The sequence below is a fragment of the Aeromonas sp. S11(2024) genome (assembly GCF_041402345.1).
GTDB classification, from domain to species: domain Bacteria; phylum Pseudomonadota; class Gammaproteobacteria; order Enterobacterales; family Aeromonadaceae; genus Aeromonas; species Aeromonas veronii.
The window spans coordinates 229,749-320,458 of sequence record NZ_JBGLRC010000002.1 but is presented as its reverse complement, the minus strand read 5'-3'; the positions used below and the strand labels follow the sequence as shown (position 1 = coordinate 320,458).

Annotated in this window: 78 protein-coding genes and 2 rRNA genes (1 of these 80 only partly in view); 42 read left to right on the top strand and 38 right to left on the bottom strand. The window is 60.0% G+C overall.

Annotated features, from left to right (window positions below):
• The 9 genes from ACB040_RS03270 to ACB040_RS03230 all read left to right on the top strand — a co-directional run.
• A 23S ribosomal RNA gene (locus ACB040_RS03270) occupies positions 1-176 on the top strand; the annotation flags it as partial.
• Positions 177-285: 109 nt separating this feature from the next.
• Positions 286-400: ribosomal RNA gene (gene rrf / locus ACB040_RS03265) — 5S ribosomal RNA — on the top strand.
• Positions 401-583: 183 nt separating this feature from the next.
• Positions 584-1,090 carry an NUDIX domain-containing protein gene (locus ACB040_RS03260; RefSeq protein WP_338772433.1) on the top strand — a complete coding sequence of 169 codons (507 nt, stop codon included), beginning with the start codon at positions 584-586 and terminating at the stop codon, positions 1,088-1,090.
• Positions 1,091-1,222: 132 nt separating this feature from the next.
• The gene (locus tag ACB040_RS03255; protein WP_338772431.1) at positions 1,223-3,385 is read left to right on the top strand and encodes an AsmA family protein; all 2,163 of its coding nucleotides are present in this window, start codon (positions 1,223-1,225) and stop codon (positions 3,383-3,385) included.
• A gap of 145 nt (positions 3,386-3,530) precedes the next feature.
• Entirely contained in the window at positions 3,531-4,913 is a 1,383-nt protein-coding gene (locus ACB040_RS03250; RefSeq protein WP_371153206.1) for a DUF3404 domain-containing protein, read from the top strand.
• Entirely contained in the window at positions 4,910-5,557 is a 648-nt protein-coding gene (locus tag ACB040_RS03245) for a response regulator transcription factor (protein ID WP_216961044.1), read from the top strand. The genes ACB040_RS03250 and ACB040_RS03245 overlap by 4 nt, the downstream gene beginning before the upstream one ends.
• 65 nt (positions 5,558-5,622) lie before the next feature.
• Positions 5,623-6,387, top strand: a complete 765-nt coding sequence (locus ACB040_RS03240) for a DUF2861 family protein (RefSeq protein ID WP_371153204.1) — start codon at positions 5,623-5,625, stop codon at positions 6,385-6,387.
• A 237-nt stretch (positions 6,388-6,624) separates the two neighbouring features.
• On the top strand, positions 6,625-8,823 hold the full coding sequence (locus ACB040_RS03235; RefSeq protein WP_371153202.1) for a glycoside hydrolase: 2,199 nt from the start codon (positions 6,625-6,627) through the stop codon (positions 8,821-8,823).
• Between the two features lie 95 nt (positions 8,824-8,918).
• Entirely contained in the window at positions 8,919-9,449 is a 531-nt protein-coding gene (locus ACB040_RS03230) for a GNAT family N-acetyltransferase (protein ID WP_371153200.1), read from the top strand.
• Between the two features lie 88 nt (positions 9,450-9,537).
• Here the strand turns inward: ACB040_RS03230 and glnE are convergent, their stop codons facing one another.
• The 4 genes from glnE to ettA form a co-directional block, all read right to left on the bottom strand.
• Positions 9,538-12,411: a bifunctional [glutamate--ammonia ligase]-adenylyl-L-tyrosine phosphorylase/[glutamate--ammonia-ligase] adenylyltransferase gene (gene glnE, locus ACB040_RS03225; RefSeq protein WP_371153198.1), complete on the bottom strand. Its 2,874-nt coding sequence runs from the start codon at positions 12,409-12,411 to the stop codon at positions 9,538-9,540.
• A gap of 187 nt (positions 12,412-12,598) precedes the next feature.
• Positions 12,599-13,942: an NCS2 family permease gene (locus ACB040_RS03220; protein WP_005343409.1), complete on the bottom strand. Its 1,344-nt coding sequence runs from the start codon at positions 13,940-13,942 to the stop codon at positions 12,599-12,601.
• A 264-nt stretch (positions 13,943-14,206) separates the two neighbouring features.
• Complete coding sequence (locus tag ACB040_RS03215) at positions 14,207-14,536, bottom strand: hypothetical protein (RefSeq protein ID WP_005343410.1); 330 nt, start codon at positions 14,534-14,536, stop codon at positions 14,207-14,209.
• Between the two features lie 93 nt (positions 14,537-14,629).
• Entirely contained in the window at positions 14,630-16,297 is a 1,668-nt protein-coding gene (ettA, locus tag ACB040_RS03210; protein WP_005338959.1) for an energy-dependent translational throttle protein EttA, read from the bottom strand.
• 242 nt (positions 16,298-16,539) lie between these two features.
• Between ettA and ACB040_RS03205 the strand changes: the two genes are divergently transcribed.
• Entirely contained in the window at positions 16,540-17,115 is a 576-nt protein-coding gene (locus ACB040_RS03205) for a Crp/Fnr family transcriptional regulator (RefSeq protein WP_204482605.1), read from the top strand.
• 57 nt (positions 17,116-17,172) lie between these two features.
• On the top strand, positions 17,173-17,736 hold the full coding sequence (locus ACB040_RS03200) for a YgjV family protein (protein ID WP_338772415.1): 564 nt from the start codon (positions 17,173-17,175) through the stop codon (positions 17,734-17,736).
• An 8-nt stretch (positions 17,737-17,744) separates the two neighbouring features.
• On the opposite strand, the gene ACB040_RS03195 is transcribed toward ACB040_RS03200, so the two are convergent.
• From ACB040_RS03195 to ACB040_RS03175, 5 genes are all read right to left on the bottom strand, one after another.
• Positions 17,745-18,602, bottom strand: a complete 858-nt coding sequence (locus ACB040_RS03195; protein WP_338772414.1) for a lytic transglycosylase domain-containing protein — start codon at positions 18,600-18,602, stop codon at positions 17,745-17,747.
• Positions 18,603-18,757: 155 nt separating this feature from the next.
• Entirely contained in the window at positions 18,758-18,946 is a 189-nt protein-coding gene (locus ACB040_RS03190) for a hypothetical protein (RefSeq protein WP_043822919.1), read from the bottom strand.
• Between the two features lie 203 nt (positions 18,947-19,149).
• Positions 19,150-19,755, bottom strand: a complete 606-nt coding sequence (locus ACB040_RS03185; RefSeq protein ID WP_338772412.1) for a DUF2076 domain-containing protein — start codon at positions 19,753-19,755, stop codon at positions 19,150-19,152.
• Between the two features lie 110 nt (positions 19,756-19,865).
• On the bottom strand, positions 19,866-20,879 hold the full coding sequence (locus tag ACB040_RS03180) for an NAD-dependent epimerase (protein ID WP_338772410.1): 1,014 nt from the start codon (positions 20,877-20,879) through the stop codon (positions 19,866-19,868).
• A complete protein-coding gene (locus ACB040_RS03175) occupies positions 20,876-22,255 on the bottom strand; it encodes a UDP-glucose/GDP-mannose dehydrogenase family protein (protein ID WP_371153193.1) in 1,380 nt (459 codons plus the stop codon). The genes ACB040_RS03180 and ACB040_RS03175 overlap by 4 nt, the downstream gene beginning before the upstream one ends.
• Positions 22,256-22,498: 243 nt before the next feature.
• Here ACB040_RS03175 and ACB040_RS03170 point away from each other — a divergent pair, with 243 nt between their 5' ends.
• Complete coding sequence (locus tag ACB040_RS03170) at positions 22,499-23,110, top strand: YitT family protein (RefSeq protein WP_005349421.1); 612 nt, start codon at positions 22,499-22,501, stop codon at positions 23,108-23,110.
• A 101-nt stretch (positions 23,111-23,211) separates the two neighbouring features.
• Here the strand turns inward: ACB040_RS03170 and ACB040_RS03165 are convergent, their stop codons facing one another.
• The 5 genes from ACB040_RS03165 to ACB040_RS03145 all read right to left on the bottom strand — a co-directional run bounded on the left by ACB040_RS03165 (position 23,212) and on the right by ACB040_RS03145 (position 29,487).
• Positions 23,212-24,258 (bottom strand): ABC transporter ATP-binding protein, encoded by a 1,047-nt coding sequence (locus tag ACB040_RS03165; protein ID WP_371153191.1) that lies wholly within the window; start codon positions 24,256-24,258, stop codon positions 23,212-23,214.
• Complete coding sequence (locus ACB040_RS03160; RefSeq protein WP_371153189.1) at positions 24,255-25,313, bottom strand: ABC transporter ATP-binding protein; 1,059 nt, start codon at positions 25,311-25,313, stop codon at positions 24,255-24,257. Before ACB040_RS03160 ends, ACB040_RS03165 begins: the two co-directional genes overlap by 4 nt.
• A 31-nt stretch (positions 25,314-25,344) precedes the next feature.
• Complete coding sequence (locus tag ACB040_RS03155; RefSeq protein ID WP_338772403.1) at positions 25,345-27,162, bottom strand: extracellular solute-binding protein; 1,818 nt, start codon at positions 27,160-27,162, stop codon at positions 25,345-25,347.
• Between the two features lie 149 nt (positions 27,163-27,311).
• Complete coding sequence (locus tag ACB040_RS03150) at positions 27,312-28,355, bottom strand: ABC transporter permease (protein ID WP_013724081.1); 1,044 nt, start codon at positions 28,353-28,355, stop codon at positions 27,312-27,314.
• A 106-nt stretch (positions 28,356-28,461) separates the two neighbouring features.
• Positions 28,462-29,487, bottom strand: a complete 1,026-nt coding sequence (locus ACB040_RS03145; protein ID WP_031227629.1) for an ABC transporter permease subunit — start codon at positions 29,485-29,487, stop codon at positions 28,462-28,464.
• 739 nt (positions 29,488-30,226) lie between these two features.
• On the opposite strand from ACB040_RS03145, the gene ACB040_RS03140 reads away from it, so the two are divergent.
• From ACB040_RS03140 to ACB040_RS03105, 8 genes are all read left to right on the top strand, one after another.
• On the top strand, positions 30,227-32,857 hold the full coding sequence (locus ACB040_RS03140; protein ID WP_338772398.1) for a TonB-dependent receptor: 2,631 nt from the start codon (positions 30,227-30,229) through the stop codon (positions 32,855-32,857).
• Positions 32,858-32,965: 108 nt separating this feature from the next.
• Entirely contained in the window at positions 32,966-33,730 is a 765-nt protein-coding gene (locus tag ACB040_RS03135) for a DUF3450 domain-containing protein (protein ID WP_005338938.1), read from the top strand.
• Positions 33,727-35,100, top strand: coding sequence for a MotA/TolQ/ExbB proton channel family protein (locus ACB040_RS03130; RefSeq protein ID WP_005338937.1), 1,374 nt, complete (start codon positions 33,727-33,729; stop codon positions 35,098-35,100). Before ACB040_RS03135 ends, ACB040_RS03130 begins: the two co-directional genes overlap by 4 nt.
• Positions 35,101-35,110: 10 nt before the next feature.
• Positions 35,111-35,638, top strand: a complete 528-nt coding sequence (locus tag ACB040_RS03125; protein WP_005338936.1) for a MotA/TolQ/ExbB proton channel family protein — start codon at positions 35,111-35,113, stop codon at positions 35,636-35,638.
• 67 nt (positions 35,639-35,705) lie between these two features.
• Positions 35,706-36,113: a biopolymer transporter ExbD gene (locus ACB040_RS03120; protein WP_005338933.1), complete on the top strand. Its 408-nt coding sequence runs from the start codon at positions 35,706-35,708 to the stop codon at positions 36,111-36,113.
• A 16-nt stretch (positions 36,114-36,129) separates the two neighbouring features.
• Positions 36,130-36,765, top strand: a complete 636-nt coding sequence (locus ACB040_RS03115; RefSeq protein ID WP_139732867.1) for an energy transducer TonB — start codon at positions 36,130-36,132, stop codon at positions 36,763-36,765.
• A gap of 11 nt (positions 36,766-36,776) precedes the next feature.
• Positions 36,777-38,018, top strand: coding sequence for a lipopolysaccharide assembly protein LapB (locus ACB040_RS03110; RefSeq protein WP_021230403.1), 1,242 nt, complete (start codon positions 36,777-36,779; stop codon positions 38,016-38,018).
• A 511-nt stretch (positions 38,019-38,529) separates the two neighbouring features.
• Entirely contained in the window at positions 38,530-39,450 is a 921-nt protein-coding gene (locus tag ACB040_RS03105) for a L,D-transpeptidase family protein (RefSeq protein WP_005338927.1), read from the top strand.
• A gap of 91 nt (positions 39,451-39,541) precedes the next feature.
• Here the strand turns inward: ACB040_RS03105 and sppA are convergent, their stop codons facing one another.
• Positions 39,542-41,386 carry a signal peptide peptidase SppA gene (gene sppA, locus ACB040_RS03100; RefSeq protein ID WP_338772395.1) on the bottom strand — a complete coding sequence of 615 codons (1,845 nt, stop codon included), beginning with the start codon at positions 41,384-41,386 and terminating at the stop codon, positions 39,542-39,544.
• Positions 41,387-41,594: 208 nt separating this feature from the next.
• Between sppA and ACB040_RS03095 the strand changes: the two genes are divergently transcribed.
• Together ACB040_RS03095 and ACB040_RS03090 are read left to right on the top strand one after the other, a co-directional pair.
• Positions 41,595-43,622, top strand: coding sequence for an NADPH-dependent 2,4-dienoyl-CoA reductase (locus ACB040_RS03095; protein ID WP_338772394.1), 2,028 nt, complete (start codon positions 41,595-41,597; stop codon positions 43,620-43,622).
• 114 nt (positions 43,623-43,736) lie between these two features.
• Positions 43,737-44,285: an NAD(P)H nitroreductase gene (locus ACB040_RS03090; protein WP_245132855.1), complete on the top strand. Its 549-nt coding sequence runs from the start codon at positions 43,737-43,739 to the stop codon at positions 44,283-44,285.
• 381 nt (positions 44,286-44,666) lie between these two features.
• Here the strand turns inward: ACB040_RS03090 and ACB040_RS03085 are convergent, their stop codons facing one another.
• The 3 genes from ACB040_RS03085 to ACB040_RS03075 all read right to left on the bottom strand — a co-directional run bounded on the left by ACB040_RS03085 (position 44,667) and on the right by ACB040_RS03075 (position 47,817).
• Positions 44,667-45,221: a sugar O-acetyltransferase gene (locus ACB040_RS03085; RefSeq protein ID WP_338772392.1), complete on the bottom strand. Its 555-nt coding sequence runs from the start codon at positions 45,219-45,221 to the stop codon at positions 44,667-44,669.
• A 163-nt stretch (positions 45,222-45,384) separates the two neighbouring features.
• Positions 45,385-46,263, bottom strand: coding sequence for a 50S ribosomal protein L11 methyltransferase (prmA, locus tag ACB040_RS03080; protein ID WP_005338919.1), 879 nt, complete (start codon positions 46,261-46,263; stop codon positions 45,385-45,387).
• Positions 46,264-46,800: 537 nt separating this feature from the next.
• Positions 46,801-47,817 carry a zinc-binding alcohol dehydrogenase family protein gene (locus tag ACB040_RS03075; RefSeq protein ID WP_338772391.1) on the bottom strand — a complete coding sequence of 339 codons (1,017 nt, stop codon included), beginning with the start codon at positions 47,815-47,817 and terminating at the stop codon, positions 46,801-46,803.
• A 100-nt stretch (positions 47,818-47,917) separates the two neighbouring features.
• On the opposite strand from ACB040_RS03075, the gene ACB040_RS03070 reads away from it, so the two are divergent.
• On the top strand, positions 47,918-48,790 hold the full coding sequence (locus ACB040_RS03070) for a LysR family transcriptional regulator (RefSeq protein ID WP_005338917.1): 873 nt from the start codon (positions 47,918-47,920) through the stop codon (positions 48,788-48,790).
• 1 nt (position 48,791) lies between these two features.
• Here the strand turns inward: ACB040_RS03070 and ACB040_RS03065 are convergent, their stop codons facing one another.
• The 7 genes from ACB040_RS03065 to acs all read right to left on the bottom strand — a co-directional run bounded on the left by ACB040_RS03065 (position 48,792) and on the right by acs (position 56,682).
• Positions 48,792-50,219, bottom strand: a complete 1,428-nt coding sequence (locus ACB040_RS03065; RefSeq protein ID WP_042080616.1) for a PTS transporter subunit EIIC — start codon at positions 50,217-50,219, stop codon at positions 48,792-48,794.
• Positions 50,220-50,308: 89 nt separating this feature from the next.
• Positions 50,309-51,766, bottom strand: coding sequence for a sodium/pantothenate symporter (gene panF / locus ACB040_RS03060; RefSeq protein WP_371153180.1), 1,458 nt, complete (start codon positions 51,764-51,766; stop codon positions 50,309-50,311).
• Positions 51,756-52,019, bottom strand: coding sequence for a YhdT family protein (locus ACB040_RS03055; RefSeq protein ID WP_005349483.1), 264 nt, complete (start codon positions 52,017-52,019; stop codon positions 51,756-51,758). Before ACB040_RS03055 ends, panF begins: the two co-directional genes overlap by 11 nt.
• Positions 52,020-52,146: 127 nt before the next feature.
• Complete coding sequence (gene accC, locus ACB040_RS03050) at positions 52,147-53,487, bottom strand: acetyl-CoA carboxylase biotin carboxylase subunit (RefSeq protein WP_005338910.1); 1,341 nt, start codon at positions 53,485-53,487, stop codon at positions 52,147-52,149.
• A 15-nt stretch (positions 53,488-53,502) separates the two neighbouring features.
• A complete protein-coding gene (accB, locus tag ACB040_RS03045) occupies positions 53,503-53,961 on the bottom strand; it encodes an acetyl-CoA carboxylase biotin carboxyl carrier protein (protein WP_005338908.1) in 459 nt (152 codons plus the stop codon).
• A gap of 36 nt (positions 53,962-53,997) precedes the next feature.
• Positions 53,998-54,447, bottom strand: a complete 450-nt coding sequence (aroQ, locus tag ACB040_RS03040; RefSeq protein ID WP_005338907.1) for a type II 3-dehydroquinate dehydratase — start codon at positions 54,445-54,447, stop codon at positions 53,998-54,000.
• A gap of 288 nt (positions 54,448-54,735) precedes the next feature.
• Positions 54,736-56,682 (bottom strand): acetate--CoA ligase, encoded by a 1,947-nt coding sequence (gene acs, locus ACB040_RS03035; protein WP_139443127.1) that lies wholly within the window; start codon positions 56,680-56,682, stop codon positions 54,736-54,738.
• Between the two features lie 167 nt (positions 56,683-56,849).
• On the opposite strand from acs, the gene ACB040_RS03030 reads away from it, so the two are divergent.
• Positions 56,850-57,131 (top strand): hypothetical protein, encoded by a 282-nt coding sequence (locus ACB040_RS03030; protein WP_244775189.1) that lies wholly within the window; start codon positions 56,850-56,852, stop codon positions 57,129-57,131.
• A 60-nt stretch (positions 57,132-57,191) separates the two neighbouring features.
• Here the strand turns inward: ACB040_RS03030 and ACB040_RS03025 are convergent, their stop codons facing one another.
• The 5 genes from ACB040_RS03025 to torC all read right to left on the bottom strand — a co-directional run bounded on the left by ACB040_RS03025 (position 57,192) and on the right by torC (position 64,615).
• Positions 57,192-59,633 (bottom strand): EAL domain-containing protein, encoded by a 2,442-nt coding sequence (locus ACB040_RS03025; RefSeq protein WP_075115406.1) that lies wholly within the window; start codon positions 59,631-59,633, stop codon positions 57,192-57,194.
• A gap of 151 nt (positions 59,634-59,784) precedes the next feature.
• Positions 59,785-60,153 (bottom strand): hypothetical protein, encoded by a 369-nt coding sequence (locus tag ACB040_RS03020; protein ID WP_005358420.1) that lies wholly within the window; start codon positions 60,151-60,153, stop codon positions 59,785-59,787.
• Positions 60,154-60,160: 7 nt separating this feature from the next.
• Entirely contained in the window at positions 60,161-60,829 is a 669-nt protein-coding gene (gene torD / locus ACB040_RS03015) for a molecular chaperone TorD (protein WP_371153175.1), read from the bottom strand.
• A gap of 99 nt (positions 60,830-60,928) precedes the next feature.
• A complete protein-coding gene (gene torA, locus ACB040_RS03010) occupies positions 60,929-63,421 on the bottom strand; it encodes a trimethylamine-N-oxide reductase TorA (protein ID WP_371153173.1) in 2,493 nt (830 codons plus the stop codon).
• A gap of 27 nt (positions 63,422-63,448) precedes the next feature.
• The gene (gene torC, locus ACB040_RS03005; protein ID WP_371153171.1) at positions 63,449-64,615 is read right to left on the bottom strand and encodes a pentaheme c-type cytochrome TorC; all 1,167 of its coding nucleotides are present in this window, start codon (positions 64,613-64,615) and stop codon (positions 63,449-63,451) included.
• Positions 64,616-64,760: 145 nt separating this feature from the next.
• On the opposite strand from torC, the gene torR reads away from it, so the two are divergent.
• Positions 64,761-65,474: a two-component system response regulator TorR gene (gene torR, locus ACB040_RS03000; protein WP_167572487.1), complete on the top strand. Its 714-nt coding sequence runs from the start codon at positions 64,761-64,763 to the stop codon at positions 65,472-65,474.
• Between the two features lie 36 nt (positions 65,475-65,510).
• Here the strand turns inward: torR and ACB040_RS02995 are convergent, their stop codons facing one another.
• Positions 65,511-65,915, bottom strand: coding sequence for a GFA family protein (locus ACB040_RS02995; protein ID WP_005338893.1), 405 nt, complete (start codon positions 65,913-65,915; stop codon positions 65,511-65,513).
• A 37-nt stretch (positions 65,916-65,952) separates the two neighbouring features.
• Positions 65,953-66,999 carry a TMAO reductase system periplasmic protein TorT gene (torT, locus tag ACB040_RS02990; RefSeq protein WP_371153168.1) on the bottom strand — a complete coding sequence of 349 codons (1,047 nt, stop codon included), beginning with the start codon at positions 66,997-66,999 and terminating at the stop codon, positions 65,953-65,955.
• A gap of 70 nt (positions 67,000-67,069) precedes the next feature.
• Here torT and torS point away from each other — a divergent pair, with 70 nt between their 5' ends.
• Positions 67,070-69,895, top strand: coding sequence for a TMAO reductase system sensor histidine kinase/response regulator TorS (torS, locus tag ACB040_RS02985; protein ID WP_371153166.1), 2,826 nt, complete (start codon positions 67,070-67,072; stop codon positions 69,893-69,895).
• Positions 69,896-69,946: 51 nt separating this feature from the next.
• Here torS and ACB040_RS02980 read toward each other — a convergent pair whose 3' ends face one another.
• Positions 69,947-70,231 (bottom strand): hypothetical protein, encoded by a 285-nt coding sequence (locus ACB040_RS02980; protein WP_064337204.1) that lies wholly within the window; start codon positions 70,229-70,231, stop codon positions 69,947-69,949.
• 324 nt (positions 70,232-70,555) lie between these two features.
• Here ACB040_RS02980 and glyA point away from each other — a divergent pair, with 324 nt between their 5' ends.
• The 13 genes from glyA to ACB040_RS02915 all read left to right on the top strand — a co-directional run bounded on the left by glyA (position 70,556) and on the right by ACB040_RS02915 (position 84,226).
• Positions 70,556-71,809 (top strand): serine hydroxymethyltransferase, encoded by a 1,254-nt coding sequence (gene glyA / locus ACB040_RS02975; protein WP_005338884.1) that lies wholly within the window; start codon positions 70,556-70,558, stop codon positions 71,807-71,809.
• Positions 71,810-71,959: 150 nt separating this feature from the next.
• The gene (gene nrdR, locus ACB040_RS02970) at positions 71,960-72,409 is read left to right on the top strand and encodes a transcriptional regulator NrdR (RefSeq protein ID WP_005338880.1); all 450 of its coding nucleotides are present in this window, start codon (positions 71,960-71,962) and stop codon (positions 72,407-72,409) included.
• A 199-nt stretch (positions 72,410-72,608) separates the two neighbouring features.
• Positions 72,609-73,718, top strand: a complete 1,110-nt coding sequence (gene ribD / locus ACB040_RS02965) for a bifunctional diaminohydroxyphosphoribosylaminopyrimidine deaminase/5-amino-6-(5-phosphoribosylamino)uracil reductase RibD (protein WP_371153163.1) — start codon at positions 72,609-72,611, stop codon at positions 73,716-73,718.
• Between the two features lie 55 nt (positions 73,719-73,773).
• On the top strand, positions 73,774-74,427 hold the full coding sequence (locus ACB040_RS02960; protein ID WP_005349507.1) for a riboflavin synthase: 654 nt from the start codon (positions 73,774-73,776) through the stop codon (positions 74,425-74,427).
• A gap of 149 nt (positions 74,428-74,576) precedes the next feature.
• On the top strand, positions 74,577-75,686 hold the full coding sequence (gene ribBA, locus ACB040_RS02955) for a bifunctional 3,4-dihydroxy-2-butanone-4-phosphate synthase/GTP cyclohydrolase II (protein WP_371153160.1): 1,110 nt from the start codon (positions 74,577-74,579) through the stop codon (positions 75,684-75,686).
• A gap of 276 nt (positions 75,687-75,962) precedes the next feature.
• A complete protein-coding gene (gene ribE / locus ACB040_RS02950; RefSeq protein WP_005338866.1) occupies positions 75,963-76,433 on the top strand; it encodes a 6,7-dimethyl-8-ribityllumazine synthase in 471 nt (156 codons plus the stop codon).
• Between the two features lie 14 nt (positions 76,434-76,447).
• A complete protein-coding gene (nusB, locus tag ACB040_RS02945) occupies positions 76,448-76,861 on the top strand; it encodes a transcription antitermination factor NusB (protein WP_005343514.1) in 414 nt (137 codons plus the stop codon).
• 57 nt (positions 76,862-76,918) lie between these two features.
• Positions 76,919-77,878, top strand: coding sequence for a thiamine-phosphate kinase (thiL, locus tag ACB040_RS02940; protein ID WP_338772365.1), 960 nt, complete (start codon positions 76,919-76,921; stop codon positions 77,876-77,878).
• Positions 77,875-78,369 carry a phosphatidylglycerophosphatase A gene (locus tag ACB040_RS02935; RefSeq protein ID WP_139472029.1) on the top strand — a complete coding sequence of 165 codons (495 nt, stop codon included), beginning with the start codon at positions 77,875-77,877 and terminating at the stop codon, positions 78,367-78,369. The genes thiL and ACB040_RS02935 overlap by 4 nt, the downstream gene beginning before the upstream one ends.
• A 487-nt stretch (positions 78,370-78,856) precedes the next feature.
• Entirely contained in the window at positions 78,857-80,581 is a 1,725-nt protein-coding gene (locus ACB040_RS02930) for an ABC transporter ATP-binding protein (RefSeq protein WP_167572480.1), read from the top strand.
• A 70-nt stretch (positions 80,582-80,651) separates the two neighbouring features.
• A complete protein-coding gene (locus ACB040_RS02925) occupies positions 80,652-82,208 on the top strand; it encodes an ABC transporter substrate-binding protein (RefSeq protein ID WP_021230378.1) in 1,557 nt (518 codons plus the stop codon).
• 99 nt (positions 82,209-82,307) lie between these two features.
• Positions 82,308-83,282, top strand: coding sequence for an ABC transporter permease (locus tag ACB040_RS02920; protein ID WP_005349514.1), 975 nt, complete (start codon positions 82,308-82,310; stop codon positions 83,280-83,282).
• Between the two features lie 2 nt (positions 83,283-83,284).
• Positions 83,285-84,226: an ABC transporter permease gene (locus ACB040_RS02915; RefSeq protein ID WP_040068611.1), complete on the top strand. Its 942-nt coding sequence runs from the start codon at positions 83,285-83,287 to the stop codon at positions 84,224-84,226.
• 73 nt (positions 84,227-84,299) lie between these two features.
• Here ACB040_RS02915 and dxs read toward each other — a convergent pair whose 3' ends face one another.
• Genes dxs through xseB form a run of 3 tightly spaced genes read right to left on the bottom strand, consistent with a single transcriptional unit; the run spans position 84,300 to position 87,332 of the window.
• Complete coding sequence (gene dxs / locus ACB040_RS02910; RefSeq protein WP_371153155.1) at positions 84,300-86,168, bottom strand: 1-deoxy-D-xylulose-5-phosphate synthase; 1,869 nt, start codon at positions 86,166-86,168, stop codon at positions 84,300-84,302.
• A 21-nt stretch (positions 86,169-86,189) separates the two neighbouring features.
• Positions 86,190-87,080 carry a (2E,6E)-farnesyl diphosphate synthase gene (gene ispA, locus ACB040_RS02905; RefSeq protein WP_005349523.1) on the bottom strand — a complete coding sequence of 297 codons (891 nt, stop codon included), beginning with the start codon at positions 87,078-87,080 and terminating at the stop codon, positions 86,190-86,192.
• Positions 87,081-87,332 carry an exodeoxyribonuclease VII small subunit gene (xseB, locus tag ACB040_RS02900; RefSeq protein ID WP_005338838.1) on the bottom strand — a complete coding sequence of 84 codons (252 nt, stop codon included), beginning with the start codon at positions 87,330-87,332 and terminating at the stop codon, positions 87,081-87,083.
• A gap of 211 nt (positions 87,333-87,543) precedes the next feature.
• Here xseB and pomA point away from each other — a divergent pair, with 211 nt between their 5' ends.
• The 3 genes from pomA (at position 87,544) to greA (ending at position 89,837) form a co-directional block, all read left to right on the top strand.
• The gene (pomA, locus tag ACB040_RS02895; RefSeq protein ID WP_005349525.1) at positions 87,544-88,302 is read left to right on the top strand and encodes a flagellar motor protein PomA; all 759 of its coding nucleotides are present in this window, start codon (positions 87,544-87,546) and stop codon (positions 88,300-88,302) included.
• A gap of 8 nt (positions 88,303-88,310) precedes the next feature.
• A complete protein-coding gene (locus ACB040_RS02890) occupies positions 88,311-89,204 on the top strand; it encodes a flagellar motor protein MotB (RefSeq protein ID WP_150390340.1) in 894 nt (297 codons plus the stop codon).
• Positions 89,205-89,360: 156 nt separating this feature from the next.
• Positions 89,361-89,837 (top strand): transcription elongation factor GreA, encoded by a 477-nt coding sequence (greA, locus tag ACB040_RS02885; RefSeq protein WP_005338833.1) that lies wholly within the window; start codon positions 89,361-89,363, stop codon positions 89,835-89,837.
• A gap of 76 nt (positions 89,838-89,913) precedes the next feature.
• Here the strand turns inward: greA and ACB040_RS02880 are convergent, their stop codons facing one another.
• Complete coding sequence (locus tag ACB040_RS02880; protein WP_371153151.1) at positions 89,914-90,495, bottom strand: PilZ domain-containing protein; 582 nt, start codon at positions 90,493-90,495, stop codon at positions 89,914-89,916.
• A gap of 103 nt (positions 90,496-90,598) precedes the next feature.
• Positions 90,599-90,710: the end of a ribosome assembly RNA-binding protein YhbY gene (gene yhbY, locus ACB040_RS02875; RefSeq protein ID WP_005338829.1), read on the bottom strand. Its footprint extends 185 nt past the window's final position; 112 of the gene's 297 nt are visible here — the last part of the coding sequence; its start codon lies beyond the right edge, outside the window — the gene reads right to left on this strand; its stop codon occupies positions 90,599-90,601.

The window sequence follows — 90,710 nt, the reverse complement described above, 5'->3', positions numbered from 1 at the left end:
TCGGAATCGATAACCGCTGAAAGCATCTAAGCGGGAAGCGAGCCCTGAGATGAGTCATCCCTGACCCCTTGAGGGTCCTAAAGGGCCGTTGGAGACCACAACGTTGATAGGTGGGGTGTGTAAGCGCGGTGACGTGTTGAGCTAACCCATACTAATTACCCGTGAGGCTTAACCATACAACACCCAAGAAGTGTTCTAAGGCTTGTAGCAAATACCAAGCGAACTACTAATTCAGTGATAATGACCTAGTCGTTATTTACGTCAGCTTTCTAGATTAAGAATTTGCCTGGCGGCCATAGCGCCGTGGAACCACCTGATCCCATGCCGAACTCAGAAGTGAAACGCGGTAGCGCCGATGGTAGTGTGGCATTCGCCATGCGAGAGTAGGACACTGCCAGGCACCCAATACAAGAAACCCCGCTCATCGAGCGGGGTTTTTTATTGCCTGAAAATCAGCAAATCGCCTGATAATGGCTCCGTTTTATTCCTCTCCCTTTGAATTCCTCGTCTTCCCCGTCGGTTTAACTCATAAAAAATGGCCTTGGCAGAGTAAAATGGTGCTTTATCTGGTCGGAGATAGCCCATGTTTTGTCCAAAATGCGGTGCTCAAACCTTGCAGAGCATCAGCCCCAAAGAGTTTCGTTGTGGCTGCGGTTTTCATTTTTTCCAGAATGTGGCGACTGCGGTAATGGTGGCGCTTTGCTGGCAGGATGAGGTGCTGGTTGCGGTGAGCGCGGGCAATCCGGGCAAGGGGTTGCTGGATCTGCCGGGAGGATTTGTCGATCCCGGCGAGTCGCTGGAGGCGGCGCTGGTGCGCGAGTTGCAGGAGGAGCTGGGGCTCGATGTTAGCGCCCAACCTTTTAGCTATCTCGGTTCATTCCCCAATATCTATCCCTACGATGGCATCACCTATCACACCTGTGACACCTTTTTCGCCATCAGGCTGAGTGAAAAACCTGTCATCCAGCCGGCTGACGATGTGGCCGCCTGTCAGTGGCTGAAGATCAGCGATATCCCCTTGCCCCGCTTTGCTTTCGAATCGACGCGCACAGCTATGGCGCGGTTGCAGCAATCCCCTTTGCAGGCCTGATCCCTGCTGATGACGATGGGGATTGGCAGCGACCATCCCTGTCTCATCCTTGTCCGCTTTTGTCCCGCAGGCGCCATTCGTCAGACGGTGAGTGGTATAGTCAGCAGTGGATCCGGACTCAAGGAGCATATCGTGAAGAAGATAGTTCTCATCTTGCTCGGCATCGCTGTGGCGGTCTTGCTGGCCATAGTGACGCTGATAAGCCTTATCGACCCCAATCAATTCAAGCCCCAACTGGCTGAACAGGTGCGCAAGAGCACAGGCCGGGAACTGGTGATGGCGGGAGAGATTGACTGGCGTTTCTGGCCGAGTCTCGGCCTCTCGCTGGAGAAGGTTGCTCTGCGCAATCCGGCTGGCTTTGCCGAGCCGGATCTGATTCGTTTCGAACAGGGTGAGGCCTCGGTGGCCCTGTTGCCGCTGCTCTCCCATCGTCTGGAGATTGGCAAGGTGACCCTGAGTGGCGCCCATCTCTTTATCCAGACCAAGGCGGATGGCAGCTCCAATCTGAGCGGACTGATCAAAGATGCCACTGCTGATGCAAGCGCACCGGTCGTCCCCGCAACCCCTGCGCCAACCGCTGATAGCAAGCCCTGGCAGATCAGCTTGCAGGGTGTCGCGCTCTCCCAGGCCAGTGCGCTGGTACAGGATGATCGCAGCGGCACCTCGCTGCGACTGGATCGCCTCGATCTCGATATGGGGCAGCTGGCCACCGATCAGTGGGTACCCGTGACGCTGGCCGCCAAGGGGAGTGCCGACAAGCTCGCTTTCGACGTTAAAGGGCAGACCCAGATCAAGCTGACGCAGGAGGTGATGGCCAGTGAACTGAAAGATTTGAGCCTCAGTGGCAGCCTGAGTGACCCGTCCCTGCGACTCGACAGTTTCTCCATCAAGGGAGACCGACTGGCTCTGGGTGAGTGGAGCAATCTCGCGTTGGCGCTGAAAGGTACCAAGGTAGAGGGGCAGCAAGCTTCACTGGCTGGTTCGCTGGAAGGAACGCTCAAGGGACGGCTCGATAAAGAGATGAAGCTTGCCGAACTCTCCGATATGGTGCTGACCGCAGCGCTGGAAGGTGATGCGCTGCCACGCCCGCAGATGAAGCTGAAACTGGCCGGGTTTGCCCGTGCCGAGCTCGACAAGCAGTTGATTACCCTGAGCAAGCTGGTGATGAGTGCCGATGAGGCGCTGTTGAGTGGTGATGGAACCGTGCAGCTTGGCGCAGTTCCCTCCATCAGCTTCGATCTCAAGGGGGAGAAGCTGGATCTCGATAAATGGCTCGCCAAATCGGCACCGACCACACCAGCGCAGGCGAAAGAGGACAAACCGGCGGCCAGCGCCCCCAACGCCGCTGCAAGTGGCAATAAAGCGGTAACCGGCAAGAGCGAAGCCCTCTCCGCGGTCGAACCGGATCTGGGCGCGCTCCAGGGGGTGGATCTGGATGGTCGGCTGCAACTCGGCAGCTTGCGTCTGAAAGGGCTGGATCTCGGTGCTGTCGATCTGCAGGTGGTTTTGGCCAAGGGACTGCTGACGCTCAAACAGTTCAGCGCGACCGTGGCGGGCGGTCAGGTAAGCGCGAAAGGGGTTCTCGACGCACGCCAGCAACCCGCCACCTACAAGGTGCACAAGCAGGTGGCCGGAGTGAACATTCGTCCCTTGCTGCAGACTCTGGCCCAGAGCGATCTGCTGGAGGGTAAAGGCGATCTCGATGTGCAGGTGCAGGGGCGTGGTCTCTCCGCGCTGGCGCTGCGCAACGGGATGCAGGGCAAGGTGACCTTGAAGCTGAGTGACGGTGCCCTGCACGGCATCAACCTGCCGGAGATGATCCGCGAGGCGCGGGCCACCCTCACCGGCAAGGGGGCCGAGCAGGTGAAGGAGGCGCGCAAGACCGACTTCAGCGCCCTGACCGCCAGCTTCCAGATTGCCGATGGCATCGCCCGCAGCAACGACATCCAGCTCTTTGCGCCGGCCTTGCGGGTCAAGGGCGAGGGGCAGACGGCGCTGGTGCCGGAGAGCCTCGACTTCCTGTTCCTCACCTCCATTGTCGAGAGCAGCAAGGGGCAGGGGGGCAAGGATGTGGATGAGCTCAAAGAGATCACCATTCCGGTGCGGATCGGCGGTCACTGGCAGGCACCCAGCTATCAGCTCGATGTGAAGGCGCTGCTCAGCAACAACAAATTGCTGGAGGATAAGGCGCGCAAGGAGGCCGAACGCGGCCTCAAGAAGCTGCTGGGGGACAAGGCCGACAATGAAGCCGTCAAAGGGGTGGCTGACCAGCTGCTCAAAGGACTGTTCAAATAGGTGACGGTTCATATGGGCTGGCGGGAGCCGCTCCAATGCCGTTAGCGGTTGACCGGATGTCAGCGCCATTGAAAAATGGCGCTGACATTTTTTATGGCGCAGTGATCTGCTGCGTCTTCATCCGGAGTCATCTCGAGTTGAACCCATGCGCCTGATCCTGCTGCTCTGCTCCCTGATCTGCTACGGCATGGCGTATCCCGTGCTGGCCGGGCCGCTGGCGGATCGTCTGGCGGGCGAGCTGGCCAGGCAGGTTCCCGAACATACGCTGCCCCTTGACGAGGTACAGCGGCTCGACCGTCGCCTGATTGCTCCCGACTCCCTCTATCCCGCCTGGCAGCGCTATCCGCTGCGCCAGCTGCAGGCCATCTATCGCTACCAGCAGGAGTGCGGAACAGAGAATGACTTGCCCGCCGAGTGGCTGCCGCTGCTGAGGGCGCTTTGTGGCCAAGGTGCTAAGCCCTCGACCAGCTGGTTTGCCGCTCACCCAATCTATCCGCTGGGCGGCTCCAGCGTGGCTCGCTGGCTGGCAGGTCATCCGGCGGCCGGGCTCGACGTTCTGCTCCATGTGCGGGAGCGGCGCGACCGGTTGGGGCAGCTCGGCGAGCTCGATGATGACAACCTCGACGCCCTGCTGCGGGGCGAGCGCTGGCTGCTGCAATCGGGTCAGATCTGGCTGCTTGCCGATGGGCAGTGGCGCCGTTATGGTGCCGGGCAGTGGCAGCCGCAGGCCGATCGGCTTGGCGTGACGCTGGATAGCCGTACCGCTGGTACTTGTGAAGAGCGAGTCGGAGCGATCTGTTTCAATACTCGCCCCACGCTTGACTGGCAGTGGCTGGCGCTGGCCAGTACGTTTGGCTTTATCCTGTTGCTGGGGTGGGCCAGCTGGCAGCGCTGGCGCCTGCTGCGGGAGCGGCGCATCGCGTTGCAGATGCTGACCCACGAGCTGCGCACTCCCATCATGGCGCTCTCCGGCATCAGCGAGGAGCTGCGCCACGATTTCGACCGGCTGCCCCCTTCCGCCCAGCAGAGCGTGGGGCAACTGCTGGGCAGTGTCGCCCGCCTGCATCAGCTGGCGCAGGCCAGTCGCCACTATCTGGCGGCTGAGACTCTGGAAGATGAGCGGGTGGCGGTCAGTCTCACCGAGTGGCTCACCCTGGCTTGCGAGCGGCATGACGCCACCTTCTGCCTTGAGCGAGAGATGACTCTGGCGCTCCCCTTCTACTGGCTCGATCTCGCCCTCGACAACCTGCTGCGCAACGCCAGCCAGCATGGCCGTGCACCGGTTCGGATCTGTGCCAGCTGGCAGGCGAGGCGTTTGATCCTCGCGGTCAGCGATGGCGGCGAGCTGCCAAATTACCGGCTCGCTACCCTGCTGCGCCGCGGTGCCCGTGCCGATGGTCTGGGGCTGGGGCTTGCCATCGTACGCCATCTGCTGCGCCGTCTTGGCGGGTGCCTCGCCCTATCCGGCCCGCCCACCACCTTCACCCTGACGCTGCCCTGCCAACTCTGGAGCGACCCCGAATCATGAAGACCATCCTGCTTGTCGAAGACGAGGCATTGCTGGCGGAGAACCTGCAACGCTATCTGACCCGCGAGGGGTATCGCTGCCTCTGGTGCGACACCCTGGCTGCGGCGGAGCAGCAGTGGCTGGCGGCGGATCTGGTGTTGCTCGATCGCACCATGCCGGAGGGGGACGCTCTCGACTGGCTGCCCCAATGGCTGGCGCGCAAGGCGCTGCCGGTGATCGTGCTCACCGCAAGGGTGGAGGTGAGCGATCGTGTGGCCGGGCTCGACGCGGGGGCGCGCGACTACCTGACCAAACCCTTCTCCCACGACGAGCTGCTGGCACGGATCCGGGCCCAGCTGCGTCAGTTGGGGGATGGCACTCAGGCGGTGGGCGGCTTGCAGCTTCATCCCGCCCGGATGCAGGCGAGCTGGCAGGATGCGGAGGTGAGCTTTACCCCCACCGAGTTTGCCCTGCTCACCCTGCTGGTACGGATGGCGGGGCGGGTGCTGAGCCGGGAGGAGATCCTCAACCGGGTGTGGGGCTATCAGGCGTTTCCCTCCACCCGCACCGTCGATACCCATATTCTGCAGCTGCGCCAGAAGTTGCCCGGACTGGCCATCGAGACGGTGCGCGGCATCGGCTACCGGCTGGAGGTGGCACAGTGAAGCACACAAGGCTGGCTGGGCTGCTGTTGGTTCTAAGCGTTGGCTTGCTGAACGCAAGCTGCGTGATGGCAACCGATCGCCTCCTGGAAACCGAGCGCGCCGACCCGCTGCAACCGGCTACCTTGGCGCTGTTGCAGGGAGATAACCGGCACGCCTGGCAATCTTTGCAGCAGGCTTGGCCAGCCCTCAACAGCGATGCCGAGCGCCGTAGCTGGCAGGGGATGCTGGCCGCGCTGAGTGCCCAGCACTGCGGCAAGGATTTCCCACTGACCTTGCCTGATGGGGTGAGCGAGCTGCGCCTTGAGCTGATCCAGCGCGATGCGCCGCTGCTGCGGGACTATCGGGTGCAGCTGACCGGGGAGGGGTCCATCACCGCCGCTGAACTTATCGATCCCGCTGGCCATGACCGGCTGGCTGGCGCCCAGTGGGAGGCGGAAGAGAATAAAGGGGTCAGGGTCGTGGGGGCCGATCTACCGACGCCTTTACCAGCCGGACTCTATCAGCTGCGGCTGACGGTGGCGGGCAAAGCGTGGCAGGTGGTGCTGCCGCTGCCTGCGGTGCAGGATCTGGACTGGCTCTCCCGCTCGCCGCTGGCGGTGGCCACTCCCCCCGCCAACCCTGCTTCTTGTACGCCGCTCTGGCTTGAGCAGACTGTGCTGGCTCGCCCGCAATACTCACTGCTGTGGTGGAACCGCCTGCCTCTCGATGGCAAGGTAGGTTGGCCTGCAGCCACGCCCGACAGCTGGCGCACCCTTTCGCTGGTGCAGACCAGCCAGCGTGGCCAGCTGGTGTTGCAGCTGAGCCACAGTCAGGCGGGGCCGGTGGAGTGATGCCGGGTGATTGAGTCGCTGCTTCTGGCAAAGATTGTTTCGCAGGTGCAATGACTGTTACTTTTTTCTGATGTTATTTGCAACAATTGGCCAGTGGATGGTGGTGGCTATCAAACAGGAAATGGCAGAGCAGCCTCTCCGTTTTGGCTCTGGGCTTAATCCTGACATTGCCCTGACAATCTGAGCCTGCCGATCTGCTGCAATGGCGGCTCCCGTTTGTATCAGGAATCACCGACCATGACCTCTTTCCCCGTGCTAACGAGCCGGTTCCGCCTGCTGCTGTTGATGCCGCTGTTCTCCCTGCCTGCCGAGGCGCTGACTCTGGCCAACGATCAGTGGCGCATCGAGCTGGATCCCGCCACCCTGGCGGCCGAGGCTGTGCTGCCATCAGGCCAGCATCTTGTCATCTCTGCCCCCGGCCCGCGTCAGCCGGTCACCGCCTTGCAGCAGGAGGGGGAACGTGCCAGCTGGCTGACCCGTGCCGATGGCGAGGTGCGTGCCTCTGCCCGTCTCGAGAGCAACCGTCTGATCCTCACCCTGAACCGTGCAAGTGCTGGCGAGCTGGTGTGGCCGCGAGTGCCGGCAGGGGCGCAGGCGCTGATGCTGCCGATCCACGAGGGTTTTCGCATCCCGGTTGATCATCCCGAGTGGCGCAAGGCGCTGGCGCAGGAGTATCAGGGGATCAATACCACCGAAAATCTCACCCTGCCGCTGGTCGGGCTGGATCACGGGGATCAGCAGCTGGCGATCCTCTTTGCCAACCCCTTCAACAACCGGCTCACTTTTACGCCCGGGAAAGATGGCATTGCCCTGACGGCGACCCATAGCGTCAATCGCCTCAATCTGACCGACCCCTATGAGGTGGCGGTCTCGCTGCAACCGGGCAACGACTGGCTGGCGGCGGGCAAGGCTTATCGCAGCTGGCTGCAGGAGCGGGGCGAGCTGGTCTCGCTCGAGAGCAAGCTGGCGGCAGTACCGGATGGCAAGCGGCTGATCGGTGCCTCTCACCTCTATCTCTGGGGCGAGCGACTGCTGGTGCCACAGGATGTGAAGAGTTGGCCCGTGCTGCGCCGCCTGATCCCCGCCGACTGGCTCAAGGGGGAGAGCAAAACGGCGCTGCAAGCGCCCGATCTTGAGCGCAACCGCTATCTGCAAAATCTGGTATTGGCCGGAGTTGAGCAGGCGCTCGTGCTGCGCCATCCGGGTCAGCAACCGGCCGATTTCGCTGCCCGGCGTGAGCTGGCGGCCACGCAACTGGGGGCTGCGCTCAACGAGCCGCAGAGTTGGGGTGATGGCAGCTCGGCCAAGATGATCGCCGCTCTCAAGCAGGCTGGACTACCCAGACTCTGGCTGGGGCTGCCCCAGTGGACCGCCGGTTTTGCTGCGCCAGAGGGGATTGAATTTGCCAAACAGGCGGGCTATCTCATCGCCCCTTACGACTCTTACGATACCGCGCTGCCGGAGGGGAATCGCCAGCAGAGCTGGCTCACCGCCCAGATGGGGCAGGATATTTACCTGCGCTGCGGCATCATGCAGGAGAACGGCCGGCGCAAGAGCGGCTTTCAAAAGAGCGGCGTTTACACCAATCAGGCCTGCGTGCGCCCGGTGATGGAGCAGCGAGTGCCCAAATTGCAGCAGGCGAGCCACTACAACAGCTGGTTCCTCGATGTGGCGGCGACCGGTATGGTGTTTGATGACTTTGACCCGGCCAAGCCGACCAGTCAGGCGCAGGATGCGCAAAACCGGATGGCTGGGATGGCGTGGATTGCCAGGAGTCAGGGGGTGCTGGTGGGCTCCGAGGAGGGCGGCGCGGTTGCCAACCGCACCGCGGCCTTTGCCCACGGCCCCCAGACCAGCGGTTTTGGCTGGCAGGATCCCGATATGCGCCGCAACAAGCGCTCTCCCTACTATCTGGGAGCCTGGTATCCCGACTATCAGCCCGCGTTCTTCTTTCGCCAGAGCCATCTAAAACCTGAGTATCAGGGGCTCTACTTCGATCCGGCGCTGCGGTTGCCGCTGTTCCAGAGCGTCTTTCACGACAGCATAGTGACCACCCACCACTGGACGATGGACAGCCTCAAATTCAGGGAGAGCCGTCAGGTGACCGAACTGTTGCAGCAGCTCTACAACGTGCCGCCGCTGCTCAACCTCAGTCTGGATAGTGCCAGCGTGCGCATTCCCTATCTCAAGGGGCTCGATACCTTCTTCCGCCCGCTGCATGAGCGGCTCTACAACCAGCCACTCACCGGTTTTCGCTGGCTCGACAAACGAGGAGTGGTGCAGCAGAGCGAGTTTGCCGATGGCACTCGACTGATAGCCAACTTCGGCCCGGCCACCGAGCTGGCAGGGATAAAACTGGCCGCTCAAAGCGTGCTGGCGCTGCTGCCCGATGGCAGCCAGCAGCAGTTTGTTTCGCAACCGGATGGCGCCCGCTAATCGGGTGTTCTGGCTTTTATTTCATCAGAGGATGCTGTGGCAGAACTTTTCATGTATAGATGAACGTTCTGCAAAATAGATGAGAGGTAGTTCTGATGATTGAGAGTGAAGTGATTAGAGAGGTAAACCATCCGGCGTGGCCGCTGGTCTGGCAGATCTATGGCGAGAGTTTTCCCCGCTACGAGCAGCGCCAGTCACAGCATCAGCCACAGAAGATGCAGGATCCTCGCTATCACTGCCAAATCTTTTATCAGGACGGCCTGCTGCTCGGTTTTATCTTCTGGTGGGCGTGCGACGAGCAGATCTATATCGAACATCTGGCCATTAATCCGGCGCTGCGCGGCCGCAACTACGGCAGCCGCCTGCTGGCCGAATTTTGCGAGCGGGCAGGCAAAACCGTCATTCTCGAGATCGATCCGCCAGAGGATGAGATTGCCATTCGCCGTCTGCGCTTCTATCAGGGGCTGGGCTTTTGTCTCAACGACTATGCCCATCTCCACCCGCCCTATCATCCTGACTATCAAGGTCATGCCCTGCGGGTGTTGAGCTATCCGGGGCTTCTTGAGAAAGAGGCCTATCAGCGTTTCAACAGCATGCTGGTGGAGACGGTGATGGATCACGGCTGAGCAGCCGCAGGAATGCTGTTTTACCGATAAGAGAAGGGCCCGCCTGAAGCAATTCAGGCGGGCCCTTTTTCATTGCCGCTGGCGGTAATTACTCCCCCAGCAGGGTTCGCCAGACGGCGAGTACATGGCTGCGTTCACTCTGCAGCTGATCGTCGCTCACCTTGCGGGAGATCTCCGAGAGGTTGAGGCGATGGCCGAGGTTGCGGATCTCCAGATAGGCCTGCTTCAGCCCCTCCGCCTGCTCCAGGGTCAGCACCCCCGCCATGACGCACTCGTCGAAGATGCGTACGTTATCAGACCAGCGGGTGAGGGCATCGGGTTCGCCGCAGGCGTGGGCCAGCACCAGATACTGGGCGATAAACTCGATATCCACCATGCCGCCGGGGGACTGCTTGAGGTCGAACTCGCCAGCACCCGCTTTCAGCAGATGATCCCGCATCTTGTGGCGCATCTCGCGCACCTCGCGGGCCAGGGTCGGCAGCTCCCGCTCCTTGGCCAGCACATCGCGGCGGATACGGGCAAACTCGGCAACGATGGCATCATCGCCATAGATGGGGCGAGCCCGCACCAGCGCCTGATGCTCCCAGGTCCAAGCCTCGTTTTGCTGATACTGCTCGTAGGCCGAAAGCGACGAGACCAGCAGGCCGGAGTCGCCGGAGGGGCGCAGCCGCATATCGATCTCGTAGAGAATGCCGGAGGGGGTGCGGGTGCTGAACAGGTGCAGGATCCGCTGGGCCAGGCGCAGGTAGAACTGGCGGCTGTCGATGGGCTTGCGGCCATCTGTGTAGCTGTTGGGGTCGCCGCCGTGCAGGAATACCAGATCGAGATCCGAGCCGTAACCCAGCTCGATACCGCCCAGCTTGCCGTAGGCCACCACCGCAAAACCGCGCTGGCCGCTGGTTGCCACCTCGGGCGGCACCCCGTAGCGCTCGCTCATCTGGGCCCAGGCCTGATTGACCACCTCTTCGGTGATCGCCTCCGCCAGCCAGGTGAGGTGGTCGCTCACCTTCATCAGCGGCAGGGCGCCGGCGATGTCGGCCGCCACGATGCGCAGCAACTGCACCTGCTTGAACTGGCGCAGCGCCTCCATCTGCTGCTCCACATCTTCCTCGGGGATGCGCAGCAGGAACTGGCGCAGCTGGGGCTTGTACTGGTCGAGCGGGGTGGGGTGGTAGAGGTGCTGGGGATCGAGCAGTTCGTCCAGCAGGATGGGGTAGCGGGCTAGTTGCTCGCTCACCAGATGGCTGGCGTCGCACAGCCGCACCAGCTGGCGCAGGGCGCCCGGGTTCTCCGCCAGCAGTTGCAAATAGGCGCTGCGGGTGAAGATGCGGGTCAGCAGCTCACAGACCCGTTCGAACAGGCGGGCGGGTTGCTCGCTGGCGACCACCAGCCGCAGCAGCTCCGGCATCAGCCAGTCCAGCGCGATGCGCCCCTGCGGCCCTACCTGACGGCGCTTGTACTCCTCCTTGAAGCGCAGCAGCGCGGCACAGAGCGGGGCGGGCTCGGCCACCCCCTGCGCAGTCAGCAATTTTTCCAGCTCGGCGGCGTCGAGCTCGGTGCGCCAGAGATCGAGCCAGAGCTGCTCCAGATGGGCGGGGGCCTCCTTCTCTTCCCCCACCACGGCGGCGAACTCCTGATGGACGGCGGCCATCTCCTCATCCAGATAAGCCATAAAGGTGCCCCAGTCGGCAAAGCCGAGGGCGGCGATCAGCCGCTGGCGATCCCGCTCCTCGGTGGGCAGGGTCTGGGTCTGTTGATCGCCGATCTCCTGCAGAATGTTTTCGACCCGGCGCAGGAAGCGATAGGCCGTCAGCAAGCGGTCGCAATGGGCGGATTCGAGGGCGCCACATTGGGCGATAGCGGCCAGCGCTTCGGGCAGGTGGCGCACCCGCAGCGCCGGTTCACGACCGCCGCGAATAAGTTGCAGCGCCTGGGCGATAAACTCCACTTCGCGAATGCCGCCTGCTCCCAGCTTGATGTTGCCCTCCAGCCCCTTGCGGCGCACCTCGGCGGCGATCATCGCCTTCATCTGGCGCAGGCCGTCGATAACGCCAAAGTCGATATAGCGGCGAAACACGAAGGGGCGCAGCATCTCGGCCAGCTCCACCGCGTGCTCGCACTGGGGCCCCAGTACCCGCGCTTTGACCATGGCGTAGCGCTCCCAGTTGCGGCCGTGGTGCTGGTAATAATCCTCCATGGCGGCGAAGGAGATGGCCAGCGGCCCCGCATCGCCAAAGGGGCGTAAGCGCATATCGACCCGGAACACCTGACCATCCTGAGTGGGCTGGTGGAGGGCATTGATGATGCGCTGGCCCAGCTTGATGAAAAATTGCTGGTTGGCGAGTTCACGCCGCCCGCCGACCGTGTAGCCGTTCTCGGGGAATGTGAAGATAAGGTCGATATCCGAGGAGAAGTTGAGCTCGCCACCTCCCAGCTTGCCCATACCGAGAATGAGCAGCGGCTGCGGGTTGCCATTGCCGTCCATCGGGGTGCCCTGCTCGCTGCACTGTTTGGCGTAGAGCCAGTCGCGAGCGGAGCAGATCAGGGCATCCGCCAGTTTGGTGAGATGGATAAAGCTCTCTTCCACTTCAGAGTGGCCCAGCAGCTCGCGCCAGGCGATCACCAGCATGCGGCTGCGGCGGAACTGGCGCAGGATACGCTTGAGCGCCTCTTCATCGCTTACCTCGGCGAGCAGGGCGGTCAGATCGCGCTGGTAGGTGGGCCAGCGTTCGGCCTGATCCAGATCCCCGGAGGCGAGCAGTTCGGTCAGCAACTCGGGCTGTTTGAAGAGGGAGTCGGCGACAAAATCGGAGAGGCCAAGCAGGGTCAGCAGGGGCTGGCGAACGGGCTCGGGCTGGTTGCCATAGTCGGGGGCCAGCTCGACCAGTCGCTGCCACTGGCACTCGGCCTGTTCTTGCAGCAGGGGGGAGAGGGCGGAGAAAGAGGGAGAGTGCTGGGCCACGGTTGCCGTCCTTGTGGTTCACGACAGCGGGTTAACGACACGAGGTTAACAACGCTGCCGGTTCAAAATGGTGGCTGCCAATCTAGCACTGTCAGGCCCCCGCGTCACAGCGCAGGGGCGAGAAGCATGATCCGGCAAATAAAAATGGGCTCCCTGTCGGGAGCCCATCGGATTGCACTAGTCATTATCAGTGACTGTCGACCCAGACGAACTTGAGGACGAACAGCAGGGCGACCACCAGTACGCAGGGGTTGATCTCACGCCAGCGACCGGTGCCCGCCTTCATCACACAGTAGGAGATAAAGCCCACGGCAATCCCTTCGGTGATGGAGAAGCTGAACGGCATCATGACGGCGGTCATAAAGGCCGGTACCGCTTCGGTCAGGTCTTCCCACTTCACCCGGGTCAGCTCGGAGCACATCAGTACGCCCACATAGATAAGCGCGCCAGCGGCGGCGTAGGCCGGCACCATGGCGGCGACCGGAGAGAAAAAGATCGCCAGCAGGAACAGCAGGCCGACCACGATGGCGGTCAGACCGGTACGGCCGCCGACGGCGACGCCGGAGCTGCTCTCGATAAAGGCGGTGACCGAGGAGGTGCCCATGAAAGCGCCGCCGACGGAGCTGACGCTATCCACCATCAGCGCCTGTTTCATGCGCGGGAAGTGCCCCTTGTCATCGGCCAGCTTGGCGCGGTTGGTGACGCCGATCAGGGTGCCGGAGGAGTCGAACAGGTTGACCAGCATAAAGGAGAAGATGATCCCGGCGAGGCTGATATCGAGCGATCCCATCAGATCCAGCTGGCCGAACACCGGCTCGATGCTGGGGGGCATGGAGACAAAGCCCTTGAAGGTGACATCGCCAAACAGCCAGCCCAGACCGGTAGTGACCACGATGGCGATCAGCACGGCGGAGTGGACGCCGCGGGCGGAGAAGATGCAGATCAGGAAGAAACCGAGCAGACCCAGCAGGCAGGGCAGGGAGGTGAGATTGCCCACGGTTACCATAGTCGCGGGGCTGGCCACCACGATCCCGGCGTTGTGCAGGCCGAGCAGGGCGATCAGCAGACCGATACCGGCGGTGATGCCGACCCGCAGGGTGAGCGGGATGTTGCCGATCAGCCAATAACGCACCCGCAGCAGGGTGAGGATCAACAGACCCATGGCGCCCCAGAAGATGGTACCCATGCCCACTTGCCAGGAGTAACCCATGCCCGCGACCACCACGAAGGCGAAGAAGGCGTTAAGGCCCATGGCGGGGGCCAGCGCGATCGGCAGGTTGGCCAACAGGCCCATCAGGATGCTGCCGATACCGGCGATGAGGCAGGTGGTGACGAACACGGCCTGGGTGTCCATGCCCGCAGCAGAGAGGATCTGCGGGTTGACGAACACGATGTAGACCATGGTCAGGAAGGTGGTGATACCGGCGATCACTTCGGTGCGGGCGGTAGTGCCATGGCCTTGCAGGGCAAACAGGCGCTCAAGCAATCCTTGCCCGGCAGCCTGATTGGCAGCTTGGTGTTGTTGATTCATGTTGGATTCCAATAGGTGACGTGAAATAAGCAGCAGGGGAACGGGCTATCCCATCCATGCGGGGTAAATTGCCCTGTTTCTGGCGGTTAAGTAACCAGACTCGTCCTGATACCGTGACAGCGCGCACATTTTTACACAGGCGGCGCCGTTTACAAACCCCGGATCTGCGAAGCAGATCAATGAATAGAGTAAAAATTCAAACGTTTGCTTTTTGAGCATTAAAAAAGGTTCTCAGCAGAGAACCTTTTATCGAAAATTGGGGGCTTACAGGGTCTTGAAGTAGCGCTCGACCAGCTGGGCCAGCACCGAGTCGAGCCGGTCTTGAACCTCACCCAGTTCACGGCCGAAGCGGCGCAGAAAGAGGCTTGCCTGCTCTTCGGTCAGCTTGCGCCCCTCGATAAAGAACTCCTGCTCCGGCAACTGCTTGTCGTAGCGGGGGATCAGCACCCAGCTCACCAGCTCGGGCTCCACGGCGGCAAAAATCTTGGCGGCAGCAGCACAGAAGGTCTCTATGTGCTCCTTGCCATCCGGCCCGAGGCAACCCGGTTCAACCCGGATCTGGATGGTGAGTTTTTTCTCTATGGGGGTCGTCATCGTGCTACATCCATGCAAAGGCATCCGTCTAGGATTGTAAGTCAAAAGGCAAGAGAAAGGGGAGCCGAAGCTCCCCTCAGCACGCAGTCAGCCTTATTTGGCGATGCGCTTATATTTAGCGCGGTGCGGCTGGATCGCCTCGGCGCCGTAGGTCTTCTTCTTCCACTCTTCGTATTCGGTAAAGTTACCTTCGAAGAACTCGATCTTGCCCTCATCCTGATAGTCAAGGATGTGAGTGGCGATACGGTCGAGGAACCAGCGGTCGTGGGAGATGACCATGGCACAACCCGGGAACTCCAGCAGGGCGTTCTCGAGGGCGCGCAGGGTTTCGATATCCAGATCGTTGGTCGGTTCATCCAGCAGCAGCACGTTGCCGCCGGTCTGCAGCAGCTTGGCCAGATGCAGACGACCGCGCTCACCACCGGAGAGCTCGCCAACCCGCTTCTGCTGATCGGAACCCTTGAAGTTGAAGCGGCCGATATAGGCGCGGCTCGGGAACTCGTAGTTGCCGATGCGCAGGATATCCTGACCGTCAGCGACCTCTTCGAAGACCGTCTTCTTGTCATCCATGCTGTCGCGGAACTGATCGACAGAGGCCAGCACCACGGTTTCACCTAGCGTGATGGCGCCGGAATCCGGCTGCTCCTGACCCGACATCATGCGGAACAGGGTCGACTTACCGGCACCGTTCGGGCCGATGATGCCGACGATGGCACCCTTCGGAATGGCAAACGACAGATCGTCGATCAGTACACGATCACCGTAGGATTTGCGCAGGTTGGCCACTTCAACCACCTTGTCGCCGAGGCGCGGTCCGGGCGGAATGAACAGCTCGTTGGTCTCGTTACGCTTCTGGTAGTCGTTGGTGTTGAGCTCTTCGAAGCGAGCCATACGGGCCTTGGACTTGGCCTGACGCCCTTTCGGGTTTTGACGAACCCACTCCAGCTCTTTCTCGATGGACTTGCGGCGAGCCGCTTCGGAACTGGCTTCCTGCGCCAGACGTGCGTCCTTCTGCTCCAGCCAGGAGGAGTAGTTGCCTTCCCACGGGATACCTTCGCCGCGGTCCAGCTCCAGGATCCAGCCCGCCACGTTGTCGAGGAAGTAACGGTCGTGGGTGATGGCCACAACAGTGCCTTCGTAGTCGTGCAGGAAGCGCTCCAGCCAGGCCACGGATTCCGCATCCAGGTGGTTGGTCGGTTCGTCCAGCAGCAGCATGTCCGGCTTTTCCAGCAGCAGACGGCAGAGCGCCACACGGCGGCGCTCACCACCGGAGAGGTGCTTGATCTTGGCATCCCAGGCCGGCAGGCGCAGGGCATCGGCCGCACGCTCCAGCTGGTTTTCCATGTTGTGACCGCCCTGGGCCTGGATGATGGCTTCCAGCTCGCCCTGTTCGCGGGCCAGCTTGTCAAAGTCGGCATCCGGGTCGGCGTAGGCCGCATAGACCTCGTCCAGACGAGCCATGGCGCGCTTCACCTCGCCAACGGCCTCTTCGACCGCTTCGCGTACGGTCTGCTCCGGCTCCAGCTTCGGCTCCTGCGGCAGGTAGCCGATCTTGATGCCGGGCTGCGGACGGGCTTCCCCTTCGATCTCGGTATCGATGCCGGCCATGATGCGCAGCAGGGTCGATTTACCAGCGCCGTTCAGACCCAGCACGCCGATCTTGGCGCCCGGGAAGAAGCTCAAGGAGATGTTCTTGAGAATATGACGCTTAGGCGGCACTACCTTGCCGACCCGGTTCATGGTGTAAATAAATTGAGCCATTGGCTAATTCTCTTCCTTTTCAGCAGGTTAATGTCTTGGCATTAACAGACTGATGTCGTGGTGGGGCCAGGTCGACACAGGTCAACCGGGTTCCAAAAAACCCGTCGATTGTAAACCAACGGACGAGGGGGGGCAAAGGTGGCACCCGGCTGTGTCTCCCCTTTGCCGGAGCGGTCACGCCTTGCTGCATCAGCCGTGCAATTTGGGCATGATGTGGGCTGCCGTTTTGTTCCGGAGCCGTCATGAACCCATCTCCTCAAGCCCCTTCACTGGCCGCCTTTCTCTGCACAATGGGATTGGACGCTGCCCTGAGCGAAGCCATCAGCCTGCGCTTGCCACGGCAGACGCTGCGCGCCGGTCAGGCACTGTTGGCGCAAGGGGCAGAGCAGGAAGCTGCCTTCTATATCGAAGCGGGCATCGCTCGCGCCTGCCACTACACCCGGGACGGACAGGAGCGCTGCAAGGAGTTCTACTTCGAAGGGGAGCTCTGCCTGCTCTATGACAGCTGGCTCACTGGGTCGCCCGCCCGCTACCAGCTGGAGGCGCTGACGGAGTTGCAGGTAGTTCGGGTGCCGCTCGCCCTGCTGGAAGAGCCCGCCTGGCAGCCAGTCTGCATGGCCCTGCTACGCCAGCAGCTCGGTTACAAGGAGCGCAAGGAGGCATTTTTGCTGCTCCACTCTCCCGAGGAGCGTTATCGGGAGCTCTGCCACACCTTCCCTCACTGGCCTGCGCGGCTCACTCAGGTGCAGCTCGCCAACTACATCGGCATCAGCCCGGTCACCCTGTCACGGATCCGCAGGCGCATTAACACGGGTTAATGCCGCTCTCCGACCATCCCCTCATGCTGCGCCATCCAAATGGCGGATGAGGTGTGGATGATGTCGCTGTTTCTGTGGTCGCAGCTGGTGGTGAGCCTGGCCTTGTTGCTCGATCTGTTGTCGTTTCAGTTGCGGGCGCGCCGCAGGATCCTGGCCTGTCTGGCCCTCTCCTGCGCCCTCAATGCCGGTCACTTTGCCCTGCTCGGGCAGTGGTCGGCCGCCAGCCTGTTGCTGCTGGCCAGCATGCGCTTTCTGGTCAGCATCTGGCTGGTTCGCCGCATCTTGATGTGGTTTTTCATGGGGTTGGCCTGTGCGGCGGCGCTGGCGACCTATCAGGGCTTGCTCTCATGGATCGGGCTGCTGGCTAGCTTGCTGCAAACCCGGGCCGCGTTTTGCCCGGATGATCGCCTTTTGCGGCGCTGGATGCTGCTCGGCACCCTCTGCTGGCTGGTTAACAATCTGCTGGTGGGCTCACCGGTCGCCGCGCTGATGGAGGGGCTGTTTCTGGTCAGCAATCTGGTGGGTTACTACCGTCACTATGGCTTCGATTATTGGGGGCGTGGTCGCCACAGTGGCCGCAGAAAGAGGCGTGTGCCGCCTTCCGATCGGGCGAGCTCCTGACCTCCCGCTCAGGGCTGCTTGTGGCCAGCGAAGTAGAGCACCCGTTTCACATACTCCTGCGTCTCGTCATAGGGTGGGATCCCGCCATAGCGCTCCACCGCTTTTTCCCCGGCATTGTAGGCCGCCGAGATCAGCACCCAGTTGCCATCGAAGCGGCGATCCAGCCATTTGAGATAACTGACGCCACCCTTGATGTTCTGGGCCGGATCGAATGGCCGGGTTACCCCGAACCGTTGCTGGGTTTCGGGGATGAGCTGCATCAGCCCTTGGGCATTCTTGGGGGAAACGGCACGGCTGTTGAGATTGGATTCGGCGATGGCAATCGCCAGTACCAGCCGGGCATCCACCTTATGGTGTTTGGCTGCGTGGCGCAGCATGGTGACCAGTTTTTGCTTGGCAGGAGGCTGGCGGGCAACCCAGGTGTCGACATTGAAGGGGGTGGAAGGGAGCCCGGCCAGATAGCCACCCTGACTGCCATGGATCCCGATGCCGCACTGATCACCCATGGGAGCATTGCCGATGCGGGCGTTGTAGTAGCGGGCAGCCTGTCGGTTACCAAGGCGCATTGCCATGGCGAGGTAGCTGTTGGCCAGCTTTGCGCTGCGTACCGAGGCGGGGCCGGTGGCGAGCAGGCGGCCGATCCGGAAATATCCTTCGGGATTGCCGGTGCTGGCGGCGACACAGTAGAGGGTGATGGCCTTTTGCAGATTGCCGTGTTGCTGGGCCACTTGACCCTGCTTGATCGCCGTCAGCGCCTTGGGGGCCTGTCTGAAATCCCTGCCCTGTGCCATCGCCCGCGGCGTACCTGCCAGTAACAACGACAAAAAAAGCAGCAAAAACAGTCCGTTTTCGCTGATGTGCCTCATGGGTTATCTCCTGTTTGAGTACAGAAGATATAGAGGAACATGGCTGCTATCGCCACGAACCCAGTGGATCCTGTTGTTATAGCCGGTTGATTTCAGAGAGCAAAACGGTATGGAACTAACGGTATCTCGACAGTTTCACACCATTTTTCATCCGGTTAAAAGTCGTGGTGATACTCCTGCTCATCCAGCACGGCGGGAGGAAGCGCGCGATAGAAGCTGCCAATTTCGCTGACAACCCAGAGCGAAAGCAGGGCCAGCAGGCTGAGCAGGGGAAGCAGAGAGTGGCTCTGGGTCAGGGCATAGGCCGCAATGGCGGCACCGGTCAAAAGCAGGGTTCGGATCATGGGTGGCTCCTTGTCGTCATGGGGGGGTTGCGTGGCCACGGACAGAGCACCTGGGGTCGGGAGTTGTTCCCGGGTGGCACGAAGCGCGCTGAGTATATCGCGTCATGCCGCTGCCGATCCGTGGTGTCATCACACTTTCCATAGTCATGGGTTTCGTATCGAGTTGAGCCCCACCAGATGCGGGGCCAGTAATGGTTTGACGGTCAGAAGAAACCGCCGTTGTTATCGTCACTGTCGGCCCAGCCGCCACTCAGGTTATCGTCGTCGAGAAAACTGCTGCCAGCATCGGGAGGTGAATCCCAGCCGTCCCAGCGTACCGGTTCCGCATCGACCGGATTGGCGATGGGCGCTGGCTCTATGATGTCGATGATCTCCTCGGGCCGATTGTTGTGAAACAGTCCGCCGATCATATCGGCCAGCATCACGCCACCGGCCACACCGGCGGCGGTTTGCAGGGCGCCGCCCAAAAAGGAGCTGGCACGGGGTGCTAGCTGGGCAGGAGCGGATGCCGGTGGCGGCGTAAAGCGCGGAGGAGGGCTGCTTTCGCTACCAAACAGGCCGGAGAGAAAACTGCCACCATTTGGGGCGCTCTGGCTGGCTTCCAGCTCCTTGACCCGCTCGTTGAGGCGAGTAAGGGCAGCCTGCTGAATTAGCAGCGCCTGGGCCATGTAGTAGGGGGCATCGGGCTGCTGGGCCAGATGCTGGCGGATCAGCTGATCCGCTTGTTGGTCTCGCTTGCTATCCCTGGCTTGCGCTTGCTTGAGGCGGTCGAACAGTCCATCGATCAGACCCTGTTCCTGTGATTGCATCTCAAATCCTCGCTATGGTGCGCAGACAGTGCGTTTAGCCATCCTAAAACCCGCGGGGCATCAGTGGTATCTGATTAACTCATCAATGACTGAGGGGCTACCCGCGCTCGTCAGCGGGCGGGCCGGTAGTAGTCGAGATACCAGCGGACAAACTCGGCAACCCCCTGCTTGAGGGGCGCAGCGGGGCGCAGGCCGGTGAGGGTGTGCAGCGGCTCGCTGTCAGCCCAGGTGACGTGCATGTCACCTGCCTGCATCGGTAGCATCCGCTTGATGGCGGGTTTGCCGATGGCCTCTTCCAGAGCCTCGATAAAATCGAGCAGCCGCACCGGCTGGCCGTTGCCAATATTGAGGATGCGGTAGGGAGCTGCGCTCTCGGCCGCGCTCTGCTCGCTGGCGTGCCAATCGGGATTGGGGCGGGGCGGCTGGTCGGCCACGGCGAGGATCCCCGCGACGATGTCGTCGATAAAGGTGAAGTCGCGGCTGAGATCGCCGTTGTTATAGACGTCGATAGGCTCTCCCGCGAGGATGGCGCGGGTGAACTTGATTATGGCCATGTCGGGCCGACCCCAGGGGCCGTAGACGGTAAAGAAGCGCAGCCCTGTGGTGGGCAGGCCATAGAGCGCCGAGTAGGCGTGGGCCATCAGCTCGCCGCTCTTCTTGGTGGCGGCGTAGAGGGAGACCGGGTGATCCACCTGCTGCGCAGTGGAGTAGGGCATCTGATCCCCCATGCCATAGACCGAGCTGGAGGAGGCGTAGATGAGGTGCTGAATCCCGTGGTGACGACACCCCTCCAGCACCGTCAGCATGCCGGTGAGATTGCTGTCGGCATAGGCGAACGGATTGTCGATGGAGTAACGCACCCCCGCCTGCGCCCCCAGATGGATCACCCGCTCGAAACGGTGGCTGGCAAACAGGGTCGCCATCGCTTCGCGATCTGCCAGATCCAGCCGCTCGAAGCGAAAATTGGGGAAACTGGCCAGTTGGGCCAGCCGCGCCTCTTTCAGACTCACCTCGTAGTAGTCGTTGAGGTTGTCGATCCCCACTACCCGATGACCAGCGGCGCACAGCTGGCTGGCCACGTGAAAGCCGATAAAGCCGGCGACGCCGGTGACCAGATAGATCATGGTTGAGTCTCCGGGTTGCAACTTGTGTTGGCAGGCTGCTTTTTGGCGGGAAGATGTGGTCGCCCGATGGCGTGATAGTCAAACCCGAGTTCGCTGAGCTGGCGCGGCTCATAGAGGTTGCGGCCATCGATGATGACAGGCTGGTTGAGCAGCGCTTTCAGCTGCTGGAAATCGGGGGCGCGAAACGCCTGCCACTCGGTACAGATCAGCAGAGCATCAGCCCCTTCCAGTGCCGCTTCCTGAGTCGGGCAGAGCAGCAGATCCGGCCGCTGGCCGTAGATCTGGCGGGCGCGCTCCATCGCCTTGGGATCAAAGGCCTGCACCCGGCCACCGGCAGCCCAGATGGCGGCCAGCAGCGGGCGGCTCGGCGCATCGCGCATGTCGTCGGTGCCGGGTTTGAACGCCAGCCCCCACAGGGCGAAGGTGCGGCCGCGCAGATCCGGCCCGAAGCAGGTCCTCAGGGTTTGCGCCATCTTCTGTTGCTGGCGCTGGTTGACCTGCTCGACCGCCGCTAAAAGCGGGGCGTCGCAGCCGACACTCGTCGCGGTATGGCGCAACGACTTGATATCTTTGGGGAAGCAGGAGCCGCCGTAGCCGCAGCCCGGGTAGATAAAGTGGTAACCGATGCGGGGATCGGACCCCATCCCCTGGCGCACCGCCTCGATATCGGCCCCCAGTTGCTCGGCGAGGGCTGCCATCTCGTTCATAAAGGAGATCTTGGTGGCCAGCATGGCGTTGGCGGCGTATTTGGTGAGCTCGGCGCTGCGCAGATCCATCACCACGATCCGGTCGTGATTGCGGTTGAAGGGGGCGTAGAGGGCACGCAACAGCTCAAGCGCCCGCTCGCTGTCACAGCCGATGATGATGCGGTCCGGCCGCATGCAGTCGTTGACCGCCGCTCCCTCCTTGAGAAACTCGGGATTGGCGGCCACCTCGCAGGCGAGGTCTAGCCCACGCTCGGCCAACTGCTGCTCAATATGTTCCCTTACTTGCTGCGCCGTGCCGACCGGCACTGTGCTCTTGGTCACCACCAGCTTGGGGCTGCTCATCAGTCGGCCTATGGTGTCGGCCACTGCCAGCACATGTTGCAGATCGGCCGAGCCATCCTCGTCAGCCGGGGTGCCCACGGCGATCAGCAGCAGGTCGGCGTGTGCCACGGCAATGGCGGGATCGACCGTGAAGCTCAGGCGGCCGCTTGCCAGATGACTCTCGACCAGCGGGGCCAGCCCCGGCTCATAGAAGGGGATCTGCCCCAGCCTGAGGGCGGCGATCCGCTCGTCATCCACATCCACGCAGCAGACCTGATGGCCCACCTCGGCCAGAACGGCGGCCTGCACCAGCCCGACATAGCCTGTGCCAAAAATGGTGACCTTCATGAAAAGTGCCTCGTGCTGTGAATGGGGGGATGATGCGCTTAAACCGCGGCATGCTGCATCTTGGTGCAGCGAGTGTCAATGCCAGATGACAGGCACCAGAATGGGGCGTTCAGCCAGACTGTTGTGATCCTTTTCACAAAAAATAGACTGGACCCCATAACGAAGCCCTGTGGACAGGGCTCGCAGCCCGCCAGCAACGGCAGGCGACAGACACTCTCTCTTTACTTCGCTTGGATACAGGTTATGGACAACACCTCGATTCGCACTGCCCATCCTATTTATGAGGATGTGCTGGCCCTGCTGACGGCGGCCGGCTTTGTTTCCCTCGGCATCTTTCTGTTTCATCAGGTTGGCCTGCTCACTGGCGGTACTGCCGGGCTGGCGCTGCTGCTGCAAAAAGTGACCGGCATCAGCTTCGGCCTGCTGTTTTTCGGCATCAACCTGCCCTTCTATGCGCTGGCGTGGCTGCGGATGGGGCCACGTTTTACCTTCAACACCTTTGTCTCGGTGGCGGCGGTCTCCTACATGACCGATCACCTCAACGGCGTGTTGCAGATCGGCAAGATAGAGCCCCTCTATGCGGCGCTGATCGGCGGTACCCTGATTGGTATGGGGCTGCTCATCATGTTCCGTCACAAGTCGAGTCTGGGGGGCTTCAACATTCTGGCGCTCTTTATTCAGGATCGCTTTGGCATCCGGGCGGGCAAGCTGCAGATGGGGCTCGATTGCGCCATTGTTGTTGCCTCGTTTTTCGTGGTGCAGCCCTGGATCCTGGCGCTCTCCATCGTGGCGGCGGTTATCTGTAATCTGGTGTTGACACTCAACCACAAGCCCGGCCGTTACCAGATTGCCTGACAAGCTGCGGCAGTGGCTCGATAAGACAAGCGTGACCCGATAGCACGAGGCGGCCTGATGGCCGCCTCGTCTGTTTCTACCCTGATGTTTGTTCGCTGCGCCTAGCTCGCCTGCTCCAGCCTGCTGTCGCCGCTCATGGCGTTGCCACTGATGGCGCTGCCGCTGATAGCGTGACCACCGACGGCGAGCGGGGTGTGACAGGCCACCTGATGATGGGACTCATCACACGCCTCAAGCCTTGGCGCCTTGCTTCTGCACAGCTCGGTCGCATGGGGGCAGCGCTGGTGGAAGTGGCAGCCGCTTGGCGGCGAGATGGGGGAGGGCACATCGCCGGTCAGCAGAATGCGCTGGCTGCGTCTGCGCGGGTCCGGTACCGGAATGGCGGAGATCAGCGCCTGGGTGTAAGGGTGGCGCGGCGTCAGATAGAGTGACTGGGCATCCGCCAGCTCGACGATGCGTCCCAGATACATCACTGCGATGCGATCCGAGATATGTTTGACCACCGACAGATCGTGGGCGATGAAGATGATGGAGAGGTTCATCTCCCGCTGCAGGCTGAGCAGCAGGTTGACAATCTGCGACTGCACCGAGACATCGAGGGCCGAGACTGCCTCGTCGCACACCAGCAGCTTGGGCTTGAGGGCGATGGCGCGGGCGATGCCGATCCGCTGGCGCTGACCGCCGGAAAACTCGTGGGGGTAGCGATCTACAGCGCTGCCCGGCAGGCCCACTTTTGCCAGCAGCTCTTGCACCCAGCCGCGCCGCTGCTCAGTGTTGCCTTTACCGTGGATGATAAAGGGCTCCTCCAGGATCTGGCCCACGGTGTGGCGGCTGTTGAGGGATTCTGCAGGGTCCTGAAACACCATCTGCATCTCCTGACGCAGGGAGCGCATCTCCTTCGGGCTGAGGGCGGTGATGTCGCGCCCCTCGAAGGTGATGGTGCCTGCGGTCGGCTCGAACAGCTTGAGCAGGCTGCGCCCGAGGGTGGACTTGCCGCAGCCCGACTCACCCACCAGCCCCAGCGTCTCCCCCTGCTTGAGATCGAAGCTGATGCCATCCACCGCATGAACCGTATATTGCTTGCGCAGGAACCCGCCTCCCAGCCGGAAGTGCTGTTTCAGATCCCTGACCGATAACAGAGTGCTCATACGGTCAACTCCTTCCAGTAGTGACAGGCGACATGGTGGCGCGGATTGAGTTGCTCCACCGCCGGAATGGCGCTGACACAGAGATCGGTCGCGTGGGGGCAGCGGTTGGAGAAGCGGCAGCCAGCGGGCATCTCGTGTAGGGCTGGCACCTGTCCCTTGATGGTCTTGAGCAGGCTCTTGGGCTCATCCTCGAGCCGCGGGATCGAGCTCATCAAGCCGTGGGTATAGGGGTGACGCGGGTGGTCAAACAGCTCGAACACATCGGCCTGCTCTACCGCCCGTCCGGCATACATCACCACCACTTCGTCGCACAGCTCAGCTACTACCCCCAGATCGTGGGTGATAAAGATGATGGCCATCCCGGTTTGGGCCTGTAGCTCTTTCATCAGTTCGAGGATCTGGGCCTGAATGGTGACATCCAGCGCAGTGGTCGGCTCGTCGCAGATAAGCAGGTCTGGCTCGCAGGAGAGCGCCATGGCGATCATCACCCGCTGGCGCATGCCGCCGGAGAGGTTGTGAGGGTAAACCGCAAAGCGCTGGGCCGGTTCCGGGATCCCCACCTTCTGCAGCATGGCAATGGCCGCGGCTCTGCGCTGGGCCTTGTCATACTCGGGGCGATGGAGGCGAAACACCTCCATCAGCTGCTCCCCCACCGTCTGCACCGGGTTGAGGGCCGTCATCGGCTCCTGAAAGATCATCGAGATGCGGTTGCCGCGCACCTTGTACATCTGATCCGGCGCAAGCGACAGCAGCTCCTCCCCCTGAAAGCGGATGGAACCGGCCACCACCCGACCGTGGGGCTTGGGCAAGAGCCCCATGATGGCGAGTGAAGTGACACTCTTGCCACAGCCAGACTCGCCGACGATCCCCAGCGTCTGACCGGGGGCCACCTTGAAGCTGACCCCGTCGAGCACCTTGATCTTGCCGTCGTCGACGGCGAACTCCACCTCGAGATCGCGTACTTCGAGGATTGGGGCCTGGTGCTGGCAGTTATCAACGGCGAACTCCCCCCCGTTATCCGGTACGTCAAGAATGGGGGCCTGAGTGTTGGGCATAACGGCTGATCCCTTCGCAATGGCCTGAATATCAATGACGTGCATAAGTCTTGTCGAGCAGGTTGATGGGCGCCAGCGCCTCCCCTGCCTCCTTGGCGTTGCGGGTCTTTTCCTTCACCTTGGGATCGAGCCAGAGCAAACCGCCGCTACTGTGAGGATAACCATCCATCGGCCAGTAGAGCAGATCCGGCGTGTTCTTGGTGGCAGGCACTTCCGGCAGCATCACATAACGCCAGCTGCTGGCCCGCACATAGTTGAGCTGCACCCCGGGCACGAAGATGGCGAGGTCATAGATGCGCTGCTGGATCTGCTGGGAGAGCTTGGCCCGTTTGGCCATGTCGAATTCGACGTTGTAGGCGTCGATCAGCGCGTCCAGCTCCTTGTCCGCTACGTTGAACAGGTTGTTGGTCTGCGGTTTGTTGGCGTTGGCGGAGTGGAAAAACTCCCAATATTGCGGATAGAGACCGCCGCCGCCCCAGCCGAGCCAGGCCGCTTCGTGTTTCTTCTCCAGCATCACCTTGAAACCGGTGGCGCCATCCACCAGGTTAAGCTCCAGATCGAGACCCGCCTTCTTGGCCTCCTCTTTCAGCACGGTCAGGCGCTTGGAGTGCTCCTGACTGGTGTAGGTGAGCGCCAGCGTCAGCCGCTCCCCCTTCTCATTTTGCAGGATGCCGTCCGGCCCCGGCTTGTTGTAGCCGCCCTTGGCAAAGTACTCCCGCGCCTTGCCAATGTCATAAGCCCGCTCTGGCAGCGTGATGTCAGTGAACTCGCCAAAGCCCGAGTCGAAGGTGGTGGCTCTGTCATAGTCGCCGCGCAGCACGGTTTCGATCATCTTGTCGATGTTGAAGGCGTGCTGGATGCCGAGGCGCACGTTTACGTCCGCCAGCTTGGGGTTGGCCACATTGAGGTGCACCCCCTGACCGCCCTGTTTGGTGTCGGTCATGGCCATCACCTTCTGCACGTAGCCTTTTTTGTACTCCGGGGTGACCGCTTTTTCATGCCACCAGTTGGGCAGGATCATCTCGAAGGTATCGATCTCTCCTTTCAGGAAGTGGCGGAAGGCGATGTTGTGGTCGCGGATCACCTGCACCTTGATGGTGTCGATGTTGAATCTGTGCTGGTTGTAGCGATCATCCTTTGCCCACCAATCCTTCTGCTTGCTGAAGGTGACCGACTTGCCCTTCTTGACGTCGCTGATCACGTAGGGACCTGTGGTGGGCACCACGGCCCAGTTGTACTGCTTCACCCAGTTGGGGGTCAGCTTGTAGTAGTGCTTGGGCTGGGGCCACAGCTCGGTGGTGTTGAGCAGGTCCATCTTGGCCTTGCGGTTGCCCGCTTTGACCATAATGGTGTGATCATCGATCTTCTCTACCGCTACCACTTCAGTGGTGTAGTAGTTGTTGAACCAAGGCCCCTTGATGTGTTTGGAGCGCATCATCTCGTAGCCGAAGGTGTAGTCATCGGCATTGACCGGCTTGCCATCCGACCATTTGGCTCGCGGATCCAGCTTGAAGTAGACGGTCTGGCTGTCTGGCGCGATGGCCCAGTGGGTCGCGAGCGAGGGGATGGGGTTGCCGGTATTGGGGTGGAAGCTGATGAGTCGCAACTGGTTATCGAGAATAAAGGAGCGGAACGAACCGTTGGAGTCAGGCCCCACGGTGCGGAACGTCAGCGGAAAGCTCTCCACAAACATATTGAGGCTGCCGCCCGGCTGCGCCTTGGGGGAGGCGAACACCGGATCCGTGTCGTTGGTCTCCCATTTGAGATCCGCGGGCAGGCTGGCCGCCCAGACCCAGGATCCGTTTACCAGCACAAAGAGAGCACCTATCCATTTGATTTTATTTTTCATGTTTGACTTCCAAGTCTGGCCCCTGCACTGGGGGTCTTGATTGATAACGGGATTATCCCTTGCTCCCGGGACCGCCGATGGCGGCGGCCCGTCCTTCAGTAATCACTGTTCGTTACCCGACGCCTGCCGATGCGCTGGCATCGGCAGGCTTATTGGTAACGGGTAAATTTGCGCGGATCGAACGCCTCGCGGATCGCCTCGCCGATAAAGGAGACCATGATCAGCACCAGACTCACCGCTGCCACCACCGAGCTGACGATCCAGATGGCATCCAGATTGTTGATGCCCTGGGAGAGCAGCTCCCCCCAGCTCGGGGTCGGCGGTGCCAGCCCGAAGCCCAGATAGTCGAGTGCCGTCAGGGTCGAGATATTGCCCACCACGGCGAACGGCGCCAGGGTGACGATCATCATCAGGGTGTTGGGCAGGATGTGGTTGAAGATGATCCGCCCGGTGGTCGCCCCTTGCGCCCGCGCTGCCATCACATAGTCCCGTGCCCGCTCCTTGTAGGTGAGGGTGCGCATATACCAGGTGATCCCCATCCAGCCGAACAGCACGTTGATGGCGACAAACAGGCCAAAGTTGGGCTTGGCCAGCGACACCAGGATCATGATGACGTAGAGAAACGGCACCTGGGACCAGATCTCGATAAAGCGTTGCAGGATGAGGTCAAAGCGGCCGCCGAGAAAGCCCATCAGACAGCCGATGGTGACTCCGATGGCGTAACTGGCCGCCAGCGCGATAAAGGCAAAGCCGATGGCGATGCGAAAGCCGTAAACCAGTCGCGCCAGCACGTCTCGGCCGCTGGTGTCGGTGCCGAGGAAGTGGCGCTCAGCCGCGCTGGGGGCGTAGGGTGGGTAGGCATCCTCCTTGAAATCCTGCTCGTAGGGGTTCCAGGGCACCGGCGGCAGCAGCACCCAGTCGCCCTGGCCCTCTGCGGCAAACTTGGCCTTGAGCTGGCGGTAGTTGGTTTCGTACTCGTAATCGAGCCCGAACTGCTGACCGGGGATCACATCGCCATAGGTGGGGAAATGCAGCTGGCCCTGATAGCTCACCATCAGTGCCCGGCTGTTGACCAGCAGCTCCGCCAGCAGGGAGAGCAGCACCAGGGTGGTGAAGATGATGAAGGAGTAGTAACCGCGCTTGATCGACTTGAAGCGCTTGAGTTTTTTCAAGGTAACCGGATTGAGCTTCATGGTCAGTCTCCAAACCGCACGCGGGGATCAACAAGGGCAACACAGATATCGGAGACGATATGGCGTGATATCAGCATCGGCATGGCAATAGAGGTCTGGTGCATGGTCAATCTCCAAACCGCACGCGGGGATCAACGAGGGCAACGCAGATATCGGAGACGATATTGCCAATCAGCATCAGCATGGAGGTGATGGCCAGAATGCCCATGACGGTGGGGTAGTCCCGCTCGACGATAGCCTCGTAACCGAGCAGGCCGATGCCGTCGATGTTGAAGATGGTCTCGATGAGGAAGGATCCGCCAAAGAAAACGGTGAGCACTGACCCCAGGTGGCTGGCGATGGGGATCAGGCTGTTGCGCATGGCGTGGTCGGTGACCGCCTTGCGAAACGGCAACCCCTTGGCCACCGCAGTACGCACATAATCGGCCGACAGGTTCTCCATCAGGCTGTTTTTCATAGTCATGGTGAGGATGGCGAAATCACCGATGGCGTAGGCGATAAGCGGCAGCAGGGCGTGGGCAAAGACAGTGCGGATCTGATCCCAGCTGCTCTCCATATATTCAAAGTCGTCCCCCGGAAAACCGCCCATCGGCAGCCACTCCAGATGGAAGGCGAAGACAGTGATGAGGAAGATCCCCACCACGTAGGCGGGCAGGGCATAGGCCATGTAGATAAGCATGGAGCTCAACGAGTCGAAGCGGCTGTTGTGCCTGAGCGCTTTCGCCACCCCCAGCGGAATGGAGACCGCATAGCTCAGCAGAAAGGTCGCCAGCCCGAAGAAGGCGGTGACCGGGAGCCGCTCCTTGATGAGATCCCACACCGGTTCGTAGTAGCGGGTCGATTCGCCCAGATCCAGCACCGCCAACTTCTGCAGCCACTCCCAGTAGGCGACCAGCATCGGCTTGTCGAGGCCATAGAAGGCCTTGAGCTCCTCGATCTGTTCATCGGAGAGGGCCTGCGCCCCCTTGCTGCCACTGGAGCGGCCAGATTCATTCTGGGAAACCTGGGCTTGCAGCAGCATGCGTTCGACCGGACCGCCCGGCACGAAACGGGTGATGGTGAAGACGAGCAGGGTGATACCGAGAAACGTCGGGATGATCAAAAGCATCCGGCGTAGGAAATACGACAGCATGGTGGAACCTCGTCCTTGTTGTTCTTTTTTGCGGCCAGTCAAATCCGGTGACGGGCCTGTCCTTCCTGGCATTACGCGCTGGATTGGTTGCCAAACAGCAGACAATCCGCTTGGCCACTGTAAAAGCTCTGCAACAAAAATCAAGTACAAGGAAATGGAAAACTGGGACAAATGACCCGCTGAGACCAAAAGCATCGAAAAATGACGTTTTTTATCTGAAAAGTGAAAATCAAAACAAAACGCTACTGCTCAACATTATTTTAAAAAATATAAACAGCTGTTTGTTTTGGTTTTGTGTGATTCTAAGTTATTGATTTGTAATGCTTTTGTTTGGGGTGTGAAATTGAAGGAAAACGATATCATCTCGACAATTTTATCTGTTATCCCCATGAGAACGGTCAGGTGCAACCCTCATGAAGTTAGTGTTTTATTCTTATTAATGCCGATAAATCAAAATAAGATATAAACGGATAGCACGTTAACTAATAAGTTCATCAAATTTTAATTCAGCGCTATTTACGCCATTTAACAATGTCTTTACATTGCGCAAGTTGTTTTTGGCAGAATTATTCACTAATTATGCCGGTCAAAATTAATACACTCCGCTTATTCTACGCCTGACCTCGCCATACCCCTGCTCCATTGACGTCGCTAGTCAAAGATTGATAAGCCTTACACATCGCTCCAAAGAGGGCGGTATCAGGAAGCAAACAATAAACAACCAGGAAGGATATAAGCGATGCTTAGGAAGAGCAGAATCTCTGCTGCGATTGCGTTCGCCTTGGCGAGCCTTGCGGCGTCCCCATCCGTATCTGCCGAAGAAGGGCAGAACGTCGAAAAACTGCAGAAAATCAAAGTCACTGGCTCCCGTATCTCCCGTGTTGATGTTGAGACTGCACAACCTGTGCAGGTGATGAGCAAAGCCGACATCGAAAGAAGTGGTTTAACTTCTGTTGGTGATATTCTGCAGCGTATTCCAGCTATTTCAGGCCAGGCCCAAAGTACATCTGTTAACAACGGTGGCAATGGTACGGTTACCGTAAATCTGCGAGGTTTGGGCACGCAAAGAACGTTGGTATTGGTGAATGGCAGACGAATGGTGTATGGCGGCTCTGGCGCGAATTCATCTGTTGACCTGAATACTATTCCTGTTGCAATCATTGAGCGTGTTGAGATCCTTAAGAATGGAGCATCTTCCATTTATGGTGCTGATGCAGTGGGCGGTGTGGTTAACATTATCACCAAGACTGGATTTGATGGGTTTGAGCTGAATGGTCAAATTGGTCAAACCAGTAAATCCGATGCAGAAGCTCACGATGTGAACATGGTTGCCGGTGGTTCAACTGATGTTTCCAACTATGTTTTCTCTGCAGGTCTCGTTGAAGAAAAAGAAGCAATGGCCGGAGCCCGTTCTTTTTCAAATGTTGATTATGAGCATGACGGCGCGGGAGGCCAGTATATTGGTGGCAGTAGCCGTGTCCCTTGGGGCTATTTCAAAACTAGTCAAGGGGTTTTGACAAAGGGGCCTGAAGGCAGTGCAACCCTTCGTCCATATGATTCTGTTGCTGACGCATATAATTATGCTCCGGCAAACTACTTAAAAACACCAAGCAAGCGCTGGTATACATCCTTTTTTGGAGATCGCTCTCTGGGGCAATTGGGTGTGCTGGGGGAAACAAGGTTTTTCTCTGAAGCTTCTTATTTAAATCGTCAATCAGATTATTTATTGGCCGCGACACCATTGGCTTCAGGTACTGATGGTTTGAATCCCATCTCGAAAGATAATGCATTTAATACAACTGGTGAGGATATATCTGACTGGCGGTATCGTACTATTGAAGCGGGTGGTCGAAATAGGATGTTTGACTCATCAACTAGCCGATTGGTATTAGGCTTTGATGGGCAACTTGAAAACTCCTGGACTTGGGATACAGCGTTTGTGTATGGCAAGACCAAAACGACTGAGTCTGAACAAAATGTGTTTATGAAGGACCGTATTAATAATGCCATTGGCGCAACATCTGCTGATGGCAAGCAGTGTCTTGACTCTGGTGGAAAAGTAATTGCTGGTTGTGTGCCTTGGAACTTGTTTGGTGGTGGCTTAAGCCAGGAAGCGCTCAAATATGCGAGTTTTACCCGTAATGACAATGGCTCAAATGAGCAGCAGTCATTGGAGTTTAACTTGTCTGGTGATTTGCTAGAGTGGCAAGCAGGCACTATCGGGTTTGCTACCGGCTATCAGGTACGCAAGGAAAGTGGCGAAACTAATCCAGATGCATTGGTATCCCTTGGTAATGCAACCGGTAATGCAGAAACAGCCACCAAGGGGAGTTATGACGTTAACTCTTTGTATGGCGAGTTGATCGTTCCATTATTGTCAGATAAGCCTTTCGTAGAGTCTTTGGAAGCGAGTGTCTCTTCACGCTATGACAATTACAGCTCATTTGGTGACAATATCGCGATGGGTTATAGCATTACCTATCGCCCCTATAGTGACCTGATGTTGCGTGGTACTTATTCGGATGTATTCAGAGCACCGACAATTTCTGATCTCTATAGCGGTAAATCACAGAGCTTTGATCCATTGACAGACCCCACCGGTCAAGATGATGATCCGCAAAAGCCAGTTTACTACGGTGGTAATAGCGAGCTAAAACCAGAGCAAGGATATAGTACCTCTTTGGGGGCGGTATATTCACCTTCGTATATAGAGAATGCATCTCTGACAGTCGATCTCTGGTCGGTTAAACTGGATGACGTTATTGATGTTGTTAATCCTCAATATATGTTGGATCAGTGTTTTTCTAGTGGCCAGTTCTGCGACAAGATAGATCGAGCGCCAGATGGAAAAATAATGGGGATTGATGCCACCTATGCAAACTTGAATTCGTTGGAAACCAATGGCATAGATTTCAATGTTAAATATGCCTACGATTTCGATTTTGCAATGCTTGCTGCTAACTGGGAGAACTCATACTTAAAGAAATATGAGGTGACTCAGCCAAATGGTGAAACACTGGATTATGCGGGCTCGTTTGTGAGCGACCAAATTGGAAATTATTCAAAGTGGCGCTCAACAATGTCATTGGATCTGTTTAATGAAAAAGTGGGAGGAAGTTGGTCTGCGCGCTATATCAAAGGTGTTACTTACACAGATAGTGATATAGACTTTAAAGTACCCAGCATGGTTTACCATGACTTGAACGCACGGTATCAAGTAACCAATGAGCTGCGTTTAACTGCAGGTATTAATAACGTGTTTGATAAAACACCGCCACTTATCTTGAATGCACTGTCAGCGAATACAGATACCGTTACTTATGATGTGCTCGGTAGAACTTATTATCTGAGAGCGAATTACAAGTTCTAATCAACCCTGTTGATATACAACCTCAGCCGGCCCGGTCGGGCCGGCTGTGCCCAACGTCCAAGGAAGTTACGGAGATAGGGTAATCCTATGAAGACAAGGACCATTACAATGAAGAAAGCGCTCCTTGGCAGCCTGGTTTCGGCTGCCTTGTTGACCAGCTTCAATCTGAGTGCCGCCACTGCCGGTCAGGCCGTGGACGCTCAAGCCGCCACCGACAACGCATCCAAAGTTTCCCAGCAGAAGATCGACAGCTATGCCGAATCTGCCGAATCTGCATTGGCCCAGTACAAGGCCGCCCTGCGTCAGGTCGACAGTCTGCGCACCTACAACGAGCAGGTGAGCAAGATGGTCGAGTCCCAGAGCGCCGAGCTGGCGTCGATGCAAAAGCAGATCGCCCAGATTGATCAGACCAGCACCGAAGTGGTGCCCCTGATGCTCAAGATGATCGACTCCCTCGAGCAGTTTGTGTCACTGGATCTGCCGTTCCAGAAGGTCGAGCGCGAGGACCGCGTGGCGGCTCTGACCGACCTGATGAACCGGGCCGATGTCACCATCTCCGAGAAGTATCGCAAGATCCTGGAGGCCTACCAGATCGAGGAGGGCTTCAGCCGCACCATCGAGGCCTACAAGGCGAGCCTGGACAAGGATGGCAGCGAGAAGACCTACGAGTTCCTGCGTGTTGGCCGCATCGCGCTGCTTTACCAGTCCCCGGATGGTCAGGAGACCGGCATGTGGAACAAGCAGACCCGTCAGTGGGAAGAGTTGCCCCAGGAGTATCGCAGTGCGGTTGAACAGGGCCTTCGCATCGCCAAGAAGCAGGCGCCTCCCGCGCTGATCAAGCTGCCGGTTCAAACTGCGGAGAAAGCATCATGAAAGGAATCAAACTTGCTATTGCCTCCCTGATTGCGGGAGCAACCCTGGTCACCCTGCCGGTGACCGCCGCCGAAAAACCGGTGGATCTCAATGCGCTGCTGAACCAGGTCAAGGCCTCCAGCCTGAGCGAATCCCAACTCAACAAGGAGCGGGAAGCCCGCTTCCTGGCTGACAAGAACGAACAGGGGGCGCTGCTGGCCAAGGCCAAGGCCGAGCTGGCTGCTGAAACCGCCAAGGGCGAGCAGCTCAAGGCGACCTTTGATGCAAATGACAAGCAGCTGACCGAGCTGACCGAAACCCTGCGCCAGCGTTCCGGCAACATGGGCGAGATGTTTGGTGTACTGCGTCAGTTCGCCGGTGAGTTCAAGGGGATCTTCAACGCCTCCGCTCGTCGGGTCGAGCATCCGGAGCAATCCGCCCTGTTGACCCGTCTGGCCGAGAGTAAAGAGCTCCCCTCCAGCGATGATCTGGAAGCGTTCTGGACCACCACCCTCAGCCGCATGGTGGACGGTGGCAAGGTGAGCCAGATCCCGGCGACCGTGGTTTACGGCGAGGGCAACCAGGCCGAGAAGACCGTCACCCAGATCGGCGAGTTCAACACTGTCTCCGAAGGCAAGTACCTCACCTTCGTGCCGGAGACCGGCAAGTTCGAGCAGCTCTCCCGTCAACCGGAGAAGAGCGTGCTGGCTCCCATCGCCGAGTTTGAACAGGGCGGTGACGGGGTCAAGCCCATCTTTATCGACCCGTCTCGCGGCGTGATCCTCTCCCTGCTGGTGCAGTCACCGACCCTCAAGGAGCGTATCGATCAGGGCGGTTCCGTGGGCTATGTGATCCTGGCATTGGGGGTCATAGGTACCCTGCTGGCCATCTTCTGCGGTATCCGCCTGTCGCTGATCGGCTCGTCCATGCGCAAGCAGCTGAAATCTGATCAGATCATCAAGGGCAACCCCATTGGTGACATGCTGGGGGCCTACCAGAACCATCGCGGTGACAACATCGAGGATCTGGAGTCCAAGCTCGACGAGATCATCCTGCGCAACGTGCCCAAGTTCGAGAAGGGCATCAGCCTCATCAAGCTGATCGCCTCCGTCGCGCCGCTGCTGGGCCTGCTCGGCACCGTAGTGGGGATGATTGCCACCTTCCAGGCTATCACCCTGTTCGGTACCGGCGATCCCAAGCTGATGGCGGGCGGTATCTCCGAGGCGCTGGTGACCACCATGCAGGGTCTGGTCGTCGCGGTGCCCATGCTGTTCCTCTACACCATTGTGCAGACCCAGAGCCGTCGTCTGATCCAGGTGCTGGAAGAGCAGAGCGCCGGTTTCGTCGCCCGTTATCAGGAACGTCTGCACGCCTCCAAAGCCGCAGCGTAAGGAGTCACTCATGTGGTTCTGGTTGATTGAAGAAGTCGAGTCGGTCCGCCGGTTTTTGGGATTGGGGGGCGATGTACTGGTCGCCCTGTTCTTCCTGACCCTGATGATGTGGGCCCTGTTGCTGGAGCGCTGGTTCTACTTCATGGCGGTCTACCCCAAGCAGGTGAAGCAGACCAAGGCCACCTGGCTGGCCCGCACCGATCATCTCTCCTGGTCTGCCAAGCAGATCCGGCGCGAGCTGGTCTCACGAGTTGCCATGGCGGTGGACAAGGGGATGCCGGTCATCAAGGTGCTGATCGCTCTCTGCCCGTTGATGGGGCTGCTCGGGACCGTGGTGGGGATGGTGCAGGTGTTTGACACCCTAGCCATCACCGGCACCGGTTCGCCGCGGGCGATGGCATCGGGGATCTCCAAGGCAACGGTACCGACCATGGCGGGCATGATCGCCGCCCTTTCCGGCCTGTTTTTTGTCAACCAGCTCGATCACAAAGCCAAACTGGCGGTGCAAAAGCTGGAAGACAACCTGAAACACGGTTGATGCAGGATGCATACCCCCGGCGAGGCATGGCCTGCCGGGGGCACAGAACAAGCAAGGAGTTTCTGCTATGAGAAAACGTTACAGCGACAGCGGTGCTGACGAGGCGGCTATCGATTTGACCCCCATGCTGGACATAGTGTTCATCATGCTGATCTTCTTCATCGTCACCACCTCCTTCGTCAAGGAGTCCGGTGTCGAGATCAACCGTCCCAGTGCCAGCACGGCCGAGACGGTGAAGAAGGGCAATATCATGGTCGCGGTGCGCGAAAACGGTCAGGTCTGGGTCGACAAGCGTGTGGTCGAAGTGGGGGCGGTGCGCGCCAACATCGAGCGGCTGCGGGCCGAAAACCCGGAGAGCGCCGTGGTGATCCAGGCCGATAACGAATCCCGTTCCGGTCTGGTGGTGCAGGTCATGGATCAGATCCGCATGGCCGGTGTCCAGAACATCTCCATCGCGGCAGACAAGAGCAGCTGATGCCGGAGAGAGACCTATGAGATACCTGATATCGTTGGCGGTCTCCTGTGTGGTGGTGTTCTTTCTGTTTCTGGGAATGAACAAGCTGATCACACCGGATCACCGGGAGTTGGTAGAGAAGGATGACGTCACCATGACCGATTTCATCCGCCTCAAGCCCCAGGAGACCCTGCAAGAGAAACAGCGGGAGCTGCCCAAACCGCCGCCGCCCAAGCGTCCGCCGCCGCCTCCCGAGATGGAAGTGGCCAGCACGGATCGGCCGAAGATGGAGAGCGCGCCGATGGACATGCCCAAGCTCGACATCCCGGTCAACATCGGTGGTGGCAACGCGCTGGGTGCCTACAGCACCGGCGGCGGTGGTGGTGGAGTCGGTGGCAATAATGGCGCCATTCCGCTGGCGACCTTCGAGCCCATGATGCCCCGCAAGGCGGCACTGGCGGGGCTGGCCTCCGGCAAGGTGCTGGTGGAGTTCACCGTCACCGAGCGCGGCACCGTCAACAACGTGCGGATCGTCAAGGAAGAGCCGCGCAGCTATGACCTCGGCAAAGAGGCGCGCAAAACCATCGCCAAGTGGACGTTCAAACCGGCCATGGTGGATGGCAAGCCGCAGGCGAGCCGGATGCAGCAAGAGATCGAGTTCGCGGTCAACTAAGGAAGGTGGCGATGAACAAGTTACACAAGATGATCCTCGCCCCGGTCGCCATGGCGGTGCTGCTCAGCACCGCCAGTTGGGCCGCCGAGCAGCCGGCCCTGTCGGATCGGGCCTATCGGGCGGTCAACAAGGCGCAGGAGCTGATCACCGAGAAGAAATACGGCGAGGCCAATGCCAAGCTGCAAGATGCGCTTTCCGGCGCGGGCGAGCGGGTCTACGACAAGGGGGTCATATTGCAGACTCTCGGTTTCGTGGCCGCCCAGCAGGAGAAATACGGTCAGGCGACCAAGTACTTTGCCGATGCCATCGCGACAGGCGGCCTGCCGCCACCGGTGGCCCAGCAGGTGCGCTACAACCTGGCCCAGCTCTATATGGCGGAGGGCAATTATCAGGGGTCGATCAAGACCATGAAGGAGTGGTTTGCCAACCAGGGCAAGGATGACAAGCCCAACTCTCATGCCTATATCACGCTGGCCAACGCACACGTGCAGCTCAAGCAGTACCGTGACGCGATCCCGGCGGTGGATCAGGCGATCAAGCTGTCGGCAGGTAAAGCGCCGGAGTCCTGGTATCTGCTGAAGATGGGGGCTCACTACGAGCTGAAACAGTACAAACCGGCGACCGAGGTGCTGACCTCTCTGGTCAACATGTTCCCGGAGAAGAAGAAGTACTGGACCCAGCTATCGGCCATGCATATGCAGGCAGGCAACGATGCCAAGGCGCTGGCGGCGCTGGAGTCGGCCTATAACCTCGGCATGTTGACCGAGGCCGCCGAGCTGCAGCGCCTCGCCAACTACCTCGCCTTCACCGGCATTCCCCATCGCGCCGCACGGGTGATGGAGAAGGGGATGAAGGATGGAGTGATTGAGCAGAGCGCCAGCAACTACAAGACCCTGGCCAACTACTGGCATCAGGCCAAGGAGCTGGATCCGGCCATCGACACCCTGGCCAAATCCTACCAGCTGGCCCCGAGCGCCGAATTGCAGCTGAAAATGGCGCGCATGATGATCCAGAGCAAACGCTATCAGGATCTGGTGGCGCTGGCCGCCAAACCGGCAGCCAATGCCAATGGTGAACAGCGGGCGGATCTCAAGTTCCTGACCGGGGTCGCCTATTTTGAGCAACAAAAGCCGAAGGAGGCCCTCAACGCTTTCACCCAGGCGGCTCAGAATGGCAACGTCAGCGGTCGGGCATCTCCGTGGATCAGCTTCCTCAAGGAGCAGAGTGGCACCGGTGAGGCAGCCGTCCAGTAATTCCAATGACAACTACCTGTAGTCCCTTTTATGGTTGCCTGGTGGCTCCATTAACCGCTCTTCGGAGCGGTTTTTTTATGGTGGCTTCCAGCACCGGCGGGTGGCTGAGGCACGGTTTTATCCCTCTTCATGCCAATACAGAGCCTCCATCGACATTGGTCTATCTCTCCCGGTGTGACAAACGTTTCAGCTAGGGCTGCAACCGTGAAGCAAGGTGGCGCTGCGCTGTGGTTGACGGGGGCTTGGGTGGCTCGCTGACTGGCGGGCAGTGCCATTCATCTTTCACTCAGCTGCGACTTGCTAGTGTGGCTTTTGCCCTGTTGATAAGTGTCACATCGAAAACGGCTACTTTTAACAAGAAAAGCAACATATGGAAGTTGAAATTTTGGCCGACTCAGGAAAGAATGCGCGCTCGGTTATTGGCGTCGTGGGGCAGGTTGACCCGCCACCGGCAGACCGAGGATGAGACGGCCCCCGGCCCATTTGGTACAGGAAACCACACAGGAATTTTATGAATCCCCTTCGCACTGCCGCTTCGGCCCTTTTATGCACTTTTGCGCTGGTCAGCCAGCAGGCTGCCGCCGTCGAGTACCGTCTGCCTGCGGCCAACAGTCGCCTGATCGGTGAAAACCAGGAATACGTGGTGCCTGCGGACAACCGTCCGCTGGAGCAGATCGCTGCTGACTTCCAGCTGGGTCTGACCAACATCATGGAAGCCAACCCGGGCGTTGATCCCTATCTGCCGAAAGCGGGTAGCACCCTGATCATCCCCCACCAGCTGATCCTGCCCAACGCGCCCCGCGAAGGGATAGTCATCAACGTTGCCGAGATGCGTCTCTACTACTACCCGAAAGGGAAGAACGTGGTGGAAGTGTTGCCCATCGGCATCGGTCAGCTGGGGGTAAACACCCCGGAGAACTGGATCACCAAGGTAGAGCGCAAGCGCGCCAACCCGACCTGGACCCCGACCGAGAACATCCGTCGTCGCTATGCCGCCCAGGGCAAGACTCTGCCGGCAGTATGGCCAGCCGGTCCGGATAACCCCATGGGTCTGCACGCCCTCTACATTGGCAACCTCTATGCCATCCACGGCACCAACGCCACCTTCGGTATCGGTCTGCGGGTGAGCAGCGGTTGCGTGCGTCTGCGCGCTGACGACATCAAGTATCTGTTCGACAACGTGCCGGTCGGCACCCGCGTCCAGTTCGTCAACCAGCCGGTCAAGACCACGGTCGAGCCGGATGGCGGTCGCTACATGGAAGTACACGAGCCCCTGTCGCGCACCGAGGAGGAGTTCAACTCCACCGCCTCCGTGCCGCTCCCGATGACACCAGCTATCACCCGCTTCATCGCTCACGCCGAGTCTGACTCCAACGTGGTCAAGCAGGTGCTGGAACAGCGTACCGGTATGCCGACTCGCCTCAATCCCTGATTGAGCAAGTTGGCGGTGCCGCGCGCACTGGCTGAATAAAGAAAACGGCGACCAGATGGTCGCCGTTTTTTATGGGGGAGTCACCGCTTGCTTACTGCACGCAGACCGGGCAGAAGGCGTAGGTGCCTTGCGGATCGTTGAAGCGGGTGAGCGGGTCGAGACTGCGGTTCACTTCCACCAATGCCTTGCCAAATCCAGCCGGCAGCCAGCTTTGCAACTGGGGGGCCAGCACTTGGGCACTGCTGTCAAACAGCTGGCGCAGGAACTTGTCCTTGGTGGACTCCTCCTGCTCGATGGGGGTCACCTGCCACTCTTTGAGGTTGGCCAGTTCGGCGGCTGCCTTGATGGCGTCATCCAGATTGCCGAACTCGTCCACCAGACCCAGGGCCTTGGCATCCTCACCAGTCCAGACCCGACCTTCGGCCGCTTTTTCGGCCTCTTCCGGGCTCAGGCCGCGGCCCTTGCTGACCAGACCGATGAAGCGCTGGTAGGTATCCTCCACGCTCAGCTGGATTGCCTGACCGACGTGATCCGGCAGGGCGCGGGTCGGGCCGATGCCGACGTAATCTGTGGTGCCAACCCCATCGGTATGCACGCCGAACTGGGCCAACGCCTTGTCGATAGTGGCGAACATGCCGAACACCCCGATGGAGCCGGTGAGGGTGGTGGGGGAGGCGAAGATCTTGTCCGCATCGGCGGAGATCCAGTAGCCACCGGAGGCGGCATAGCTGCCCATGGAGACCACTACCGGTTTGCCAGCCTGTTTCAGGGCCAGCAGCTCGGCGCGGATCTGCTCGGCGGCGAAGGCGCTGCCGCCCGGGCTGTCGACCCGCAGGACCACGGCTTTGACCTTGTCATCGCGGCGGGCATCGGCCAGCAGGTCGGAGAGGCTGTCGCCGCCGATGGTGCCGGCAGGCTGGACGCCATCCATGATGGCGCCGCTGGCGACCACCAGACCCACCTCATCCTTGCCGCTCTGGGGATATTGTTCCGGAATGGCAGCCAGATACTCTTTCAGGCCGACCCCTTTCCAGCCGTGGTCGTCCGCTTCACCCACCTCTTTAATGACCGCCTGGGTCATCTCGTCGCGGGTGGCCAGCTGATCCACCAGCCCGTTGTCGAGGGCGTAGTTGGCGGCATTGCCACCGGCTTTGCGCAGCAGCTCGAGGAAGCGATCCTTGCCCGGCGCGACCGCATCGGGTTCGATCTCCCGCTGCTCGGCGACATCGGCCACATATGATTGCCACAGCTGATCCAGCCAGCGCTGGTTCGCTTCTTTGCTCTCGGGGGACATCTCGTCGCGGGTATAGGGTTCGACGAAGGATTTGTAGGTGCCGACCTTGAACACGTGCGGGGTGATATTGAGCTTCTCCAGCGCCGATTTGAAGTAGGTCTGGTAGACCCCAAGCCCCTCGATCACCACGGCGCCGCTCTGGTTGAGCAGCACGTGATCGGCGTGGGCCGCCAGCAAGTATTGGCCCTGAGTGTAGAAGTCGGCCATGGCGATCACCGGTTTGCCGCTCTCCCGGAAGGAGTCGATGGCACTCGCCACCTCCTGCAGTTTGGTGAAGTTGGCTCCCTGCAGCCCTTGCGGCTTGATCACCAGCGCCTTGATGCGCTCGTCATCCTTGGCACTCTTGATGGCCCACAGCAGGTCGGAGAGGACGATCTCGCTCGGCTGCTCGTCGCTGCTGTCCATCTGGCGCAGCAGTTGTACGGTGGGATCTGTCTGGGAGCGTTGCTCCACCAGCACGCCGTTGAGATTGAGGGTTAGCGCCCCTTCGATGGGCGCCTTGGGGGCCTCTTTCTGGCTGACGCTGAAGACGATGACCAGCACTACGATGAGAAACAGCAGATTGACCAGCATCAGCCGGGTGAAATTGAGCAGGCGCCACAGGCTGCGGAACAACCAACCCAGACCTTTGAAAATAGACATAGTCGCGTTATCGCCCTGTTAATGGGTAGAGAAGAGCCATTATTAACCAGTTGCGGGCGAAATTGCCATTTCCGACTGGCGGATCCCGTCTATCTTCGTTCAGGGCACGGCTGTTCGCTGAAAAATTGTCCAAACATTTGTTTGAAAAAGAATTTTCGATTCTTTACTCTAGCCTAAGTTTGATAACAAAAAATTAACTGGAGGCATCGTGAGCCGCTATCCGACCCTGCTGACCCCGCTCGACCTTGGTTTTACCCAGCTGCGCAACCGCGTGTTGATGGGCTCCATGCATACCGGCCTCGAAGAGGAGAAGGGCGGTTTTGACAAGCTGGCCGCCTTTTACGCCGAGCGCGCCCGTGGTGGTGTTGGCCTTATCGTCACCGGCGGCATTGCCCCCAACCTGCGCGGTCGGCTGGTGCCTCACGGCTCTCAGCTGAGCTTTCCCTGGCAGGTGAGCAAGCACAAGAAGGTGACCAGCGCCGTGCATCAGGAGGGGGGCAAGATAGCGCTGCAGATCCTCCATGCCGGTCGTTACGCCTATCATCCCTTCAGTCTGGCGCCGAGCGCCCTCAAGGCCCCCATCTCCCCGTTCAAACCGCGCGCCATGAGCGAGCGGCAGATCCGCGGCACCATTCGCGACTTCGCGGCTACAGCAGCGTTGGCCAAGGCGGCCGGTTATGACGGCGTCGAGGTGATGGGCTCGGAAGGCTATCTCATCAACCAGTTCATCTGCGAGCGCACCAACAAACGCACCGACGGCTGGGGTGGTAGCAGCGAAAACCGGATGCGCTTCCCGGTGGAGATTGTCCGCGCCATCCGCGAGCGGGTCGGCACCGACTTCATCATTATCTTCCGCCTCTCCATGCTGGATCTGGTGGAGCAGGGCTCGACCCTGGAAGAGGTGATTGCCCTTGGCAAAGCGCTGGAAGCGGTGGGGGTGACCCTCATCAACACCGGTATCGGTTGGCACGAAGCGCGTATTCCCACCATCGCCACCAGCGTGCCACGCGGTGCCTTCAGCTGGGTGACCGCCGAGCTGAAAAAACACCTCAAGGTGCCGCTTATCACCACCAACCGGATCAACACCCCGGAGGTGGCCGAGCGGATTCTGGCGGGGGGCGAGGCGGATATGGTCTCCATGGCGCGCCCCTTCCTGGCTGATCCCGAATTTGTCATCAAGGCGGCCGAGAACCGGGCGGACGAGATCAACACCTGTATCGCCTGCAATCAAGCCTGCCTCGACCATGTGTTCAAGCAGAAGCGCGCCTCCTGTCTGGTCAATCCCCGCGCCTGTTTCGAGACCGAGCTGACCTTTGGCCGCGTGCCCCAGCCCAAAAAGCTGGCGGTGGTGGGGGCGGGCCCGGCCGGGCTGGCGTTTGCCTGTTACGCCGCCGAGCGCGGTCATCAGGTGAGCCTGTTCGATCAAGCCAGCGAAATCGGCGGCCAGTTCAACTTCGCCAAGCAGATCCCCGGCAAGGAGGAGTTTCACGAGACTCTGCGCTATTTCGCCAAACGGCTGGAGAAGTGCGGCGTCGAGCTCTATCTCGGCCAGCGCCAGAGTGCCGAGAGCCTGCTCGGCGGCGGTTTTGACGAGGTGATCCTCGCTACCGGTATTCGTCCGCGCACCCCCAATATTCCGGGCATCGAACATCCCAAGGTGATGAGTTATCTCGATGTATTGCGGGATCACAAACCGGTCGGCCAGAAGGTGGCGGTGATCGGTGCCGGCGGCATCGGCTTCGATGTAGCTGAGTATCTGGTAGAGAAGAAAGTGGAGATGGATGCCGATGGGCACCGTGATCACTGGCTCAAGGAGTGGGGCATCGACAAACAGCTTGGCGAGCGCGGTGGCCTCACGGCTCCTGAAATCGACGTCCCCGAGCGCCAGATCTGGCTGCTCCAGCGCAAGGAGAGCAAGGTGGGTGACGGACTTGGCAAGACCACCGGCTGGATCCACCGTACCGTGCTCAAGAACCGCAAGGTGCAGATGCTCTCCGGGGTGCAATATCTGGGGATCGATGACGAGGGCTTGCATATTCAGGTGGGCGAGAGCAAGCAGTGTCTGCCGGTGGATCAGGTGATAGTCTGCGCCGGGCAGGAGCCCCTTAAAGAGCTGCAGGCCGGGTTGCAGGCGGCAGGCAAGCCGGTGCATATCATCGGCGGAGCCGACGTGGCTGCCGAACTGGATGCCAAGCGTGCTATCCGGCAAGGGGCCGAGCTGGCTGCGATCATCTAGCCAGCTGTGCCATCCTGCCCTTTATAGTGCGATAAACCCCTGAGCCTCAGGGGTTTTCTTCATTCGGTGCTGTGCTAAGGTAGCGCCATCATTGCCCCAGAGAAGGAATTGCCCATGGATGCTCTCACCCTGTTGCTCAATCGCCACTCCTGTGGCCGTCTCGCCGATCCCGCCCCGAGCGGTGAGGTGCTCGACAATATCCTCAAGGCGGGCCTGCGTGCGCCGGATCATGGCACCCTGACTCCCTGGCAGTTCATTCTGTTTGAAGGGGAAGGGCGCGAGCGGCTGGGCAAGCTGCTGGCCGAGGCGGCCCGTGTTCGTGGCGAAGATGAAGAGAGCATCAAGAAGTGCAGCGAAGCGCCACTGCGGGCGCCCTTGGTCGTCGCCGTGGCAACCCGTTATCAGGATCACCCCAAGGTGCCGAAACTGGAGCAGGAGCTCTCTGCCGGTTGTGCCCTGATGGCGATGCAGATGGCAGCGCAGGCACAGGGCTTCAACGGTATCTGGCGCTCCGGCTGGTTTATCTTCGATGAGCAGATCAACAAGGGATTGGGACTGGCGGCAGAGGATCAGCTGGTGGGTTTCCTCTATCTCGGTACCCCCATGCTGGAAGCGCGTAAACTGCGCGAGCTGCCGCTTGATGAGTTTGTCCGCCGTTTCTGACTTTTCGGCCACGTTGCGGTTGAGAGAAGCAAAGCCTCGAGAAATCGGGGCTTTTCTGTTTAACCGTGAATAGTAACCAGAGAAATTGGGGAAAATAAATGGCTCAAAGAGGCTTCGCGCGCCATAGCAGGTAATTATTTAAATAGTGCGATGTACCTCGCAATCCTGTTGTATTTCACTATGTAAAACGTTTGCGCATTCGCTAATATCTCCCTGCCAGTTTAGAAGGGCACTCCTTCTAATTTTTCTGCGATGAGAGTCGCAATTCCGTAGCACCTTTTAACAGCCCAACGTCTTCGTGACATTGGGCTTTATTTTTTATGGGGTGTCGGGTCTGTTGTGAGTTGATGGCGGTATCGGCATACAACCCGGTTGGCTGCCTTATGCCCTGTTTTTGGCTGGCAGGATCCGGGCCGGGTTGCCGACTACCCGAGCACCGGCCGGTACATCTTTGGTGACTACGGCGCCCGCGCCGACGATCGCCTCCCGCCCTATGGTTACGCCGGGCAGCAAGATGGCACCGCCCCCAATCCAGACCTTGTCTTCAATGGTGACCGGCAGCGCCGTCTCTGTGCCCTGAATTCGTTCGTCGGCCTCCAGTGCATGGGCTGCGGTATAGATCTGCACGTTTGGCCCAATCATCACGTTGGCTCCGATGCGGATGGGGGCATTGTCCAGCAGGGTGGCTCCCATGTTGATGTAGCTGTTTTTGCCAAGGTAGATGTGGCGGCCATAGGTGCAGTAGAGGGGCGGGCAGATAAAGGCATTCTCTGCCAGTTCGCCAATCAGCTCCGCCAGTAGTGCCCGCTGCTCTGTCTCCTCTTCCGCCTGATTGAAACGGCGATAGCGCCGTGCTGCCTCCCGGCGCAACTGGGCCAACTCGGGTGCCATGCAGTTGTACGGTTGGCTGCTAATCATCTTCTGGTATTCGCTCATGGCAGGGCCTCAATGATGTGTAAGAACGATGTTAATCCCTCATTGGCCAGAGAAGCGTGAACCGTCCCCCAGAGTGGGAAAGGTGGAGAAACAACAAGAGCACCCGTGGGTGCTCTTGTTTGATAAAGATGCTGACTTTCCGCCTTGAGAGCGGGAGCTATGTTTAGCCGTGCTTGCGGCCGGAGAGGCGGCACCACTCCTCCTTGACTGCGGTCGGGTCCATCTCGAACCACTGGCCGTAGATGGTTTCCAGCTCCGGGGCCTGGCTCTCCAGCACGCCGGAGAGGGCCATCAGGCTGCCCGCTTTGCCGTGGCCGGCGATCAGCGGTGCCAGTTCGCGCAGCGGGCCGGCCAGAATGTTGGCGACTACCACGTCCGCTTCGACGTCTTGTGGCTGGTCGGCCGGCAGATAGAGCTCAATCTGGTCGGCGACGCCGTTGCGCGCGGCGTTGTCGCGGCTGGCCTGAATGGCCTGCGGGTCGATGTCGATGCCGATGACGCGGGCGGCACCCAGTTTCAGGGCGGCGATGCCGAGAATGCCGGAGCCGCAACCAAAGTCGACCACGGTTTTACCGGTCAGATCCAGCCCGTCCAGCCACTGCAGGCAGAGGGCGGTGGTGGGGTGGGTACCGGTACCGAAGGCCAGACCCGGATCCAGCATGACGTTGACCGCATCGGGGTTCGGCACGTCGCGCCAGCTCGGGCAGATCCAGAGGCGCTCGCCAAACTGCATGGGATGGAAGTGATCCATCCACTCGCGCACCCAATCCTTGTCCTCCAGCTGCTCGACCTTGTAGCCGACATTTTCGCCGAAGATCTGCTGGAAGAAGGCGATGGTGGGGGCCGGATCGGTTTCGGCATCGAACAGACCCATCACTTCGGTCTCGCCCCAGAGCGGGGTTTCACCGGGCATGGGTTCGTAGACGGGCACATCCTTGGCATCCATAAAGGTCACCGCCTGGGCTCCACGCCCCAGCAGCATGTTGCTCACCTTGTCTGCGGTCTTGGCAGTGGCGTTGATTCGAATTTGTATCCAGGGCATGGCGTCGACTCTTCATAAATGTGAAACCGCGAGATTCTACCATCATGGGGCAGTGCTGTCGTGGTTTGCCCATGACGTGGAGGGATTCGGGGGCTTTTGTCGGATTGGCACGGTTCCTGTATTGCTCTATGCAGGCGAAGACGACCGGTTTTCGCTGAACGCTTTGCTCAAGTTCCGTCATCTTTCACTGCCACCCTCGGGTGGCATTTTTTTATCTGCACTTGTTTGCCTGGTAAACAGTCTGCCAGATAAAAAAAGAGCAAGGTCGGCACCTTGCTCAAGGACGGGCTGACGCCGTTTTGGCGCATTCATGCTGCTGTTGGCACGCCAGATGCAAAGACTAGATTGTCCTGCATAAGGATATGTGTGTGATTGTTACCCCAATGTTCAGGTATTCAGGCCATTTCTCGCGAAATGGCCTCTTTTTTGGCTGATTGTCGGACGTTGGCCTGCCACAGGCAGTCATGAGTGCCGCTGGTTGTGCCCGTTTGGGGCATCTCCTTGGTGAACTTATCCCATCATGGTGCGTTGGAGGGCTTAGTTGGCAAAGCCGCTCATGTCGATCACCAGTTTGCCCACCATGCGTCCCGCTTCCACTTCTGCGTGGGCCTGAGCCAGCGTGACCGGGGTCAGTGAGGGGATGGTTCTGGTCAGGGTGGTCTGCAATACCCCTTCATCGACCAGTGCCGCCACCCGGCCGAGCAGGCGGTGCTGCTCGATCATGTCCGGCGTCTGGAACAGGGAGCGGGTGAACATGAACTCCTGGCTGAAGGTGACGCTCTTGCTCTTGAGCAGGGAGAGATCCCACGGCTCGCTCGATTCGGCGATGGTACAGATATGGCCAAACGGGCGGATCAGCCCTGCCATGGTGGCCCAGTGCTCGGCGGTGGCGTTGGTGCAGAAGATGGCATCGACCTGAGTGATGCCAAGGGCGGTCAGCTCCTCCTGCAACTTGTGGTGGTTCACAACCTGATGGGCGCCCATTTCGAGGCACCACTCGCGGCTCTCGGGGCGGGAGGCGGTAGCAATCACCTCCATGCCGGTGAGCTGGCGGGCCAGCTGGATGGCGATGGAGCCCACGCCACCGGCGCCGCCGATGATCAGCAGTTTGCCACGGCTTTCGCGGGTAAGAGCGAAGCGCTCGAACAGGGTTTCCCAAGCGGTGATGGCGGTGAGCGGCAGGGCGGCGGCCTCCACATCGCTCAAGGTGGTGGGGGCGATCGCGGCGATGCGCTCATCCACCAGTTGCAGGGCGCTGTTGCTGCCGGGGCGGCTGATGTCGCCGGCATACCAGACCCGGTCGCCCGCCTTGAACAGGGTGACTTCGCTGCCGATGGCGATCACTTCCCCCACCGCATCCCAGCCGAGTACCCGAGGCGAGCTTTCAATTTTGGCCTTGGGGGAGCGCACCTTGGTATCCACCGGATTGACGGAGGTGGCGGTGACCCGCACCAGCAGATCCCGCGGGCCTGGGGTGGGGTCGGACAGGTTGGCGGCGATAAAGCAGTCGGGGTGGTCGCTTGGCAGGTAGTGAGTCAGGGCAATGGCTTTCATGGTTATTCCTTTCAAATCGGTGTGTTCGGGATTGCCACTCACTCTAGTCTGGTTAATTATCAAGATTAAGATGGGTAATCGGTAAAGACTGTTTGAATATATGAACAATGTCGATCTGGAGTTGATGGGACTGTTCGCCACCGTGGTGGAGCAGGGGAGCTTTACCCGGGCTGCCGAGCTGCTCGGTATGCCCAAGTCGTCGGTGAGCCAGAAGATCTCGCGGCTTGAATCCCAACTCGGGGTGCGGCTGTTGCAGCGCACCACCCGCAGGTTGAGTCTGACGCCGCAGGGGGAGCTCTATGTGGAGCATTGTCAGGGGTTGCTGGCACTGGCCCGCAGCGCCAATCTGGCGATGGCGCGGCTGCGCTCGGCCCCGGCGGGTCGGGTGCGGATCACCGCCCCCGAGGCGACCGGTACCCTGCTGCTTGGCCGGATCCTCGCCGAGTTTCGCGCCCTCTATCCCGAGGTGGTGCTGGAGCTGACCCTGAGTGACGAACAGCTCGATCTGGTGGGGGAGGGTTACGATCTGGCGTTGCGGGCGGCGCCGCTAAAAGACTCCAGCCTCATCTGTCGGCGCATCGGTGAGGTGGCGCGCCATCTGGTGGCGGCGCCTGCCTATCTGGCGGCCCACGGCATGCCGCAACAGCTGAGCGAGCTGGGCCGCTATGCCTGTCTGGTGCACTCGGCCATGCCGGTGTGGCCATTGCAGGAGGGAGGCTGGCGGCCGCAGGGGGCCTGTGTCAGCAACAGCTTGCTGGCGCTGCGGGAGATGGCGCTCCATGACGGGGGGATTGCCCTGCTGCCCCACCATGTCTGCGAAGGGGATTTGGCGGCGGGGCGATTGCAGAAGGTGTTGCCGGATCAGCCCATTCCGGCCAACCCGTTTTACCTTATCTATCCGAGTCGGGAGCATCTGGCCCCCGCTCTGCGCACCCTGATGGATTTCGTGGCCGAGCGGTTGCCGTTTGCCTGAGTTACCAGCTGCTCTGGCTGGCCGACTCCTGATTTGGTTTGAGGCCGAGGGGGACCGACTGGCGCTCCGCCAGCATGCGGATCTGCCCTTCAATCAGGCTGGCGCTGGGGCCCAGCACCAGCACCAGCTGGTGGTCGTTGAGCTGGATCCAGGAGAGGCAGCCCAGGCCCAGCAGGCGAGATTCATCCACCAGTGAAATATCGCGCACCCGCAGGCTGAGGCGGGTGATACAGACACTCATCGCCACCAGATTGTCCATCCCGCCCAGCACCTTGAGGTACTGGATCGCCAGCATCTGCGGGTCTGAGGGGGCAACGCTGGCAAGGCGCGGATGCTCCACCGCGATGGGCTTGCTCGGCATGCTGAGGGGCGCGCGCTCCAGCAGTTGATAGAACAGCAGGGTGTAGGCAACGAAGAACAGGATACCGACCGGAATGAGCCAGAAGCTGTGCTCCCCTGCCTGATAGCTCAGCACCAGATCCAGCAGGCCGGCGGAGAAGTAGCTGCCCACCTTGATCCCCAGCCCGCTACAGACAGCGAGCGATAGCCCGGTCAGCAAGGCGTGGGCGAGAAACAGCCAGGGGGCGGTAAAGGCGAACAGAAATTCGATAGGCTCTGTGATCCCTACCAGTGCCGAGGTGAGCGCCAGGGTGAGCAGCAGCCCGCCCTGTGGCAGCCGCTGCATCCGTTGGCGGTGCAGCCAGATGGCAAAACAGGCGCCCGGCAGGCCGAACATGATGATGGGGTAGAGACCGGCCACATACCCTTCATGAAGGGGTTGGGCGGTGGCCAGCGCCTGCAGGTTGCTCTCGCCAAGGCCGATGACGCTGCCCAATACCTGATGGAGCCCAAGCGGGATCAGCAAGCGGTTGAGGGTGCCGTAGCAGAAGGCGCCAAACGGCGTGGTAAGCAGCTCGGAGGTGAGCAGGGTCAGCCCGCGCTCCAGTGGCGGCCACAGCAACGAGAGGGGGATGGCGATCAGCAGGCAGGCCAAGGCCGACACCAGCAGGCTGGGAAACTCCCCCCTGGCGATCTGCAGCCAGCGGGGCAGGGTTTGCTGGTGAACCCAGGGATAGATAATGGCGGTGGTGAGTCCCGCCAGCAGGCCGCAGATCATGTCGGCGTGCAGGTTGGGGGCCAGCGTATTGAAGGCGGTGCTGAGCAGCAGGAAGTTGACCGCACCCGCCAGCGTCTGCCCGCCCAGCTCTTGCCGACTCAGGCCAAAGGCGATCGCCACCGCATAGATAAGCGGCATCTGGCTGAAGATCGCCTGACCGGTGAGGGAGAGCACCGCCAAATCGAGCACGTCGGGTTGACCAAGCCGGTATATCAGCGCCGCCATCGGCAGGATGGAGACGGGCAGCAGCAGGGCATAACCGAGCCGCTGCAGGGCTTGAGTAACGACTTGTCGAGTGGCTTTAACGGGCATACAGCGGCTACGTTCTGTGACTTGGCGCACAGTTTAACCGGAAAACACCTATTTGGGGATAGTTTTGGAACCCCTAATTTATATTTTTATTATTTCTGCCCGAAAAGCTCGCGTACTTCCCGCGAGGGCGATGCCGTCAGCAGGCTGACCGTGATAAAGACCACCAGCGCCAGCGTGAGGCTTGGCACGATGGCGTGCAGGCCAGCCAGCTTGATCCCCCACTGACTGAGTACCCCATAGCTGACGATGCCGCTGACCATGCTGGCCAGCGCGCCCGGGCCGTTGGCCCGCGACCAGTAGAGGCCGAGCACCAGCGGCCAGAGGAACACCGCCTGCAGACCGCCAAAGGCGAGCAGGTTGAGCCAGATGATCATCTCGGGGGGCTGCAACGCCGCCAGCAGCACCAGAGTGCCGAGGATCAGGGTGCAGAGCAGGGAGAGGCGGGGGATGCGCACCTCCAGCTTCTCCTGCTTTGGACTCAGATAGTTGAGATAGAGATCCTTCACCAGAGTGGCGGAAGCCTGGATCAGCTGGGAGTCGATGGTGGACATGATGGCCGCCATCGGCGCCGCCAGAAAGACCCCAGCCAGCCAGGGGGGCAGCACTTCCATCATCAGGGAGGGCATGATCTTGTCCGGGCTGTCCATGCCCGGCAGGATGGCGCGACCCAGAGCGCCGGCCAGATGCATGCCAAACATCAGCAGGGCGCTGACCACGGTGCCGATCAGAATGCCACGATGGAGCGCCTTGCTGTCGCGATAGCCAAAACAGCGCAATGCCGAGTGGGGCAGCCCCACCACCCCGACACAGACCAGGATCCAGAAGCTCAGCATAAAGGGCTGGGTCAGCATGTCGCCGGCCCCTTGCGGGCTCACCAGCTTGGGATCGATCTCCCTGAGCTGGTGGATAAGGTTTGGCAAGCCGTCACCGGCAATCAGAATTCCTGCCAGCAGGGCGCCGGTGCCGATCAGCATGATGATCCCCTGCAGGGCATCGGTCATCACCACGGCGCGGAAGCCGCCGATGATGGTGTAGAGCAGTACGCAGCTGGCAAACAGCATCAAGCCCTGCTGGTAGGAGAGGCCGGTGGCGGTCTCGAGCAGGCGGGCGCCGCCGATAAACTGCACCACCATGGTCGCGATAAAGGCGAGGATGATAGTAACGGAGCCAAGGATCACCACCGCCTTGCTCTGGTAGCGGGCCCACAGCATGTCGTTGATGGTCACCGCATTGACCCGGCGGGCGATGATGGCGAACTTCTTGCCAAGCACCCCCAGGGTCAGCCAGACGGTGGGCAGCTGGATCATCGCCAGCAACACCCAGCCCAGACCGATCTTGTAGGCCGCGCCCGGTCCGCCGATAAAGGAGGAGGCCGAGGTGTAGGTGGCCACTAGCGTCATCGCCAGCACCAGCCCGCCCATGCTGCGGTTGCCGATGAAGTACTCCTGCACGAAGTTGCCTTCTGTGCAATGGCGGCTGGCCCAGAAACCCACCCCCAGCACCAGTACCAGATAGATGACGAGCGGCAGCATCAACTCAAGATTCATGGGATGACTCCTTGCCGGAAGGGGAGTGGGTATCGAGGGGGATCTCCACAAACAGCCGGTTCACCATCAGGGCGCAGAGCAGAATGAACAGCAGCGGCATCACCATGCAACTGAGCAGGAACCACAGCGGCAGCCCCCACAACTCCAGCTGGAGCGGGATAAAATAGGCGGTGCCATACCAGGCAAAGAAGTAGAACAGGGTCAGCAGCAGGCAGAAAGCTGCTTCCCGGCGGGCGAGAGCAAAACGGTTCACCTTGGCCTCCGACAAATTTGAGGGGCGCAAGGATAACAAAAAAGGGCCATGTCGCCATGGCCCTTTTTCAGCAGAGGCTCCTTGCGGAGCAGACTTCCACCGGAAGTCCGGTCTCTATAAGCGATCCTTACAGACCCAACTTCTTGTGCAGATAGTGGATATTGGTGCCACCGTGCTGGAAGTTTTCGTCTTTCATGATCTCTTTTTGCAACGGTACGTTGGTCTTGATCCCTTCCACCACCAGCTCGTCCAGCGCATGACGCATGCGGGCGATGGCAATGTCACGATTCTCGCCGTAGCAGATCAGCTTGCCGATCATTGAATCGTAGTGGGGCGGTACCTTGTAACCGGCATAGATGTGGGAGTCCCAACGCACGCCCAGACCACCCGGCGCGTGGAAGCGCTGCACCAGACCCGGAGAGGGCATGAAGGTGGCCGGATCTTCGGCGTTGATCCGGCACTCGATGGCATGGCCACGGATGCGGATATCCTGCTGGGTGATCGACAGGGGCTGGCCGGCGGCGATGCGCAGCTGCTCCTTGATCAGATCGATACCGGTGACCATCTCGGTGACCGGATGCTCAACCTGGATACGGGTGTTCATTTCGATGAAATAGAACTCGCCGTTCTCGTACAGGAACTCGAAAGTACCCGCACCGCGGTAGCCGATCTCGATACAGGCACGCACACAGCGCTCACCGATGAACTTGCGCATTTCGGCGGTGATGCCCGGTGCCGGCGCCTCTTCCACCACTTTCTGGTGGCGACGCTGCATGGAGCAGTCACGCTCGCCCAGATAGAGGGCGTTGCCCTGGCCGTCTGCCAACACCTGAATTTCGATGTGGCGCGGGTTTTCCAGGTACTTCTCCATGTAGACCATGTCGTTCTTGAAGAACTGGCCTGCTTCGGATTTGGTCAGGGCGATGGCGCCCGCCAGTTCCGCTTCATTGCGCACCACGCGCATACCGCGACCACCACCGCCACCGGCGGCCTTGATGATCACCGGATAGCCGATGCGCTTGGCAATGGCGGCGTTGTGCTTGGCGTCGTTGTCGACGGGGCCGTCAGAGCCCGGTACACACGGTACGCCCGCTTTCTTCATCGCTTCGATGGCGGAGACCTTGTCACCCATCAGGCGAATGGTCTCGGCGCGCGGGCCGATGAAGATGAAGCCGGATTTTTCGACCACTTCGGCGAAATCGGCGTTCTCGGAGAGGAAGCCGTAACCCGGGTGGATGGCCACGGCACCGGTTACCTCGGCGGCGGCGATGATGGCCGGGACGTTGAGGTAGGATTCAGTACTGGCCGGTCTGCCGATACAGATGGATTCGTCGGCCAGCAGCACATGTTTGAGCTCCCGGTCGGCGGTGGAGTGAACGGCCACTGTCTTGATCCCGAGCTCTTTACAGGCGCGCAGGATCCGCAGGGCAATTTCACCGCGGTTGGCGATGACTACTTTGTCCAACATGGGTGGCGATTTCCCTTATTCGATGATGAACAGCGGCTCGTCAAATTCGACGGCCTGACCATTTTCAACCAGGATCGCTTTGATCACACCGGCCTTGTCAGACTCGATTTGGTTCATCATTTTCATGGCTTCGACGATGCACAGGGTGTCGCCGACATTGACTTGCTGACCCACTTCCGCGAACGGCTTGGCATCTGGGCTGGAGGAGCGGTAGAAGGAGCCAACCATCGGGGAGCGCATCAGGTGACCACTCGGGGCGGCATCTGCGGCCGGTGCAGCGGCAACCGGGGCGGCAGCGGCAGGTGCGGCAACCGGAGCGGCTTGCTGCATCATCATCTGCGGCATGGCTGTGGTCACCTGACCGGAGAAGTTGCGGCTGATGCGAACGGACTCTTCACCTTCGGAGATCTCCAGTTCGGCGATGCCGGACTCTTCAACCAGTTCAATCAGCTTCTTGATTTTGCGGATATCCATTAGCATTCTCTTTCTTCTTTATCTGATCAGTGATTATCAAGCCGCGCGCAGATGGTGCACGGCCGCGGTTAAAGCGAATTGGTAGCCATCGGCCCCCAGACCACAAATGACCCCTTTGGCGACATCAGACAGATAGGAGTGATGACGGAACGGCTCCCTGGCATGGACATTTGACAGGTGAACCTCGATAAAGGGGATGGCGACACCCAGCAGCGCATCGCGAATGGCGACGCTGGTGTGGGTGAAGGCAGCTGGATTGATGATGATAAAATCCACCTGGCCCATGGCCTGATGGATGCGGCCGACCAACTCATGTTCGGCATTGGATTGCAGATGTTCCAGAGTGACACCGAGTTCGCTGGCGTTAAGCTTCAGATCGGCGACGATCTCATCAAGCGTCTTGCTGCCGTAGATACCCGGTTCCCGTTTGCCCAGCAGATTCAGGTTTGGTCCGTTGAGCAGGAGAATTCGGTGATTTTGCGACATATTGAGTACATCCTCGATGATAATGCTGCTATCTATCAGCTATCTTGTGGACTACCAGAAATCTAGCCATTTTCTGCGCAAATCGGTGTGCCCTGGCACACAGATTTCGCAATTATATTGATTTCGTGAAAATTAGCAGCATTTTACTGGTCTAATCTCTACATCTGGCTATTTATTGCACGTTTCAACCTGAGATACTTCGTCGCTGCCACCTTGCTGTTTGCTGGCGGATAAGAAACGACAAAGCCGGCACAAGGCCGGCTTTGTTGAGCAACAAACGAAGCGGGATCAGGCTGCTTCCGACTTCTCGCGGATGAGTTTGTCTACTACCCCCGGATCCGCCAAGGTGGAGATATCCCCCAGGCTGTCGGTCTCGCCGGTGGCGATCTTGCGCAAGATGCGGCGCATGATCTTGCCGGAACGGGTCTTCGGCAGTCCCTCCGCCCAGTGAATGACATCCGGAGTGGCGATGGCGCCAATCTCCTTGCGCACCCACTCCTTCACCTCTTTGTGCAGCTCGCGGCTTGGCTCTTCCCCGGCGATCAGGGTGACATAGGCATAGATACCCTGACCCTTTATCTCGTGAGGAACCCCCACCACCGCGGCTTCAGCGATCTTGGGATGGGCCACCAGCGCCGATTCAATTTCGGCGGTACCCATGCGGTGGCCGGAGACGTTCAGTACATCATCCACCCGACCGGTGATCCAGTAGTAGCCGTCCTCGTCGCGACGGGCACCGTCGCCGGTGAAGTAGCGGCCCGGGAAGGTGGAGAAGTAGGTCTGCTCGAACCGCTCGTGATCGCCGAATACGGTGCGCATCTGACCCGGCCAGGAGTCGGTGATCACCAGATTGCCCTCGGTGGCCCCCTCCAGCGGCTCGCCCATGTTGTCCACCAGCGCCGGTTGCACCCCGAAGAAGGGACGAGTCGCCGAGCCCGGTTTCAGGTCGGTGACGCCGGGCAGCGGCGTAATCAGGATGCCGCCGGTCTCGGTTTGCCACCAGGTATCGACAATGGGGCAGCGCTCGTCACCAATGGTGCGGTAGTACCACTCCCAGGCTTCCGGGTTGATGGGTTCACCCACCGAGCCCATGATGCGCAGGCTCTGGCGTGACGTGCCGGTGACCGCTTCGTTGCCTTTGGCCATCAGGGCGCGGATGGCAGTGGGGGCGGTATAGAGAATGGTGACCTGATGCTTGTCCACCACCTGACTCATGCGGTTGGTGGCCGGGTAGTTGGGCACCCCTTCGAACATGATGGTGGTGGCACCGTTGGCGAGCGGTCCGTAGACCAGATAGGAGTGGCCGGTGACCCAGCCCACATCGGCGGTACACCAGTAGATATCCTCTTCGTGGTAGTCGAACACATATTTGAAGGTGAGGGTGGCATAAACCAGATAGCCGCCAGTGGTGTGCAGCACCCCCTTGGGTTTGCCGGTGGAGCCGGAGGTATAGAGGATAAAGAGCGGATCTTCGGCGTTCATCGCCTCGGGCGGGCAGTCGCTGCTGACGGTGGCGGTCGCTTCGTGCCACCAGATGTCGCGGTGGTTGTGCCAAGCGACATTGCCGCCGGTGCGCTTGAGCACGATCACCTTGTTGACCTGGGTATCCGGGTTGGTGAGCGCTTCATCCACATTCTTCTTGAGCGGCACCGGACGGCCACCGCGCAGACCTTCGTCGGCGGTGATCACGATGCGCGAGCCCGAGTCGATGATGCGGCCGGCCAGCGCTTCCGGCGAGAAGCCGCCGAAGACGATGCTGTGTACCGCGCCGATGCGGGTACAGGCCAGCATGGCGATGGCGGCTTCGGGCACCATGGGCATATAGAGGCAGACCACGTCGCCGCGATGAACCCCTTGTGCTTTCAAGACGTTGGCAAACTTGCACACTTCGCTGTGCAACTCGCGGTAGGTGAGTTTGCGATCTTCGGCAGGGTTGTCCCCTTCCCAGATGATGGCGACCTTGTCACCTCGTTCGGCGAGATGGCGATCGAGACAGTTGGCCGAGACGTTGAGCTGGCCATCTTCAAACCATTTGATGGAGACATGGCCCGGATCGTAGGAGGTGTTCTTGACCTTGCTATAGGGTTTCATCCAGTCGAGAATTTTTCCCTGCTCTCCCCAGAAGGTATCGGGATCCTCGACGGAGGCCTGATACATGGCGGCGTAGTCGCCCTTGTCTAGCAGTGCATTGCTGCTGATGTGGGGTTTGACCGGGTAGACCTTGCTCTCGCTCATCACTCACTCCTTTGAATACATACTTTTAATAATTAAGTAACAACTTATACCTTTGGTGGCGGGGGGCAATTAGACTTTTGGATAGGCGGCAACAGTTGGTTACAGGACAAAGAGTGACAATTAATCGGCGAGTGGGTAAAAGGGGGCGTGTCGATTAATTGGAGGTCATGATGTTTTCTCTGTTGCTCTGTGCATCCCTCTGGCAGTTTGATGCGCCAGTGCCCGCTGGCGAACCCCCGAAAGAGTTTGCGATCACCCATCAGGAGGCCTCACCTGCGCTGCGGGATCAGGTGGCCGATCAGCTTGGTCATGCATGGCAGGCCAAAGAGCCTGGTACCAGACTTACCTTCAGCGAGCCAGCCCCCCGTTATGCTGGCGAATCACCGCTGACGCGCATGCTCAATGATCGTGATGATGGTTGGGAATCCCGCTTGCAGATCGAGTGGTAATCCGGTCGGCAGCCAGGAGGCGGATGCCTCCCGGCTGGTGATGATGATTGCCTGCCGCTATCAGACGTAGCGTTGATGCAGGCGATCTCCCATATGTTCGACATGCAGTGGTTTGCTGAACAGATAACCCTGTCCTTCGCCGCAGTTGAGTGACTGCAAAAAGGCGTGTTGTGCCTTGGTTTCAATCCCTTCGGCGGTGACCTCCATATCCAGACTGTCGGCCAGATTGATGATGGTGCGGCAGAGCTCCCGACTGTTCTTGTCTTCCGGTAATGCCTGCACAAACGCCCGGTCGATCTTGATGCGATCGATCGGCAGGGTCTTGAGCAGACTCAGTGACGAGAAGCCGGTACCAAAGTCATCGATGGCAATCTGCACGCCGAGATTTTTCAGGCGGGTAAAGAGATCCAGACTCTGTTCGACCCGCTGGATGATGCTCTCCGTCACCTCGATCTCGAGCCGTTCTGGCGGAAATCCGGTCTCGGCCAGAATAGCGGCGACCCGTTCAACGTAGCCCGGGGAGCGCATCTCCCGCACCGACACATTGACCGACAAGCGAGGCACCGGCAGTCCGGCGGCCAGCCAGTTTTGCCCCTGCTCGCAGGCGTTGCGCATCACCCACTCCCCAATTTTCTCTATCAGGCCGCACTCCTCTGCCACCGGAATAAAACGGGTCGGCGCTATCATCCCCTCATTGGGATGCTGCCAGCGCAGCAGGGCTTCCAGTCCGCTCAGGTGGCCGTTGGCCAGATTGGTCATGGGTTGATAGAAAATGCAGAGCTGTTCGAGCTCCAGGGCCTTGAGCAGACCCTGCTCAATCTGCATTCGCTCGCGGGCTCGAGCCGCCATGCAGGGGGTATAGAACTGGAATCCGTTGCGCCCCTGACTTTTCGCCTCGTACATGGCGCTGTCGGCGGCGCTGACCAGGGTTTCCGGGCTGTCTGCATGATCCGGATAGATGGCGATACCGATACTTGCCGAGATTGCCACCAGCTCATGGGCCAGCTCAACCGGTTCACGCAACACGGTCAGCAGGGTATTGGCCAGGGTTGCCAGCTCGTCAGGCTCCTCCAGATAGGGGATCAGCACCAGAAACTCGTCTCCCCCGAGGCGGGTCGCCAAATCGTTGTGTTGCAGGCAGCCGCGGATCCGCTCTGCCAGCCGCTTGAGCAGCTCATCGCCAACCCCGTGGCCCAGGCTGTCGTTGATCAGCTTGAAGCCATCCAGATCGATAAAGAGCAGCCCCAACCGTTTGCGATTGAGCTGCGCGGTTTTCAGCTCAAGGGCCAGCCGCTCCTGCAACAGATGACGATTGCCCAGCTCGGTCAGGGGATCGTGATAGGCAAGGTGGTTCAGCTCGGCCTCCACCTTGCGAATGGCGCTGATGTCGGAAAGGGCGATCACATAGTGAGTGGTGTTGTTGAAGTTGTCATAGACAGCACTGATCTGCTGCCAGGAGGAGAAGTAGCTGCCATCCTTGCGCAGACAAACCATCTCGCCATGCCAGGCGTTGTTGCCGGGGCGCAGGTGATACCAAGGATAGTCGAGGTCAGTGTAGCGCCTGGGATGCATGATGATATCCGGGGTGCGGCCTATTACCTCCTCGGCATTGTATTGGGTCAGCATGGTGAAGGCCGGGTTGACCGACAGAATATGGTGCTCGCTGTCGAGGATGATGATCCCCTCGGCCGTGGTATCGAATACCACGTTGGCCTGATGGAGTCGCTCCTCCTGACGGCGGCGGGCGGTGGCATTGTGAATGACCCCCATGACCCGGTGGCCGACCGACTCGGTGGCGGGGACATGGTCGGCATGAATATCGACCCAGTGGCGCTCGTTGAGTGCGGTAAGGTAGCTCAGGGTGAGATGGATGGGGTCATGACTTTGCAGGGCAGCCTTGAGCTGGCTGCCGGATTCCGGTTCAAAACAGTCGACGAACGCTTGCAGCCCGCCGTGGAACTGGTTGGCTTCGATGCCCAGCAGCGGCTCAATCTGGCCGTCGAACAGTAATCTGTCCTCCGCCACGTGCCACTCCCACACCCCGATTTGGGCCGCTCGCATTGCCAGTTGCAGCCGTTGTTCGGTTTCGTACTGCTCGGTGATGTCCCGTACGATGGCGAGGATGCCGTTCAGCTCTCCCTTCTCATCACGCATCGGGCTGTAGGTGGCCTGAAAGCGGCGTGAGCTGCTGTCATACGCCGCGGTTTGGCCCGTGATGGCGATATCCACGTAGGGCATGCCGCTGCGCATGATCTGCTGAAACATGGGCTCCAGGGTCGGGGCCAGCTTGGGAACCACCTCTCTGAGGTGCTTGCCCTGATGCTCCTCGATGCTTTTGCCATTGATGTCGGCCAGCACCTGATTGACTTTACGGTAGCGAAATTCGCAGTCAAAGACGCCGATGCCCAGAGGGGCATTATCCATCAGCTGTTCCAGGACGGTGTGATCTGACAGCTGAGTCAACATTGCCTCGGTGTCGGCGTTGAAAAGCTTCCCATCCATGATGACCTCGGCATTGATTGTTTTATCACTTGCATCAGTTGTCAGTATGGCACGAACTGTTTGGCCGGGAGTCAAGCGGAGTTATCTGGTTGTTTTGACGGCAAGAATAGGCAGAAAAACCTGATAAAAAGGATGGAAAAGGGGCGAGTGGTTATCCCTTCTGGCGACCAAACGCCTGAATGCCGCGCACCAGTACCAGCCAGCCGATCAGATGGAAGGGGAGGGCAAGCAGATAGAGCAGCAGGAAGTGCGACTCGCTGCCGCTGCTGTTGATGAAGTCGATCCAGGCGGCCAGCAGCGCCAGCATGCCGGCAATCTGGAAGCGGCGGCGCAACACCACCTCGACGCCGAGATTGGCAAGGTAGAGGGTGAGCAGGATGCCGGCAAATCCGGTGAGCTGGGCGGTGCCGTAGAGCTCGCGATCTGGGTTGAACAGCAGCGCAATCAGGGGAGTAATGCCCTGATCCAGCGGGATCAGGGCCAGCAGCCAGCATGCAATCAGAAGCAGGGCTGTCTTCATCGCGGCCTCAGTCGGCAGACGGTGCCGGTTTGACCAGAGAGAGGTAGTTGGCATCCATCTTGAGGAATACCCCCAGCAGACGGGCAGTGGCGCCGTAGAAGCCAAACCGGTCGGCGGCGCGACAGGCGCTTTCGAACTTGTCAAACCAGCCCAGCAGATGACCGTGCAGCAGCGCTTCCTGCTCGTCGAGCCAGCGTTCCCGCTCGGCCGCGCTCTTGGCTTCCGCCGCGCGGATGATGAGATTGCCTATCAGATCCAGCTCGATGGCCAGATGGTCGGCAGGCTCTTTGTATTTATCGCTGACATTGATACCGAGGCGATCGAGGCGGGCCTGCATCTCGGCCATCGGGGCCTGCATCAGCAGCTTGGCCTCGCCGCGGTAGAGCGATTCGTAGGGCAGGGCGCCCTGTTTGGGATCCACCAGAAACAGACCGGCGAAGTCGGCGGCGAGTTCCAGCTGGCGATCCGGACGCACCAGCAGGCGGGCGATGGCCTCGTTGAGTTCGGCCACGGCTTCGCGCATCGGATCCAGGGTGGAGAGGCTTTTCAGGAAGCTTCGCACATCATAGGTGTCATATTCGGCGATCTGCTCATCACTGAGTTCGGCGGCGAACAGGGTGGAGAACCACCAGTAGAGTTCGGCCCGGCGTTCGCTGGTAGCCATAAATTCCTGCATTTTTCCTCCGTGGATGGCAATCGGGAGCCTTGATGGCTCCCGATTCTAACGACTTTAAAAATAAAGGAAACTCAAGGGGGCGCTTTCGTCCCCCCGGGGTCAGAGTGCCGGGAACATGGGGTCGATGCCCTTGGCCGATTCCGGCGCGCCGAAGGCAGTGACGGCGGGTGCCTGTTCGCGGAACTTCTCGATCTCCACCAGCGCGGTATGGGCCGTGGTGGCCTGCGCCAGGCTGGAGGAGCCGATGTCGGCGGTCAGCACGTTGGGATCGCCGTAGGTACAGAGAGTCCCCACCTTGCCGCCCTCTTGCGGGCCATACCAGGCTCCTTCCTGAATGCGCACCACGCCGGGGGCGTAGTCATCGCTCACCACCAGACCAGCCAATACCTGACCGCGGCCGTTGAACACCCGCACCAGATCGCCGTCTTTGAGGCCGCGGGATTTGGCATCCTGCGGATTCATGTAGACAGGCTCGCGACCCTGTACCGTGTAGGTGGCGCGGTAGTTGTCGGAGGAGCAGAGCTGGCTGTGCAGCCGCTTGTCCGGGTGGCAGGATTGCAGGTGCAGCGGGTACTGTTTGCTGCCCGGCCCGCCGTGAGAGCGCTCGTAGGGTTCGATCCAGACCGGGTGGCCCGGGCAATCTCCATAGCCGTAGTCGGCGATGGTCTTGGAGTAGATCTCGATAAGGCCGGACGGGGTGCCCAGTGGCTCCAGATCCGGCTCCTGACGGAACGACTCGTGGCGCACCCAGGGCTGGCCCGCCGGGAAGGTGACGAAGCCTTCGCCGTGCCAGAACTGGCTGAAACGGGGCAGGCGAATGCCGATGCCGCGCCCCTGCAGGCGGGCGTCGTCGTAGATGCTCTGGATCCACTCCAGCTTGCTCTTGCCGCCGGTGAACTCGGCCTCGCGACCGAAGCGACGGCAGAGATCGGCGAAGATGTCATAGTCATCGCGCGCCTCGAACAGCGGCTCCACAACCTTGTACATGGCCAGAATGCCCGCGTTGGAGTGGGAGCCCCACTGCTCGATGTCATCCCGCTCATAGGTGGTGGTGGCGGGCAGCACGATATCGGCGAAGCGGCAGCTGGCGGTCCACTGGTGATCGATGCTGACCACGGTTTCCAGCTTGCGCCAGGCCGCTACCATCTTGTTGCGATCCTGCTGGTGGTGGAACGGGTTGTTGCCGCAGAACACCGCCATCTTCATGTGGGGGTAGGTGATGGTCTGGCCGTTGAAGGCGATCTGCTTGCCCGGATTGAGGATGCAGTCGACGAAACGGGCCACCGGAATGTACTTGGAGTAGCCCTTCCAGTCGCCGTCATGGAGCGGCTTGACCCCGGGAATGACCGAGCTGAAACCGGACATGATTGGGCCGCTGGAGGTGATGGTGCCCGCTCCGTTGTAGTGCCAGCCAAAGCCGTAACCGCCCCCCGGCAGGCCGATCTGGCCAAGCATGGAGGCCAGAACCACCAGCATCCAGGCGTACTGCTCGCCGTGGTGCATGCGCTGCACACACCAGCCGCCGATAAGCTGGGTGCGGCCGCTGCTCATGGCGCGGGCCAGCTCGCGGATGGTCTCGGCAGGGACGCCACAGATGGCGGCGGCCCACTCGGCATCCTTCACCTGACCATCGCTGGTGCCCAGCAGGTAGGGCAGGAACTTGTCAAAACCGGTGGTGTAGTTCTTCAGGAACGCCTCGTCGTGGCGCTTCTCGCTGTAGAGGGTGTGGGCGATGCCCAGCATCAGCGGTACGTCGGTCTGCGGATTCAGGGTCACCTGATCGCAATTGAGGTACTTCTGGGTCTTGGATTTGACCGGATCGACACTGATCACCCGGATCTCGCCTTTGGCCACCTTCTCTTTCAGCTGCGCCCAGTAGTCGTAGACGCTGTGATCCGGCACCAGCCAGCCCACCTGCAGGTTCTTGATGGGATCGGAGCCCCAGATAACGATGGTTTTGCTGTGCTCCAGCACCAGCGGCCAGGAGGTCTGCTGTTCATACACCTCCATGGCGCCCGCCACGTGGGGCAGGATCACCTGGGCGGCACCGGTGGAGTAGTCACCGGCCTTGGCCAGATAGGTGCCGTGCAGGTTCATGGCGCGTCCCAGCATGGCACCAGCAGAGTGCAGCTTGCCCACTGACTGCCAGCCGGAGTGGCCGGCATAGAGGGCGCTCGGGCCATAGGTTTTCTGCACCCGCTCCAGCTCGTGATAGAAGAAGTCCAGCGCCTGGGACCAGGTGACCCGCACGAAGCGGTTCTGGCCGCGTTCGCTGGTGTCGGACTGGTGCCCCTTGCGCAGCCAGTCCAGCCGCACCATGGGGTAGCGGATGCGGGAGGGGTTGTAGACCACCTCACTCAATGCCTTGAGCATGTCGGTGGGGTGCTTGTCGTGCTCGAACGGCAGGGTCTCGACCCAGCGGCCATCGACCACCCGGGCACGGAAGGCGCCCCAGTGGGAGCCGGACTGCACCAGCTTGTCGCCAGACTCGGCGGCCATCACGGCGCGACCGAGCAGGGAGGGGCCGATCAGGGCAGAGGCACCGCTGGCCAGCAAGCCACCCAGAAAACCACGACGGGAAATATTGATCATCTTGTTATTCCTCTTTCGAATCCGGACTTAGTGGCTGCCCTGACCACCGGTATCGGCGGCATGGTTTTGCAGGTATTTGAGCAGGGTGCGCTCCTCTTCCTTGCTCAGACGGTAATAGGCAGACATCGCCTTGAGCCCCGAGATCCAGCCGTTGGCGGTGAAGTGAGCGGGATCCGGCGCGCCGTGGCAGGAGTTGCAGGTGGATTTGTACATCTCGCCGGCGTAATCCCAGATCGGCTTGAGTGAGGACTCAAAGCCCTTGCCATCGACCCAAGCCTGCACCTGAACCTGTTCCCACTTGATATGGGTGGCGCTGTCGGTCTCCTGCTTGAGCACTTTCTCGCTCGCTTTCAGTTCATCACGGATGGTAGCGACGAAGACCCGCTTGCCCATGTATTCGCTCAGCACCCGGCCCTTGCCATCGCTTTCGCGCCACCCTTCGATGATCACCTTGAGGCGATCGCCGCTGCGGTCTACGACGTCGATGCGGGAGGCGGGCAGCAGTTTGCCGACCGGGTCGCTGCTCTGTTCGCTGGCGTAGAGATCTTTTTCACCCAGGTTGTAGAGGGTCTCGGCGGCTGGCGCCTCTTGCGCGTCGTTGACCAGAGTGGCGTAAGTGGCCCGGAAGCCGCCCGCCATGTTGGGCAGTTCGTGGGCGATGCCCTTGTGGCACGCGATGCAGTTCATGTTCTTCGCCGCCGCATCTTTCATCGCCAGCGCTGCCGCCGGGGACTGCTTGGCGTGATCCATGTTGTCGTAGCTGTGGCAGGACTTGCAGGTCTTGGAGTTCTGGCTGCTCATCCGTGCCCACACCTTCTCGGCCAGATGCAGGCGCCGGTCCTCGAACTTCTCCTGGGTGTCGATGCTGTGGCCTATGTACTCCTGATAGAGGTCGTTGGCTGCCTCCATCTTGCGGGCCACCTTGCCGACGAAATCCTTCGGCTGATGACAGTCGGTACAGACCGCCTGTACTCCTGAGGCATTCTTGAAGTGGATGGACTCCTTGTACTCCGGATAGACGGTGTCTTTCATGGAGTGGCAGGAGATACAGAATTCGAGGCTGCTGGTTTTCTCAAAGCCATAGTGCAGGCCGACGGTGCCCGCGAGGGTGACGCCGACGCCCACCAGAAGCAGCGCCAGTACCGACCAGCGACGGCTGGGGGTGCGCAGGAAGTGCCACAGTTTTTTCATCATGCTCTCTCACATCACTTTTTTGATGGGAGCCATGATAGGGAGGCGTTGTGAACAGGGCTGCCGCCACAAATTAATGAAATAGGGGTATTTATGACAAAATGTGAATAGAATAATCCTCCCTTGTCGACCATCGTGAACCCTGCCCATGAGCTACCACATTCTGGTTGTTGAAGATGATGCGGTTACCCGCGAGAAGCTGACCGGCTATTTCGAGCGGGAGGGCTATCGGGTGACGGCGGTCGAAAATGGCCAGGAGATGCGCGCCGTGCTGGCGGAACAAACGGTCGATCTGGTGATGCTGGATATCAACCTGCCGGGGGAAGATGGTCTGCTGCTGACCCGTGAACTGCGGGCGCGCAGCACGGTGGGGATCATTCTGGTCACCGGCCGCAGTGATGCGGTAGACCGGATAGTCGGCCTCGAGATGGGGGCCGATGACTATGTCACCAAGCCGTTCGAGCTCAGGGAACTGCTGGTGCGGGTCAAGAATCTGCTGTGGCGGATCTCGCTGGCGGCCGCCGTGCCGAGCGAGCCTGCGGTGGCTGACGATGCGGTGCGCTTTGGCCCCTGGCGTTTTGACATTCCCCGTCGCCAGCTCAGCAAGGACGGAGTGCCGGTGCGGCTGACCAAGGCCGAATATGAAGTGCTGGTGGCCTTTGTCGCCCATGCCGGGCGGGTGCTCAGTCGGGAGCGGATCCTGACCCTTATCAGCCATCGCGGCGATGGCCCGAGCGATCGCACCATAGACGTGTTGATCCGGCGGCTGCGCGGCAAGATGGAAGCGGATCCGCGGGATCCCCAGCTGTTTGTCACCGTCCATGGTGAAGGCTATCTGTTTGCCGGTGAGATAGCCTCCTGACCCCGTTGCGGTGGCTTTGACCTGTTTGACCGGGTGTCAGACCGGCGGGCGGGTATCAAATTGCGGGCAGTCGTCGCCAATCTGGTGCCAGGGCGCCTTGGAGCCGACAAAGATGTGAAACGCGGGCCGCTGGCTCGGCACATCGTCCAGTACCCCGAGGCGCAGGTTGATCTTGCCGCTGCTGCTCTTCTGGCTGAACAGGCTGGAGCCGCAGTGACGACAGAAGGCCAGGGTGGTCTCTGCCGATTTCCGGTAGCGGCCGATGGCCTCTTCCCCTTTCACTATGGTGACCTTGTTGCCATCCAGTCCGCCGACCGAGGCATAATCTCCCCCTGAAAACTTGCGGCATTCGCTGCAGTGGCAGTTCCCCATATAGTCGAACTGATCCGGCAGGGTCAGGGCGACGGCGCCGCACAGGCAGCTGGCATGTAACTCTTTCATCTCTTCTCCTTGAGTGTGCTAATCGGATTTGGAACGGCTATTCGACCCGATAGACGGGACGAAAAGCGCCATCCGAGAGGGAATCTGCGGGGTCGGCCAGCGGCGCAGATAGCGTCAGAATGGGTGGCCCCATCACCCGCGGGCACTGCTCGGCATTGGCATCAGGGTGTTGCAGCAGGCAGACCGCCTGAGCGACCGCAAGGCGCCCCTGCAGCCGCATCTGATCGCTGTTGGCTGCCAGGATCTTGCCCCGGCGCAGGCCCCGCTGTACCCCGTGGCTGAAGTAGGTGCTCAGCACCTGGGGCCTGTCGAGATGGCGCTGCGCCAGCTCGTTGACCGCCACTTCGGCGGCGATGGCGCCCCCCACCAGATAGTCGAGGTCGGGATAGCGGGCTAGCGTCTGCTGCACCAGCGTGCGCTGGATTTCCCGGCTGTTGTCGCCGCGCTCTGTGGTGACCAGCTTGATGGCACTCCCCTTGATGGCATCGGCAAAGCCCGGCTCTACGAAGTTGTTGCCGCCGCTCGCCTGCGGGCCGGGGAAGAGGGCAACCGAGACCGGTTTGCTGCCGGCGGGGTGGCGCTGCGCCAGCCAGTGGCCGATTTGCCAGCCCATCTGGTACCAGGAGACCCCCACCTTGGCCTGCACCAGACCGCTGGGCAGATCGTTGACCAACCCAAAGAGCGGCAGCTGCGTGGCTGTGATCGCTTCGCGTAAGCCCTGATAACTCACCGCGCCGAGCAAGATGGCGTCGCTCCCTTCCTGCACGCAGCGCTGCAACTGCTGGCGCTGCTCGGCGAGGGCGCCATAGCCCCCCGCTTCGTGGATCTGCAACTTGATTCCCAGCCGCTTCGCCTCGTCAACCATGCCCTGATTGACCGAAAGCCAGTAGGCGTCGCGCAGATGGGGGTAGAGGGCACAGAGGGTCAGCGGTTTGGTTGCGGCAGCGGGTTCCGGCCACTGCTGGCGCACCGGCTGGCCGCTGAATTCGCCGCCGCGCCAGATATCGACCGCAAAGGCGAGGGCGGCGCGGGGAAGCATTAGTAACCAGATCAGCAACAAGGGGGAGAGATAGACGCTTCGCATGGCCAGGGGTTTTGTTAAAGTGTTGGGCCATATTATCCGGTCAAAGCCGACCACAACCAAGGGACTTCCCGTGAGAATCTTTTCCGGCCTGGGTGGCAAGTTGCTGCTGGCCTTCTCCCTGATGGCGTTGCTGACCCTGAGTGCTTCCCTGCTGGGCTGGGTGGGGCTTAGCCATCTGCGCCAGCTGGAGCAAGGGGTGCAGCAGACTCTGGCCGATCAGGAGCTGGCGCGCACGCTCTCTCGCCTCAGCGGCGAGATCCAGAGCGCGTCACGGCTGCTGGCCACCGCAACCAGCGAGCAGGAGCGGGAGCATCAGGGACGCTTGCTCACCCTGCAGGGGCAACAGCTACAACAGGTGCTGGCGCAACTCGGCCGTGGGCAGGGTTCAACAAGCCTCGATCAGCTCAGTCAGAGCATCATCGGCAATCTGGGTCAGCAGGGCTGGCTGGTGGGAGAGCGACTGACCCTGATGGCGCAGGGCGAGGCGCAGCGGGCCCGTCTGGTGGCGGCGGCCGGGCAGATCGCCGAGCTGGCGAGAAGCCAGATGGAGAACGCCGAAACCGTGATGGTGGCGGGATTGGGTTCCCTCTACCAACAGCAAGGCGCGCAGGCGGCCCGGACGCTGGACCGTCTGCTGGAGCAGGATCTCGACTGGCTGGAGCAGATGACCGAGCTGCGTCATCGCACCCTGATGCAACAGCAGCGCATCGAGGAGATGTGGCGCAGCGAACGGCAGGAACAGTTGCAAACGCTATTGCAAGAGGGGCAGCGGGAGCTGGCCATCTTGCAACTGCGGGCCGGGGCGGTGACCGATCCGGCTCGCCGTCAGGCGGTGGAGCAGGCGCTGACCGTGCTGGCACAGAGTGACAAGCTGATGCAGCTGCGCAGCGACTGGCTCGGCAAGGGGGAGGCGCTTCGGGTGCTGGCCAGTGCCAACGAAGCTCTGATGAGCAGCCTCAACCAGCAGGTCGGAGAGCTGGTCAGCCGTGCCCGCGATTCGCTGGGGCAGAGCCAGCAGGCGCTAAGCCAGCGCCTAAGGCTGCTGGAGCAGGCGCTGATGGCCATTGGCCTGCTCACCCTGCTACTGCTGATGCTGCTGATGTGGCGCATGGTCTACGGCCGGATCGTCTGGCCGCTGCAACGGGCGGTGGCGGGGATGAGCCGGTTGGCGCGCGGGGATCTGGCCCCTCTTGAGCCGATCGCCAGCACCGGGCGCGATGAGCTGGCGGAGCTGGGCCGGGCCCTGCAGGTGTTTCGTGACAATGCGGTTGAGCTGGGCCGCTATCAGCGCGAGCTTGAGTCGCGGGTCGAGGAGCGCACCGGCCAGCTCAGCCACGCCAACGAGCGGCTCAATGAGGAGGTAGAGAAGCAGCGGCAGGCCCGCGCCGAGGCAGAGCAGGCCAACCGCGCCAAGTCGGTGTTTCTCGCCACCATGAGCCACGAGATCCGCACCCCCATGAACGGCATTCTGGGTGGTCTGACGCTGCTGGAAGATACCCACCTCAGCGATACCCAGCAGCGCTATCTGGCCGCCATCGAGCACAGCGGTGAATCCCTGCTGGAGATCCTCAACGACATTCTCGACTACTCCAAGATCGAGGCGGGCCATGTGGAGGCGCGCCGCGAACCCTTCCCCCTGTTCCAGCTGGTGGATGAGCTGAGCGCGTTGTTTCGGCCAAAGGCCGCGGCCAAGGGGGTCACCCTGGCGCTGGAATATGCGCCCGGGCTGGCGCCTGTGGTCGAGGGGGATCTGGGCAAGCTGCGCCAGGTGCTCGGCAACTTGCTCGGCAATGCGGTCAAGTTTACCGCCCGTGGCCAGATTACCCTGACGGTGGCGCCTCTTGCCTGCCAAGGCCCTTGCGCCGAGCCCTGCATCCGGTTTGTGGTGCGCGATACCGGCCCCGGCATTCCGGCCGATGAGCAGGAGGCGGTGTTCGAGGCGTTTCGCCAGCGCAAGCGCGATATAGGCCATCAGGGCGGCACCGGGCTGGGACTGGCGATCAGCCGCAAGCTGGTGGCCGCCATGGGGGGCGAGCTTATCCTTGCCAGCGAACCGGGCAAGGGGTGTGAATTCAGCTTCAGTTTGCCGTTGCAGCGTTCGAGCGCCCAGCTGCCTGCCGAGGCGCAACCGCTGCACCTTGGCCAGTCCCGTGACATCCTGCTGGTGGAGGATAACGAGATCAACCGGTTGGTGGCGCACGGCATGCTGACCCGCCTCGGCCATCGCGTCACCCTGGCAGAGGATGGTCGCAGCGCGCTGGCGCTGGTGACCGAGCGCCCCTTCGAGCTGGCGCTGCTCGATATCAATCTGCCCGATATGGACGGCATGACCCTGCGCGAGGATCTGGCCGCCATCAGTGAGGAGATGCATGAACGGCCGCTGCCCGCCATCGCCATCTCGGCCCAGATGTATCCGGAGGATATCCGCCACTGCCTTGCCGCCGGGTTTGTCGATTTTGTCGGCAAGCCGGTGCGGCTGGCGGTGCTGGCGAACGCCATCGATCAGCTGTTTCGGCAAGAGGGCGCCTCTATCGAGCCGCAGGTGCAGTTATCAGTAGCCGTGCCCCCAACTAACCAGCCCGGGTGGGCCAATCCGGTACTGGATGCCGATCTGCCCCTGCTCGGCATGGCGCGGATCCGCCAGCTGGTCGCGCTGTTTGAGTCGCAAGGGCGGGTGTTGGTGGATAAGTTGGCTCAGGGTGAGGGGAGTGAGCAACGTCAGCTGGCGCACAAGCTCAAGGGGAGTGCGCTGGCGCTGGGGTTGACCGAATTTGCCAGCCACTGTGCGGCTCTTGAGGCGGGATGCGGGGAGCCTGCGGTAATCGGGGCGCAATTTGACGCGGCGGTGAGCGGGTTGCAGCAGTGGCTGGTGGCCAACAGGGATGCGCAGCCCTGATCCCTGCTGGCGATGTACGGCGTTTAGGGAGGGGGGCCAGCCCCTGCGCCGTTATTCGCTCTCGCGAAACAGCACCTGCTTGCACTTGGCACAGACCCATTCCCGGCGAAAATCGGTCAGGTGCACCATGCCTACCTCCAGCAACTCGTGGTGGCCGCAGTGATAACAGAAGATGATGTCGCCATCGACTGATTCAGGGTGGGCCGCCAGATAGTCGGCTTTGGTGGGGAGTTGATCCCACGAGGTGGTGGGGAGATGTTTGCGTTGGCTGGTGTAGTAGACCCAGTAGAACAGAAAAAAGACAGCCAGGATCACGAATGTCAGCAGATGGTCCATCTTGAACTCCTCCGGTTAGGTGCAGCCCCTCGGATGCATGGCTGCAATCAGCTCCATCATCATTGAATTTGTTTCGAATGAATATGTTACAGGATGGATAAAGAGGGCGTTGTGATCCCCTTCGGGTTTTGCCCGCCCGCCGCGGGATGAAAAATGTGCCGTTTGGCGGAGCGGCCAGAGTATTGAACTGGGAGGGGATCTTGTTTTTTACAACATAAATTCAACATTTTTTTAGGTGGTTGGACTGTCTCTTTGATCCAGCTCACGTTACAATGCCCGCGCCCACTTCACCTAACGCGCAAACGATTTTCAGGAGAGAAACGGATGTTGAAACGTGACATGACCATCGCCAATTATGATCCGCAATTGTGGCAGGCCATCACAGACGAAACCCGTCGTCAGGAAGAGCATATCGAGCTGATTGCGTCTGAGAACTACACCAGCCCCCGTGTCATGGAAGCCCAGGGCTCCCAGCTGACCAACAAGTACGCCGAAGGTTACCCCTCCAAGCGTTACTACGGTGGTTGCGAGTATGTGGATGTGGTCGAAACCCTGGCCATCGAGCGCGCCAAAGAGCTGTTCGGTGCCACTTACGCCAACGTGCAGCCGCACTCCGGCTCCCAGGCCAACAGCGCTGTTTACATGGCTCTGCTGCAGCCGGGCGACACCGTGCTGGGCATGAACCTGGCCCACGGTGGTCACCTGACCCACGGCTCTCCGGTCAACTTCTCCGGCAAGCTTTACAACATCGTGCCTTACGGTATCGATGAGTCCGGCAAGATCGACTACGACGACATGGAACGTCAGGCTGTCGAGCACAAGCCGAAGATGATGATCGGTGGCTTCTCTGCCTACTCCGGCATCGTTGACTGGGCCCGCATGCGCGAAATCGCCGACAAGGTTGGTGCCTACCTGTTCGTCGACATGGCCCACGTGGCGGGTCTGATTGCAGCTGGCGTCTACCCGAACCCGGTTCCCCACGCTCACGTGGTCACCTCCACCACTCACAAGACCCTGGCCGGTCCGCGCGGTGGTCTTATTCTCTCCGCCGCTGACGACGAGGAGCTCTACAAGAAGCTCAACTCTGCCGTCTTCCCGGGTGGTCAGGGTGGTCCGCTGATGCATGTCATCGCCGGTAAAGCCGTGGCCTTCAAAGAGGCGCTGGAGCCGGAGTTCAAGACCTATCAGGCTCAGGTCGTGAAAAACGCCAAGGCGATGGCCGCCACCTTTATCGAGCGCGGTTACAAGATCGTCTCCGGCGGTACCGACAACCACCTGATGCTGGTTGATCTGATCGGCCGCGAGCTGACCGGTAAGGATGCTGACGCTGCGCTGGGCAAAGCCAACATCACCGTCAACAAGAACTCCGTGCCCAACGACCCGCGCTCCCCGTTCGTCACCTCCGGTGTGCGGATCGGTACCCCGGCCATCACCCGCCGCGGTTTCAAGGAAGCCGAGTCCATCGAGCTGACCCACTGGATCTGCGACGTACTGGACAACCACGACAACGATGCCGTGTTGGCCACAGTGCGTGAGAAGGTGCTGGATATCTGCCGCCGCTTCCCGGTTTATGGCTGATAAGTCAGACCATCCGGTTTGAGACCAATGCCACCTTCGGGTGGCATTGTTTTTTCTGGCTTTTACCGGTTTTGGATGGCCGTGCTACACTGGCCGACCTAGATCCTGGCCCGCCGGGCCGGTCATTGTTCCATTAACGCCGGAGGTCCGATGCATTGCCCATTCTGTAGTGCGGTTGATACCAAGGTGATCGATTCCCGTCTGGTGGCAGAAGGCCATCAGGTGCGCCGCCGTCGTGAGTGTCTGCTCTGTCACGAGCGTTTTACCACCTTCGAGATGGCCGAGCTGGTGATGCCCCGCGTCATCAAGTCCAACGGCTCCCGCGAGCCGTTCAACGAAGACAAGCTGCGCGCCGGCATCCTGCGTGCGCTGGAGAAGCGGCCGGTGAGCATGGAGGCCATCGAAAAAGCGGTCAACCATATCAAATCCCGCCTGCGTGCCACCGGCGAGCGCGAAGTCGCCTCCGAGCTGGTGGGCAATCTGGTGATGGATGAGCTCAAGAGTCTGGACAAGGTGGCCTATATCCGCTTTGCCTCCGTCTATCGCAGTTTCGAAGATATTCGCGAGTTCGGTGAAGAGATCGCCAAATTGGAGAAATGATGGTATCGGATGGGCAAGTGGATATCCGCTTCGCCCCTCTCTACCTCAGGACACGAAGATATTCGCGAGTTCGGCGAAGAGATCGCCAAGCTGGAGAAGTAAACCGCCATTCTCACCCATGTTGCCGCGTCCGATTACGCTGCGCTAATCGAACCTACGATACTGCGTAAAGCCGAGATGTGTTGTCAAAGGAGCCCGAATGTTTAGTCAAGATGATTACCAATGGATGAGTCGGGCCCTCGAACTGGCCCGCCGCGGCCGCTACACCACGGCCCCCAATCCCTGCGTCGGCGCCGTGCTGGTCAAGGATGGCGTGGTGGTTGGCGAAGGGTGGCATCAGAAGGCGGGCGAGCCCCATGCCGAGGTCTACGCCCTGCGCGCCGCCGGTGACAACGCCCGTGGCGCTACCGCCTATGTAACTCTCGAACCCTGTTCCCATCATGGTCGTACTCCCCCCTGCGCCGAGGCGCTGATCAACGCTGGCGTAGCGCGGGTCGTGGCGGCCATGGTCGATCCTAATCCCCAGGTGGGTGGGCGTGGCCTGCGGATGCTCTCCGGAGCGGGGATCAAGACCGATTTCGGCCTGCTGGCGAGCGAAGCCGAAGCGCTCAACCCGGGCTTTTTCAAGCGGATGCGTACCGCCTTCCCGCGGGTAACCATCAAGCTGGGAGCCAGCCTCGATGGCCGCACCGCTATGGCGAGCGGTGAGAGCCAGTGGATCACCTCCCCGGATGCGCGCCGCGATGTGCAACGACTGCGGGCTCGCCACGATGCGGTACTCTCCAGCGCTGAAACTGTGCTGGCCGATGGCGCTTCCCTGACCGTGCGCTGGGACGAACTGCCCTCCTCGGTCAAGGCGAGCTATCCCAAAGAGACCCTGCGCCAGCCGCTGCGGGTCATCGTCGATTCGCAAAACCGGCTCACCCCGGATCTGCCGCTGTTCAAGAGCGAGAGTCCGGTGCTGCTGGCCCGTCACAAGGCGTCCGGCGAGTGGCCCGAGTGGGTGCAGCAGCTGGAGCTGCCGCTGCTGGATGGCAAGCTGGATCTGGTCAGCCTCTTCATGCTGCTGGCCAAACAGAACGTCAACTCGGTACTGGTCGAGGCGGGGCCACGGCTGTGCGGCGCCCTGCTGGAGAAGGGGCTGGTGGATGAGCTGGTGCTCTATCAGGCGCCCAAACTGATGGGGGATGAGGGGCGTGGCCTGTTCCATCTGCCGGGTCTGACCCGGCTGTTCCAGGCCCCCAAGCTCGCCATCAAGGATGTGCGCATGGTGGGGCCGGATATTCGCATTACCGCCAAAATAGCCTGATTTATTAATGTTCAAGGGGGCGTAATCAGCCCCCGTCATCAGCAAGGTGATCTGCATGTTTACCGGAATTATCGAAGCGGTGGGAACCCTGGCCGAGCTGCGCCGTCAGGGCGATGACATGGCCCTCACCGTCCACGCACCAGGCCTGGATTTTAGCGACGTCAAACTGGGCGACTCCATCGCCACCAATGGCGTCTGCCTCACCGTCGTGGCGCTGGGCGACAAGAGCTATACCGCTGATGTGTCGCTGGAAACCCTCTCCCGTACCGGTTTTGCCGCCGCCAGAGTAGGCGATCGGGTCAATCTCGAGAAAGCGCTGATGCCTACCTCCCGCCTCGGCGGTCATCTGGTCTCCGGCCACGTGGACGGGGTAGGGGAAGTGAAAAGTGTCTCCAGCAGCGGCCGCGCCATCGAGTACTGGATCAAGGCGCCGGGGGAACTCTCCCGCTACATCGCCGAGAAGGGCTCCATTGCGGTGGATGGCATCAGCTTGACCGTCAACGCGGTGCAGGGCGACCTTTTCCGCCTGACCATAGTGCCCCACACCGCTCAGGAGACCACCATCGCCAGCTGGAAGCCGGGCCACAAGGTCAACCTCGAGGTGGATCAGATCGCCCGCTATCTGGAGCGGCTGATGATGGGGAAAAGTCAGGAGAGCAGCGCCTCGACCCTGACCATGGAGACGCTGGCCAAGGCCGGTTTTCTCTGACGGTGTGCGCTAAATCTGGCCACCAAAACGATTTTCTGTGATCCCGCTCTGATTGAAATGGAGCCGCTAGCCCCAATCTAGAGCAACATACACACGCATTTGCGTTGAGCCTGCGGGCTCAACCCCCAAGCACACTGATGGAGTAGCCCATGGCGCTGAGCACAACCCAGGAAATCATTGCCGATATTAAGGCTGGCAAGATGGTGATCCTGATGGATGACGAGGACAGGGAGAACGAAGGGGACCTCATCATGGCCGCCTCCTGCGTCCGTCCGGAGGATATCAACTTCATGGCCCGCTACGGCCGTGGCCTTATCTGCCTGACCCTGACCCGGAATCGCTGCAAGCAATTGGCGCTGCCGCTGATGGTGGATCGCAACAATGCCCAGTTCTCCACCGCCTTTACCGTCTCCATCGAGGCGGCAGAAGGGGTGACCACAGGTATCTCAGCCGCCGATCGCGCGGTGACCGTGCAGGCGGCTGTGGCGCCCAATGCCAAGGCAGCCGATCTGGTGCAGCCGGGCCACATTTTCCCGCTGATGGCGCAGGATGGCGGTGTACTGACTCGCGCCGGTCACACCGAAGCTGGCTGCGATCTGGCTCGTCTGGCCGGTTTCGAGGCGGCCTCCGTCATCGTTGAGATCCTCAACGAAGATGGCACCATGGCGCGCCGCCCTGACCTGGAGATCTTCGCCGAGGAGCACGGCATCAAGCTTGGCACCATCGCCGACCTTATCGAGTACCGCAACCAGCACGAGACCACGGTCGAGAAGGTGGCCGAGTGCAAGCTGCCCACCGAGTTTGGCGAGTTCGACCTCATCACCTTCCGCGACACCATCGACAATCAGGTTCACTTCGCCCTGAAAAAGGGTGAGGTGCAGGCCGATCAGCCGACCCTGGTGCGCGTCCATCTGCACGATGTGCTGAGCGATCTGCTGTTGACCGACCGCCACGCAGCCCGCAGCTGGCCGCTGCCCAAATCCATGGCCCGCATCGCCGACGAGGGCGGCGTGCTGGTGATTTTGGGGGCGGAATCCCATGGCGCCGAGCTGCTGGCTAGGGTCAAGGGTTTTGAAGCCGCCGACAAGGGACTGGCACCGGAAGGAGCCAAGTGGCAGGGCACCTCGCGCCGGGTTGGCGTGGGCTCCCAGATCCTCAAGGCCCTTGGCGTGAGCAAGATGCGCCTGCTGAGCTCGCCGAAGAAGTACCATGCCCTCGGTGGTTTCGGTCTGGAAGTGGTTGAGTACGTCGGCGAGTAAAGCTCCACCAGAGAAGTACCATCCCCTTCTGGGTGGTTTCGGTCTGGAAGTGGTTGAGTACGTCGGCGAATAACGTACTACCAGAGAAGTACCATCCCCTTCCGGGCGGTTTCGGTCTGGAAGTCGTGGAATTTACCGGCGAGCAAGTGCGCCGGACTGGTTAAATCGCGATCATGGCCGTCTATTGCGGCCATGGTTTTTGTCGTGGGTCTGTTGTGCTAGAATGTGCGCACTTTTGACTCCGGCCCTTTTGATTGCACAGATACAGGATTTCCAATGAAGGTTATCGAAGGAAATATCGCCGCTCCTGAGGCGCGCGTTGCTATTGTTGTTGCCCGTTTCAACAGCTTCATCAACGACAGTCTGGTGAACGGCGCGGTGGACGTACTGAAGCGTCAAGGTCAAGTGCAAGACAGCAACCTGACACTGGTAAAAGTGCCGGGCGCGGTTGAAATGCCATTGGTCATCAAGAAGCTGGCCAAGAGTGGTCAATACGACGCCATCGTGGCGGTCGGTACTGTCATCCGTGGCGGCACCTACCACTTCGACCTGGTGGCAAACGAGAACAGCAAGGGAATGGCCCAGGTAATGATGGAATATGAAATTCCCGTTGCCTTCGGTGTGCTGACCACTGAAAACATTGAACAAGCCATCGAGCGTGCAGGTACCAAGGCGGGTAACAAGGGTGCAGAGGCTGCACTGGCAGCGCTCGAAATGATCAACGTCCTGAAAGAACTGGACGTGTAACGAGGAGAAGTACATTGAAACCGTCTGAGCGCCGTAAAGCCCGCCATTGCGCCACCCAGGCCATCTACCAGTGGCAGATGACCAAGGCTAACGTGGGTGACATCGAAGAGCAGTTCAAGATCGATCAGGACACCAAGGGTGTAGACCTGAACTATTTCCGCGATCTGCTGTTCGGGGTAGCCCTCCACTGCAGCGAGCTGGACAAGGTGTTTGCACCTTTCCTCTCCCGTCCGCTGGAAGAAGTGGACATGGTGGACAAGGCGATCCTGCGTCTGGCGACCTACGAGCTGACCCGTCGTGATGATGTACCGCCGCGCGTGGTCATCAACGAAGCGATCGAGCTGGCCAAAGCTTTTGCTGCCGATGACAGCCACAAGTTTGTCAACGGTGTACTGGACAAGGTGATCAAGTCGCTGAACAAGCGTTGATCCTGCTGTCCGTCAGCATCTAAGAGAGGAGCCAGCTTATTGCTGGCTTTTTACTGTATGGGTGAATTTGAGCTGATTGATAAGTACTTCAAGGTCCCCCACGCCCGCAAGGACGTGGTGATGGGCCCTGGAGATGACTGTGCCCTGCTGACCCTGCCCCCCGATACCCAGCTGGCGGTGAGCACCGACACTCTGGTGAGCGGCGTACACTTCTTTCCCGACATGGATCCGGTGGATCTCGGCTACAAGGCGCTGGCGGTCAATCTCTCCGATCTCGCCGCCATGGGTGCCGAGCCGCGCTGGGTGTCGCTGGCGCTGACCCTGCCCGCCATCAACGAAGGTTGGGTTGCCGGGTTTGCCGAAGGGTTTCTGGAGCTGGCCGAGTACTACAATGTGGCGCTGGTGGGCGGAGACATGACCCGCGGGCCGCTCTCCATCACCATCTCGGTGAAGGGAGCGGTGCCTGCCGGACGAGCCTTGATGCGCAGCGGTGCCAAAGCCGGTGACGGCATCTATGTGACTGGCACTCTGGGTGATGCCGCACTGGCGCTCTCCCACCTGCTGGGCAAACGCACCCTCAACGAGAACCAGCTGGCTGCGGTGCTGCCACGGCTCGACCACCCCCATCCCCGTATTCTGGCCGGTCAGGCGCTGCGCGGGCTGGCGGGGAGTGCGCTGGATCTCTCCGATGGTCTGGCATCGGATCTCGGCCATATCCTCAAGGCGTCCGGTGTGCGGGCCCAGATCGATCTCGATCTGCTGCCGCTCTCGCCGGTGTTGCAGGATGCGGTGAGCGAGCAGGAGGCGTGGCAACTGGCGCTGGCCGGTGGCGATGACTACGAGCTCTGCTTTACCGTACCGGAGGAGCACCGCGGCGCGCTCGATACGGCGCTGGCCCACAGCGGGGTCAAGTTCAGCCGTATCGGCCGCATCGTGGCGGGCGAGCCGGGCATCGACTACCTGCGTGGCGACCAAGCGGTCGAGTTGCAACTGAAAGGGTGGGATCACTTCGCATGAGTTTGTTCAGGATAAAGCCCGAGCTGACACGACTGGATCTGAAAAATCCGCTTCATTTTTTGGCGGTGGGGTTTGGTTCCGGTCTCAGCCCCAAAGCGCCGGGCACCATGGGCACCCTGGCGGCCATTCCGCTCTACCTGCTGGTGAGCGGGCTGCCGACCTATTGGTTTATCGCCTTGCTGGCGGTGGGTTTTGTCGTGGGGATCCGTATCTGCCAGAGCGCCACCGATGCCATCGGCATGCCGGATCACGGCGCCATCGTCTGGGACGAGGTGATCGGTTTTGGCGTCACCATGATCGCCGCGCCAGGCGGTTGGGAGTGGGTGGTGGCGGGATTCGCGCTGTTCCGGTTGTTTGATGTGCTCAAGCCCTGGCCCATCTCCTGGTTTGATCGCCGGATCCACGGTGGTCTGGGCATCATGCTGGACGATCTGATCGCCGGCCTGTTCGCCCTGTTTTGTATGCAATTACTGGCATTCTGGCTCGGTTGAGAGCCATCTTCCGGGGGATGACCGCTCTGGCATCCCCCGATTTATATCTGCTTAATTTTCATTCATCGGCATATGCTGCCGTTTATCATCCATTTCACATAAATATTCACTACTCATTCGGGGCTCGTGATTGTTTTGGAAATAGTGATAAATGCTGCTTGTTGCGTTGTTGTTGAAATTAAAGTAATGATACCAATAGAAGTACGGACGCACCGGCCATTTGTGTGATGAAAATCATCATTTATCTCTGCCGAATTGGTGGTTATCTGCACAAAACATTGCGGAATTGTATAACTCAATCATTTACACCCGTGGTCAAACCGTCTAAGTTACTCGCGGGTTATTCCAAAAAAATGCAAAAAACCCGCCCGGATCGCTGGTTTCGCTGCCTCATGGATTGAGCAAATATTGCCCAAGGTAACAACCGGCATCTGCGGCTGATTTACGGACGAATTATTTGGGACGGATGTCCCCCGCAGAGGTAAACATGTCCTTGCTCGAAGTAAAGAACTTGCGGATCGAGTACCCCTCCCGCTACGGGGTGCTGGCCGCGGTGAAGGATCTCTCTTTCTCTATCGAAAAGGGTGAGATTGTCGGGGTGGTCGGTGAATCCGGCGCCGGCAAGTCCACCATCGGCAACGCCGTTATCGATCTGCTGAGCCCGCCGGGTCGCATCGCCCGGGGCGATATCTATCTCAATGGCGAGCTCATCTCCGGCAAGAGCCAGAACGAGATGCGGGCCATCCGTGGCTCCCGTATCGGGTTCATCTTCCAGGACCCCATGACCTCCCTCAACCCGCTGTTCACCGTTGAGCATCAGCTGGTGGAGACCATTCTGGCCAATACCGAGCTCTCTCGCGAGGCTGCTTTTGCCAAGGCGCTGGAGCTGATGGGGGCTGTGGGTATCCCGCAGCCGGAGCTGCGCATCAAGCAGTATCCGCACCAGTTCTCCGGTGGCATGCGTCAGCGGGTGGTTATCGCCATTGCGCTCTCCTGCGATCCGGAGCTGATCATCGCCGATGAACCGACCACGGCGCTCGACGTCTCCATTCAGGATCAGATCCTCCAGCTTATCCGCGCTCTCTGCAAAGAGCGTCAGGTGGGCTGCATGCTGGTGACCCACGACATGGGCGTGGTCTCCAACGTTACCGACAAGGTGGCGGTGATGTATCGCGGTGATCTGGTGGAGTTCGGCCTGACCGAACAGGTACTGGGCAGCCCCAATCACCCCTATACCCGCAGCCTCATCTCGGCGGTACCCCGCTCCGATGTGAAGCTGGTGCGCTTCCCGCTGGTCTCCTATATCGAGGATGCCAGTGCGCCGGATACCAATATCGACCTCAAGAGCCACTGGCTCGGCCAGAGTCAGGACGAGCGTGCCTATGAAGGGGCGCTGCTGCGGGTGGAGAACGTCGATCTGAAGTTCGTCACCAAGGACTCCATTTTCCCGAGCCGCCGCCAGTATGTGCGCGCCTGCAACAACATCAGCTTCGAGATCTTCGAAGGGGAGACCTTCGGTCTGGTGGGGGAGTCGGGCTCCGGCAAATCGACCATTGCCCGTGCCATCACCGGCCTCTATCCGCCTGATACCGGCAAGATTTTCTTCGAGGGGATCGATCTGACCGCTCTCAAGAGCGAGCGCGAGCGTCGCCCGCTGCGTCGCCAGATGCAGATGGTGTTTCAGAACCCCTATTCCTCGATGAACCCGCGGATGAAGGTGCGCGACATCATTGCCGAGCCGATCCGCTTCCATCAGCTGGCGAGCAGCGAGAGCCAGATTGAGGGGATTGTCGGCGATCTGCTGGATCACGTGGGTCTCGGTCGTGGTGCCGGGGTCAAGTATCCCCACGAGTTCTCCGGCGGTCAGCGCCAGCGTATCTCCATTGCCCGCGCCCTGGCCACTCGCCCGCGCTTCCTTATCTGCGACGAGCCGACCTCGGCGCTGGATGTGTCGGTGCAGGCCCAGATCCTCAACCTGCTCAAGGATCTGCAGCAGGAGCTCAAGCTCACCATGTTGTTTATCAGCCACGATCTGCCGGTGATCCGCCAGATGTGCGACCGCATCGGGGTGATGCAGCACGGTCATCTGGTGGAAGTGGCCGAGACCGAGAAACTCTTTACCAATGCCGAGCATGAGTACAGCCGCAAGCTGATCTCCCTCATGCCGGAGTTCAAGGGAATGTCCCGCGAGGGGCTGGAAATCGCAAGCTAGGAGAGCGCCGGTGCGCCGGTCTGCTTGTCAAAAAAAGTGTCATAAGAAAGCCAAAAGCATGGAGAACAAGATGAAGAAAGGATTGTCCAAGATTGCCCTGGCGCTGTTTGCCGCCGGTTTCGCCTTCAGTGTCTCAGCCGCTGATATCAAGGTAGGTGTCGCTTCTGACGCCACTTCGCTGGATCCGCAGGAGCAGCTCTCCGGTCAGACCCTGGAGATGTCGCACCTGGTATTCGATCCCCTGATGCGTTACACCCAGGACCTGCAGTTCGAGCCCCGTCTGGCCGAGAAGTTCGAACGTGTCGATGACAAGACCGTCCGCTTCCATCTGCGCAAAGGGGTCAAGTTCCACTCCGGTAACGACTTCACCGCTGACGACGTGGTGTGGACCGTTAACCGCCTGAAATCCTCCGTCGACTTCAAGGCGATCTTCGATCCCATCAGCGAAGTGAAGAAGGTCGATGACTACACCGTGGATCTCGTCACCGCCAAGCCGTTCCCGCTGGTGCTGCAGACCGTCACCTACATCTTCCCGATGGACTCCAAGTTCTACACCGGCAAGACCGAAGCGGGCAAAGACAAGGCCGAGATCGTCAAAAACGGCGATTCCTATGCCTCTACCCACGTCTCCGGTACTGGCCCGTTCACCGTCAAGTTCCGCGAGCAGGGTGTGAAGCTGGATTATGCCCGCAACGCCAACTACTGGGATAAAGCCTCCAAGGGTAACGTCGAGAACCTGACCGTGGTGCCGATCAAGGAAGATGCGACCCGTGTTGCAGCCCTGCTGGGTGGCGACGTGGACATGATCTATCCGGTTGCGCCGAACGATCTGGAGCGCGTGAAGAATGGCAAGGACTCCCAGCTGGTCACCCTGTCCGGTACCCGCGCCATCATCATCGAGCTTAACCAGAACACCAACCCGGCACTGAAAGACAAGCGCGTGCGTCAGGCGATCAACTACGCCATCAACCAGGTGGGTATCGTTGAGAAGATCAACAAGGGCTTCGGTACCCCTGCAGGTCAGCTGAGCCCGAAAGGCTATGCCGGTCACAACGAGGCGCTGGTGCCCCAGTATGATCTGGCCAAGGCCAAGGAGCTGATGAAAGAGGCCGGTTACGAGAAAGGCTTCAAGATGACCTTCATCTCCCCGGCTGCCCGCTACGTCAACGACGTCAAGATTGCCCAGGCTGTCTCCGCCATGCTGGCCAAGATCAACATCAAGGTGGATCTGAAGACCATGCCGGTGGCCCAGTACTGGCCTGAGTTTGACAAGTGCGCCGCAGACATGCAGCTGATTGGCTGGCACTCCGACACTGAAGATACCGCGAACTTCTTCGAGTTCCTGACCTTCACCAAGGATGCCAAGACCGGTATGGGTCAGTACAACTGCGCCGGTTACGCCAACGCCGAAGCTGACAAGCTGGTGATGGATGCCAACGCCGAGACCGATCCGGCCAAGCGTGCCGAGATGCTCAAGAAGGTCGAAGCCATGCTGATCGAAGATGCTGCCTATGTGCCGTTGCACTGGGAAGATCTGGCCTATGGCGCCAAGAAGAACGTCGACATCAAGCCGGTGGTCAACGTGATGAACTTCCCTTACCTGGGTGACCTGGTGGTCAGCAAGTAAGAGAACGTCGCAAGGAAGGACGGGGCGGGGTGGTCAGCTGGCCACTCCGCCCACTAACAGAAGCCTGTGCCACGACACAGGCCACGTAGAAGGACAAGCATGTTTACATTCCTGCTGAAACGGTTCTATCAGGCCGTGATAGTGATGTTCGTCATCAGCCTGGTCGCCTTCTCCATCCAGGACAACCTGGGTGACCCGTTGCGCGAGCTGGTGGGACAATCCGTCTCCGAAGCCCAGCGTCACGAGTTGCGCGAGAAGATGGGCCTTAACGATCCCTTCCTCATCAAATACAGCCGCTTTCTGAAAAATGCGGTGCATGGGGATTTGGGCACCTCCTATTTCTTCAAGCGACCCGCTCTCGAGGTGATCCTCGACAAGCTGGTGGCTACCCTTGAGCTGGTGTTTGCCGCCGCGCTCATCATCGTGGTGGTCTCCATTCCACTCGGTGTCTATTCGGCGATCCGCCCGCGCAGCATTCCCACCAAGATCATCATGGCGGGGAGCAGTATCGGTATCTCGATCCCGGTATTTTTGACCGCCATCATGCTGATGTACCTCTTCTCCATCCAGCTGGGCTGGCTGCCGGCCTATGGCCGCGGCGAGACCCGTAACCTGCTGGGCTGGGAGTCGGGCTTCTTCACCTGGGACGGTATCCTGCACCTGATCCTGCCGGCGGTGTCCCTCTCTTCCATTATGTTGCCGCTGTTTATCCGCTTGGTGCGCTCCGAGATGCTGGAGCAGCTCTCCTCCGAGTACGTCAAATTCGCCCGCGCCAAGGGGCTGGACAACAACAAGGTCTACTATCAGCACGCTCTGAAGAACACCATGCTGCCGGTCATCACCGTCGGCGGGGTGCAGATCGGCACCATGGTGGCTTACACCATCCTGACCGAGAGCGTGTTCCAGTGGCCGGGTACCGGCTTCCTGTTCCTCGAGGCGATCCACCGGGTCGATACGCCCCTCATCACCGCCTACGTCATCTTCGTGGGACTGATCTTCGTGGTGACCAATACCCTGGTCGACCTGCTCTACGGGTTGATTAACCCGACCGTTAACCTGACTGCCAAGGGGTAAGCATGAGTAACGCTGTAACTGCAAGCCCAAGCCGTTGGGCACGATTCAAGAACTCTGACATCGTCTACTACTTCCTGCGGGACAAGGTAGCCATGTTCAGCTTTGCGGTGTTCGTGGTATTTGTGCTGGCGGCGCTGCTGGCGCCCTGGCTCGCCCCGCACAACGTCTATGACCAGACCAGTTTTGATCTGATGGATGCCGAGTTGCCCCCCTCCTGGCTCGAAGGCGGCGAGGAGCGCTTCTGGCTCGGCACCGACAACCAGGGGCGGGATATCTGGAGCACCATCCTCTATGGCGCCCGTATCTCCCTCACCATCGGCCTGTTTGCGGTGGCGCTGCAGCTGGTGCTTGGTATCGTCATCGGTCTGATTGCCGGTTACTTCGGTGGACGTATCGACAACCTGCTGATGCGCTTTGCCGATGTGCAGCTGTCGTTCTCCACCATGATGGTGGCGATCATCATCTCCGCCATCTTTCAGGCAACCTTTGGCTCCGAGTTCTACTCGAAGTTCGCCATCATGATGCTGGTGGTGATCATCGGTATCGCCGAGTGGCCGCAGTACGCCCGTACTGTGCGCGCCTCTGTGCTGGCGGAGAAGAAGAAGGAGTATGTGGAAGCGGCCAAGGTGATGGGGTTCCGCGCCCCGCGCATCATGTTCCGCCACATTCTGCCCAACTGCCTGTCGCCCATTCTGGTTATCTCCACCGTGCAGGTGGCCAACGCCATCATGAGTGAAGCTGCACTCTCCTTCCTTGGGCTGGGGATGCCGGTTGATCAGCCCTCGCTCGGTTCGCTTATCAGCGTCGGCTTCAACTACATCTTCTCCGGCTCCTGGTGGATCACAGCCTTCCCGGGCATCTGTCTGGTGGTGCTGGTGCTGGTTATCAACCTGCTGGGTGACTGGCTGCGGGATGTATTTAACCCCAAGATCTACAAAGGGTAATCCGGGTGAGAAACGCAAAAATAAAAAGGGCGCCAATGAGGCGCCCTTCTTTTATTGATAGCTTTAAGCGTTATCAGGCTTGCAGCCAGCTTTCGATGCTGCGCTGGATGCCTGCATCGTCCAGACCGAGCAGGGCATAGATCTCCTGCTGGGTGCCCTGTTCCACGAAGCGATCCGGCAGACCGAGGTTGAGCACCGGCTTGCACTGTTTGCTGCGCATCAGCAACTCGTTCACCGCCGAACCGGCGCCGCCCATGATGGCGTTGTCTTCGATGGTGACGAACTGATCGTGGCTGGCCGCCAGCGACAGCACCAGCGCCTCATCCATCGGCTTGACGAAGCGCATGTCCACCAGGGTGGCATCGAGCGCTTCGGCCGCCGCTTTCGCGTGGTGCAGCAAGGTGCCAAACGCCAGAATGGCAGTGCCCTTGCCCTCTCGCAGGATTCGTCCCTTGCCGAGCTCCAGTGCCTGCATTTCTGACGAGATGGGGGCGTCACTCAGGCTACTGCCGCGCGGATAGCGCACTGCGGCAGGGCCCTGATGGAGATAGCCGGTATAGAGCATCTGGCGGCACTCATTCTCATCAGATGGCGTCATCACCACCATGTTGGGCACGGTGCGCAGGAAGCTGATGTCGAACGCCCCCTGATGGGTCGGGCCATCGGCGCCCACCAGACCGGCCCGGTCGATGGCGAACAGCACCGGCAGAACTTGCAGCGCCACGTCGTGGATCACCTGATCGTAGGCGCGCTGCAGGAAGCTCGAATAGATGGCCACCACCGGCTTCTTGTCTGCGATGGCAAGACCCGCGGCGAACGTGACCGCATGTTGCTCGGCAATCGCCACATCGAAGTAGCGATCCGGATACTGCTGGCTGAATTTCACCAGCCCCGAGCCTTCACGCATGGCGGGGGTGATACCGATCAGCTTCTCGTCTTTGGCGGCCATGTCGCACAGCCATTGGCCAAAGATGGCGGAGAAGGTGGGTTTGGCGCTGCTCGCCTTGGGCAGGGAGCAATCGTCAGGATTGAACTTGGGCACGGCGTGATAACCGATAGGGTCTTTCTCTGCCGGCTCGTAACCCTTGCCCTTCTTGGTTTTGACGTGCAGCAGTTGCGGGCCCTTGAGGTTGCGCATGTTGCGCAGGGTCTCGACCAGTGCCTCGATATCGTGACCGTCGATGGGGCCGATATAGTTGAAGCCGAACTCCTCGAACAGGGTGCCGGGCACCACCATTCCCTTGAGGTGCTCTTCGGCCCGCTTGGCCAGCTCCTTGACCGGTGGCAGACCTGCCAGCACCTTCTTGCCGCCTTCGCGGATGGTGGTGTAGAGCTTGCCGGACATGACCCGGGCCAGATGGTTGTTCAGCGCCCCGACATTCTCGGAGATGGACATCTCGTTGTCGTTGAGGATCACCAGCATGTCCTTGTGAACATCGCCGGCGTGGTTGAGCGCTTCGAAGGCCATCCCTGCGGTAATGGCACCGTCACCGATCACTGCCACCACCTTGCGACCCAGCCCTTCGCTCTCGGCGGCGACCGCCATGCCGAGCGCCGCACCGATGGAGGTGCTGGAGTGGCCGACGGAGAGCACGTCGTACTCGCTCTCGCCACGCCAGGGGAAGGGGTGCAGACCGTCTTTCTGCCGGATGGTGTGGATCTGATCACGGCGCCCGGTCAGGATTTTGTGGGGATAGGCCTGATGGCCCACGTCCCAGATCAGCCGATCGAACGGGGTGTTGTAGACGTAGTGCAGGGCGACGGTCAGTTCGACCGTGCCGAGACCGGAGGCAAAGTGTCCGCTGGAGCGGCTGACAGAGCGCAACAGATATTCGCGCAGCTCGTTGCACAGCACCGGCAGCCGATCTTTGGGCAAGGAACGCAGCTCGACCGGAGTGTCCGCGAGGGCCAGGTTGGGGAAATTGCTAATATCAACGCTCATATTGTTACTGTTATCCAGCGTTTAGTGGGTTCGCTCGATGATGTAATCGGCAAACGCTTCCAGAATGTCGGTATTGTAGGGCAAGGATTGCAGGGCTGTTAAGGCTTTCCCATGCAGTTCGCGAGCCAGCTCACGGGCATTTTCGAGTCCGAGTAGGGCCGGGTAGGTACTTTTTTCCAGCGCCAGGTCAGAACCTTGTGGCTTGCCCAAGGTGGCGGTATCACCTGTGATGTCGAGGATGTCATCCTGCACCTGAAAGGCGAGGCCAATCGCGGCGGCATAGGTTTGCAGGGCAGCCAGCGTGGCGTCATCGACATCGGCTTTGCACAGGGCGCCGAGCGCCACGGCACATTCAATCAGTGCACCGGTCTTGTGGCGGTGTACCTGCTCCAGCTCGGCGAGCGAGATCTGGCGCCCTTCGGCCTGCAGATCCAGCGCCTGACCGCCACACATACCGAGATAGCCGGAGGCGCGAGCGAGGGTACTCAGCATCCGCACCCGGTTGGCCATCAAGGAGTCGGGCATGGGGTGATCGGCCAGAATGGAGAACGCCAGGGTCTGCAGCGCATCACCGGCCAGAATGGCGGTTCCTTCGTCAAACGCCTTGTGAACGGTTGGCTGACCACGACGCAGGTCGTCGTTATCCATGGCGGGCAGGTCATCGTGCAGCAGGGAGTAGGCGTGGATGCACTCTACGGCAGCCGCGGGGCCATCCAGCAGTTCGCTTTTGACGCCCAGCATCTCGCCGACGGCATAGACCAGAAACGGGCGAACCCGCTTGCCGCCCAACAGCAGGCCATAACTCATGGCATCGCGCAGGCGTGGCGCCATGGCGGGCAAGGATTCAAGTTGTGCTGACAGACAGTCGTCAATACGCTGACGATGCAGACGGGAAAAATGGTCCAGCGCCACTCACTCCTCTCCTTGTTCTGGCTGGAAGGGGGCGAGCTGGTCACTGCCATCGGCTTGACTGAGCAGGATCTGGATCTTCTGTTCGGCCAGTTCCAGCTTCTGCTGACCGGCCCGAACCAGATGAACGCCCTGCTCGAACTGCTTGAGTGCCTCTTCCAGGGGTAGGGAACCTTGTTCCAGCTGATGAACGATGGTTTCCAGCTCTTCCAGAGTGGCATCAAAACTCAGACGGTCGATTTTTTTACTGGCCATGTCCATCCTCGGGGATTGAAAAAAACGGCTTATATTAACATCGACCGTCCATAGGGGGGAGGCAGAAAAGCATTGCCCCCTCAAACTCTCGCTAAACTGGCCGATAATGAGCCATCATTCTCAGTGGATGCATGCTTGCCGCATGGGTCGCAATAGCAGAAAATTCAACAGACTATAAATAGACATAAGAACCGGTGACAGGAGTAGGGACGTGGATCTAGGCAGTCTGATAGGGATAGTGCTGGGTTTCGGGGTGGTGGTGTACGGCATGCTGCTGGGTGGCCCCATGAGCATGTATGTTGATATGCCATCGGTCTACATCACTGTATTGGGCTCAATCTTCATCGCCATGATGAAGTTCAACCTTGGCCAGTTCCTGATGGCATTCAAGGTGGCGGGCAAAGCCTTTATGTACAAGGGCGACAAGCTTGAAGACCTGATTACCAAAGCCGTTGAACTGGCTGACGCGGCTCGCAAAGGGGGCTTTTTGGCGCTGGAGGCCGCAGAGATCCCCAATGCATTTATGAAAAAAGGGATCGATATGCTGGTGGATGGTCACGATGCCGAAGTGGTGCGCGCCGTGATGGAAAAGGATATCGACCTGACAGCCGAGCGCCATGTCATTGCCATCAAGGTCTTCCGTACCCTTGGGGATCTGGGCCCTGCCATGGGGATGATTGGTACGTTGGTGGGTCTGGTGGCCATGCTGGCCAACATGAGTGACCCCAAGTCGATCGGACCGGCGATGGCGGTGGCCTTGCTTACCACCCTGTACGGTGCGATAGAGGCCAATATGTTGGCGATCCCGATTGCCGACAAGCTGGAGCTGCGCAGCGGGGAGGAGAAGCTCAGTCGTACCTTGATCCTTGATGCCATTATGGGGATTCAGGATGGTCAGAATCCGCGGGTGATCCAGTCCATGCTGCAAAACTATCTGAACCAGTCCAAACGTAATACCGGCACCGAATAGGGGGCGCTATGTCTGATTGCAAGTGCCCGCCACCAGGTCTCCCTGGTTACATGGGAACCTTTGCCGACCTGATGTCGCTGCTGATGTGCTTCTTCGTGCTGTTGCTCTCTTTTGCCGAGATGGATGTGCAGAAGTTCAAGCAGATAGCCGGTTCCATGGACAAGGCATTCGGGGTACAGAACATCCTTGAGGTGAAAGATATTCCCAAGGGGACCTCGGTGATTGCCCAGGAGTTCAGGCCCGGTCGCCCGGAACCCACGCCAATTGATACCGTGATGCAGCAGACCATCGATCTGACCCAGACCGAACTGGAGTTTCTGCCCGGCGAGTCGGATCAGGCAGGTGGTCAGGACAATAGTGATGGCAAACAGACGGGGGGCGATACCGCGCAGGATGCGAAGAAGGCGCAAGAACAGTCCAATACCCTGGCCAAAGCCCTCGCCGAGCAGATGAAAGATCAGATCCAGGATGGCGCCATCGAAATTGAGGCGCTGGGCCAGCAGATCATCATCCGGATCAGGGAAAAAGCGTCTTTCCCGGCCGGTTCGGCGTTTCTGCAGCCCCAGTTCTGGCCGGTCATTCGCAAGGTAGCGACCCTGCTCAAGGATGTGCCGGGTGAAATCACCATCTCTGGTCACACCGACAACGTGGCGACCGAAGATGAGCTGTTCCAGTCCAACTGGGAGCTGTCGTCGCAACGGGCGGTGGCGGTGGCGCACCAGATGCTGAAGGTCCCCGGTTTTGATCAGGGGCGACTGGTGGTGCAGGGGATGGCGGATTCCCAGCCATTGGTGCCCAATACCACACCGGAAAATCGTCGGATGAACCGGCGGGTGGAGATCGCCATCATGCAGGGCAAACCGACTGTTTCGGCCCCCATTTCCGTACCGGAAGGGAAGTAAGTGAAGGGAATGTCGATGACGCAAGTGGGATCTGCATCAGGGGGCTGACGTGGATTTTGTGTTGGCTTCATATTAAGATGCCTCATCCGAACCGATTGCTGCGGCCTCCTTGCAGATGGCCGCAGTTTCTATTTTCAAGCAACCCAGGTTTCGACTATGAATCATACTCCGATGACTGTTCGCGGCGCTGAGAAGCTGCGCGAAGAGCTCGATTATCTCAAGACCGAGCTTCGTCCCCAGATTATCGAAGCGATTGCCGATGCCCGTGAGCACGGTGATCTGAAGGAAAACGCCGAATACCATGCCGCTCGCGAGCAGCAGGGGTTCTGTGAAGGTCGCATTCAGGAGATTGAAGCCAAGCTCTCCAATGCTCAGGTGATCGACGTCACCAAGATGACCAACAACGGCCGCGTTATTTTTGGCGCGACTGTGACTCTGCTCAAGAGCGAGACAGAGGAAGAGGTAGTCTACCGCATCGTGGGTGACGATGAGGCTGATATCAAACAGAACCTCATCTCTGTCAACTCTCCCATTGCCCGCGCCCTGATTGGCAAGGAAGTGGACGATGTCGCTATCGTCAAGACGCCGGGCGGTGATGTGGAATACGAAGTACTGGAAGTCGCTTATATCTAAGCGAATGCTACAGACGATGAAACAGGGGGGCTGGTGCTCCCCTGTTTGTCTTTATCTATATGATTATTGATAAAAATCAGGACAGATACGCCTCGGTAAAGGCGTCCTGATGACGCTGAAACAACCAGTGGCGCAGCCGTTCTATGTTGCTCTCGCTCATTTGAAAGCTCAGCGCCCAGGTGGCATGGTCGGCATTGGCTTTGATGCGCCTTACCAGTCGTCCCTGCAGTGGAAGAGGGGCCTCTTGCTCGATGCAGAGTTCGCCGTTGATGGGGGTATCGGCCACCATGTCGGTTGGCAAATTTTCCACGATGAGTCCATTGAGGGAGAGGCTGAGTACCTGAAACAGGCCCAGTTCGCTGCAAAGCTTGGCTTTTTGGGGGAGACGCCAGGCGCGCGGTTGCGCAAATCCCGGCTCCCTGATGACCGGTGCAGATAACCGGGGCTCGACGAAGCCATCTTCCCCTTGGGTAAAGCTCAGGGGAAAACGCAGCTGATGGCCTGCGAAGCGGGCTTCGAGTACAAGGTGTTCGGCTTTTTGCAGCAAGCCAAGCATGGGGGCATCGAGGTGACCACTCAGAACATGGGTGTCCTGATTGCTCCCCAAGTCCCGCAGCATGGCCAGCTCATCGTCGGTCAGAATAGGATGGTGAGCCATAATGCGTGTCCGGAAGTATTCATCGCAGGTTAAGGGCTTTGCGACTACTTTGGCAAGCGACTCGGGAAGAAGTGGAATAAGGAAAGAGCGATGCTCTTTCCTTTTACTTGCGGGGCAGCTGGATTTTGGGTTCGTTGGCTTGACGATAAATGGTCAGCACATGACCCATGCTTTGCACCTTGATTGAACCGGTTTCACGGACGATAGCATCCATA

Bases quoted from the DNA above. Each gene is read 5' to 3' on its own strand.
- ACB040_RS03260 (WP_338772433.1), top strand. From the start codon at position 584: ATGTTTTGTCCAAAATGCGGTGCTCAAACCTTGCAGAGCATCAGCCCC.
- ACB040_RS03250 (WP_371153206.1), top strand. From the start codon at position 3,531: ATGCGCCTGATCCTGCTGCTCTGCTCCCTGATCTGCTACGGCATGGCG.
- ACB040_RS03245 (WP_216961044.1), top strand. From the start codon at position 4,910: ATGAAGACCATCCTGCTTGTCGAAGACGAGGCATTGCTGGCGGAGAAC.
- ACB040_RS03240 (WP_371153204.1), top strand. From the start codon at position 5,623: ATGGCAACCGATCGCCTCCTGGAAACCGAGCGCGCCGACCCGCTGCAA.
- ACB040_RS03235 (WP_371153202.1), top strand. From the start codon at position 6,625: ATGACCTCTTTCCCCGTGCTAACGAGCCGGTTCCGCCTGCTGCTGTTG.
- ACB040_RS03230 (WP_371153200.1), top strand. From the start codon at position 8,919: ATGATTGAGAGTGAAGTGATTAGAGAGGTAAACCATCCGGCGTGGCCG.
- ACB040_RS03220 (WP_005343409.1), bottom strand. From the start codon at position 13,942: ATGAATCAACAACACCAAGCTGCCAATCAGGCTGCCGGGCAAGGATTG.
- ACB040_RS03215 (WP_005343410.1), bottom strand. From the start codon at position 14,536: ATGACGACCCCCATAGAGAAAAAACTCACCATCCAGATCCGGGTTGAA.
- ettA (WP_005338959.1), bottom strand. From the start codon at position 16,297: ATGGCTCAATTTATTTACACCATGAACCGGGTCGGCAAGGTAGTGCCG.
- ACB040_RS03205 (WP_204482605.1), top strand. From the start codon at position 16,540: ATGAACCCATCTCCTCAAGCCCCTTCACTGGCCGCCTTTCTCTGCACA.
- ACB040_RS03200 (WP_338772415.1), top strand. From the start codon at position 17,173: ATGATGTCGCTGTTTCTGTGGTCGCAGCTGGTGGTGAGCCTGGCCTTG.
- ACB040_RS03195 (WP_338772414.1), bottom strand. From the start codon at position 18,602: ATGAGGCACATCAGCGAAAACGGACTGTTTTTGCTGCTTTTTTTGTCG.
- ACB040_RS03190 (WP_043822919.1), bottom strand. From the start codon at position 18,946: ATGATCCGAACCCTGCTTTTGACCGGTGCCGCCATTGCGGCCTATGCC.
- ACB040_RS03185 (WP_338772412.1), bottom strand. From the start codon at position 19,755: ATGCAATCACAGGAACAGGGTCTGATCGATGGACTGTTCGACCGCCTC.
- ACB040_RS03180 (WP_338772410.1), bottom strand. From the start codon at position 20,879: ATGATCTATCTGGTCACCGGCGTCGCCGGCTTTATCGGCTTTCACGTG.
- ACB040_RS03175 (WP_371153193.1), bottom strand. From the start codon at position 22,255: ATGAAGGTCACCATTTTTGGCACAGGCTATGTCGGGCTGGTGCAGGCC.
- ACB040_RS03170 (WP_005349421.1), top strand. From the start codon at position 22,499: ATGGACAACACCTCGATTCGCACTGCCCATCCTATTTATGAGGATGTG.
- ACB040_RS03165 (WP_371153191.1), bottom strand. From the start codon at position 24,258: ATGAGCACTCTGTTATCGGTCAGGGATCTGAAACAGCACTTCCGGCTG.
- ACB040_RS03160 (WP_371153189.1), bottom strand. From the start codon at position 25,313: ATGCCCAACACTCAGGCCCCCATTCTTGACGTACCGGATAACGGGGGG.
- ACB040_RS03155 (WP_338772403.1), bottom strand. From the start codon at position 27,162: ATGAAAAATAAAATCAAATGGATAGGTGCTCTCTTTGTGCTGGTAAAC.
- ACB040_RS03150 (WP_013724081.1), bottom strand. From the start codon at position 28,355: ATGAAGCTCAATCCGGTTACCTTGAAAAAACTCAAGCGCTTCAAGTCG.
- ACB040_RS03145 (WP_031227629.1), bottom strand. From the start codon at position 29,487: ATGCTGTCGTATTTCCTACGCCGGATGCTTTTGATCATCCCGACGTTT.
- ACB040_RS03140 (WP_338772398.1), top strand. From the start codon at position 30,227: ATGCTTAGGAAGAGCAGAATCTCTGCTGCGATTGCGTTCGCCTTGGCG.
- ACB040_RS03135 (WP_005338938.1), top strand. From the start codon at position 32,966: ATGAAGAAAGCGCTCCTTGGCAGCCTGGTTTCGGCTGCCTTGTTGACC.
- ACB040_RS03130 (WP_005338937.1), top strand. From the start codon at position 33,727: ATGAAAGGAATCAAACTTGCTATTGCCTCCCTGATTGCGGGAGCAACC.
- ACB040_RS03125 (WP_005338936.1), top strand. From the start codon at position 35,111: ATGTGGTTCTGGTTGATTGAAGAAGTCGAGTCGGTCCGCCGGTTTTTG.
- ACB040_RS03120 (WP_005338933.1), top strand. From the start codon at position 35,706: ATGAGAAAACGTTACAGCGACAGCGGTGCTGACGAGGCGGCTATCGAT.
- ACB040_RS03115 (WP_139732867.1), top strand. From the start codon at position 36,130: ATGAGATACCTGATATCGTTGGCGGTCTCCTGTGTGGTGGTGTTCTTT.
- ACB040_RS03110 (WP_021230403.1), top strand. From the start codon at position 36,777: ATGAACAAGTTACACAAGATGATCCTCGCCCCGGTCGCCATGGCGGTG.
- ACB040_RS03105 (WP_005338927.1), top strand. From the start codon at position 38,530: ATGAATCCCCTTCGCACTGCCGCTTCGGCCCTTTTATGCACTTTTGCG.
- sppA (WP_338772395.1), bottom strand. From the start codon at position 41,386: ATGTCTATTTTCAAAGGTCTGGGTTGGTTGTTCCGCAGCCTGTGGCGC.
- ACB040_RS03090 (WP_245132855.1), top strand. From the start codon at position 43,737: ATGGATGCTCTCACCCTGTTGCTCAATCGCCACTCCTGTGGCCGTCTC.
- ACB040_RS03085 (WP_338772392.1), bottom strand. From the start codon at position 45,221: ATGAGCGAATACCAGAAGATGATTAGCAGCCAACCGTACAACTGCATG.
- prmA (WP_005338919.1), bottom strand. From the start codon at position 46,263: ATGCCCTGGATACAAATTCGAATCAACGCCACTGCCAAGACCGCAGAC.
- ACB040_RS03075 (WP_338772391.1), bottom strand. From the start codon at position 47,817: ATGAAAGCCATTGCCCTGACTCACTACCTGCCAAGCGACCACCCCGAC.
- ACB040_RS03070 (WP_005338917.1), top strand. From the start codon at position 47,918: ATGAACAATGTCGATCTGGAGTTGATGGGACTGTTCGCCACCGTGGTG.
- ACB040_RS03065 (WP_042080616.1), bottom strand. From the start codon at position 50,219: ATGCCCGTTAAAGCCACTCGACAAGTCGTTACTCAAGCCCTGCAGCGG.
- panF (WP_371153180.1), bottom strand. From the start codon at position 51,766: ATGAATCTTGAGTTGATGCTGCCGCTCGTCATCTATCTGGTACTGGTG.
- accC (WP_005338910.1), bottom strand. From the start codon at position 53,487: ATGTTGGACAAAGTAGTCATCGCCAACCGCGGTGAAATTGCCCTGCGG.
- accB (WP_005338908.1), bottom strand. From the start codon at position 53,961: ATGGATATCCGCAAAATCAAGAAGCTGATTGAACTGGTTGAAGAGTCC.
- aroQ (WP_005338907.1), bottom strand. From the start codon at position 54,447: ATGTCGCAAAATCACCGAATTCTCCTGCTCAACGGACCAAACCTGAAT.
- acs (WP_139443127.1), bottom strand. From the start codon at position 56,682: ATGAGCGAGAGCAAGGTCTACCCGGTCAAACCCCACATCAGCAGCAAT.
- ACB040_RS03030 (WP_244775189.1), top strand. From the start codon at position 56,850: ATGATGTTTTCTCTGTTGCTCTGTGCATCCCTCTGGCAGTTTGATGCG.
- ACB040_RS03025 (WP_075115406.1), bottom strand. From the start codon at position 59,633: ATGGATGGGAAGCTTTTCAACGCCGACACCGAGGCAATGTTGACTCAG.
- ACB040_RS03020 (WP_005358420.1), bottom strand. From the start codon at position 60,153: ATGAAGACAGCCCTGCTTCTGATTGCATGCTGGCTGCTGGCCCTGATC.
- torD (WP_371153175.1), bottom strand. From the start codon at position 60,829: ATGCAGGAATTTATGGCTACCAGCGAACGCCGGGCCGAACTCTACTGG.
- torA (WP_371153173.1), bottom strand. From the start codon at position 63,421: ATGATCAATATTTCCCGTCGTGGTTTTCTGGGTGGCTTGCTGGCCAGC.
- torC (WP_371153171.1), bottom strand. From the start codon at position 64,615: ATGATGAAAAAACTGTGGCACTTCCTGCGCACCCCCAGCCGTCGCTGG.
- torR (WP_167572487.1), top strand. From the start codon at position 64,761: ATGAGCTACCACATTCTGGTTGTTGAAGATGATGCGGTTACCCGCGAG.
- ACB040_RS02995 (WP_005338893.1), bottom strand. From the start codon at position 65,915: ATGAAAGAGTTACATGCCAGCTGCCTGTGCGGCGCCGTCGCCCTGACC.
- torT (WP_371153168.1), bottom strand. From the start codon at position 66,999: ATGCGAAGCGTCTATCTCTCCCCCTTGTTGCTGATCTGGTTACTAATG.
- ACB040_RS02980 (WP_064337204.1), bottom strand. From the start codon at position 70,231: ATGGACCATCTGCTGACATTCGTGATCCTGGCTGTCTTTTTTCTGTTC.
- glyA (WP_005338884.1), top strand. From the start codon at position 70,556: ATGTTGAAACGTGACATGACCATCGCCAATTATGATCCGCAATTGTGG.
- nrdR (WP_005338880.1), top strand. From the start codon at position 71,960: ATGCATTGCCCATTCTGTAGTGCGGTTGATACCAAGGTGATCGATTCC.
- ribD (WP_371153163.1), top strand. From the start codon at position 72,609: ATGTTTAGTCAAGATGATTACCAATGGATGAGTCGGGCCCTCGAACTG.
- ACB040_RS02960 (WP_005349507.1), top strand. From the start codon at position 73,774: ATGTTTACCGGAATTATCGAAGCGGTGGGAACCCTGGCCGAGCTGCGC.
- ribBA (WP_371153160.1), top strand. From the start codon at position 74,577: ATGGCGCTGAGCACAACCCAGGAAATCATTGCCGATATTAAGGCTGGC.
- ribE (WP_005338866.1), top strand. From the start codon at position 75,963: ATGAAGGTTATCGAAGGAAATATCGCCGCTCCTGAGGCGCGCGTTGCT.
- thiL (WP_338772365.1), top strand. From the start codon at position 76,919: ATGGGTGAATTTGAGCTGATTGATAAGTACTTCAAGGTCCCCCACGCC.
- ACB040_RS02935 (WP_139472029.1), top strand. From the start codon at position 77,875: ATGAGTTTGTTCAGGATAAAGCCCGAGCTGACACGACTGGATCTGAAA.
- ACB040_RS02930 (WP_167572480.1), top strand. From the start codon at position 78,857: ATGTCCTTGCTCGAAGTAAAGAACTTGCGGATCGAGTACCCCTCCCGC.
- ACB040_RS02925 (WP_021230378.1), top strand. From the start codon at position 80,652: ATGAAGAAAGGATTGTCCAAGATTGCCCTGGCGCTGTTTGCCGCCGGT.
- ACB040_RS02920 (WP_005349514.1), top strand. From the start codon at position 82,308: ATGTTTACATTCCTGCTGAAACGGTTCTATCAGGCCGTGATAGTGATG.
- ACB040_RS02915 (WP_040068611.1), top strand. From the start codon at position 83,285: ATGAGTAACGCTGTAACTGCAAGCCCAAGCCGTTGGGCACGATTCAAG.
- dxs (WP_371153155.1), bottom strand. From the start codon at position 86,168: ATGAGCGTTGATATTAGCAATTTCCCCAACCTGGCCCTCGCGGACACT.
- xseB (WP_005338838.1), bottom strand. From the start codon at position 87,332: ATGGCCAGTAAAAAAATCGACCGTCTGAGTTTTGATGCCACTCTGGAA.
- ACB040_RS02890 (WP_150390340.1), top strand. From the start codon at position 88,311: ATGTCTGATTGCAAGTGCCCGCCACCAGGTCTCCCTGGTTACATGGGA.
- greA (WP_005338833.1), top strand. From the start codon at position 89,361: ATGAATCATACTCCGATGACTGTTCGCGGCGCTGAGAAGCTGCGCGAA.
- ACB040_RS02880 (WP_371153151.1), bottom strand. From the start codon at position 90,495: ATGGCTCACCATCCTATTCTGACCGACGATGAGCTGGCCATGCTGCGG.